This is a genomic window from Novosphingobium sp. EMRT-2 (assembly GCF_005145025.1).
Lineage (GTDB): Bacteria > Pseudomonadota > Alphaproteobacteria > Sphingomonadales > Sphingomonadaceae > Novosphingobium.
In genome coordinates this window covers 402,372-517,714 of sequence record NZ_CP039697.1, presented here as the reverse complement: position 1 = coordinate 517,714, position 115,343 = coordinate 402,372, and the positions used below count along the sequence as shown (strand labels likewise).

Annotated in this window: 84 protein-coding genes and 1 pseudogene (2 of these 85 cut by a window edge); 49 read left to right on the top strand and 36 right to left on the bottom strand. The window is 66.5% G+C overall.

The window, feature by feature from the left end; all coding sequences use genetic code 11:
* The 3 genes from FA702_RS20305 to FA702_RS20295 form a co-directional block, all read left to right on the top strand.
* On the top strand, positions 1 to 190 hold the 3' portion of the coding sequence (locus tag FA702_RS20305; RefSeq protein WP_136957889.1) for a chemotaxis protein CheB. 839 nt of this gene lie to the left of the window's left edge; only the last 190 of its 1,029 coding nucleotides appear in the window; its start codon lies beyond the left edge, outside the window; the stop codon is at positions 188 to 190.
* Between the two features lie 37 nt (positions 191 to 227).
* Positions 228 to 1,763, top strand: a complete 1,536-nt coding sequence (locus FA702_RS20300) for a globin-coupled sensor protein (RefSeq protein ID WP_136957888.1) — start codon at positions 228 to 230, stop codon at positions 1,761 to 1,763.
* Positions 1,764 to 1,851: 88 nt separating this feature from the next.
* Positions 1,852 to 3,654 (top strand): bifunctional diguanylate cyclase/phosphodiesterase, encoded by a 1,803-nt coding sequence (locus tag FA702_RS20295; RefSeq protein WP_136957887.1) that lies wholly within the window; start codon positions 1,852 to 1,854, stop codon positions 3,652 to 3,654.
* A gap of 33 nt (positions 3,655 to 3,687) precedes the next feature.
* Here FA702_RS20295 and FA702_RS20290 read toward each other — a convergent pair whose 3' ends face one another.
* Positions 3,688 to 4,668 (bottom strand): alpha/beta hydrolase, encoded by a 981-nt coding sequence (locus tag FA702_RS20290; protein WP_136957886.1) that lies wholly within the window; start codon positions 4,666 to 4,668, stop codon positions 3,688 to 3,690.
* A gap of 249 nt (positions 4,669 to 4,917) precedes the next feature.
* Here FA702_RS20290 and FA702_RS20285 point away from each other — a divergent pair, with 249 nt between their 5' ends.
* The 4 genes from FA702_RS20285 to FA702_RS20270 are packed head-to-tail and all read left to right on the top strand — an operon-like array spanning position 4,918 to position 9,666.
* On the top strand, positions 4,918 to 6,042 hold the full coding sequence (locus FA702_RS20285; protein WP_136957885.1) for a fumarylacetoacetate hydrolase family protein: 1,125 nt from the start codon (positions 4,918 to 4,920) through the stop codon (positions 6,040 to 6,042).
* Between the two features lie 53 nt (positions 6,043 to 6,095).
* Entirely contained in the window at positions 6,096 to 6,878 is a 783-nt protein-coding gene (locus FA702_RS20280; protein ID WP_136957884.1) for an SDR family NAD(P)-dependent oxidoreductase, read from the top strand.
* Positions 6,875 to 7,765: an SMP-30/gluconolactonase/LRE family protein gene (locus FA702_RS20275; RefSeq protein WP_370385530.1), complete on the top strand. Its 891-nt coding sequence runs from the start codon at positions 6,875 to 6,877 to the stop codon at positions 7,763 to 7,765. The genes FA702_RS20280 and FA702_RS20275 overlap by 4 nt, the downstream gene beginning before the upstream one ends.
* Complete coding sequence (locus FA702_RS20270) at positions 7,762 to 9,666, top strand: sialate O-acetylesterase (protein WP_255504860.1); 1,905 nt, start codon at positions 7,762 to 7,764, stop codon at positions 9,664 to 9,666. The genes FA702_RS20275 and FA702_RS20270 overlap by 4 nt, the downstream gene beginning before the upstream one ends.
* A 144-nt stretch (positions 9,667 to 9,810) precedes the next feature.
* Here FA702_RS20270 and FA702_RS20265 read toward each other — a convergent pair whose 3' ends face one another.
* Complete coding sequence (locus tag FA702_RS20265) at positions 9,811 to 10,473, bottom strand: DUF4304 domain-containing protein (protein WP_136957882.1); 663 nt, start codon at positions 10,471 to 10,473, stop codon at positions 9,811 to 9,813.
* Positions 10,474 to 10,642: 169 nt separating this feature from the next.
* The gene (locus FA702_RS20260; RefSeq protein WP_136957881.1) at positions 10,643 to 11,701 is read right to left on the bottom strand and encodes a LacI family DNA-binding transcriptional regulator; all 1,059 of its coding nucleotides are present in this window, start codon (positions 11,699 to 11,701) and stop codon (positions 10,643 to 10,645) included.
* Positions 11,702 to 11,943: 242 nt separating this feature from the next.
* On the opposite strand from FA702_RS20260, the gene FA702_RS20255 reads away from it, so the two are divergent.
* Positions 11,944 to 13,359, top strand: a complete 1,416-nt coding sequence (locus FA702_RS20255; RefSeq protein WP_136957880.1) for a sugar porter family MFS transporter — start codon at positions 11,944 to 11,946, stop codon at positions 13,357 to 13,359.
* Between the two features lie 118 nt (positions 13,360 to 13,477).
* On the opposite strand, the gene FA702_RS20250 is transcribed toward FA702_RS20255, so the two are convergent.
* Complete coding sequence (locus tag FA702_RS20250) at positions 13,478 to 14,488, bottom strand: cupin-like domain-containing protein (protein WP_136957879.1); 1,011 nt, start codon at positions 14,486 to 14,488, stop codon at positions 13,478 to 13,480.
* 5 nt (positions 14,489 to 14,493) lie between these two features.
* Positions 14,494 to 15,186: a SapC family protein gene (locus FA702_RS20245; RefSeq protein ID WP_136957878.1), complete on the bottom strand. Its 693-nt coding sequence runs from the start codon at positions 15,184 to 15,186 to the stop codon at positions 14,494 to 14,496.
* 366 nt (positions 15,187 to 15,552) lie between these two features.
* On the opposite strand from FA702_RS20245, the gene FA702_RS20240 reads away from it, so the two are divergent.
* The 4 genes from FA702_RS20240 (at position 15,553) to FA702_RS20220 (ending at position 24,379) form a co-directional block, all read left to right on the top strand.
* Positions 15,553 to 18,474, top strand: a complete 2,922-nt coding sequence (locus tag FA702_RS20240) for a TonB-dependent receptor (protein WP_136957877.1) — start codon at positions 15,553 to 15,555, stop codon at positions 18,472 to 18,474.
* A 79-nt stretch (positions 18,475 to 18,553) separates the two neighbouring features.
* The gene (locus FA702_RS20235; protein WP_136957876.1) at positions 18,554 to 20,116 is read left to right on the top strand and encodes a tryptophan halogenase family protein; all 1,563 of its coding nucleotides are present in this window, start codon (positions 18,554 to 18,556) and stop codon (positions 20,114 to 20,116) included.
* A 91-nt stretch (positions 20,117 to 20,207) separates the two neighbouring features.
* Complete coding sequence (locus FA702_RS20230; RefSeq protein WP_136958110.1) at positions 20,208 to 22,871, top strand: glycoside hydrolase family 3 C-terminal domain-containing protein; 2,664 nt, start codon at positions 20,208 to 20,210, stop codon at positions 22,869 to 22,871.
* The gene (locus FA702_RS20220) at positions 22,868 to 24,379 is read left to right on the top strand and encodes a glycosyl hydrolase family 8 (protein WP_168196164.1); all 1,512 of its coding nucleotides are present in this window, start codon (positions 22,868 to 22,870) and stop codon (positions 24,377 to 24,379) included. The genes FA702_RS20230 and FA702_RS20220 overlap by 4 nt, the downstream gene beginning before the upstream one ends.
* Before the next feature lie 3 nt (positions 24,380 to 24,382).
* Here the strand turns inward: FA702_RS20220 and FA702_RS20215 are convergent, their stop codons facing one another.
* From FA702_RS20215 to FA702_RS20170, 10 genes are all read right to left on the bottom strand, one after another.
* Positions 24,383 to 25,123 (bottom strand): FadR/GntR family transcriptional regulator, encoded by a 741-nt coding sequence (locus FA702_RS20215; protein WP_124808874.1) that lies wholly within the window; start codon positions 25,121 to 25,123, stop codon positions 24,383 to 24,385.
* Positions 25,124 to 25,223: 100 nt separating this feature from the next.
* A complete protein-coding gene (locus FA702_RS20210) occupies positions 25,224 to 26,675 on the bottom strand; it encodes a family 43 glycosylhydrolase (RefSeq protein WP_370385529.1) in 1,452 nt (483 codons plus the stop codon).
* 5 nt (positions 26,676 to 26,680) lie between these two features.
* Positions 26,681 to 27,382 (bottom strand): acetylxylan esterase, encoded by a 702-nt coding sequence (locus FA702_RS20205; RefSeq protein ID WP_136957873.1) that lies wholly within the window; start codon positions 27,380 to 27,382, stop codon positions 26,681 to 26,683.
* A gap of 38 nt (positions 27,383 to 27,420) precedes the next feature.
* A complete protein-coding gene (xylA, locus tag FA702_RS20200) occupies positions 27,421 to 28,728 on the bottom strand; it encodes a xylose isomerase (RefSeq protein ID WP_136957872.1) in 1,308 nt (435 codons plus the stop codon).
* A 7-nt stretch (positions 28,729 to 28,735) separates the two neighbouring features.
* Positions 28,736 to 30,184 (bottom strand): xylulokinase, encoded by a 1,449-nt coding sequence (gene xylB, locus FA702_RS20195; RefSeq protein ID WP_136957871.1) that lies wholly within the window; start codon positions 30,182 to 30,184, stop codon positions 28,736 to 28,738.
* A gap of 6 nt (positions 30,185 to 30,190) precedes the next feature.
* Positions 30,191 to 31,303 (bottom strand): glycoside hydrolase family 43 protein, encoded by a 1,113-nt coding sequence (locus tag FA702_RS20190; RefSeq protein WP_136957870.1) that lies wholly within the window; start codon positions 31,301 to 31,303, stop codon positions 30,191 to 30,193.
* A 165-nt stretch (positions 31,304 to 31,468) separates the two neighbouring features.
* Positions 31,469 to 32,395 carry a Gfo/Idh/MocA family protein gene (locus FA702_RS20185; RefSeq protein WP_136957869.1) on the bottom strand — a complete coding sequence of 309 codons (927 nt, stop codon included), beginning with the start codon at positions 32,393 to 32,395 and terminating at the stop codon, positions 31,469 to 31,471.
* Between the two features lie 4 nt (positions 32,396 to 32,399).
* Positions 32,400 to 33,401, bottom strand: coding sequence for an AraD1 family protein (gene araD1 / locus FA702_RS20180; RefSeq protein ID WP_136957868.1), 1,002 nt, complete (start codon positions 33,399 to 33,401; stop codon positions 32,400 to 32,402).
* A 23-nt stretch (positions 33,402 to 33,424) separates the two neighbouring features.
* Positions 33,425 to 34,951 carry an aldehyde dehydrogenase (NADP(+)) gene (locus FA702_RS20175; protein WP_136957867.1) on the bottom strand — a complete coding sequence of 509 codons (1,527 nt, stop codon included), beginning with the start codon at positions 34,949 to 34,951 and terminating at the stop codon, positions 33,425 to 33,427.
* Positions 34,952 to 35,042: 91 nt separating this feature from the next.
* Positions 35,043 to 36,356, bottom strand: coding sequence for a sugar MFS transporter (locus FA702_RS20170; protein ID WP_370385528.1), 1,314 nt, complete (start codon positions 36,354 to 36,356; stop codon positions 35,043 to 35,045).
* Positions 36,357 to 36,499: 143 nt separating this feature from the next.
* Between FA702_RS20170 and FA702_RS20165 the strand changes: the two genes are divergently transcribed.
* From FA702_RS20165 to FA702_RS20135, 7 genes are all read left to right on the top strand, one after another.
* Positions 36,500 to 37,669 carry an aldose epimerase family protein gene (locus tag FA702_RS20165; RefSeq protein ID WP_136957865.1) on the top strand — a complete coding sequence of 390 codons (1,170 nt, stop codon included), beginning with the start codon at positions 36,500 to 36,502 and terminating at the stop codon, positions 37,667 to 37,669.
* A 33-nt stretch (positions 37,670 to 37,702) separates the two neighbouring features.
* Positions 37,703 to 39,511 carry an IlvD/Edd family dehydratase gene (locus FA702_RS20160; RefSeq protein ID WP_136957864.1) on the top strand — a complete coding sequence of 603 codons (1,809 nt, stop codon included), beginning with the start codon at positions 37,703 to 37,705 and terminating at the stop codon, positions 39,509 to 39,511.
* Positions 39,512 to 39,608: 97 nt separating this feature from the next.
* Positions 39,609 to 41,174, top strand: coding sequence for an alpha-L-arabinofuranosidase C-terminal domain-containing protein (locus FA702_RS20155; RefSeq protein ID WP_168196162.1), 1,566 nt, complete (start codon positions 39,609 to 39,611; stop codon positions 41,172 to 41,174).
* Positions 41,175 to 41,199: 25 nt separating this feature from the next.
* Positions 41,200 to 43,575 (top strand): glycoside hydrolase N-terminal domain-containing protein, encoded by a 2,376-nt coding sequence (locus FA702_RS20150; RefSeq protein WP_136957863.1) that lies wholly within the window; start codon positions 41,200 to 41,202, stop codon positions 43,573 to 43,575.
* A gap of 112 nt (positions 43,576 to 43,687) precedes the next feature.
* Positions 43,688 to 44,671 (top strand): alpha/beta hydrolase family protein, encoded by a 984-nt coding sequence (locus FA702_RS20145; protein ID WP_255504859.1) that lies wholly within the window; start codon positions 43,688 to 43,690, stop codon positions 44,669 to 44,671.
* Positions 44,668 to 46,584 (top strand): NPCBM/NEW2 domain-containing protein, encoded by a 1,917-nt coding sequence (locus FA702_RS20140; RefSeq protein ID WP_370385527.1) that lies wholly within the window; start codon positions 44,668 to 44,670, stop codon positions 46,582 to 46,584. The genes FA702_RS20145 and FA702_RS20140 overlap by 4 nt, the downstream gene beginning before the upstream one ends.
* A 25-nt stretch (positions 46,585 to 46,609) precedes the next feature.
* On the top strand, positions 46,610 to 48,553 hold the full coding sequence (locus FA702_RS20135) for a glycoside hydrolase family 127 protein (protein WP_136957861.1): 1,944 nt from the start codon (positions 46,610 to 46,612) through the stop codon (positions 48,551 to 48,553).
* 21 nt (positions 48,554 to 48,574) lie between these two features.
* Here FA702_RS20135 and FA702_RS20130 read toward each other — a convergent pair whose 3' ends face one another.
* The 4 genes from FA702_RS20130 to FA702_RS20115 all read right to left on the bottom strand — a co-directional run bounded on the left by FA702_RS20130 (position 48,575) and on the right by FA702_RS20115 (position 53,313).
* Complete coding sequence (locus FA702_RS20130; protein ID WP_136957860.1) at positions 48,575 to 49,927, bottom strand: cation:proton antiporter; 1,353 nt, start codon at positions 49,925 to 49,927, stop codon at positions 48,575 to 48,577.
* A 166-nt stretch (positions 49,928 to 50,093) separates the two neighbouring features.
* Entirely contained in the window at positions 50,094 to 51,326 is a 1,233-nt protein-coding gene (locus tag FA702_RS20125; RefSeq protein ID WP_124808888.1) for an MFS transporter, read from the bottom strand.
* A gap of 74 nt (positions 51,327 to 51,400) precedes the next feature.
* Positions 51,401 to 52,540, bottom strand: a complete 1,140-nt coding sequence (locus FA702_RS20120) for an ester cyclase (RefSeq protein WP_199558035.1) — start codon at positions 52,538 to 52,540, stop codon at positions 51,401 to 51,403.
* Positions 52,537 to 53,313, bottom strand: a complete 777-nt coding sequence (locus FA702_RS20115) for an alpha/beta fold hydrolase (RefSeq protein WP_168196161.1) — start codon at positions 53,311 to 53,313, stop codon at positions 52,537 to 52,539. The genes FA702_RS20120 and FA702_RS20115 overlap by 4 nt, the downstream gene beginning before the upstream one ends.
* 127 nt (positions 53,314 to 53,440) lie before the next feature.
* Between FA702_RS20115 and FA702_RS20110 the strand changes: the two genes are divergently transcribed.
* On the top strand, positions 53,441 to 54,460 hold the full coding sequence (locus FA702_RS20110; protein WP_124808890.1) for a cupin domain-containing protein: 1,020 nt from the start codon (positions 53,441 to 53,443) through the stop codon (positions 54,458 to 54,460).
* Between the two features lie 136 nt (positions 54,461 to 54,596).
* On the opposite strand, the gene hisD (FA702_RS20105) is transcribed toward FA702_RS20110, so the two are convergent.
* Positions 54,597 to 55,895: a histidinol dehydrogenase gene (hisD, locus tag FA702_RS20105; RefSeq protein ID WP_124808891.1), complete on the bottom strand. Its 1,299-nt coding sequence runs from the start codon at positions 55,893 to 55,895 to the stop codon at positions 54,597 to 54,599.
* A gap of 162 nt (positions 55,896 to 56,057) precedes the next feature.
* Here hisD (FA702_RS20105) and FA702_RS20100 point away from each other — a divergent pair, with 162 nt between their 5' ends.
* From FA702_RS20100 to FA702_RS20095, 3 genes are read left to right on the top strand one after another with little or no spacing between them, the layout of a single operon-like run.
* Positions 56,058 to 57,104, top strand: a complete 1,047-nt coding sequence (locus tag FA702_RS20100; RefSeq protein WP_136957859.1) for a LacI family DNA-binding transcriptional regulator — start codon at positions 56,058 to 56,060, stop codon at positions 57,102 to 57,104.
* Positions 57,097 to 57,453, top strand: coding sequence for a hypothetical protein (locus FA702_RS22905; RefSeq protein WP_148092141.1), 357 nt, complete (start codon positions 57,097 to 57,099; stop codon positions 57,451 to 57,453). Before FA702_RS20100 ends, FA702_RS22905 begins: the two co-directional genes overlap by 8 nt.
* Entirely contained in the window at positions 57,365 to 59,668 is a 2,304-nt protein-coding gene (locus tag FA702_RS20095; RefSeq protein WP_136957858.1) for a TonB-dependent receptor, read from the top strand. The genes FA702_RS22905 and FA702_RS20095 overlap by 89 nt, the downstream gene beginning before the upstream one ends.
* A gap of 172 nt (positions 59,669 to 59,840) precedes the next feature.
* On the opposite strand, the gene FA702_RS20090 is transcribed toward FA702_RS20095, so the two are convergent.
* The 6 genes and pseudogenes from FA702_RS20090 to FA702_RS20065 all read right to left on the bottom strand — a co-directional run bounded on the left by FA702_RS20090 (position 59,841) and on the right by FA702_RS20065 (position 67,093).
* A complete protein-coding gene (locus FA702_RS20090; protein WP_168196160.1) occupies positions 59,841 to 61,169 on the bottom strand; it encodes an amidase in 1,329 nt (442 codons plus the stop codon).
* Complete coding sequence (locus tag FA702_RS20085) at positions 61,166 to 61,915, bottom strand: HpcH/HpaI aldolase/citrate lyase family protein (protein WP_255504858.1); 750 nt, start codon at positions 61,913 to 61,915, stop codon at positions 61,166 to 61,168. The genes FA702_RS20090 and FA702_RS20085 overlap by 4 nt, the downstream gene beginning before the upstream one ends.
* On the bottom strand, positions 61,912 to 62,676 hold the full coding sequence (locus FA702_RS20080) for an SDR family NAD(P)-dependent oxidoreductase (RefSeq protein ID WP_136958105.1): 765 nt from the start codon (positions 62,674 to 62,676) through the stop codon (positions 61,912 to 61,914). Before FA702_RS20080 ends, FA702_RS20085 begins: the two co-directional genes overlap by 4 nt.
* Positions 62,673 to 64,004 carry a histidinol dehydrogenase gene (gene hisD / locus FA702_RS20075; RefSeq protein WP_136957855.1) on the bottom strand — a complete coding sequence of 444 codons (1,332 nt, stop codon included), beginning with the start codon at positions 64,002 to 64,004 and terminating at the stop codon, positions 62,673 to 62,675. The genes FA702_RS20080 and hisD (FA702_RS20075) overlap by 4 nt, the downstream gene beginning before the upstream one ends.
* Before the next feature lie 280 nt (positions 64,005 to 64,284).
* Positions 64,285 to 64,569 (bottom strand): annotated as a pseudogene (locus tag FA702_RS23360) (phosphatase PAP2 family protein); the annotation flags it as partial.
* A 334-nt stretch (positions 64,570 to 64,903) separates the two neighbouring features.
* The gene (locus FA702_RS20065) at positions 64,904 to 67,093 is read right to left on the bottom strand and encodes a phosphocholine-specific phospholipase C (RefSeq protein ID WP_136957853.1); all 2,190 of its coding nucleotides are present in this window, start codon (positions 67,091 to 67,093) and stop codon (positions 64,904 to 64,906) included.
* Between the two features lie 86 nt (positions 67,094 to 67,179).
* Between FA702_RS20065 and FA702_RS20060 the strand changes: the two genes are divergently transcribed.
* The 5 genes from FA702_RS20060 to FA702_RS20040 all read left to right on the top strand — a co-directional run bounded on the left by FA702_RS20060 (position 67,180) and on the right by FA702_RS20040 (position 74,595).
* Positions 67,180 to 67,818 (top strand): HD domain-containing protein, encoded by a 639-nt coding sequence (locus tag FA702_RS20060; protein ID WP_255504857.1) that lies wholly within the window; start codon positions 67,180 to 67,182, stop codon positions 67,816 to 67,818.
* A gap of 236 nt (positions 67,819 to 68,054) precedes the next feature.
* Complete coding sequence (locus FA702_RS20055) at positions 68,055 to 70,862, top strand: TonB-dependent receptor (protein ID WP_136957852.1); 2,808 nt, start codon at positions 68,055 to 68,057, stop codon at positions 70,860 to 70,862.
* 213 nt (positions 70,863 to 71,075) lie between these two features.
* The gene (locus FA702_RS20050; RefSeq protein ID WP_136957851.1) at positions 71,076 to 72,197 is read left to right on the top strand and encodes a CapA family protein; all 1,122 of its coding nucleotides are present in this window, start codon (positions 71,076 to 71,078) and stop codon (positions 72,195 to 72,197) included.
* Entirely contained in the window at positions 72,194 to 73,213 is a 1,020-nt protein-coding gene (locus FA702_RS20045) for a hypothetical protein (RefSeq protein ID WP_136957850.1), read from the top strand. The genes FA702_RS20050 and FA702_RS20045 overlap by 4 nt, the downstream gene beginning before the upstream one ends.
* Positions 73,214 to 73,242: 29 nt before the next feature.
* Entirely contained in the window at positions 73,243 to 74,595 is a 1,353-nt protein-coding gene (locus tag FA702_RS20040; RefSeq protein ID WP_255504856.1) for an MmgE/PrpD family protein, read from the top strand.
* A gap of 59 nt (positions 74,596 to 74,654) precedes the next feature.
* On the opposite strand, the gene FA702_RS20035 is transcribed toward FA702_RS20040, so the two are convergent.
* From FA702_RS20035 to FA702_RS20015, 5 genes are all read right to left on the bottom strand, one after another.
* Positions 74,655 to 75,437, bottom strand: coding sequence for a hypothetical protein (locus FA702_RS20035; RefSeq protein ID WP_136957849.1), 783 nt, complete (start codon positions 75,435 to 75,437; stop codon positions 74,655 to 74,657).
* On the bottom strand, positions 75,437 to 76,951 hold the full coding sequence (locus FA702_RS20030) for a hypothetical protein (protein ID WP_136958102.1): 1,515 nt from the start codon (positions 76,949 to 76,951) through the stop codon (positions 75,437 to 75,439). Before FA702_RS20030 ends, FA702_RS20035 begins: the two co-directional genes overlap by 1 nt.
* 18 nt (positions 76,952 to 76,969) lie before the next feature.
* Positions 76,970 to 79,165, bottom strand: coding sequence for a TonB-dependent receptor (locus FA702_RS20025; protein ID WP_136957848.1), 2,196 nt, complete (start codon positions 79,163 to 79,165; stop codon positions 76,970 to 76,972).
* Positions 79,166 to 79,267: 102 nt separating this feature from the next.
* Positions 79,268 to 80,503 (bottom strand): MFS transporter, encoded by a 1,236-nt coding sequence (locus FA702_RS20020; protein WP_255504855.1) that lies wholly within the window; start codon positions 80,501 to 80,503, stop codon positions 79,268 to 79,270.
* Positions 80,500 to 81,822 carry an MFS transporter gene (locus FA702_RS20015; RefSeq protein ID WP_255504854.1) on the bottom strand — a complete coding sequence of 441 codons (1,323 nt, stop codon included), beginning with the start codon at positions 81,820 to 81,822 and terminating at the stop codon, positions 80,500 to 80,502. The genes FA702_RS20020 and FA702_RS20015 overlap by 4 nt, the downstream gene beginning before the upstream one ends.
* Positions 81,823 to 81,883: 61 nt before the next feature.
* On the opposite strand from FA702_RS20015, the gene FA702_RS20010 reads away from it, so the two are divergent.
* Positions 81,884 to 83,095, top strand: coding sequence for a cytochrome P450 (locus FA702_RS20010; RefSeq protein WP_255504920.1), 1,212 nt, complete (start codon positions 81,884 to 81,886; stop codon positions 83,093 to 83,095).
* A gap of 41 nt (positions 83,096 to 83,136) precedes the next feature.
* On the top strand, positions 83,137 to 84,138 hold the full coding sequence (locus FA702_RS20005; protein WP_136957847.1) for a LacI family DNA-binding transcriptional regulator: 1,002 nt from the start codon (positions 83,137 to 83,139) through the stop codon (positions 84,136 to 84,138).
* Between the two features lie 32 nt (positions 84,139 to 84,170).
* On the opposite strand, the gene FA702_RS20000 is transcribed toward FA702_RS20005, so the two are convergent.
* Positions 84,171 to 85,007 carry a GntR family transcriptional regulator gene (locus tag FA702_RS20000; protein WP_255504853.1) on the bottom strand — a complete coding sequence of 279 codons (837 nt, stop codon included), beginning with the start codon at positions 85,005 to 85,007 and terminating at the stop codon, positions 84,171 to 84,173.
* On the opposite strand from FA702_RS20000, the gene FA702_RS19995 reads away from it, so the two are divergent.
* The 11 genes from FA702_RS19995 to FA702_RS19945 are packed head-to-tail and all read left to right on the top strand — an operon-like array spanning position 84,949 to position 99,672.
* Entirely contained in the window at positions 84,949 to 86,673 is a 1,725-nt protein-coding gene (locus FA702_RS19995; protein WP_136957846.1) for a CocE/NonD family hydrolase, read from the top strand. The two genes, FA702_RS20000 and FA702_RS19995, sit on opposite strands and share 59 nt — an antisense overlap.
* Positions 86,674 to 86,727: 54 nt before the next feature.
* Positions 86,728 to 89,412 carry a TonB-dependent receptor domain-containing protein gene (locus FA702_RS19990; RefSeq protein WP_136957845.1) on the top strand — a complete coding sequence of 895 codons (2,685 nt, stop codon included), beginning with the start codon at positions 86,728 to 86,730 and terminating at the stop codon, positions 89,410 to 89,412.
* Positions 89,413 to 89,420: 8 nt separating this feature from the next.
* A complete protein-coding gene (locus FA702_RS19985; RefSeq protein WP_136957844.1) occupies positions 89,421 to 90,554 on the top strand; it encodes a CapA family protein in 1,134 nt (377 codons plus the stop codon).
* The gene (locus FA702_RS19980) at positions 90,551 to 91,000 is read left to right on the top strand and encodes a TRAP transporter small permease (protein WP_136957843.1); all 450 of its coding nucleotides are present in this window, start codon (positions 90,551 to 90,553) and stop codon (positions 90,998 to 91,000) included. Before FA702_RS19985 ends, FA702_RS19980 begins: the two co-directional genes overlap by 4 nt.
* Entirely contained in the window at positions 91,000 to 92,307 is a 1,308-nt protein-coding gene (locus FA702_RS19975; RefSeq protein ID WP_136957842.1) for a TRAP transporter large permease, read from the top strand. The genes FA702_RS19980 and FA702_RS19975 overlap by 1 nt, the downstream gene beginning before the upstream one ends.
* Before the next feature lie 2 nt (positions 92,308 to 92,309).
* Entirely contained in the window at positions 92,310 to 93,197 is an 888-nt protein-coding gene (locus FA702_RS19970) for a hypothetical protein (protein WP_255504852.1), read from the top strand.
* A complete protein-coding gene (locus FA702_RS19965) occupies positions 93,194 to 95,278 on the top strand; it encodes a CoA transferase (protein ID WP_136957840.1) in 2,085 nt (694 codons plus the stop codon). Before FA702_RS19970 ends, FA702_RS19965 begins: the two co-directional genes overlap by 4 nt.
* The gene (locus tag FA702_RS19960; RefSeq protein ID WP_136957839.1) at positions 95,275 to 96,561 is read left to right on the top strand and encodes a 2-hydroxyacyl-CoA dehydratase subunit D; all 1,287 of its coding nucleotides are present in this window, start codon (positions 95,275 to 95,277) and stop codon (positions 96,559 to 96,561) included. Before FA702_RS19965 ends, FA702_RS19960 begins: the two co-directional genes overlap by 4 nt.
* A complete protein-coding gene (dctP, locus tag FA702_RS19955; RefSeq protein WP_255504851.1) occupies positions 96,558 to 97,589 on the top strand; it encodes a TRAP transporter substrate-binding protein DctP in 1,032 nt (343 codons plus the stop codon). The genes FA702_RS19960 and dctP overlap by 4 nt, the downstream gene beginning before the upstream one ends.
* Complete coding sequence (locus tag FA702_RS19950) at positions 97,586 to 98,515, top strand: hypothetical protein (protein WP_255504850.1); 930 nt, start codon at positions 97,586 to 97,588, stop codon at positions 98,513 to 98,515. The genes dctP and FA702_RS19950 overlap by 4 nt, the downstream gene beginning before the upstream one ends.
* Positions 98,512 to 99,672, top strand: coding sequence for a CaiB/BaiF CoA-transferase family protein (locus FA702_RS19945; RefSeq protein ID WP_136957838.1), 1,161 nt, complete (start codon positions 98,512 to 98,514; stop codon positions 99,670 to 99,672). Before FA702_RS19950 ends, FA702_RS19945 begins: the two co-directional genes overlap by 4 nt.
* A gap of 172 nt (positions 99,673 to 99,844) precedes the next feature.
* Here the strand turns inward: FA702_RS19945 and FA702_RS19940 are convergent, their stop codons facing one another.
* Positions 99,845 to 100,687, bottom strand: coding sequence for an AraC family transcriptional regulator (locus FA702_RS19940; protein ID WP_255504919.1), 843 nt, complete (start codon positions 100,685 to 100,687; stop codon positions 99,845 to 99,847).
* Between the two features lie 287 nt (positions 100,688 to 100,974).
* On the opposite strand from FA702_RS19940, the gene FA702_RS19935 reads away from it, so the two are divergent.
* The 3 genes from FA702_RS19935 (at position 100,975) to FA702_RS19925 (ending at position 105,519) form a co-directional block, all read left to right on the top strand.
* Positions 100,975 to 103,533 (top strand): TonB-dependent receptor, encoded by a 2,559-nt coding sequence (locus tag FA702_RS19935; protein WP_136957836.1) that lies wholly within the window; start codon positions 100,975 to 100,977, stop codon positions 103,531 to 103,533.
* 121 nt (positions 103,534 to 103,654) lie between these two features.
* A complete protein-coding gene (locus FA702_RS19930) occupies positions 103,655 to 104,680 on the top strand; it encodes an aromatic ring-hydroxylating dioxygenase subunit alpha (protein ID WP_136957835.1) in 1,026 nt (341 codons plus the stop codon).
* A gap of 77 nt (positions 104,681 to 104,757) precedes the next feature.
* A complete protein-coding gene (locus tag FA702_RS19925) occupies positions 104,758 to 105,519 on the top strand; it encodes a UTRA domain-containing protein (protein WP_370385526.1) in 762 nt (253 codons plus the stop codon).
* Here the strand turns inward: FA702_RS19925 and phnX are convergent.
* Genes phnX through FA702_RS19910 form a run of 3 tightly spaced genes read right to left on the bottom strand, consistent with a single transcriptional unit; the run spans position 105,516 to position 108,656 of the window.
* Positions 105,516 to 106,304 carry a phosphonoacetaldehyde hydrolase gene (phnX, locus tag FA702_RS19920; RefSeq protein WP_370385525.1) on the bottom strand — a complete coding sequence of 263 codons (789 nt, stop codon included), beginning with the start codon at positions 106,302 to 106,304 and terminating at the stop codon, positions 105,516 to 105,518. The genes FA702_RS19925 and phnX overlap by 4 nt on opposite strands.
* On the bottom strand, positions 106,301 to 107,419 hold the full coding sequence (locus FA702_RS19915; protein ID WP_255504849.1) for a TIGR03364 family FAD-dependent oxidoreductase: 1,119 nt from the start codon (positions 107,417 to 107,419) through the stop codon (positions 106,301 to 106,303). Before FA702_RS19915 ends, phnX begins: the two co-directional genes overlap by 4 nt.
* Complete coding sequence (locus tag FA702_RS19910; RefSeq protein ID WP_136957833.1) at positions 107,412 to 108,656, bottom strand: DUF5690 family protein; 1,245 nt, start codon at positions 108,654 to 108,656, stop codon at positions 107,412 to 107,414. The genes FA702_RS19915 and FA702_RS19910 overlap by 8 nt, the downstream gene beginning before the upstream one ends.
* A 248-nt stretch (positions 108,657 to 108,904) precedes the next feature.
* Here FA702_RS19910 and FA702_RS19905 point away from each other — a divergent pair, with 248 nt between their 5' ends.
* The 5 genes from FA702_RS19905 to FA702_RS19885 all read left to right on the top strand — a co-directional run.
* A complete protein-coding gene (locus FA702_RS19905) occupies positions 108,905 to 109,309 on the top strand; it encodes a hypothetical protein (protein WP_136957832.1) in 405 nt (134 codons plus the stop codon).
* Between the two features lie 137 nt (positions 109,310 to 109,446).
* The gene (locus FA702_RS19900; RefSeq protein ID WP_136957831.1) at positions 109,447 to 111,594 is read left to right on the top strand and encodes a TonB-dependent siderophore receptor; all 2,148 of its coding nucleotides are present in this window, start codon (positions 109,447 to 109,449) and stop codon (positions 111,592 to 111,594) included.
* Positions 111,595 to 111,635: 41 nt separating this feature from the next.
* On the top strand, positions 111,636 to 112,292 hold the full coding sequence (locus FA702_RS19895; protein ID WP_255504918.1) for an energy transducer TonB: 657 nt from the start codon (positions 111,636 to 111,638) through the stop codon (positions 112,290 to 112,292).
* Positions 112,293 to 112,438: 146 nt separating this feature from the next.
* Positions 112,439 to 114,793: an enoyl-CoA hydratase-related protein gene (locus tag FA702_RS19890; RefSeq protein ID WP_136957829.1), complete on the top strand. Its 2,355-nt coding sequence runs from the start codon at positions 112,439 to 112,441 to the stop codon at positions 114,791 to 114,793.
* Positions 114,790 to 115,343 carry the start of a CaiB/BaiF CoA-transferase family protein gene (locus tag FA702_RS19885; RefSeq protein ID WP_255504848.1) on the top strand. It continues 622 nt past the right edge of the window, so the window shows 554 of its 1,176 coding nt (coding positions 1–554); its start codon is at positions 114,790 to 114,792; its stop codon lies off the right edge, out of view. Before FA702_RS19890 ends, FA702_RS19885 begins: the two co-directional genes overlap by 4 nt.

Below are 115,343 nucleotides of genomic sequence, written 5' to 3'. Positions count from 1 at the left end.
CCTGGGGCAGGACGGGGCCAAGGGCCTTTTGCTGATGCGCAACGCGGGCGCCGAAACGTTCGCGCAGGAACGTGGCAACGCCATCGTGCCCGAGGCCCCCACCGCCGCGATCAACCTGAACGCGGCCATGCACGAACTGCCAGCCGACCAGATCGGCGCCGAAGCCATCAAGGCCTGCACAGAAAAATAGACCTGCAAACGTCTCAACCGATCGCGAAGGACCACTCATGAGCAATATCAACGTAAACGAATTCGTGAACGAGCGCGTCGATTTCTTCGGTATCGACGATGCCGATTATGGCAACTTCCCCAGGATTGCCGAAGCACTGGCCCGTCATGCCCCCGCTGCGCTCGATCGCTTCTACGACAAGGTCGGAGCGACTCCCAAGACGGCGGCCTTCTTTTCGTCGCGACAGGCGATGGATCACGCCAAGGGCAAGCAGATCGCGCATTGGGCGGCGCTGTTCTCGGGCCGGGTGGATGGCAGCTACATCGCCAAGGCGGAACAGATCGGCACGGTCCACGCCCGCATCGGGCTGGAGCCGACCTGGTACATCGGCGGCTACGCCCGCGTCCTTTCGGCCATCATCACCACCATCTGCGACAAGGGCTCGGGCCTGTTCGGCAACAAGGCCGCCGGTCGGCAGGTAGCCACGCTGGTCAAGCTGGCTTTGCTCGACATGGAAATCGCGCTGTCCGCCTATTTCAAGGCCGAGGAGAAATCCCGCCTTGCCGTGATCGAACAGCTGGGACACGCGCTGGCGGAAGTCGCCAACGGGCGTTTTTCCACCAAGCTCGAAGGACTGCCCGAAAACTATCGCCAGATTGAAGCCGATTTCGAAACGATGCGTCTCGAAATCGGCGGCGCGCTGGCGTCGGTTGCCGAGGCGGCATCGACGATCAACACCGGCGCTGCCGAAATCCGCCAGGCTTCGGACGACCTTGCCAACCGCACGGAACGGCAGGCAGCGTCGCTCGAGGAAACAGCCGCCGCGATGCAGGAACTGACCACCGGCGTGCGCGAAGCGGCCGATGGCGCCGTTCACATGACCGGCTCTGTGGCGGAAGCCGATCACGAGGCCGTGCAGGGACGCAACGTGGTCAAGGAGGCCGTGGGCGCGATGGACGGAATCCATCGCACGGCCACCGAGATCAGCAAGATCATCGACGTGATCGATGGAATCGCCTTCCAGACCAATCTGCTTGCGCTCAACGCGGGGGTCGAAGCGGCCCGGGCGGGCGATGCCGGCAAGGGCTTTGCGGTGGTGGCCAACGAAGTGCGGGCGCTGGCCCAGCGCTCGGCCGACGCCGCCAGCAATATCAAGCACCTGATCAACGGCAGCGTCGAACAGGTCGAACGCGGGGTCAAGCTGGTGGGGCAGTCGGGCGAGGCGTTCGGTTCGATCGCGGCGCGCGTTGGCGAGATCAAATCGCTGGCGACGGGCATCGCCGATCTCGCGCAAGCCCAGGCGCTGAACCTGCAGCAGGTTAACGATGCGGTTCGTGAAATGGACCAGATGACGCAGCACAACGCGGCAATGGTCGAACAATCGAACGCCGCGTCGCGCAGTCTGGCCGGAGAAGCCGAACAACTGGCCACGCTGGTTTCGCGCTTCAATGTAACCGGCGCCGCGGTCGTGCCCATTGCCAAAGCCAAGGACCGGCGCAAAGCGCCAGCGGCCACTTCCCGTCCTGCCCCCGCCGCCCGCAAATCCGCGGGAATGGCGGCCACGGCAACGGCCGAGGACTGGTCGGAATTCTGAAGCGGCAGCCGGCTCATGACGCCGTGCATCTGCCCGGGACTGCGCGGTTTCGCTGGCCGGAACCGCCACAGCCGAAAGACGCCTAGCCATGCGCGAATATTCCAGCAGCCACTTCGACTTCCCGGGCAGTGACGGACTGCCCGGCGAGGCCGCGCCGGAAAAGGTCTCCGACGGCGCGGCCTCGCCCCTCCATGATCCGCACAACCCAACGCAGATCGGCGTGCGCAGCCGCTTCTACAAGCACGCGTTGGACGAAGCGGCGGTGGTTGCGGTGACGGACCGCAAGGGGACGATCGTTTCGGTAAACCGGAAGTTCTGCGACCTGTCCGGCTATGCGCGCGAGGAACTGATCGGCCAGAACCACCGCCTCTTGAAATCCGGCCGCCATGATCGCGCATTCTTCCGCGAGTTGTACCAGACGATCAGCCAAGGTGGCGTCTGGCATGGCGAAATCTGCAACCGGGCCAAGAACGGCGGCCTTTACTGGGTGGATACCACGATCGTGCCCTATCGGGGCGCCGATGGCGAAATCGAACGGTTCATCGCGATCCGCTTCGACATCACCCGCCAGAAGATGGCCGAAGACCGGCTGTGGCATCTTGCCAACTTCGATCCGCTAACCGGGTTGCCAAACCGTCTTTGGTTCATGAATGCAATCAAGGGATGCATCCACCAGGGCCTTGAACGCATAGCGCCGTTCGCGATTGCCATGCTCGATCTCGATAACTTCAAGGACATCAACGACAGCCTGGGCCATGCCGCCGGCGATAGCGTGCTGCGCGCCGTGGGCGACCGTTGTCGCGCGGCGATCAGGAACGGCGATTGCATCGCACGCATCGGCGGAGACGAATTCGCGATCATCATGCACGACTGCGGCGATCCGAAAATGGCGATGGAACGAGCCGACACCCTATTGCGAGCCATCGCCCCGCCGGTTCACGTGAAGGATAGCGACCGGACAATCTCCGCCAGTATCGGAATCGCCATTTTCCCTCGTGACGGCTGGGATCACAACGAACTGCTGAAATGTGCGGATATCGCGCTCTACGCCGTGAAATCGAACGGACGAGCGCGTTGCGCCCTGTTCGACAGCGAGATGCGCCAGGCCGTGCTGCAGCGCGCGCGCATACGCGCCGATTTCGAGACCGCGCTGCACACCGGTCAGTTGCGCGTGTTCTATCAGCCGATTATCGAGAACGGAGCCGGTTCGCCGATCGCGATGGAAGCCCTGCTGCGCTGGCAGCATCCGCGGCAAGGCCTGCTTTCGGCTGCGGCGTTCGCGGACGCGTTGATCGACGAGAGCCTCGCCGCCAGGGCCGACATGTTCGTGCTGCGCACGGTGATCGGGCAGATTCGGGCATGGCGCGATGCGGGGGTGCCATTTCGCTCCATTTCGATCAACGCCACGATCGCGGATTTCAGATCACCCGACTATGTCGACCTGATCATCGAAGCTGTCGAAAGCGGCATGATCGACCGACGGGATATCTGCGTGGAAATCAACGAGGATACGCTCCTTGGAAGCCAGCAGAACGAGGCAATCCTGCAAATCAGCCGCTTGCACGACGCGGGCGTGGGAACCGCTTTCGATGATTTCGGCACCGGGTTCGCATCGTTGCGGCATCTGCGCGATATTCCCGTGGACACCGTCAAGATCGACAAAAGCTTCATCGATTCCGTGGAAACCAAGCCATCCGACTGTGCGATTGTGACCAGCGTGATCGAGCTGGCCCATCGGCTCGGCAAGAAGGTGACGGCCGAAGGCGTGGAGACACCGGCGCAAGCCGATATCCTGCGACGGCTGCGCTGCGACAGCATCCAGGGCTATCTGGTCGCTCCGGCGATGGACAACGCCATGATTGAACGGTTCATCGGTCACGTCGAAGCGTAATCCGGCAAAAGCGAAGCGGGATGAACGGGAAGTTCAGCGCACGGCCTTGACCCAGCCGTGCATGTCCATCCAGCGCACGAACGCATCGAACCAGCCGGTGCTGGTCGTTGTCTTGGGGTACATGCCGAATCCGTGCCCGCCCTGTTCGTAGAGGTGGAATTCGACCGGGCGTCGGGCGGCGCGCCAGCTTTCCACCAGGCCGAAGCCATTGTTGGCGAAGAATGGATCGTCCGCGGCAATGGCAACGAACATCGGCGGTGCATCGGCCGGCACGGTGACGGGGGCAAGCGGGCCATAGACAAGGCCGATGAATGACGGTTTGGCGTCCTGCCCGGTCAGTTCGGTCGCCAGCGTCAGCATCGCGCCGGCGGAAAAGCCGACCATGCCGATGCGGTTGGGGTCGACATGCCATTCGCCGGCGCGCTGGCGGATCAGCGCGAAAGCGGCGCGCGAATCGGCAAGTTGCGGCGCAAGCGCCGCCATCCGTTCTTGCGGGGTCGGCTGGGATTGTGCCGGAGACTGCGAAGCGCGGGCCACCCCCGCGAACATGGCGCGCATGGACTTGTCGAACTCGGCCATCGTCGCCGGGGTCTGGTTGAGCCGGTACTTCAGCACGAAAGCGGCGATGCCTCTGGCGGCAAGCGCCTTTGCCACGTCGGAGCCTTCGTTCTCCATGGAGAGCGTGAGAAAGCCGCCGCCCGGCGCCACGATCACCGCCGCCCCGCTGGCCTTGGCGGGATCGGGCAGATACGGGGTGAGCGTCGCGATCGTCACGTTGCGGGCGAAGCGGCTGCCGTACTGCGCATGCCACGTCTCCGGGTTGCGCGCGCCAGGCAAGGGGCCGGTGCCGAGTTCGATCGCGCCAGGCTGCGCCGGTATGGGGATCGGCGTCATGGCGTCGTTCTGCGCCCGGAGCGGTGTTGCCATGGCCAGTGCCGCCGCCAGGCTCGCGACGGCAAGCCGCGCGGCAAAGCGCCGGGTTGCGCGAGATTTGGCCTTGCATCCATGCTTCATGACATCTCTCCTGAAGGTGCGCGCCCTGTTTTCGAGGATCGGCGGTCGCACAGTTGTCTCTAGTGTTAGCGATACCATTTTGCTTGGGCAAGGGGGGGCTTCCGGATGATGACGCGCTTGGTCGATCCGAAGCGGCCACCGTTATGCCGGGCGGTGTGCTGAAATCGAATGCGCATCCCTGCGCACTTGATATTGGTGGTGTGGCCTCGTAAGGTAGCGCTATCAATTAGAGAAACAAGGGATGCATTGATGGGTATGAGCCTTACGGCTTGCCTTCCGCACGACTTTACGGACGGGGCCTTCATCGGTCGTGCGCAAGCGCCCGATGGGCCGCATGTGATCGTCCTTGAAAGCGGCAGAATCCGCGACATCACCGAGATTGCGAGCACGGTTTCCGGTGCGCTGGCGCGGGGCGTGCCCGATGGGGGCAAGGACCTGGGCGCCATCGAGGACGGCTTGCCCGAAGGCTGGGAGCTGCTTTCGCCGATCGACATCCAATGCGTGAAGGCCTGTGGTGTGACCTTCGCCGTTAGCGCTATCGAACGTGTGATCGAAGAACGCGCGCGGGGTGACGCGGGCGCGGCGGCCGAAATCCGCATCGGCCTGGAAGCCACGATCGGCGCGGGCATCCGCGCGGTGGTTCCGGGCAGCGACGAGGCCATGGCGCTGAAGCAGGCGCTGATCGCGCAAGGCATGTGGTCGCAGTATCTCGAAGTGGCGATCGGGCCGGACGCGGAAGTGTTCTCCAAGTCGCCCGTGCTTTCGACCGTCGGCCACGGCGCGCCGATCGGGGTGCGTTCGGATTCGAGCTGGAACAACCCCGAGCCGGAGGTGGTGCTGGTGGTCGATCCGGCCGGCAACGCCGTCGGCGCCACGCTGGGCAACGACGTGAACCTGCGCGATTTCGAAGGGCGCTCGGCGCTGCTCTTGTCGAAGGCCAAGGACAACACCGCGTCCTGCGCCATCGGCCCGTTCATCCGCCTGTTCGATGCTGGCTTCGGCATCGACGACGTGCGCCGCGCCGATGTGGAACTGGTGGTGGAAGGGCAGGACAACTTCCGCATGGAAGGCACCAACCGCATGACCGAGATCAGCCGCGATCCGCTCGAACTGGTCCGCCAGACGCTCAGCGAACACAGCTATCCCGATGGGTTCGTGCTGTTCTGCGGTACTCTGTTCGCCCCGACGCAGGACCGCGACGAACCCGGCGGGGGGTTCACCCACAAGGTGGGCGATCGCGTGACGATCCGTTCCGAACGGCTCGGCACGCTGACCAACACCGTCACCACATCGCGCGATGCGCCCAAGTGGGCGATGGGCATCGGCGCCTTCATGCGCAACCTGGCCGCGCGCGGCCTGGTGGACCGGGCGTGAACGCGGTGCCATCGGCCGCATCCGGGGCTGCTCCGCAAATCAAGGGAAAGCAGGTGCTTGCACAGACAGAAAGCCGCGCGCTGACGGCACAATACCCCAGCATCCGCGACAAGCGGGTGATCGTGACCGGTGGCGCGAGCGGGATCGGCGAAGGCATCGTCGAGGCCTTCGTGCTGCAGGGCGCGCAGGTCGGCTTCGTCGACATCCTGCCCGAAGCCGGCGAGAGCCTCGTGCAGCGGCTTGGCCATGCCGAGCACGTGCCGGTGTTCCGCGCGCAGGACGTATCGGACAGCGACGGGCTGGCCGGCGCGATGACCGCGCTGGCCGGCGTGCTGGGCGGCTGCGACGTGCTCATTAACAACGCCGCGAGCGATGACCGCCACATGCTCGACGATGTGACGCCTGCCTACTGGGACGAGCGGCTGGCGGTGAACCTGAAGCACAAGTTCTTCGCCTCGCAGGCGGTGTGGCCGGGGATGAAGGCCGGCGGCGGCGGCGTGATCCTCAACCTCGGTTCGATCTCATGGCATCTGGGGCTCGATGAACTGGCGCTCTACCAGATTGCCAAGGCCGGCGTGGAAGGCCTGACCCGCAGCCTTGCGCGCGAGCTGGGGCCGTATAACATCCGCGTCAACACGATCATTCCGGGCAACGTGCAGACCGAGCGCCAGATGCGCTGGTACACGCCCGAAGGGGAGGCGGAAATCGTCGCGGCACAATGCCTCAAGGGTCGGCTGCAGCCGGTGGACATCGCCGCGATGGCGCTGTTCCTCGCCTCGGATGACGCGCGCTTCTGCACGGGGCACGAATACTGGGTCGACGGGGGATGGCGTTGAACGCGGCCCGCAAGGCGGAGCCGGTGCTCGCGCTCGGCTGTACGCTGGGCGAAGGCCCGGTGTGGGACTCGGCGCGCCAGTGCCTGTGGTTCACCGACATCAAGCAGCGCCGCATCCACCGCTTCGATCCAGCGAACGGGCACCACGCGAGTTACCCGGTGCACGAGCAGGTGGGCTGGGTGCTGCCGACCGGCGGCGGCCAGCTGCTCGCCGGGATGAAGGACGGGCTGCACCTGTTCGACCCGGCTACCGGCGTTTCCCGGCACATGGCGCATGTGCCGGGCGAGCCGGCTGGCAACCGGCTCAACGATGCCTGCGCCGATAGCCGCGGGCGCGTGTGGTTCGGATCGATGGACGATGACGAGACCGCCGCGAGCGGGCGGTTCTACCGCGCGCAAGGGGGCCGGATCGTGCCGCAAGGCCCTGACCGGGTGTGCATCACCAATGGTCCGGCGATCGCGCCGGACGATTCCCGCCTCTATTTCACCGATACGCTGGCGCGCACGATCATGGTGGCAGAGGTCGATGCCGAGGGCGCCGTCGGCCCCGCGCGCGCCTTTGCCGACGTGGCGCGCGATTTTCCGGAAGCGTATCCCGACGGGCCGGTGTGTGATGCGCAGGGCTGCGTCTGGACCGGGCTGTGGAACGGCTGGGGCGTCGCGCGCTATTCGCCAGAAGGCGAACTGCTGGAAAAGGTCGAGGTGCCGGTCGCCAACGTGACCAAGCTGGCGTTCGGCGGGCCGGAGATGACGCGCGCGTTCGTCACCACCGCGCGCAAGGGGCTGGACGCGGCGGCGCTAGCGGCACAGCCGCTGGCGGGCGATCTTTTCGCCTTCGACGTCGACGTGCCGGGCCTGGCGCCGGCGCTGGCGGACTTTCCCGCGTGATACGGCTGGCGCTGACGGGGCTGGCGCTTGGCGTGGCCGCTCCCGCATTGGCGGCGCCCGCGCTCGAACTGGGCGCGGTGTGGAGCGACCATGCCGTGATCCAGCGCGACCGGCCGGTGCTGGTGGAAGGGCGGGCCGCGCCCAACGCCGTGGTGTCCGGCACGCTGGGCACCGAGCAGGCCGAAGCCAAGGCGAACGCCACGGGTGATTTCACCTTGCGCTTTGCCGCGCGGACGGCCTCGGCCGACCCGCTTGAACTGGCGGTGACGGCGGACGGGCAAAGCCTGCGCGTCACCGATCTGGCGGTGGGCGATGTCTGGCTCTGCTCCGGCCAGTCGAACATGGAGTTCCCGCTGGCGCGCGCGCTGAACGGCGGCATGGAAGTGGCGCGGTCGGCGGACCCCGGCCTGCGCCTGCTGCAGGTGCCCAAGGCGATGGCGTACCTGCCCGCGCGCGCGTTCGGGAAGCCGACCCGCTGGGCCGCCGCCGGGCCGGACACGACCGCGGACTTCTCGGCGGTGTGCTATTTCATGGCGCGCGAATTGCGCCGGGCGCGGGGCGTGCCGATCGGCGCGATTCACGCCAGCTGGGGCGGATCGAAAGTGACGCCGTGGCTGGACCCGCAGGCCGGTGCCGCGATCGGCGGGGCCAGCGACATGGCGCTGCTGGGCCTGTTCGCGAAAGACCGGCTGGCTGCCGTGACGCAATTCGCACCGCGCTGGCAGGCATGGTATGCGGGCGAGGCTGGCGGCAGCGCGCCGTGGGCTAGGCCCGACGACCTGCCGTGGCAACCGGTGCCGGCGATCAGCGGATGGCTGGCGTGGACCGGCACGCCGCTGGCCACCAAGGCGACCGGCACCGTTTGGCTGCGGCGGCAGATCACGCTGACGGCGGATCAGGCGCGGGCCGGGGCGACGCTGATGCTGGGCGTGCTCGATGACATGGACATGACCTTCGTCAACGGCCACGCGGTGGGCAACACCTTCGGCTGGGACGAGGAGCGCGCATACAAACTGCCGCCGGCGTTCCTGCGCGCGGGGGTGAACGAGGTCATGGTCGCCGTGACCAACACTTATGCCGACGGCGGGCTGGCGAGCCCGGCCGACCGGCTGGCGCTGGTGACGGGTGACGGCCAGCGCCTGCCGCTGGCGACCGGCTGGCGCTATGCGATCGCGCCCGTGCGCAGCTATCCGCCGCGCCCGCCATGGGATGCGAACGCGGGCATCGGACTGATGCACAACCGCATGATCGCGCCGCTGGGCCATTTCGCGATGGACGGCGCGGCCTGGTACCAGGGCGAAAGCGATGTCGACACGCCCGATTACGCGCGGCGGATGAAGGCGCTGATCACGGGCTGGCGCGCGCGCTTCGGGCCGGCGCTCAGGATCGGCATCGTGCAACTGGCGAATTACGGCGCGACTGCGGACAAGCCGGTATCATCCGACTGGGCCAGGACGCGCGACGTGCAGCGGCGCATCGTGGCGGAGGACGGCAACGCCGCGCTCGCCAGCGCGATCGACATTGGCGAACCGACGGACATCCACCCGGCGAACAAGCTGCTGGTGGGGCAGCGGCTGGCGCTGGGCGTGCTGGGCAAGCCCGTGCCGATGCCGTTGGCGGCGCGGCGCGACGGCGGTGCCGTGCGGGTGACGTTCGGCGGCCTTGAAGGCGGGCTGCACGCGCTGAGTTCGGCGCAGGCGATCGGCTTTGAATTGTGCGATGCAGGCGGCGTCTGCCGTTTTGCTCCGGCGCGGGTCGATGGCGACGCGGTGGTGATCGCCGGGGACGGCGGGCCGGTGGCCAAAGTGCGCTATGGCTGGGCCGATAGCCCGGTCGTCAACCTGTTCGACGCGCGCGGGCTGCCGGTGCCGGGGTTCGAAATGGACGTGGCGGGCGAGTGACGATCGCCTGCGGCACGTGGACACATTCCGCTTTGGGGGATGACCGCTATCGGAGATCGCCGGCAAGGGGCCGAGCGGCAGGAATGGCGGGGGAAGCGGATGTTGCGCATGTTGTCAAATTGTGCGCTTGAGTGACCTTTTCGGCTAGATAGCTCGCCTGATTGCGGAATCAACATCGCCGAACTGCTCCTTGAAGCAGTTGGACTGAACGGCTTCCTCCAACTTCATTCGCGCTAGGTCGAGCCTTCCCGCCGCAAGAGCGACATACCCAGCCAAATAAGAGCGCGAGGGTGAGGGATTCCGTCCGAAGCCCCAAAGAACGTTCATGTCCTCGTCTTGATTGAGCAAGATGGCCAGCACCTCGGATTTGTCAGCCAGGCGATCAAACCATGCTTCCACATCCGGTAATTGCTCAGCAACGTCCTGTATACACCAAAGCAAGTTCCTGCCCTGCTCATCTACATTCCAAATGTCGGCGTGCTCCTTGCCTAGGGATGTCACGCTTCGCATGAGCCGCCGTCTGAAATGACATTCAGCCTCGTTAGGTATCGGTTGGCCGTCCTTGACCTTAACCGGCCATTTGGACGGCACGTAATTTAGATAACTGCCGAGATTGACACAAAACGAGAACGAAGTGATGCCCAAGACGCTGGCGTTGTAGGAATTGAAAGACTGAAAGTTCAGTACGTCGATCTTGTCGCCGCGATATCGCCAAGCAGTCCGTGGGGTGAACCGGCTAAAGCCAATGTCCTTCAGGAGCGGCCATATCCGCGCCCTGATTTCCTTATTTACAGCCTTACTGTCCATACATTGAAGGCCGTTGTTTCGGTCATTACTCGCGATGCTAGCCCGCGAGATTCGACGCCACAAGAAGAACTCTGAGCGTCCGCAATCGCGTCGTGTCCGGAAAGACCGCTCCCATGGCAAAATATCGGATAGCTGCCGCTCCGGCCACGCCGGAATCTGTCCACGCCGGCTAGACTTTGCCGGGCGGCGCGGCATCGGATTCGCGCCGGACCAGTTCGTAATCGAGCGTGGCGAGGCGCGGCTGGGTCTTTTCCTCTGCGCGGTCGGCGCGGATCTCCTGCGCGAGAAGCTCCAGCGCCGTCTCCGCCATCTTGCGGATCGGCTGGCGGATCGTGGTCAGCTCCGGCCAGATCGTGGAGGCGAACGCGGTATCGTCGAAGCCGCACACGGTCAGGTCGCGCGGCACTTCCAGATCGTTGCGGTGCGCTGCCGCCACGCAGCCGGCCGCCATATCGTCGTTCGAGGCGAAGATCGCGGTCGGGCGCTGGGGCAGGGCGAGCATGTCCATCGCCGCGTCCAGCCCGGAGCGGTACGTGAACTGCCCCTGTTTGACGAGCGCCTCGTCCACGCCCACACCGGCTTCGGCCATGGCATCACGGAAGCCGGCAAGGCGCAGCGCGCTGGCCGATTGGCGGGGGTTGCCGATGATGAAGCCCACGCGCTTGTGGCCAAGGTCGAGAATATGGCGCGTCATGTCATGGGCGGCCTGGTAATCGTCGATCATCACCACGCCGTGATGCGCTTCGGCCTGGCCCGGGCCGACCAGCACCGCGCGGGTTCCGGCGCGGCGCAGGCGGGCGAGCAGCGCGGTGTCGTCGCACAGCGGCGGTGGCAGCAGGAAACCATCGACCGCGCTTTCCACCAGCCGGGCGATCATCTTCGCCTGATCACGATCCGGGTCGCAGCGTTCGACCATCAGGTGGGCATCGAGCCGGGTTGCCGCGTCCATGCAGCCGATCAGCAGTTCGCTGAGATAGGACGCGGACGGGTTGGCATAGAGCAGCGCGATGCGCAGCTGCGATGCGCCGGCAAGGCTGCGCGCGGCCCGGTTGGGCGCGTAGTTGAGCTGCTTGATGGCCGCTTCGACCGCAAGACGCGTTTCCTCGCGCACGCCCGCGCCGCCGTTGACCACGCGGCTGACGGTCATCGGCGAGCACTGGGCCAGGCGCGCGACGTCGTTCACGGTGGGGCGCCCGGACTGCCGACGGCGCGATCGGGTATCGTTCATTTCTTGCTGCTCCCGCTGCGGATTTCCTGACCGTGCGGCTCGCCCTTGGCAAGCGGGATTGTCATTTAAGCAGACTTAAACGCATTTCGCGCTTGCGCCGCGCGATCGGCGCTCTATTTAGGTAGCGCTATCATCAAGCGGCAAGACGACGTCGGAAGAACTGGTGACAGCTCAAGCAAGATCGTCGATTCAAGGCGAAATGCGTGGCAATCAGCGCGCATTGAACGATTCGGGAGAGGGAAATGGCGGCAGTGCAGCAAGACCGGGTGAACATGGCGCTTGTGGGCGCCATCGTGTCGGTCGCCACGATCGGTGGCCTGCTGTTCGGATACGACAGCGGTGCGGTCAACGGCACGCAGGCGGGCCTGAAGGCGGCGTTCGCGCTCGATGACAATGGTCTTGGCTTCACCGTGGGATCGCTGCTGGTCGGTTGCGCCGCCGGCGCCTTCACCGCCGGGCGCATGGCCGACCGCTTCGGGCGCAAGCGCATCATGGTGCTGGCCGCGATCCTGTTTCTCACCGGCGCGCTGGTGCAGGGCCTTACCGGCAATCACACCCTGTTCGTGATCGCCCGCTTCTTCGGTGGCATGGCGGTGGGGGCGGCCAGCGTGCTATCGCCCGCCTACATTTCCGAAGTCGCGCCGGCAGCGATCCGCGGGCGGCTGACTAGCGTGCAGCAGGTCATGATCATCACCGGCCTGACGCTGGCCTTCGTCGTCAACTACGTGCTGGCCCGGGAAGCGGGGGATTCGCTGGGGCAACTGGGCGGCGTTCCGGCCTGGCGCTGGATGTATATCGCGCAGGCGATCCCGGCGGTGGTGTTCCTGATGGCGCTGCAGTTCATTCCGGAAAGCCCCCGCTACCTGGTCAGCAGCGGCCACGCCGACGAAGCCCATGCCGTGCTTTCGCGCCTGTTCGGTGAGACCGAGGCCCGCCGCAAGGTCGACGAGATCCGCGCGTCCTTCGCCACCGATCACCGCCCCCGCCTGGCCGACGTGCTGGCGCCGGGAACGGTGCTGCGCCCGGTCGTCTGGGCGGGGCTGATCATTGCCGTGTTCCAGCAGTTCGTCGGGATCAACGTGATTTTCTACTACGGCGAAACGCTGTGGAAGCTGGCGGGCGTTTCCGAACAAGCGGCGCTCGAACGCAACATCATATCGGGCCTCGTTTCGATCGCGGCCTGCTTCGTCACCATGGCGCTGGTCGACAAGGTGGGGCGGAAGCCGCTGCTGCTGATCGGATCGGCGGGGATGACGCTATCGCTCGGCGCGATGAGCTGGGCCTTTTCGCGCGGCACGCTCGACGCCACCGGGGCGCTGCAGATGGACCAGCACCTGGGCCTGATCGCGGTGATCGCGGCCAACATCTACGTCGTGTTCTTCAACGTCAGCTGGGGGCCGGTGATGTGGGTGATGCTGGGCGAGATGTTCCCCAACCAGTTGCGCGGATCGGCGCTGGCGGTGTGCGGGCTCGCCCAATGGGGCGCGAACTACGCCGTGGTGCAGAGCTTCCCGGCCATGGCGAGCGGCCTGGGCCTTGCCGAAACCTATGTGCTCTACACGCTGAGCGCGGCGGTGAGCTTCTGGCTGGTCAAGGCCTTCCTGCCCGAAACCAAGGGCAAGGAGCTGGAGCAGATGGAAGGCTGGGGCGGACATTAAGCCAAAACGTTCCCTCGCTGCGGCCCCAATCCCTCCCCTCCCGGGGCCGCCGCAGTACCTGAGAAGGCCCGGAAAGCACACGCTTTCCGGGCCTCATTTTTATAGGCGGGACGGGGAGTCAGCCGCCGCGCAGGGCGCGCAGTACCATCGCGCGAATAGGGCCATAGCCTGCCCCCTTTATCTCGCGCAGCACGCCGCGCCGGTCTTCCGGCAAATGGGCGAGGGGGTGGCCATCCGGCCGGAACACGTAATGATCGAAGAACGCGCGGAACGCCGCGCGCTCCGCCTCCGGCCGCTCGGCGATGGCGATCATCGAGAGCAGCATGGCCAGCAGCGGGGCATCGGGGCCGATCGCGGTCGCATCCCACCAGTAATTCAGCATCACGTTGACCGGCGCGGTCGCTTCCACCTGATGCCACCACAGCTTGGGCAGGAACAGCGCGTCCCCGGCGGCGAGGTCCACCGTGATCGCGCGGTCCCGCGCCGCGGCGAAACGGGGATAGCGCTCCGGGTCCGCACTCGCGGTGGCAAGGCTGGCAGGCTGGCCGGCCATCGTGTGATCGATCGGCCCGACATAGAGATCGCCGATCGCATCGGGCGGATAGAGCGTGAAGCGCCGCGCGCCCGCCAGCACGCAGGCGAGGTTTTCATAGGCATCGTAGTGGGTGGCGGCAGTCGACGGGTTGCCGATCCACAGCCGCGCCTCGACTTGCGGCGGCACGATCGGCACCGCGTTGGCTTCGGCAAAGCCGGGAAGATAGGCGGGCGCGACCAGCGAGCCGAGATAGGCGGTGGGCGCGGACGGATCGTCGGCATGGCGCAGCATGTGCGCGAAGGCCTGCGCCAGCGGCAGTTCCACGCGGGTGAAATTGAAGCCGGAAAGATCGTCGCTGTAGTAATAGCGGCCGCCGATCGCCGGATCGCCGAGAAAGACCTGTGGCCGCCGCCCCGTATCGAACGACAAGACATGGTCGAGCGCTGCGCGGGCGGATGCGCGCGCCGCCTGCGCCGCCGGCAGATCGGCGCACAGGCTCCGGATGACAACGGGCGTGCCCGCAAGGATCACGCCGGCGTGAAAGCTCTCCGCACTCGCCAGTTCGGGCGCGCCGGGTGCAAGCTCCGCCAGCATCAGGCTCAGTTCCAGCCGCCCGCGAGCCGGTCGTTGCGGCGGCGGGCGAGGATGCCAACCTGCAGCAGCGAGCCGTGGATGGCGAGCGCGGCCTGGAGCCAACCTTGCCGGAATAGTCTGATGATTGTCGCATTCTCGAGCGCCGACAGCGCCTCGCCGCTCACGGAATAAAGGCCGTTCAGCGCGATCGTCTGCCCGTCGTCGAAAGAAAGCGAAATGTCGACCGGTTCGATCAGTCGTTCTTCCACCAGCATGGCGATGAATTGCTCGGTTTGCGGGGCGGTGCCCATGAGGTGGCCGATCGCGCGCTGGACCAGGCGCATCTCGTCGCTCGGCCCGCCCATCGCATCGAACAGGGGCACCGTGCCGCCGGGCGCGAAGCGCGGATGGGCAACGTCGATGGCGATGTTGTCGTCGGCGGCGAAGAAGCCCTGGCGTTGCAGGTCCAGCGGACGAAAGGCCGCGTTTCCGGTCTCCGCGCCTTCCACCAGCACTTCGCCGGGCTGGAATCCGAACAGCGCCACCAGTGCGAATCGGCCCGTCTCTGGCGATTTGGCGAGCACCACCGGACAGCAGGCGGCGGCGCGTGTCACCTCGGTAACGACGATCTGCACCATGTGCGGATGCGCGCCTGCAAGCGGGTGCATGGCAAGATCGCGATGGGCATCGCTGTTCAGAATCTCGATTTGCTCCGCCAATCGTCCTCTCCTGCATTCTCGCGTGTTTTGCGATGGTTATTACGTGATATTGCGGGCCGCGATGTGCGCGCTAACATCGAAACTCTAACCGGAATCGTGGGCTTTGTGCAACACTGCGGGGCACCAGTCTGATTGCGCAGACAATTTCATGCTGATAGCGCTACCTTTATCGGTTACTCAAAATGGGCAAGGTGACGAGCAGAGCACCGGCGTGGCGGAGAGATGGCTGGCAACCGCAGTTGCAGGGCATTGTCCTCAGCGACCCAGGCGCTCCCGTTTCGGCCCGTTCAGGAGGCAGTGAACGGTGCGAGCGATGTCGTCTCCTTCCCGGGCGGGGGGGCCGTCAGACAGAGCAGTGGAGAGGGTATGAGGACTTCAATCAATTCGCGGTTCCTGCTGGGCGGGGCATCGGGCGCCATCGCGCTCGCGATCGCCATGCCGGCGGTGGCGCAGCAAGCGCCGGCCGAGAGCGCAGGCCCGGCCGATGCCGAGGTCAGCAACGAGCCGGGCTCCGAAATCATCGTCACCGGCATCCGCGGTTCGCTCCAGCGCAACATGGAGATCAAGCGGAACGCGTCGGGCGTGGTGGACGCGATTTCGGCTGAGGACATCGGCAAATTCCCCGATGCCAACGTGGCCGACGCTTTGCAGCGCCTGCCCGGCATCTCGATCCAGCGGTCGGGCGCGCGTGGCGAAGCCAATGGCGTGACCGTGCGCGGCTTCGGCGGCGACTTCAACGATACCCAGTTCGACGGCCGCCACCTGTCGACCGCATCGGGCAACCGCGCGGTGGACTTCACCACGATCGGTTCGGACTTCGTCCAGAATATTTCGGTTTACAAGACGCCCGACGTCGAACTCGGCAACAGCGCGATCGGCGCGACGATCAACGTCGCGCTGCCCAAGCCCTTTGACAGCAACGGCACCAAGCTGGCGCTGAAGGCATCGGGTTCGGTGCAGGACCGCAGCGGCCGGGTCGTTCCCTCGGGCGCGGCGCTGGCCAGCACGACCTTTGCCGACGATACCATGGGCATCCTGGCCTATGTCGCCTACAAGCGTGCCGACACGACGTCCAACCAGGTCTTCATCCCCGGCTGGATCGGCAACTACTTCTACCAGTGCCAGTCGCAGCCCGCGTGCCAGACCAGCGACTTCACGCCCGCCAAGAAAAACGTGCTGGGCTGGTTCCCGCAGCAGGTCGGCGCCAACCAGGTCAATACCAAGGACGAGCGCATCGACGGCCGCCTTGCCTACCAGTGGCGCCCCAGCGACAAGGTGCTGGTGACTCTGGACGGCAATTTCACCCGCCAGACGCTGCACACCGCGACATACGGCTACGGCGCGTGGTTCAACGGCGATGACCTGCGCAACGTGAAGCAGGACAGCAACGGCACCGTGGTGGACTTCAACCAGTTCGGCACGCCGATGGACTTCAACGCCAATCTCGCGCGGGACATCAACCAGACCTACATGGTGGGCGGCAACCTCAAGTGGGAAGCTACCGACCAACTGAGCTTCGATGTCGATGCCTCGCTGTCGCGCTCGGTCCTGAACCCCGGCAAGAACGGTTATGCCAATGCCATGGACATCGGCTATGGCGGCACCAATGCCACGGCGAATGGCCCGTTCCTTTCGACCGGTTGTACCTATCCGGCCGGCGCGACGCCGACCACGCCGCCAACCTCGTGCACCAACTATTCGACGGTGCTGGGCGCCAACACCGGCGTCACCATCGGCGGTCCCAGCTCGGGCTACCTGCCCAGCATCCACGACGTCGGTCCGAACGGCAACGTCGGGAAGTTCACCGACCAGTCGCTGATCGGCAGCCACGTAATCGCGGGCTTCCCCAATTATTACACGGACCTGGTCAAGCAGGTCAAGATTTCGGGCAAGTACGAAAGCGACGCGATCAAGATCCACTTCGGCGCGAGCTACCAGGAAAACAAGTTCCACAAGGAAAACCAGAGCCCGTTCGTCAACGGCACGTTCTTCCGTTACGGCGGCTATGGCGCGCCGTCGGGCCGCACCGGCGCGGTGGCGCCGCTGCCCAGCAGCGTGTACCAGGGCACGATCAGCACCGCCAACTTCATCCCCGGCTACAAGGGCAACCTGGCGCCCGCGATCATCGCCTACGATCCTCTGGCGGTCTATCGTGCGCTCGAAGCGACCGGCGGTGGCACCACCGCGCCCGCGTTCGATCCGGCCAGCGTGCTGAATGTGCGCGAACGGACCTTCGCCGGCTATCTGCGCATCAACTTCGACAGCATGGTCGGCAACATGCCGATCCACATCAGCGCCGGCGTGCGTGACGAATACACCAAGCTGACCTCGGGCGCGATTGGGCGCAACCCGGTGACGCTGGTGACGGTGCCGACCGACCCGACGCTGATCTCGGTGGGCTCGTACACTCCCGACCAGCTCATCACCCGCGAGACCAGCTACAATTACGTCCTGCCGAGCCTGGACGTGAAGCTGGAAGTGACGCCGAAGCTGCAGCTGCGCTTCGACGCTTCGCGCACCCTGACCCGGCCGGTGCTGAACGACCTTAGCCCCACGATCACGCTGGGCACGCTGCGCAAGGGCAGCCTGGCGGCATCGGGCGGCAATGCCAACCTCAAGCCCTACCTGGCCGATAACCTCGATCTGGGCGCCGAATACTATTACGGCTCCAACTCGTACTTTGCGGTCAACGGCTTCATGAAGTTCATCTCGAACTTCATCGTCGGCGGCGTGCGCACCCAGACGATCAACGGGGTGACCGATCCGTTCACCGGCCAGGCCGCGCAGTTCCAGGTGAACGGCAAGGTCAACGGGCCGGAAGGCGTGGTGCGCGGCGTGGAAATCGCCTGGCAGCACGTGTTCGGCGAAACCGGCTTCGGCTTCAACGCCAACGCCACGCTCGTCAGCACCAACCGCACGTTCGACACGAGCGACATCTCGGGTTCGGCCTTCGCGATCACCGGGCTGGCCAATTCGGCCAACCTGATCGCGTTCTACGACAAGAACGGGCTGGAGGTCCGCCTCGCCGGTAACTGGCGCGACAAGTACCTGCTCAGCCTGGGCCAGACTCAGGGTGGCACCTTCGGCGCGGAACCGGTGAATGTGAACCGCCAGTTCCAGATCGACGCCAGCGCCAGCTACCAGCTGACCAAGCAGGTTTCGGTCTTCTTCGAAGGCACCAACCTCAACAACTCGACCTACAGCACCTATGGCCGGTTCTCGAACATGCCGCTCGATACCTGGTCCTACGGTCGCCGCTTTGTCTTCGGCGCCCGTTTCAACTACTGATGTGACGTGGCGGCGGCACCGGTTCCCATGCCGGTGCCGCCACTCCCAATAGTCGTTCGAGTAACGGGGCAGGACGCGGATGGTGCGTGCAGTGCGCGATGTCGTGATTGTCGGCGGCGGGACCGCCGGATGGCTGACCGCGGCGATCATTGCCGCCAGGCACCGCCCGCGCATGGGGCACGACTTTTCCGTTACCCTGGTCGAATCCCCCAACGTTCCGATCATCGGCGTGGGCGAGGGGACCTGGCCGACCTTGCGCTCCACGCTGAAAAGCGTCGGCATTTCCGAAACCGACTTCTTCCGTGAATGCGATGCCGCCTTCAAGCAGGGCGCGTTGTTCGCCAAATGGACCACCGGCGCGGATGACGATGCCTATTACCACCCGCTGGTGCTGCCCCAACGCTTCGGGCAACTGAACCTCGCGCCGCACTGGCTGGCGGGGACGCTGGCCGAAGACGATGACGCGGACGAGACGTTCTGCGATGCGGTATGCCCGCAGGGCCGCATCTGCGACGAGAACCTCGCACCCAAGACCATGGCCGATGCCGAGTTCGAGGGGCAGGCCAACTATGCCTACCATCTCGACGCGGGAAAGTTCGCGCCGTTCATGCAGCGGCATTGCACCGAAAAGCTGGGCGTGCGCCACGTGCTCGCCGACATGCGCCAAGTGCTCCAGGACGAAAGCGGCGACATCCGAGCGATCGTGACCGAGCAGGCGGGCGAAATCGCGGGCGACTTGTTCGTCGATTGCACGGGGATGCGCAGCCTGCTGCTGGGCGAGACGATGGGCGTGGGCTTCAAGGACTGCAACGACGTGCTGTTCTGCGATACCGCGCTGGCCGTGCAGGTGCCCTATCCCGATCCGGACGCGCCGATTGCCACGCACACCATCTCCACCGCGCAATCGGCGGGCTGGATCTGGGACATCGGCCTGCCGACGCGGCGCGGCGTCGGCCATGTCTATTCGAGCCGCCACATTAGCCGGGAACAGGCCGAGGCCGAGCTGCGCGCCTATATCGGCCCGGCCGCCGATGGCTTGGCCGTGCGCAAGATCGATATCCGTTCGGGCCACCGCGAATTGTTCTGGAAGGGCAATTGCGTGGCGGTGGGGCTGGCGGCGGGCTTTCTCGAACCGCTGGAAGCCTCGGCGATCGTGCTGATCGAGCTTTCGGCGAAGATGATCGCCGAACAGATGCCGCCGGCGCGCGAGGTCATGGACATCGTCGCCCGGCGCTACAACGAGAAGACGCTGTACCGCTGGGGCCGGATCATCGATTTCCTCAAGCTGCACTACGTGCTGAGCCAGCGCCGCGACACCGCCTTCTGGCGCGACAACATGGACCCGGCGACGATCCCCGAACGCCTGCGCGAACTGCTGGCGCTGTGGCGCTGGCAGCCGCCCTATATGCACGAGGAGTTCGACCGGGTGGACGAGGTATTCCCTTCGGCCTCCTACCAGTACGTGCTCTATGGCATGGGCTTCCGCTCCGAGGTCTCCGCGCGCGCGCTGGAACCCGAGGTGCGCGACGCCCGGCGGGCGAGGGGGCAGAACGCCGATGTCACCGCGCGCATGCTGACGGCGCTGCCGCGCCATCGCGACCTGATCAACCGCATCGTGGAATATGGCCTTCAGCCTGTCTGACCACGCCTGCCCGTCTGACCCCGCTTGAACGCCGGCCCGGGTGCACCCGGACCAGAAGACCAGAGAGGACATCTTCGTGATCGAGAGTTCGATGCCCGCGCGCCGTCATGCGCGCTCGCTGCTCGCCGCCGCAAGTATGGTAGCGCTAACGTTCTCGCCGGCCCAGGCGCGCGAGGCCGCTTCGGCGGCGCCCGAGGCGTGGACGGAAGCGGACCGCGCCGCCTCGGCGCTGGTCGCGAAGATGACGGTCGACGAAAAGGTCGAGCAGCTGCTCAATGTCGCCCCGGCGATCCCGCGGCTGGGCATTCCCGCCTACAACTGGTGGACCGAGAGCCTGCACGGGGCAGGTGGCGCGGTGCCGACCACCAACTTCCCGCAATCCATCGGCCTTGCCGCCACGTTCGATCCGCCGCTGGTGCATGACGTGGCGCGCGTGATCAGCACCGAGTTGCAGGGGTTGCATACGCTGGCGCGGCAGACCGGGCATCTCGGCAAGATCGGCACCGGGCTCGATACCTGGGCGCCCAACATCAACATCTTCCGCGATCCGCGCTGGGGGCGCGGGCAGGAAACCTACGGCGAGGACCCGTTCCTCACCGCCCGGCTGGGCGTCGCCTATGTGCAGGGCATCCAGGGGCCGAACCCGGACCTGCCCGACGTGATCGCCACGCCCAAGCACTTCGCGGTGCATTCCGGGCCGGAGCCGACGCGCCACACCGACAACATCATGGTTTCGCGCCATGATCTGGAAGATACCTACCTGCCCGCCTTCCGTGCCGCGATCGTCGAGGCCAAGGCCGGGTCGATCATGTGCGCCTACAACCGCGTGGATGGACAGCCGGCCTGTGCCAGCGACTTGCTGCTGAAGGACCGGCTGCGCGGTGCGTGGGGCTTCAAGGGTTATGTCGTTTCGGATTGCGACGCGGTGGTCGATATCTACGACCGCCACAAGTATGCGCCCGATGCCGCCTCGGGCGTCGCGGCGGGGCTGCTGGCGGGCGTGGACAACGAATGCCACACCGGCACGATCGGCGAGGCCCCCGGGCTGGCGGACCGCTACAAGGCGGCGCTCAAGGCCGGATACCTGACCGATAGCGACATTGACCGGGTGCTGGTGCGCCTGTTCTCGGCCCGCTACCGCAACGGCGACCTGCGCGGGATCGCCGCGCGCAAGCCCAATGCCACGCCGGTGAGCGCGGTGGGCACGCGGGAGGGATGGGAGCTTTCGCTCAAGGCGGCGGAAAAGAGCCTCGTCCTGCTCAAGAACAACGGCGCCCTGCCGCTCAAGCCCGGCGTGCGCGTCGCGGTGATCGGCCCGCTGGGCGATGCCACGCGCGTACTGCGCGGCAACTATTCCTCGCCCAATTCGGCGCCGCCGATCTCGGTCGTCGATGGCCTGCGCCGGGCCATGCCCGAAGCGAAGGTCACGCTGGTGCCGTTCGCGCCCTCGATCACCGACGGCGATCTCGTCACCGACGGCAATTTCCTGACGCCCGATGGCCAGCCGGGCCTGCGCGCGGTCTATTACAACGCGATCGATCCCGCGAAGCCGCGCGGCGAACGGACTTTCTCCGCCAGGCCGGTGGTTACGCGGATCGAGGCCAATCTCCAGAGCAGCGCGATGCAGCTGAAAGAGGTTTCCGACGCGCACAAGGTGGTGTGGGACGGCTTCTTCGTCGCGCCGGAAAGCGGTCTCTACAAGCTGGGCGTGACCGGGGTGAAAGGTGCGCTGGAGATCGACGGCAAGCCGCTGGTCCGGTCCGACCGCTATTCGCTGTGGGGCGAAGCGCCCAAGTACGTCGAGGTCCAGCTGAAGAAGGGCGAGCGCTATCCGCTGCACTTCGATCTGGAAGGCGGCGGCGCGGCGGGGCCGGGCCTGTTCTGGAAGCGCATCACCCACGATCCCTGGGGCGATCTGGCGCGGGGCGCGGCCGAAACGGACGTGCTGGTGGCGGTGGTCGGCCTGACCTCCGATCTCGAGGGCGAGGAAATGCCGCTCAAGATCGAAGGCTTCGACGGCGGCGACAAGACCGGGCTGGAACTGCCGATGGACCAGCGCGAGCTGCTGATCCGCGCGCGCACGCTGGGCAAGCCGCTGATCGTCGTGACGATGAACGGCAGCCCGATCGACTTGTCGTGGGCCAGGGACAATGCCGATGCACTGGTGGAGGCGTGGTATCCGGGGCAGGCGGGCGGCCTTGCCGTGGCCAACGCGCTCTCGGGCAAGGTCAACCCCTCGGGCCGCCTGCCGCTGACCTTCTACAAGGACACGGCAGACCTGCCGGCCTTCACCAACTATGCGATGGCGGGGCGGACCTACCGCTACTTCACCGGCAAGCCGGTCTATGGCTTCGGCTATGGCCTGAGCTACACCACGTTCGGCTATGGACCCGCGCGGGTGGAGCCGGTGGACGGCAGCACCGCGAACGGCATCCGCGTCACCGCGCAGGTCACCAACACCGGCACGCGCGAGGGCGAGGAAGTGGTGCAGGCCTACCTGCGCTTCCCCGATCAGCCGGGCGCGCCGCGCGTGGCCTTGCGCGGGCTGCAGCGGGTGGCGCTGAAGCCGGGCGAAAGCAAGGCGGTGACGCTGGAACTTTCCCCGCGCGATCTTTCGGCAGTGCGGCCCGATGGCGTGCGGCAGGTCTTCGCCGGAGCCTATCGCCTGAACCTGGGCGGCGGTCAGCCGGACAGCGGGCTGCCGGGCACAGAGACCACGTTCAAGGTTGATCGCGTGGTGGATCTGCCGAAGTGAGGGCGCTGGTGCTCCTTGCCCTGCCGGTCGCGGCATCGGCCTTGTCGGCGGCTGCCCCCGCCGCCGCGCAGCCCGCGAAGAAGGCGCAGGTTACCGAGGCGTCCACCGCCCCGCCGGGTGTGGCCTTCACCCGGCATCAGGAAGCGCCGCTGTGGAAAGTCACGCGGCATCCCGGCGACGGCAAGGGCGCCTATGCTACGGGCGCCTACCGCAACCTGTTCAGCGAACTGCTCGGGGTGCCGCGCGAGGCGGTGAAAGCTCGGATCGACGCGACCTGGCGCGCCTACTTCCAGGGCGACGGGCAGGAGCAGCGTCTCTACTTCGAGACCGGCGCCAACGCGAACGGCACGCTGGCCTACGTCACCGACTGGGCGAACAACGATGCCCGGTCCGAAGGCATGAGCTATGGCATGATGATCGCCGTCCAGCTGGACCACAAGCGCGAGTTCGACGCGCTGTGGAACTGGGCCAAGACTTATATGCAGGTGACCGATCCGGCCAATCCCTCCTATGGCTACTTCGCGTGGTCGATGGGCACCGATGGCAGCCCGCGCAGCACCGGGGCCGCGCCCGATGGCGAGGAATTCTTCGCCATGGCGCTCTATTTCGCGGCGAACCGCTGGGGCAACGGCACCGGCATCTACGACTACAAGGCGGAAGCCGACCGCATCCTGACGGCGATGCGCCACCGTGCAGTCATGACCGGGACGCCGCCGTTCCGCATCCATCCGGGCGACGCACCGTTCGTGCAGCCCGACCATCCCTGGCCCAGCATCAACAACCGGGCCGAGGCGGCGGCGCTGGCGGCGCAGGGCAAGTCGCCTCCGCCGCCATGGCGCGATCCCGCGCCCAAGCCCCATGCGGTGGGGCCGATGACGGAAGAGAGCCATGCGATGGTCCGCTTCGTGGCGGACGTGGGCTATCCGGGGTCGGACGCGTCCTACCACCTGCCCGCGTTCTACGAACTGTGGGCACGCTGGGGGCCGGAGGCCGATCGCGCGTTCTGGGCGAAGGCCGCCGATGTCAGCCGCGATTACTTCGTGCGCGTGACCAATGCGCGCACCGGCCTGGCCCCCGATCACAGCTATTTTGACGGGAGCACCATGACGACGGGCACGGGCGAGCCCTATCCGTTCGGTTACGACAGCTGGCGCACCGCCAGCAACTGGTCGGTCGATGCCAACTGGTGGGGCAAGGACCCGCGCCAGAAAGCGCTGAGCACCGCGATCCAGACCTTCCTGGCGGGCGAGGGGATCGATCGCTTCGCCGATCGCTACACGCTGGACGGCAAGCCCCTGTCGCAGCGCCATTCGCCGGGAATGGTGGCGGCCACGGCCGTGGCCGGGCTGGCGGGCACGCCCGAGCCGCTGGCGCGCGCCTTCGTCAAGGAGTTGTGGGACACGCCGATGCCCGAAGGCGAGCAGCGCTATTTCGACGGCATGCTCTATCTGATGAGCATGATGCACCTGGCCGGCGAGTACCGGATCATCACGCCGCCGGTGCGGTAGCTATCAGGCGCGCGCGGGCGCGTCGATATCAGCCAGGGCCAGTTCGATCAGCGTCTGCATCGCCGCGCGCGCGGCCGGGCCATCGCCATCGGCCACGGCATCGAACAGCACGCGGTGATCGGGCAGGGGATCGCGCGGCAGCTTGCGCTTGCGCTGCTTGTAGATCGTGGTCCACCGCACCGCCGCCGAAATCGTGCTGGCCAGCGAAATCAGCGCCATGTTGCCGGTGGCCTTCAGCAGCGTGGAGTGAAAGGCCTGGTCCGCCGCCTGCCCCAGCGGGGAGGCGAGCGTGTGCTTCGCCATTTCCTCCAGCGCGTGGCCCATCTGCGCCAGTTGCGCGCCGGTGCGGCGCGTGGCGGCGATCTCGGCGGCGGCTGGCTCGATGATCAGGCGCAGTTCGAACAGGTCGTCGATCGCCGCCCGGCTGGGCTCGCCCTCGAAGGTCCAGGCCAGCACGTCAGGATCGAGGATGTGCCAGCGCGAGGGGTCGGTGATCTTGGTGCCCGCCTTGGGGCGGCTTTCGACCAGACCCTTGGCGGCAAGGATGCGGATCGCCTCGCGATAGGCGGTGCGCGAGATGTGGTTGCGCTCGGCAAAATCGACCTCGCTGGTCAGCACGTGGCCCGGCGGGTACTTGCCGGTGACGATGGCGATGCCAAGGTCGCGCGCGATGCTGCCATGCAGCCGCAGCGATTTGTCAGACCTGTCGATCCCGTCCCCGACCGGTTCCTTGCTTCGCGACACGTTCCACTCCTTGCCCTTCCCCCCTATTCGGGCGCAATTCCGCCAAAGTCCAGCGGTTCGATGATGCCGGGCGCCGGTGCGATCTGTCAGTCCTTTCGGATCAGGGCCGGCGGAACGTCCACTTGCCCGCATCGGACGCTGGATCGAAGCGGACAAGGCGCGGCGTGCTGGCGCCCACGGCCGACAGCGCAAGGGGCCTGAACGGATCGGGCGTGGACTTCGGGATGATCCGGAAGGCGCCGTCGGCAAGCTGGTCGATCCGCCAGAGCTGTTCGGGCGCGCCGGTGAAGGCGGGCACGGCCACGACATCGCCCGACTGCGTCGCCGCCAGCGCGCGGCTGGTGCCGGCGATCACGATCCGCACATAGGGCGCGCCGAACCAGCCGCCGGCGCCGGCCACCGGCTCGATCGTCCAGTGCTGGTGCGGCCGCACCATGTAATCGCCCATGTCGACCGGGATCGGCCCGGTCGGCCAGGTCGCGCGGTTCTGCTCGAGCGTCTGGTCGGGCACCGGCACCAGCGGTTCCTTGGGCGGCCCGAACCCGGTCCATTTGAACGGCAGCCGCACCTCGTCCACCGCCAGTTGCAGCGCGCCGCCGCGTTCGGACTGGATCTCGTAGGTTCCGGGGCGCAGGTTTTCCTGTCCTACGGGCCAGCCGTTCTTCCAGGTGAGCGGCAGGATCGCCAGCACGCTGCGGCCCGAGCGGTCCATGTCAGCCTCGTAGTGGAACGAGAATTTCTCCACTCCGTCGCCCAGATCGACCAGGCCGAAATGACCCGCGCCCATGCCGCGCCCGTTCGATCCCCAGACCAGCTTGCCGCCGCCCTTCAGCAAGGGCACGCCGAAGTTGTCCAGATACGGTCCCAGCGGGCTGCGCGCGCGGCCGACGCGGATGTTGTAGGTGGAATTGGGGCCGTCGCAGCAGGTGCCGTGGGTGCCCAGCAGGTAGTACCAGCCATCGCGGTGCAGCAGCGCAGTGGCTTCCATGTCGATCGCCACATCGACGGGCTGGTTCCCGGGCAGGCGCTCGGCGGTTTTGGGATCGAGCTCGATCATACGAATCGTGCCGAAATAGGTGCCGTAGCTCAGCCACAGGTGCCCTTCGGCCAGCAGGAACGCCGGATCGATCGCGTCGTGCAGTTCCACCCCGTCGCTGGAGGCGACCGTGCCGATCTCGTGGAAGCCGAAATCCTTGGACGCCGGATCGAGCGACTTCGTCCACATGATCTTGATGTCGCTCTTGTGTCCGCCGTTCATGCCGCCGCCGCCCACGGCCCAGGCGACGACATAGCGGTCGCCCAGCTTGATCACGTCGGGCGCGACGCCGCCGCCGGGGCGCACCGGGCCGCTTGTCCAGGTCCATCCGTCGCTGGAGACGAGCCCGCCGCCGAACGTGCCGAACGTGTAGAACTTGCCATCCGATTCCACGATGGTGGAAGGATCGTGGATATAGGGTTCGCCTTCCAGCTGGGCGACGGGGTTGCTCTGCGCGAGAGCCGCCGCCGGCAAGAGGGCGAGCGCGGCGGCAAGCATATGGCGCTTCATCGGCATTCCCCTCACTGCGCGCGTACCGCGAGATCGCGGATCGGCTGGCCCTTGCCGTCGACGAAGCGGACGCAGAAATCGCTGAGGCCGGGGCCGTTGATGACCGCGCCGATCAGCACGTTACGGCCCTTCTTCAAGCCGGCTGCGGGCGATACGACATCGTCCATCACCATGCGGCGATCGCCGAACAGCGCCGCCGTCTCCGCGCCGTTGAGCCACCAGACCGAGGCGGAATTGGACCCGGCGGCCAGATTCGCATCGGGGATGTCGCGCGGGGCGTCGATCACCGTCACCGCCCAGAAGATCACACCGTAGGTCGGCTTGCCATAGGCCTGGGCGAAGCCGAACAGCTTGACGTCCCACGGCGTGGCATCGAGCGCGTGCCAGGTGAGCGAAGCGCCCTTGTGCGCGATGGTCTGGCCATCGCGCGGCAGTGCCTGGCCAGAGCCGGTACCAAGCCCCGCCGGCCGGTCCGCGGCGAAGGCGGCGCGGACATAGGTGCTGGTGAACAGCTGGTTGGTGCGGTTGGGCTTGGCGATCGGTTCCAGCAGCAGCCAGCGCCGGATGAAGCCATCGGCATCAGGCGCGGCGCTTCCCGCCGTCGCAGGGGTGAAATGGGGCGCCAGCGGCGGCGCCGCGCGCGCCGCCACCGGCACGGCGCTGGCGGCGAGCAGCGCAAGCGCCGCCCCAAGAACACGGGCCTTGTGCATCATCACCTCTCCCCAGCCACGTACCGCTCTGACGCTCGCCGTCAGAACCGGTTGAGCATGTTCTCCAGCCATTCCTGCCGGCCCGAAACCGGCTTGGGGGCCAGATCGCGCGCCACGGCGAGATCGGCGATTTCGGCAAGGCTCGCGCCCTTGATCGCCTGGCCCAGTTCGCCATTCCACCCGGCGTAGCGTTCGGCTCGGAAGGCATTGATGCGGCCATCGGTGATGATCGCCTCGGCACGCAGCAGCGCCCTGGCGATCACGTCCACGCCGCCGATGTGGCCGTGGAACAGGTCCGCCGCATCGACGGACTGGCGGCGCACCTTGGCATCGAAATTGAAGCCGCCATCGGTGAAGCCGCCGGCGCGCTCGATCTCGATGCAGGCCAGCGTCAATTCCTCGACCGAGTTGGGAAACTGGTCGGTATCCCACCCGTTCTGCGGATCGCCGCGATTGGCGTCGATCGAGCCGAAAATGCCCAGCGCGCGCGCCATGGCGATTTCGTGTTCGAAGGTATGGCCCGAAAGCGTGGCGTGATTGGCCTCGATGTTGACCTTGACCTCGTTTTCCAGGCCGAAGCGCTTGAGGAAGCCGTACACCGTCTGCGTATCGAAATCGTACTGGTGCTTGGTCGGCTCGTGCGGCTTGGGCTCGATCAGGATCGTGCCGGCAAAGCCGATCTTGTGCTTGTGTTCGACCACGAGGGCGAGGAACCGGCCGAAGTTCTCCTGCTCCACCGCCAGATCGGTGTTGAGGATCGTGTCGTAGCCTTCGCGCCCGCCCCACAGCACGTAATTGGCGCCGCCCAGCCGGTGGGTCGCTTCCAGCGCGTCGCGCACCTGGCTGGCGCCCCAGGCATAGACTTCGGGGCGGGGGCTGGTGGCGGCACCCGCGAGATAGCGCGGGTGGCCGAAGAGGTTGGCCGTGCCCCACAGCAGTTTGCGCCCGTGCGCGGCCTGCAGTTCTTCCAGATGATCGACCGCGCGGGCGAAGCTGGCCCGGAATTCGCCGATGCTTTCGGCCGGGGCCATCACGTCGACATCGTGGAAGCAGTAGAACGGCAGGTCGAGTTTTTCGACGAAGGCCAGCGCCGCCTCGCGCTTGGCGCGCGCGGCGGCTTCATCCTGCGGCACGTTGAGCCACGGGCGGTCGAACGTGCCCGCGCCGAACACGTCGCTGCCCGGCCAGCAGAAGGTGTGCCACATGCACACGGCAAAGCGCAGGTAATCCTCCATGCGCTTGCCGAAGACCACGCGGTCCTTGTCGTACCAGCGATAGGCGAGGTCGTTGGCGCTCTCGGGGCCTTCGTACCGGACGGTGTCGAATGCATCGAAATAGGCAGCGGACATTGCAGGCTTACTCCTTGATGGCGCTGAGCGCCTGATAGGCGGCGCGGAAGCGTTCCCGCTTCGGCGCGAGACGGGCCGCGAGATCGGGATCGGGTTCGATCACCGCGCGAACGGGGGGACGGGTGCAGACATCGGCGGCGCTGGCGCCGGTGGCGGCCATCTGCGCCAGGCGCGCGCCACCCAGTGCGGGGCCGACTTCGCCGCCGTGCAGATAGACGAGGCGGACGCCAAGCACGCTAGAAAGGATGCGGCCCCAGTGCGCCGAGCGCGAGCCGCCGCCGATCACGCACAGCTCCTCGATCCGCGTGCCCGCGCCGCGCAGCGCGTCGATCCCGTCGGCATGGGCGAAGGCCACGCCTTCGAGCACGGCGGCGGCCAGGCGCGGCGTGGTGCTTTCGTTGCCGAGGCCAAGGAACGCGGCGCGGATGTGCGGATCGTTGTGCGGCGTGCGCTCGCCGGAAAGATAGGGCAGGAACAGCTCGCCGCCGCTGGCCGCGCCGGCCTGTTCGGCCAGCGCGAAGAATTCGGCCGGCCCGGGCACGTTGCAGGCGCGCGCCGCCCAATCGATGCACGAGGCGGCGGAAAGGTGCACGCTCATCTGGTGCCACACGCCGGGCAGGGCATGGCAGAACGCGTGGACGGCCTGCGCCGGATTGGGCCGGAACGCCGCGTTGGCGACGAAGATGACGCCTGACGTGCCGAGCGAGAGCATGCCCTGGCCATCGTCCAGCACGCCGACGCCGAGCGCGCCCGCCGCGTTGTCACCCGCGCCCGCGACCACCGGCACGCGGCCCATGCCCCAGTCGCGCGCGACGTCCTCGCGCAGCACGCCGGTCACGTCCGGGCCTTCGTGGAGGCGCGGCATGTGGCGTTCGTCGAGGCCGGTGGCGGCCAGCATCGCCCCCGACCAGGCGCGCCCGGCCACGTCGAGCCACAGCGTTCCCGCCGAATCCGACATGTCGCTGGCCTTCTCGCCGGTAAGGGCAAGGCGCACGTAGTCCTTGGGCAGCAGCACGGTGCGCGTGGCGGCGAAGACATCGGGTTCGTGCTTGCGGACCCAGGCCAGCTTGGGCGCGGTGAAGCCTGGCATGGCGATGTTGCCGGTGATCGCACGCGTGCGCGGCTCGTCCGCTTCCAGCGCCGCGCATTCGGCGAAGCTGCGTCCGTCGTTCCACAGGATCGCCGGGCGCAGCGGCCGGTCGTCGGAACCGAGCAGGGTGGCGCCGTGCATCTGCCCGGCAAGGCCCACCGCCTGCACGCCGCCGCGCAGGGCGGGATCGATGCCGAGCACGGCCTTGTGCGCCGCCTCCACCCAGTCGGCCGGGGCCTGTTCGGACCACAGCGGCTGGGGGCGCGCCACGGAAAGATCGGCGCTGCTTTGCGCCAGCACCTCGCCGCTCGCGGCGGTGATCACTGCCTTCACGCAGCTCGTGCCGACATCGATGCCAAGGAACATGGGGGGTTACTTCGCCTTCATCGGATCGATCGTCTGGATCGTGCCGTCGGGGTTGAAGGTCAGCTCCGTCACCTTGACGTTGCGCAGGTGGTTTTTGTTGGAAAGCTGGGTGTCGGCGTAGAACAGCCACCATTTCTCGTCGTGCTGGATGATCGAATGGTGCGTGGTCCAGCCCTGCACCGGCTTCAGGATATGGCCGGCATAGCGGAACGGGCCATAGGGGCTGGTGCCGATGGCGTAGTTGAGGAAGTGCGTGTCTCCCGTGGAATAGGTGTAGTAATACTTGCCGTCCTTGCGGAAGACCCACGAGGCTTCGAAGAAGCGGCGTTCGTGATCGCCGCCGGTCACGGGCTTGCCGTCCTCGCCCAGGATCACCGCGTCGCGCGGGGCCTCGGCAAAGGTCTTCATGTCGGGGTTCATCCGGACGACCTTGCCCGAAAGCGCCGGCTTGTCGTCCTGCTTGAGGTCTGTGTCCGATCCGTTGGGATCGTACCGGCCGTTGGCCCAGCGCTGGAGCTGGCCGCCCCAGATGCCGCCGAAATACATGTAAGCGGTGCCGTCATCGTCCACGAACACCGCCGGGTCCATCGAGAACGAGCCGGGGATCGGCTCCTTCTCGGCCACGAACGGACCCATCGGGTTTTTCGAGGTGGCCACGCCGATGCGGAACGCGCCCAGGCCGTTCCGGTCCTTCGATTTGTCGCGCGCGGGGAAGTAGAGGTAGTAGGTGCCGTCCTTGTAGGCGGCATCGGGCGCCCACATCTGCTGCGAGGCCCAGGGCACGTCCTTCACGTCGAGCGCGACCGGGCCGACCGTGACCTTGCCGCCGACCTTGTCCATCGAAAGCACGCGGTAGTCGCGCATGGCGTACTGGTTGCCCAGGTCGTCGTCGGGCGTCGGCGTGGCGATGTCGTGCGAGGGATAGACGTAGATCTTGCCGCCGAACACGTGGGCGGAAGGATCGGCGGTGTAGATCTCGCTGACCAGCGGCTGATCGCAGAACGCGCTGGCGGGCGCGCCGCCGTTGCCGGGCTGCTCCACGTTGCCCGCTTTGGTGCAGGCCGCGATGGCCAGGACGCTGGCGAGGCACAGCGCGGCGGTGGTGATTCTTGCCTTCATCGTCGGACATCCTCTTGCAGGCCGCTTTTCCGGGCCTTTCGCATGATCGCTCGAGTAATGATAGCGCTACCTAAATAGTACGGCAATTTGAAATGTGCATCTTCGATCAGTCTGCTGCGCCGGGAAGGCAGGTGCGGTAGCGAGGAGACGATCCCGCCGTCGCGCTCAATCCTCGAACGGATCGACCGCAACGCGCGTGCCGCGCAGGAAGGCGTCCGCCACCAGGCGCAGCGGATCGATATCCACGTCGCTGCGGCCGGTGCGGATCAATGTGCCGAATCGCGCATAGAGGCCGGGGTATTCGTGGTCCTCGTCGCGCTGGGTGCCGGAAGGCAGGGTCAGCACCGCCCCGCCGCTGGAGAGTCGGAGCGTGCCGGCATCGGTTTCCACCGCGATGTCCCAGCTTTGCGGGCCGGTCTGCCGCCAATCGAGGTCCATGTGGACGACCGCGCCGCCGGTATCGCGAAAATGCAGGTCGGCGGCGATCGGCGCGGCGCGGTTGGCGGGAATTTCCAGCGTGGCGGCCTCAAGGAAGATCGGGCGCGGCAGGATGCGGGTGACGATGGACAGCGCGTTGATGCCGGGATCGAACACGCCCAGGCCGCCCGGCTCCCAGATCCACGCCTGCCCGGGGTGCCAGACGCGCACGTCCTCGCGCCAGGTGATCTCCACTCGCTCGATCCGCCGTTCGGCGAGCCAGGCGCGTGCCGGGGCGACGCCGGCGGCAAAGCGCGAATGCCATGCCGCGAACAGCGTGGCGCCGACCTTGTCCGCTTGGCTGTGCAGCGCGGCGACTTCCGCCAGCGTCGCTCCGGGTGGTTTTTCCAGGAACACATGGATGCCGCGCGCCAGCGCCGTGCTCGCCAGATCGTGACGGACCTGCGGCGGCGTGCAGAGCGCCACGGCATCCACCGCAGGGCCGCCGGCCAGCAGCGCGTCGAGGCTGGCGAAATGCGGCACGCCCTCGACGCCCGGATCGTGCGGGCTGACCGTGGCGGCAAGGCCGAACGCGCGGTTGCCGGCGATGGCGGGCAAGTGCTGGTCGCGGGCGATCTTGCCCACGCCGACCACGGCGATGCGGATCGGGTCCATCGCGCTAGAGCACCCGCACCTTCAGCGGGACCGAAGCGTCGCCCCCCGTCCGCGCCAGCGGATTGCGGCAGGGCAGGGTGAACGGCGCGGCCTCGATCTCGAAGACGTCGCCTACCTGCGTGCGCACCGCATCGCTGAACGAAAGCGTGGCGGTGCCGAAGAAATGGACATGGACGTCGCCCGCACGGCGGAACAGGTCGTACTTGAAGTGATGGTGTTCGAGATTGGCGAGGCTGTGGCTCATGTTGTCCTCGCCGGTCAGGAACGGCTTCTCCCACAGCATCGCGCCATCGCGCAGGATGCGGCTGGTGCCGCGAATGTCCGTCGGCGCGTCGTCGATGAGCAATTCGGGGCCAAGCGCGGCGCGGCGCAGCTTGGAATGGGCGAGCCAGAGGTAATTATGCCGTTCGGTCACGTGGTCGGAAAACTCGTTGGCCAGCGCGAAACCGAGGCGGAACGGCGTGCCGTCGGGGCCGATCAGGTAGATCCCGGCCAGTTCCGGCTCCTCGCCGCCGTCCTGCGCGAAGGCCGGCATGTCCAGCGGCTCGCCCGGGCCGACAAGCTGGCTGCCATCCCCCTTGTAGAACCATTCGGGCTGCTGGCCCACGCCGCCATCGGCGGGCTTGCCGCCTTCCAGCCCTTCCAGGAACATGCGCATGGAATCGGTCTGGTGCGCGGCGGCGGCGGCTTCGCGGTGCATCTTGTCGCGCCCTTCGGCCGAGCCGAGGTGGGTGAGGCCGGTGCCGGTGAGCGCGAGATGCGCCGGGTCTTCATGGTCGATCGGCGCGAGGAAGTGGCCTGCGTGGAACTCGGCAGCAAGGTCGATCGTCGCGCCGGCCGGGCACTTCCGCGCCTCCACGGCCAGCGTAGTGCCGGCCGCGATCGCGCGGCGGGCCAGGTCGGTGGTGCGCGCCACGCCTTCAAGGACATGGGCCGCATCGCCATCGGCAAGGACGACGCGGCGCGTGCCGTCACCGGCGCGGTGCTGCAGAAGGCGGAGTGCCATGGATGAAATCTCCCGTGCGGGGTTCAGAGCGTCAGCGTGCCGTCGATCAGGCGGGGCGCGCCATCGCCGCGCGCCTCGTCGCGCAGTTCGGGCGGCAGAACCGCCGGGCTTAGGTTCTGGTAGCTGACCGGACGCAGGAACCGGTCGATCGCCAGGCTACCCACCGACGTGGTGCGCGGGTCGGACGTGGCGGGGAAGGGGCCGCCGTGAACCATGGCGTGACAGACCTCGACGCCGGTGGGCCAGCCGTTGGCGAGGATGCGCCCTACTTTCGCTTCCAGCACCGGCAGCAGGCGCGCGGCCAGCGCCTCGTCGTCGGCGTCCATGTGCAGCGTGGCGGTCAGCTGGCCTTCCAGCCCTTTGAGCACGGAGACGAGTTCCACCTCGTCGCGGCAGACGACCACGATCGAGGATGCGCCGAACACCTCGTGCCCCATCGCCTTTTCGGCGAGGAACGCCTGGGCCGTGGTGCGGAACAGCGCGGCGTGGCCCTGCATCGCTTCGCCGGCCAGGCCCTCTGCCAGCTTTTCGACTCCGGGGGTGGCCTCGAGCGCGGCGACGCCGGACTGGTAAGCCTTGCAGATGCCTCTGGTCAGCATGGTCTGCGCGGCGGCGGCGCGGGTCGCCTCGGTGGCGGCGGCCAGGAAGGCGTCGAGCCCTTCGCCCTCGATCGCGAGGACAAGGCCGGGGTTGGTGCAGAACTGGCCGGCGCCCATCGTCAGCGAACCGATGAAGGCCGCGCCGAGCGCGCTTCCCCGGGCTTTCAGCGCTTCGGGCAGCAGCAGGACCGGGTTGATGCTCGACATTTCGGCATAGACCGGGATCGGCACGTCGCGGCTCTGGGCGAGCCGCACGAGCGCGAGGCCGCCCCCGCGCGATCCGGTGAAACCCACCGCGGCGATGCGCGGGTCCTGCACCAGCGCGGCGCCCAGGTCGTTCGAGGGGCCAACCAGATGGCCGAACACGCCGGCGGGCAGGCCGGAGGCCGCCACCGCGCGGGTGATAGCGGCGGCCACGAGCGCGCCGGTGCGCGGATGGGCGGGGTGGCCCTTGACCACGACCGGGCATCCGGCGGCGAGCGCCGAGGCGGTATCGCCCCCGGCGGTCGAGAAGGCCAACGGGAAGTTCGATGCGCCGAATACCGCGACCGGGCCGACCGGGATCATGCGCAGCCGCAGGTCCGGGCGGGGCAGCGGCTGGCGATCGGGCAGGGCGGGGTCGATGCGCAACTGCTGCCACGCGCCCTTGCGCACGACATCGGCGAACAGGCGCAGCTGGCCCACGGTGCGGCCCCGTTCGCCTTCGAGACGGGCGCGGGGCAGGCCGGATTCGACCATGGCGGCTTCGATCAGCTCGTCGCCAATAGCCAGGATTTCGGCCGCGATGGCTTCCAGAAACGCGGCGCGCTCCTCGCGCCCGGTGGCGCGGTAGGAATCGAAGGCCGCGGCGGCGGCGGCGCAGGCGGCATCGACTTCGCCCGGGCCATCGATGGGGAAGGCAGGGCCGGTCGGCTCACCCGTGGCGGCGGCCACGGAGCGGAATTCGGTCATGGGAATCTCCTGATTTACTCTGACATATTGCCAGAGGTGCCGGAACGCAACCGGTGGCGCGTTCCGCAAAGAGTTGCGGCAAGTTAAGTGTTCAGGCGGTTTCGCCGGCCGGGCGCGATCCCCACAAGGCGTAGAACAGCACGTACAATTCGCAGGCCGCCGTCAGCAGGAAAGATGCCTGCAGGCCATAGGCATCGGCCAGCCAGCCTTGCACCACCACCAGCGCGCCGCCCGCGATCGCCATGATCAGCAGGCCGGAGCCTTCCTCGGTCAGCGGGCCGAGCCCGCGGATGCCGAGCGTGAAGATCGTGGGGAACATGATCGAATGGAACAGGCCGACAAGGATCAGCGACCACATCGCCGCTGGCCCGGTGGTGAAGACGGTGACGAGCATGACGACGAAGGCGCCGACCGAGAACGCGGCAAGCACCCGCGCGGCATCGATCTTCTGCATGATCGCCGAGCCGAGGAAGCGGCCGACCATCATGCCGCCCCACAGGAACGTCAGATAGCGGCCCGCCTGTTCGTGCGTGAGGTTGGCGATCGTGGGTTGGCTGACGAAGTTCACGAACAGGTTGGCGACGCCGATTTCGGCGATCAGGTAGATGAAGATCGCGGGCACGCCGAACACCAGGTTGCGGTGCTTCCACAGCGAGAGCTTGCGGCGCTCCTCGGGCGCGAGGCGCAGCGTGGCGTTGCCCATGGCGGGCAACGGAAAGCGCGCGATCACCACGGCCAGAACCACCAGGACGATGGCGACAAGACCGTAGGGCAGGATCACCGACTGGGCATCGGCCAGCCGCTCCGCCGGGGTCAGCACCACGTCGGCGCTGGCCGTGCCGCCCTTCGACCGGCCCAGGATCAGGTAGGCCCCGAACATCGGCGCCAGCATCGTTCCCGCCGAATTCATCGCCTGCACCAGGTTGAGGCGCGACGAGGCGGTTTCGGGCTTGCCGACCACGGCCACGTAGGGGTTGGCCGCGACCTGCAGCAGGGTGATGCCGCTGGCGATCACGAACAGCATGGCCAGCGTCACCCCGTAGGACGGGATCGAGGCGGCCAGCATCATGCCGAGCGCGCCCGCCGCCATGACCAGCAGGCCGATCACCAGCGCCTTCTGGTAGCCCGCCTTCTCGATCAGCTTGGCAGAGGGGATCGAGGCCACGAAATAGGCGATGAACCACACCGATTCGATCAATGTTGTCTGTGTATAATTGAGATCGAACACGCTGCGCAGATGCGGCAGCAGCGTGTTGTTGATCACCGTGATGAAGCCCCACATGAAGAACAGGCTGGCGAGCAGCGTCAGCGCCGGACCATATCGCGTATGGGAATTGGCCTCGGGCAACGGATTTCCTGCTGGATTTCCCTGCGCATTCGACTGTGATGAGGCCACTGGTGGCATGGTCTCGGCTTCCTCTCGTCTGCTTCGTGCGAGTGACGGCCTTGCTTACCGTCTTGCGCAATCTCTATTTGTCAGACTATATCTGCGGAAAGGTCGCGTCAATGGGCGGCGACGGTCACGACCGGTTCCGAAAGGATGAGAGGATGAGGATTGTGGGCAAGCCGAAGGTGGGCCTCGCGCTGGCGATGGTGCTGGCGGCACCGGTGATGCTGGTGGCGCAGGTGGCTGGCGCTGCCGAAGCGAAGCAGGAAAGCGCCGGCAGGCTGGCCGACGGCTCGGAGGCTTTCGCGATCACGCTCAAGGCGGCCAACGGTGTCTCGGCGCGGGTCCTGACCTATGGCGCCACGCTGCAATCGCTGATGGCGCCGGGACGCGATGGCGCGGTGGCCGATGTCCTGCTGGGGTACGACGATGTCCAGTCCTACGAGGCGAAGCCCAACTTCTTCGGCGTGACCGTGGGGCGCTACGCCAACCGCATTGCCGCCGGCCGGTTCACGCTCGACGGCAAGAGCTACCAGCTTCCGCAGAACAACAACGGCAACAGCCTGCATGGCGGCGCGAAAGGGTTCGACAAGCGCAACTGGCGGATCGTTTCGGTCACGTCCGGCGCGGTGGCGAGCGTCGTGCTGTCCTATGTCAGCGCCGATGGCGAGGAAGGCTATCCCGGCAAGCTCGACACGAAAGTCACCTACAGCCTCGACGAGCGCGGCAACCTGACCATCGCGTTCGAGGCCTCGACCGACAAGCCGACGATCGTCAACATGACCAACCACGCCATCTTCAACCTGGCCGGGGAAGGGTCGCCGATGGGGGCCATGGGGCACCGCCTGACCATTCCGGCATCGACCTATACTCCGGTGGGCGCGACGCTGATCCCCACTGGCGAACGGCGCAAGGTGGACGGCACCGTGTTCGATTTCCGCGCGCCGCGCCGCGTGGCCGACGGGCTGCGCGACGGCACCGACCAGCAGATCGTCTATGGACGCGGCTACGACCACAACTTCGCGCTCGACAAGGGCGCGACGGCTGCGCCCCAGCTTGCCGCGCGGCTGGAAGACCCGGCATCGGGCCGCGTCCTCGAAGTCCTGAGCACCGAGCCCGGCGTGCAGTTCTACACCGGCAACTTCCTCGATGGGACGCTCGTCGGCAAGAAGGGGCACGTCTATCGCATGGGCGATGGCATCGCGCTGGAACCGCAGAAGTTCCCCGATGCGCCCAACCAGCCGTCGTTCCTGTCCGCGCGCGTCGATCCGGGCAAACCCTATCGCCACGTGATGATCTACCGCGTCAGCAAGGCGCCGCCGGCGCGCTAACCCTTTCCGCCTCTCCAGCACCCGAAGGCCGCAATGACCGATTCTTCCAGCAAGCGCCCCGCCCCGAAGCTGCGTTCGCGCGCATGGTTCGACAACCCCGACAACATCGACATGACCTCGCTCTATCTCGAGCGCTATCTCAACTTCGGGTTGAGCCTTGAGGAACTGCGATCGGGCAAGCCGATTATCGGCATCGCGCAGACCGGAAGCGACCTTTCGCCCTGCAACCGCCACCACATCGTGCTGGCCGAGCGCGTGCGCGAGGGCATCCGCGAGGCGGGAGGGATCGCGCTGGAAATCCCGGTCCACCCGATCCAGGAAACGGGCAAGCGGCCGACCGCCGGGCTGGACCGCAACCTGACCTACATCGGGCTGGTCGAGGCGCTCTATGGCTATCCGATCGATGGCGTGGTGCTGACCACCGGCTGCGACAAGACCACGCCCGCGTTGCTGATGGCAGCGGCGACGGTGAACATTCCGGCGATCGCGCTGTCCGTCGGGCCGATGCTCAACGGCTGGTTCAAGGGCGAGCGCACCGGATCGGGCACGATCGTGTGGAAGGGCCGCGAACTGATGGCCAAGGGCGAACTGGACGAGGAAGGCTTCATCAAGCTCGTCGCCAGTTCCGCGCCATCGACCGGCTATTGCAACACCATGGGCACGGCCACGACCATGAACAGCCTGGCCGAAGCGCTGGGCATGATGCTGCCGGGCTCCGCCGCGATCCCCGCGCCCTATCGCGACCGGCAGGAATGCGCCTGGCGCACGGGCAAGCGGGTGGTCGAGATGGTCCACGAGGACCTGAAGCCTTCGGACATCATGACGCTCGATGCCTTCCACAACGCCATCGTCGTCAATTCCGCCATCGGCGGATCGACCAACGCCCCGATCCACCTTGCCGCGATTGCCCGCCACGTGGGCGTGGACCTTCCGCTGACCGACTGGCAGCGGCTGGGTCACAAGGTGCCGCTGCTGGTGAATCTGCAACCCGCCGGCGAATACCTGGGCGAGGACTACTATCGCGCCGGCGGCGTCCCGGCCGTGGTCGGCCAGCTGATCGCGCAAGGGCTGATCGCCGAGAACGCGATGACCGCGAACGGCCAGACCATGGGCGAAAACTGCCGCGACGCGAAGATCGAGGACGAGCGGGTGATCCTGCCGTTCGACAAGCCGCTGAAGACGGACGCGGGCTTCGTGGTGCTTTCGGGCAACCTGTTCGATTCCGCGATCATGAAGACCAGCGTGATCAGCGAGGAATTCCGCGCGCGCTATCTGTCCAACCCGGACGATCCCGACGCGTTCGAAGGTCCGGCTGTGGTGTTCGACGGACCGGAGGACTACCACGCGCGGATCGATGACCCCGCCACCGGGATCACCGCCGAAACGCTGCTGTTCATGCGCGGCGCGGGGCCGATCGGCTATCCGGGCGCGGCCGAGGTCGTCAACATGCGCGCGCCGGCCTATCTCATCACCGAGGGCGTCACCGCCCTGCCGTGCATCGGCGACGGGCGCCAGTCGGGCACCAGCGGCAGCCCCTCGATCCTCAACGCCAGCCCGGAGGCGGCGGCGATGGGCGGCCTGGCCCTGCTCAAGACCGGGGACCGCGTGCGCATCGACTTGCGCCGGGGCACGGCCGACATGCTGGTGCCGGACGCGGAACTGGCCGCGCGCCGTGCCGCGCTCGAAGCGGCGGGCGGCTATGCCTATCCGCCTTCGCAGACGCCGTGGCAGGAAATCCAGCGCGAACGCGTCGGCCAGCTTTCGACCGGCGCGATCCTGGAAGGTGCCGAGAAGTACCAGCGCATCGCGCAGACGCGGGGTCTGCCGCGCGACAACCATTGATACGCGGCCGGGGCGGACGCGCGCGCCGGCCGGACATCCGCGGGGCGCGCTCTGCCTGGGCAGCAATCGCTACCGTTCTGCACAAAGGGGACTATCGATGCGTGGCAAATACCTCCGGACGCTCATGACCATGGGGTGTGCCCTGGCGATGACAGTGCCCGCCGTGGCGCAGACGACCGGCGGGGCGACCGTCACGGTCCAGGCGGACCGTCCCGGTCCGGTGATGAACCGCCAGGTCTTCGGCCAGTTCGCTGAACATCTCGGCCATGGCATCTATGGCGGCATCTGGGTGGGCGAAGGCTCGCCGATCCCTAACGATCACGGCTATCGCCGCGATGTGCTGGAAGCGCTGAAGGCGATCAAGGTGCCGATGGTCCGCTGGCCAGGCGGCTGCTTCGCCGACGAATACCACTGGCGTGACGGCATCGGCGCGCGCGCCAAGCGTCCGGTGAAGATCAACACCAACTGGGGCGGGGTGAACGAAGACAACAGCTTCGGCACCCACGAATACATGGGCTTCATCGAACGGCTGGGAGCGGAGGCCTATGTATCGGCCAACGTCGGCAGTGGAACGCCCGCCGAAACCAGCGAATGGGTTGAATACATGACGGCGCCCGAAGGATCGACGCTGGCGGGCGAGCGCGGGGCCAATGGTCATCCCGCGCCGTACCAGGTGCGTTACCTGGGCATCGGCAACGAGCTGTGGGGCTGCGGCGGCAACATGCGCGCCGAATATGCCGCCGATCTCACCAACCGCTTCGCCCAGTTCGCCAAGGCCGGCGGCAAGGACAAGATGCTCAAGATCGCCAGCGGCCCCAGCGACGAGGACTATCCGTGGACCGAGACGCTGATGAAGCTTTCGGGCAAGTACATCGATGGCCTCTCGCTGCATTACTACACCCGCCCGCGCGACAAGGATTGGAACGACAAGGGCGCGGCGCTGGGCTTCCCCGAGCGCGAATGGGCGACGACGATGCGCAACACGCTGCGCATCGATGAATACATCACCAGGCATTCGGCGATCATGGACAAGTACGATCCCGAGAAGAAGAAGTGGCTGGTCGTCGACGAATGGGGGACGTGGTACGATCCGGCGCCCGGCTCCAACCCCGGCTTCCTGGTGCAGCAGAACAGCCTGCGCGATGCGGTGGTGGCGGGCCTCAACCTCAACATCTTCGCGCACCATGCCGATCGCGTGAAGATGGCGGCGATCGCGCAGATGGTGAACGTGCTGCAGGCGATGCTGCTGACCGACGGCGCGAAGATGGTGAAGACTCCCACCTATTGGGTTTTCGACCTCTACAAGCCGTGGCAGGACGCGACGACGCTGCCGATCGATCTGCAATCGCCGCTGTACCGCAACGGCGACGTCACGGTGCCGGCGATCAGCGCCTCGGCCGTGCGCGATACGGCGGGTCAGGTGCACGTGGCGCTGGTCAACCTCGATCCACACCGCGCGATCCCGGTGTCGATCGGCCTAGCCGGCGTGCGGGCGGGCGCGGTGACGGGGCGGATCGTCACCGGCACGGCGATGGACGCGCACAACAGCTTCGACGCCCCCGATGTGGTGCGGCCGGTGGCGTTCACCGGCGCGCGGATCGCGGGCGGGGCGGTCACTGCGACCTTGCCGGCGATGTCGGTGGTGGTGCTGGACCTGCGGTAGGGCGGACCATGAGGCGGGGACCGCGATGACGGACGAAGCGCGCGGCATCACCCGCCGGGGCCTGATCGAAGGCGCGGTCGGGCTGGGCGCTGGATTTACGGTTTCCGGGCTTGCAGTTCCCGACCTGGCGCTGGCGGAGCCGCCGATCCCGGCCGCGCGGCTGTGGTATCGCCAACCGGCGGAGCAATGGACAGAGGCGCTGCCTGTGGGCAACGGCCGGCTGGGGGCGATGGTGTTCGGCGGTGGCGCGCACGAGCGGATCGCGCTCAACGAGGCGACGTTCTGGAGCGGTGGCCCCTACGATCCGGTCAATCCGGGGGCAAAGGGGGCGCTGGCGGAAGTGCGTCGGCTGATCTTCGCCGGGCAATTCGCGGAAGCGCAGGCGCTGGCCAACGCGCGGCTGATGGCCAAGCCGCTGGGCCAGATGTCCTACCAGCCGATCGGCGATCTGCTGCTGGACCTGCCCGGCCTTGGCCCGCTGGTCGATTACCGGCGCGAGCTTGATCTTGACGCGGCGCTCGCCACCACGCGGTTCGCCACACAATACTTGCGCTACCGCCGCGCGGTCGTGGCCTCGCCGGTGGACCAGGTGATCGCGATCGAATTGACCTGCGACCGGCCGGGGCGGATCGACCTCGATGTGGCGCTGACCACGCCGCAGCGCGGCACCGTGATCGCGAGCGGCGACACGATCCGGCTTGCCGGGCAAGGCCCGGCGGAGAACGGCGTGGCCGGCGCGCTGCGCTTCGCCACGGCCGTCCGCGTGATGGCGCAGGGCGGCGTGACCGAAGCGCGGGGCGAACGGCTAGCGGTTCGCGGTGCCGATACGGTGACCATCCTCGTCGCGATGGCCACCAGCTACCGCCGTTTCGACGATGTCGGCGGTGATCCCGCAACCACCACGGCCGCGCAGATCGAGCGCGCTGCGTCCAAGGGCTTTGCCCGCATCGCCGAAGATACGGCGGCGGAGCACCGGCGGCTGTTCCGCCGCGTCCGTCTGGACCTGGGCCGCACCCCCGCGATGGACCGCCCCACCGACGAGCGCATCCGCGCCGGCGCAACCACGGACGACCCGGCGCTGGCGGCGCTCTATTTCGATTACGGGCGCTACCTGCTGATCTGCTCGTCGCGCCCCGGCGGCCCGCCGGCCAACCTGCAGGGGCTGTGGAACGATGCGCCGCAGCCGCCGTGGGGCTCGAAGTACACGATCAACATCAACACCGAGATGAACTACTGGCCGGCGGAAGTGACCGCGCTGCCGGAGTGCGTCGCGCCGCTCGTGCAACTGGTCCGCGAGCTGGCGATCACGGGCGAACACACGGCGCGCGCGATGTACGGCGCGCGCGGCTGGGTGGCGCATCACAATACCGATGGCTGGCGGGCTACGGCCCCCATCGACGGCGCGCAATACGGCCTGTGGCCGATGGGCGGGGCGTGGTTGTGCCTCCATCTGTGGGACCGCTACGACTACGGGCGCGACATCGCCTATCTGCGCACGGTCTATCCGCTGATGCGCGGGGCGGCGCTGTTCTTCCTCGATACGCTGCAGACCGATCCGGCCAGCGGATATCTCGTGACCAACCCGTCGCTGTCGCCCGAGAACGAGCACCCCCAAGGAGCGTCGCTGTGCGCGGGGCCGGCGATGGACCAGCAGATCCTGCGCGACCTGTTCGACCGGACGGCACAGGCCGCCGCCATCCTGCATACCGACGCCGGTTTCGCGGCGCAGCTCCGCGCTGCCCGCGCGCGGCTGGCGCCCGACCGCATCGGCACGCAAGGGCAGCTTCAGGAATGGCAGGCCGATTGGGACGCCGCCGCCCCCGATGCGCATCACCGGCACGTCTCCCATCTCTATGGCCTGTTTCCCAGCGGTCAGATCGATCCCGATACGACCCCGGCGCTGGCGCGCGCGGCGCGGCGGTCGCTGGAGCTGCGCGGCGATGAATCGACCGGCTGGGCGACAGCGTGGCGGGCCAACCTGTGGGCCAGGCTGCGCGATGGCGACCATGCGCATCGCATCCTCGTTTTCCTGCTGGGGGCCGATCGCACCTATCCCAACCTGTTCGATGCGCATCCGCCCTTTCAGATCGACGGCAATTTCGGCGGCACCCGCGCCGTGGCCGAGATGCTGATACAGAGCCGCGACGGGGAACTGCTGCTGTTGCCCGCGCTGCCGCGTGCCTGGCCGTCCGGATCGGTGTGCGGCCTGCGCGCGCGCGGGGCGATTGGCGTCGATATCGCGTGGCGGGGCGGACGGCTGGAACGGGCGGTGCTGACCGCCGATGTCCCCGGTTCGCTGGTCGTCCGGTGTGGCGATGCGCGCCGCAGCGTGCGGCTGGCGCCGGGGAAGAGCGTGATACTGAACGGCCCGGGCCTGCAACTGGCACCGGGCGCGTCGTGAAGGAAAGGAACTGAACGTGGGCAAATCCTTGTTATTCAATCGGAAAGGTCTTCTCGCCGGGCTTGTCCTCATAGGCGCCAGCTTCGCGGCGTCCCCGGCGTTTTCCCAGGCGGTGACCGAGAGTCCGCCGGTCGTCGCCGGCGCGCCGCGGCTGACGGTGCAGACCATCACGGTCCATGGCGCGGCGCTGGAAGGCAATCTGGAAGGCGAGGCGGCGGACCGGACGGTGCTCGTCGTGCTGCCGCCAAACTACGCCACCCAGCCCAGGCGGCGCTATCCGGTGCTCTATGCGCTGCACGGCTATTCGATCGGTGCCCAACAATGGGTTCAGGAGATCCATGTGCCGCAGACGATCGCCAACGCCTATGCCAAGGGCCTGCCGGACATGATCGTGGTGATCCCCGATGCCAAGACCGCGTACAACGGGTCGATGTATTCGGGCTCGATGACCACGGGCGATTTCGAGACGTTCGTTTCACGCGATCTGGTCCGCTACGTCGATGCGCATTACCGCACCATACCCGATCGCCTGAGCCGTGGGCTCGCCGGGCATTCGATGGGCGGCTATGGCACGGCGCGGATCGGGATGAAGCACGCCGACACGTTCGGCGCGCTCTACATGATGTCGCCGTGCTGCCTTTCGGCCCGCGCCGCCGATCCGCTCACCCCTGAGGCGGCGGCCGCGCTGGCCAGCGTGACGTCGCCGGCGGATTCGGCGAAGCTTCCGTTCCCGCTGCGCGCCCAGTTCGCGGTGGCGGCGGCCTGGTCTCCCAATCCGAAGAAGCCGCCGCTCTACCTTGACCTGCCCGTCGAGAACGGCGTGACAAGGCCCGACGTCATCGCCCGGTGGGCGGCCAACGCGCCGCTCTCCTTTGCCGATCAATACATCGGCAACCTCCGCCAGTATCGCGCGATCGCGATCGACGTGGGCGATCAGGACAGCTTGAAGGTGGATGCGCAGAAGCTCCACGACCTGCTCGATGGCTACGGGGTGGCGAACAGCTTCACCATCTATCCCGGCACCCATGTCAGCCGTGTCGCCTTCCGCTTTCAGGACGAGGTGCTGCCCTTCTTCGGCCGGGAGTTGAAGCGGTGAAGTGCCTGTTCGTGCCGGCCATCGCCGCGCTGGCGCTGGCTTCCATTCCGGCGGTCGCCCAGGCGGACCCGCTGGACCCCACCGGGCGATGGACCGCCAACGTGCGTGGCGACGCCTCCGTGCCGCCGATGGGGTGGAATTCGTGGAACGCCTTCACCTCGGACATTTCGGAAGAGAAGATCATGGGTTCGGCGGAGGCGATCCTCCGTTCGGGGCTTGCCGCCAAAGGCTATCGCTACATCAACGTCGATGACGGCTGGTGGCTCAAGCGGCGCCAGCCGGACGGCCGCATGATGCCCCGCACCGCGCAGTTTCCCTCGGCCATCGTGCAGGGGGCCGATCCCGGTTTCCGTCCCTTCACCGATCGCCTGCACGCGATGGGCTTCAAGGCCGGCATCTACAGCGATATCGGGCGCAATTCGTGCGGGCAGGTCTATACCTCGACCATGCCCAACCAGCCCGAAGGCAGCGTGGCGGAGCGCGAGGTGGGGCTCTATGGCCACATCGATCAGGACATCCGGCTCTATTTCCAGGACTGGGGCTTCGATTTCATCAAGGTGGACGGCTGCGGCATTCGCGGGCTGCCGGCGGATCATCCCGAAGTCCGCTCCGGGCGCTATCGCGCGCTGCCGCCGCTGGTGGATTCCGATAGCCTGGCGCGGACCGACGTGGCCGCGGTGCGGCGCCTCTATGGCGAAGTGGCCGATGCGATCCAGCGCTACCGGCCCGACGGCCACTATATCTTCTCGATCTGCCTGTGGGGCTCCGCCGACGTGCGCGCCTGGGGCAAGGATGTCGGCGGCATGTCGCGCACCAGCGAGGACATTGCGCCGAGCTGGGCCAGAATGTTGCACAATCTCGATACCGTCGCGCGCCGGCCGCTCTATGCGCACCCCGGCTCCTGGAACGATCCCGACATGCTGTTCGTCGGCACCGGCGATTTCGACGAGCATCACCTGACCGAGGCGCGATCGCACTTCGCGCTGTGGGCGATGGTCAATGCGCCGCTGTTCATCGGCTATGACCTGCGCCACGCCTCGCCCGCGCTGCTGGAGCTGCTGGGCAACGAACGCATCATCGCGATCGATCAGGACCCGGCCGGCAACCAGGCGACGCTCGCGTTCGACAGCGACGAGGTGCAGATCTTCGTCAAGACGCTGGCGACCGGCGACAAGGCGGTGGCGGTGTTCAACCGGGGCAGCGGCCCGGTGGACATGAAACTGACCGCCGCGCATTTGGCGTTCGCCGATACGGGAGAAATAGGGCTGACCGATCTGTGGTCGGGCGCGATGTCCAGTTTCACGGGCGAGGTCGGGCTTCACCTCGAGTCGCGCGAAACGCTGATCTTCACCGCGCGGGGAACGCGCCTGCTGGCGGACGGAGTCTATCTTTCCGAGCAGCCCGGCAGCGTGAACCCGGCGGTGGACGGCGTGCAGGTGCCCCAGCCGGACCCGCTGGTTCACCGCGCGCCGCTGCAATGGCAGGGCACGCGCGGCAAGGGCGATTTCCCGCGCTATGGCGGCTGGGGCGGCGCACGGGTGGATCGCACGCCTTACGACCAGCCGCAGCGCATCGCCGGGCAATGGCTGGCGAACGGGATCGGCGTGCTGGCCAATTCACGTCTGGAAGTGCGTAGCGGGGGATACCGGCAATTCCGCGCGCGGGTGGGGATCGATGATTCCGCCGCGCCCGATACGCCGCCGGTCACTTTCCAGGTGTACGGCGATGGCCGGTTGCTTGCCCAGTCACGGCCGCTCCGGCGGGGCGATCAGGCGCAGCTGCTGACGGCAGACCTAGCGGGCGCCCGGATTGTCGAACTGGTGACCCGCAGTTCCGGCGTGGTCGCCGCAGACATTCCGGTCAACTGGGGAGAAGCCGCCCTGCTTCGTCCGAATGGATCGCGGCGCAACTGAATTTGGACCCGTGCGAGGGAAAACCATGGACCACGCTTCCTGCTGCGGCCATTCGCGCCGCGCCTTCCTCTGTTCCGCCGCGACGGCGGCAGTGGCTGCCGGTTTTGCGCCGGCCACCGTGGAAGGGGCGACGCCCTCACCGGCCGGAGGCGTGCCCGCGCCGGCGCTGCGGCCGTTCGATCTGGCCGATGTCGATCTGGGCGAAGGCCCATTCCTGCACGCCCAGCGCATGACCGAAGCCTATCTGCTGCGCCTGCAGCCCGACCGGCTGTTGCACAACTTCCGGATCAACGCGGGGCTTGTGCCCAAGGCGCCGGTCTATGGCGGCTGGGAATCCGCGAGCATCTGGGCGGACATCAACTGCCACGGGCATACGCTTGGCCACTATCTGTCGGCCTGCGCGCTGGCGTGGCGATCGACCCGGGATCGCCGGTTCCGGCAACGGGTGGACTATATCGCCGGCGAACTGGCGGAATGCCAGCGGGCGTCGGGCACCGGCCTGGTCTGCGCGTTTCCCAAGGGTGTCGCGCTGGTTGCGGCGCATCTGCGCGGGGAGCCGATCACGGGCGTGCCCTGGTACACGCTGCACAAGATCTTCGCGGGGCTGCGCGACGGGGCGCTGCTGGCCGAAAGCGCCACGGCGCGCGAGGTTCTGACGCGCCTTGCCGATTGGGCGGTGATCGCCACCGCCCCGCTGTCGGACACGCAATTCGAGGCCATGCTCGATACCGAGCACGGCGGCATGAACGAGGTTCTCGCCGATCTCTATTTCATGACCGGCAAGCCCGAATACCGCGATCTGGCCCGCCGCTTTTCGCACAAGGCGATCCTGGAGCCGCTGTCGCAGGAGCGCGATCATCTCGACGGGCTGCATGCCAACACGCAGATACCCAAGATCATCGGATTTGAGCGCGTTTACGAAGCCACGGGCGACGCCGCCTACCAGAACGCCGCCGCGTTCTTCTGGAAGACGGTGGCGCAGACCCGCTCGTTCGCGACCGGCGGCCACGGCGACAACGAGCACTTCTTCCCGATGGCCGATTTCGCCAGCCACGTGTTCTCGGCGAAGGGCGGCGAGACGTGCTGCCAGCACAACATGCTCCGCCTGACCCGCGCGCTGTTCCTGCGCGATCCACAGGCCGATTATGCCGATTACTACGAGCGCGTGCTGTACAACGGCATTCTTGCGTCGCAGGACCCGGACAGCGGCATGGTCACCTATTTCCAGGGCGCACGGCCGGGCTACATGAAGCTGTACCACACGCCCGAGGATTCGTTCTGGTGCTGCACCGGCACGGGCATGGAAAACCACGTCAAGTATCGCGATTCGATCTATTTCCGGGATGACGACAGTATCGTCGTGAACCTGTTCATCCCCTCGACCGTGCGCTGGGCCGAACGCGATGCGGTGTTGACCCAGACCACCGCTTTCCCCGAGCGCCCGTCGACCTTGCTGAAATGGGCGTTGAAGCGCCCGACCGAAGCGACGCTCAAGCTACGTCACCCGCGCTGGAGCAAGGAGGCGACCGTGCTCGTGAACGGGCGCGAGGTCGCGCGGTCGCAAAGCCCCGGTCGTTTCATTGACGTGCGCCGCGCCTGGGAGAACGGCGATCAGGTGGAGCTGGTGCTGGCCATGCATCTCGCGATCGACCGCGCGCCCGCCGCGCCGGACATCGTGGCGTTCACGTACGGTCCGCTCGTGCTGGCCGGCGCGCTCGGCCATGAAGGTCTGCAGGAGGGGGCCGATGTGATCGTCAACGAACGCCTCTATGGCGCCTATAACGATGGCCCGTTCACGCCGCCGCAACTGGCTGGCGATCCGGAGGATATTCTGGACCGGATTCGCCCCGGCCCGGAGCCGCTGCACTTCACCGTGCCGTCATCGACGGGTGCCCCGGTCCGCCTCGTGCCCTATTTCAGGATCGCCCATGAGCGCTATGCGACCTACTGGCCGACGACAGCCTCATGACCTGATGCTGGCGCCGGCCGGTCACTCGGCCGGCACGGCGATGTCCTGCCGCGCCATGCGGCGCGAGCCGTAGACCAGTTCGAACAACGGGCCGGCCATCATCGTCGTCACGATCGCCATGAACACCAGCATCGCGAACAGCGTCGGCCCGATCAGGCCCTTCTGCAGGCCGATGTTGATGATGATCAGTTCCATCAGCCCGCGCGAATTCATCAGCGCGCCGATGCCGAGCGCGGTGGGATTGTCCTCTCCGCACAGCCGCGCGGCGAGGTAGCAGGCCCCGAACTTCGCAAGGATCGACGCGGCCAGGATGCCGAGCGCCAGCAGGAACAGCGGCCACGAGCCGATCATGTCCATGCGCGTGTTCAGCCCCGAATAGGTGAAGAACATCGGCAGCAGCATCACCACCGTGAGCGGCTCGACCCTGCGCTTCAGCTCTTCGGCGAAAAGCCCGCGCGGCATGAACACGCCCAGGATGAACCCGCCGAAGATGGCGTGGATGCCGATCGCGTCCATCAGAAAGGCCGAAAGGCACAGCAGCATCAGCGCACTTGCCAGCACGGCCATGCTCATTTCTCCGCGCTGTTCGACCGCATGGCCCAGCGGGGCCAGCAGGCGCCGGCCGAACGCGAACAGCAGGCCCGCGTAGAGAAGCGCTCCCCCGATGGCGATGACCGCGATTCCCGCGCCACCGCCGAACGTGGCAAGCACCACCGCCAGCACGCACCATGACGCGGCATCGTCGAACGCGCCGGCGGTGAGCGAGAGCGTGCCCAGCGGGCTTTCGGACAGGCCGCGCTCGTTGATGATCCGCGCCAGCATCGGGAAGGCCGTCAGCGCGATGCAGGCGCCCGTGAACAGCGTGGCGCTGGTGCGGCCGATGTTCGCCGCAAACAGGCCCGGCACGTCGAGCAGGAACGGCGTGATGACCACCGCGATCGCGAACGGCGCGGCGATGCCCGAGACCGAGACGGCGGCCGCGCTGCGCGCCTTCGCGCGGAAGTGCGCGGGGCTGAACGTCAGCCCCACCAGGAACATGTAGAGCGCCACACCAAGCTGCGACCCTGCATACAGCACATTGCGCGTTTCCGCAGGGAAGATGGCCGCCTGCAGGCCGGGCGCGAGCAACCCCAGCAGCGAAGGACCGAGAAGCACGCCCGCGATCATCTCGCCGACCACCTGCGGCTGGCCGAGGAACTTCTGCCCGATCCGGCCCACGACCTGACAGGCCAGGATGATCAGGGTCAGCTGGAGGAAGAAGTGCACGCTGAAGTCGCCGGGCACATAGCTGGCCGCCGCGCCCGGTGCTGGCGGACCGTGTGGCGCCAGGATTCCGCCCAGTATCGGCAGGACTTCGTCCAGAATGTGGGCCATGGCTCCTTGCAGTCTCCCGGGGCGCAGCGCCTTCACGCTTGTCGTCGATCGATGCCGGGGAGATGAGCTACGCGTCCTCCGGCATCAATGCATTGACAGCCATGGTAGCGTTATCGTGCATGTCTGGCAATCGCCGCTAGGCGGGAGGGGAAGAGTCGGTTGCCGCCTACCTCCGCTGCAGCGTTTCCCGCTGCATGAGCCAGATTACGGCTGCCGTTGTGAACGACGCTGCACCCAGCAGCATCGCCGTTGCCAGGCTGAAGGACTGCGCGATCTGCGCGGTGATGATCGGCGCGAAGAAGCTGATCACCCGGCCCCAGTTGAAGATCGAGGCGGCCGTCGATTGCAGGTGCGGCGGATAGAGTTCGGCCATCCACGGTCCCCAGATCACGCTGGAGCACAGTGCAGCGCCATAGATGAGCCCGGCCAGTTTCAGCACCGTCGGGTCCGCCGGCCCCAGCAGATAGACCGCGATCGCGCCCGAAGCGATGAGGAAGCCGATGGCGTTGAAGCGGCGCCCGAAGCGATCGGCGGCCCAGCCCCAGAAGAAGCCGCCCACGATATTGCCGCTGAACTGCCAGGCAACCAGCGCGCCGGCGGTCTGGGCGCTGAACCCGCGTTCGCCGGTCAGGTAGGTTGTGAGCCAGCCGCTGAACGCCGCGTATCCGAAGAAATTGAGGCCGGCCATGGTCGCCAGCATCAGCGTCTGCCGGCGCAGACCCGGCGCGAACAGTTCGCTGACCGGCAGGCGCGATACCCCGCCGCGCGCCCCGCGATCCATGCGCGATCCTGTGGGGATGGCGGCAAGGACAAGCAAGGCCAGGGCGAGGGGAGGAATGCCCCCGATCAGCAGCAGGTGTTTCCAGTTGCCCGGCGCGACCAGCCCCATCGCCACGCCGAGCATGACGATTGACAGGCTGAAGGCAGCGTTGAGCGTGCCGGCAAGGCGGCCGCGCAAGGTGGGCTGGAACAGGTTGATGTAGATGCCCACCACCACCGGGAACGAACCGCCGGCAAAGAAGCCGAGCAGGAAACGCTGAAGCAGAAGCTGCGGGTAGCTCGCAACGATCATGCCGGCGAGCAGCAGCACACCGTAGCCGAACACGAGGCCCGACAGGACGCGGCGGCGCCCGATGCGATCCGCGATCTGCCCCAGCACGATGGCCCCGGTTAGCGCGCCCGCGCCCTGCGCCGAATAGGCCGAGCCCGCCTCGATCAGCGAAAGCCCCAGCGATTCCCGGATGTAGGGCCGCAGCACGTCCACCGTGTTCCAGGCCCAGCCATAGAGGAACTCGCAGGCAAGCAGCAGCACGAAGACCAGCACCTGACGCCCAAGGCCGGGTTCGGCCGAGGCTGGATCGGAGTGCGGCAGCGGAACGGAAGCGGCGGGAATGGACATGGGATCGGTCCGCTGAACGGGAGGGCGGGAGGGCTTGCCGCGCGGTGGGGGCCGCACGGCAAGCACGGATGCGATCAGGCGGCGCGCTGCAGTTCGGCGAGCTTGATCTGGACCAGCATCGAGAGTTCATCATAGACAACCCATTCGTCGACGATCTTGCCGTCGCGAATGTGGAAGTGGGTGACGCCCATCACGGAAAGGTGGTGGCCGGTCGGCGCGCCGAGCGAGCCGTAGCCCATGTGGTGACCGTCCATGGTCCAGCGCAGGGCATACTTGGTGCCGCCCTCTTCGCTGTCGACCGAGCAGATATGCTGCGGCACGAAGGCGCAATCCGGGATCAGGGCGACCAGGCGCATCGTCTGCTGCAGCACCGCCGCAACGCCGCCCAGTTCGCGCATCAAGGGGCCATGCCACTGGCAATTGGGCGCGTAGATGTCGCGGATCAGGCCGAACATGCGCTTGTTGTAGATGTGGTGCAGCCAGCGGAGCAGCTGTTCCTCGCCTTCGTTGTGGGCGATCGAAAGGTCGGCTTCGCTTTCGGGCGGATACTGGCCCAGCAGGCGCCGGTTCTCGGCAAGGTCCAGCACCGTCTCGCCGTTTTCGAACTTCTTCCGCGCCAGCCCTTCGGCGAACACTTGCGGGTCGACGCCGACCTGGATCAGCGGGCCCATGTTGTCGCGGACGATCCATTCCTTGTAGATCTTGTTTTCCAGGATCATGCATTCGGCAACGGTGCGGGTGCAGAACGTCCGACCGGTGGGCTTGCCCCACGAACCGAACTCGGAGTGGCGGCCCAGCCCGTGGGTCATGTGGCTGGTGTAGAAGCCGTCCACGTCGTTGCCGCGCCAGATCACCTGCTGCGCCATGCCACGGCGGTCCGGAAACTCGACAAGCCGCTGGATCGTGTCGCGGATGTGCGTCTCGCGGTCATACATCGTGCCCAGCGTGGTGTAGGCAACGCAGTTGTGGGTGTAGTGGCTGTAGATCAGCCCCACGTCGCGCTCGTCCCAGATGCGGTGGGTACAGCGGATGATGTAGTCGACGATGTCGGTATAGGATTCGTCGAACCCGCGCATCGACTGCACCCGCGGCCGGTTTTCGGGCACCAGCTGCGTGAAATCGCGGCGCTCCACCTGAAGGACGCTGCCGCCGGAGGGCGCGGCCGCTTTCGCGGATTCGACCGGCTTTACGGGCTTGGGATTGCTTTCGGTCACGATACCTCCGACGCGTTGGAATAGGTTGAGATGTTTGCGCACTGACGTTCTGCGCGCGATTGGTGAAGATCGACCTGCCCGAGCCAGGTGGAAAACGCGGCGGAACAGGCGGCGGGTTGCTCAAGAAGCAGGAAGTGCCCCGCATTGGCAACCTCGGTCCATGTCGCCCAGGGCAGGGCGTTGGCCATTTCGGCCTGCAGCTCTTCGGGCGCGACGACGTCCTGCGCGCCCGAAAGTACGAGTGTCGGCATGTCCATGCGGGCAAGGCGCGGGCGGTTGTCGGGGCGTGAAAGCGCGATCTCGGTCTGCCGTTCGGCCGTGCCCGGCGGGCACGCGTTCGCCATGGCGATGATCAGCGCGCGAAGGCACTTTTCATCGCTGCGCGACGGGTGGACATACCGTGACCAGAGCTGTTCGCTGACGAGCGTTGCGGGATCGACACCGGCCACCGCGGCGCGACGGGCGGCATGATCGGCCTCTGGCACAGGCCGCGCGTTGCCGGCGATCAGGGCCATGGCCGCGATCCGGTGCGGCGCACGGGCGGCGAGTTCCAGCGCAACGATGGCGCCGAGAGAAAAACCCACGGCGATGAACCGGTCCGGCGCCGTCGCCAGCAGCCTTTCGGCCGCGTCTTGCACCGACGTATCTTGCGTCAGATCGGCATGAAGCGTGCGTTCGGCGGATAGCGCGCCCGAGATCGCGGCGAAAACGCGCGCATCGCACAATGTTCCGGGCAGGAACAGGACGGGTACGGTGCTCTCGGCCGGCAGCATCGAAGGCGGTCTCTTTTCTCGTTTCAGTGCAGGCCTAATCCGAAAAGCGAAAACTCGGCCTTGCGCTTTCCCCGGTCTTGACCTACCAGATTTGCATTCGAATGCAACATCAAGTTTGGAGCTTATCGTGACCGAGTGGACCCGAGAGGCCATGGCGCAGCGCCTGGTGCGTTATGCCGATCTCGTGCCTTGCCGCACCGCCTTCATCGATACCCGCACGCCGGGGTCGACAGAGAAGGAGAACTTCACAATCATCGGTCCGGGCGTGTCCGAAAGCACCGACCAGTTCGTGCACATAACTGAAAAGCACGGTTTCAACATCGGGGCGGCGCGCCAGCCCTTCGGCTGCGTCAATTCGCAGCACAGCCATGATACCGCCGAGGTCTTCATGGTCCATTCCGGGCACTGGCGGCTGCTGTTCGGGCCGAACCGCGAGGATGGCACGCTGGACATCGGACCGGGCGACGTCGTGTCGGTGCCGATCCACATGTTCCGCGGCTTCGAAAAGATCGACGATGGCCTGGGCATGCTGTTCACCGTGCTGGGCGAAGACGATCCGGGCAAGGTCACCTGGGCGCCGGCGGTGTTCGAGGCGGCCGAAGGATTCGGACTGAAGCTCGTCAAGGGCGGGCAACTGATCGATACCAGCGAGGGTGAGCACACCCTGCGCCAGATGGAGCTTGAGGCCCCTCTCGACGAGAGCCAACTGCGCGAACTCGCCACCCCGCCGATCGAGAAGCTGATGCAGTGCATCGTCCGCTGGGGCGATGCCGTGGCGAACCCGGATTCGCCTCTCGCGCGCGAAGGCGTCGAGGAGGCCGGTCTGATCGCGGTGGGCGCCAGCGGAGACGGTTTCGCGGCTGGCCCGATTGCGGGCTGGTGGCCGCACGGGTTCCAGTTGCGCCTGCTGACGTTGCAGACCGGTGCCTATGTTCCGATGCACGCCCGCGCCGAAGCGGAAGTGCTGATCGTGCAGGAAGGGACGCTGGAGGTAAGCTGGGGCAGCGAAGCGCTTCTGCTGGGGGCGGGCGATACGCTCACCATCCCGACCGGCCTCGCCCATGCGTTCCGGAACACCGCTTCGGTGCCGGCCAAGGCGTTTGTGGTACGCGGAACCGACAGTCCGGCGGCGCCGATCTTCGGCTGAGCCCCTCGACTGCATGTGAAAAGGCCCGCGAACCTGGTGGTTCGCGGGCCTTTTTGCGTGTCCCGAAGGGCTGTCTGTCCGATTATATCCCGGCCGTCACCGCGAGGCGTCTCGCGGTGACGGCCTGCGGACGAAATCAGGCGTTGGCCTTCTGGCGTTCGAGGCGGATCGCGGCGGCCTTCTGGTGGCCTTCCAGCCCTTCGCTGCCGCTCTGCCGCATCGCCGGCGGGGCGACCGCGCGCACCGCGCTATCGTCAAGCCACTGGTGGGTGGCGATCTTCACGTAGCTGCCGACCCACAGGCCGCCGGTATAGCGGCCGGCGCCCATGGTGGGCAGCGTGTGGTTGGTGCCCACGTTCTTGTCGGAATAGACCACGCTGGCGTTTTCACCGATGAACAGCGACCCGTAGTTGCGCAGCTTGTGGGAGAAGGCGTGCGGATCGCGGGTGTGGACCTGCAGGTGTTCGGCAGCCACGTAGTCGGAATAGGCGATCATCGCTGCCTCGTCCGCGCAGATCACCACTTCGCCGTAATCGCGCCAGCTTTCGCTGGCGACGGCGGCGGTAGCGAGCGTCTTGAGCTGGCGTTCCACAGCGGCCACGGTTTCTTCGGCCAGCTTGCTGTCGGTGGTGATCAGGCCCACGCGCGTGCGGATGTCATGCTCCGCCTGGCCGAGCAGATCGGTGGCGATCAGTTCGGGATCGCCGGTCTCGTCGGCCACCACGAAGATTTCGGAAGGTCCGGCCAGCTGGTCGATGCCCACCGGCCCGAACACCTGGCGCTTGGCCTCGTTCACGAACGCGTTGCCGGGGCCCATGATCTTGTTGACCTGCGGCACGCTTTCGGTTCCGAACGCCATGGCCGCGATGGCCTGTGCGCCGCCGATGCGGAAAATGCGGTCGGCGCCGGAGAGGTGGCACCCGGCGATCATGGCGCGGTGCGCGTTGGGGGGAAGACAGGCCACCACTTCGCTGCAGCCGGCCACCTTGCCGGGGACGATCGTCATGATCGGGGCCGACAACAGCGGGAAACGGCCACCCGGAACATAAGCCCCGACGCGCTCGATGGGAATCACCCGATGCCCGAGGTGCAGGCCCGGCATAGGCTCGACTTCCAGCGGCAGGATGGTCCCCAGCTGGGCTTCGGCGAAGCGGCGGACGTTCTCGATCGCGAACTCGGTGTCCGCGCGGGTCTGCGGATCGAGTTCCGCCACCGCGGCGGCGCGATCGGCGGCGCTGACTTCGAACTGGTCGAGATCGGCCTTGTCGAACTCGCGGGAATACTGGTGCACGGCGGCGTCGCCGCGGGTGCGCACATCGCGCAGCACGCCGGCGACCAGATCCGAAACCGAACTGCTGTCGGCAATCTGGTCTCGCGCCGGGGCCTTGGCATAGCGCGTGCGATTCTCGAAGCCGCGCGGGGCTGGGACACTCATGGATACGCTCCTGTGGTGGAATCTGCGCGCCCGTATATTGCATTCGAATGCAATTGTCATGCCCCTTGTGCGCGACAGTGTCGCCGCCCTAATCCGACGCCGAACTTGCCTGTTGCGACCGACGGCCTAGAAGTGCCGCAAGTGCAAGCGCGACGGGATCTCATGGCGAAAACCAAGTCTGACACGGATGCTCAATCGTTTCTGGCGAAGGCCGGGCGGCGGCCGACCTCTTACGATGTCGCGCGCCTTGCCGGGGTTTCGCAGTCGGCGGTTTCGCGGTGTTTCGCGCCCAACGCCTCGATCGGGCAGGCGAAGCGCGAAAAAATCCTGAAGGTGGCGGCGGAGATCGGCTACAAGCCGAATGCCCTCGCGCAGGCGCTGATTTCCAAGCGTACCCACCTTGTGGCGGTGCTGATCTCGAGCAATACCAACCTTACCTATCCGGAAGTGCTGGCGGGTTTGTGCGCCAGCCTGACCGATCGCGACATGCGCGTTCTTCTGTTTAGCCTGCGCAGCGAAAGCGATGTCGACCAGATCATCCACCAGATCTGGCGCCATTCGGTGGACGGCGTGATCGCGGCGGTGCGTCTGTCGGACGACCAGTTGGCGGAATTTGCCCGTCACCGCATTCCGGTGGTGCTTTACAACCGCATGGCCAGCGGTGGCGGAGCCGGTTCGATCCGGTGCGATTCCGCCCAGGGCGAACGCGATCTGGTGACGCGCCTGCTGGACAGCGGGCATCGCCGTTTCGGAGTCATTGCCGGCCCCGAAGACAGCTATGTCGGCGAAGAACGGCGCCAGGCCACTCTGGCTACCCTGGCGGCGGCCGGCATGACCGATGTTCCGGTGGTGCGCGGAGACTACAGCTACGCTTCCGGACGAGCGGGGCTGATCTCACTCCTGCAGGAAAGACCCCAGCTGGACGCGATCGTCTGTGGCAGTGACATGATGGCCATCGGCGCCATGGACGGCGCGCGCCAGGATTGCGCCCGGCGCATACCGCAGGACCTTTCGATCGTGGGTTTCGACGGGTCCGGCCCCGCCATGTGGGAAAGCTACCGGCTGACGACGATCCGCCAGCCGGTCAACCGGATGACCGAAGCATCGGTCGCGATGCTGATGGAGCGACTCGACGATCCTTCCGTTCCGGCGGAACAGCGTCTGTTCTCGGGCGAGTTGATCATCGGAGAATCGGCGCGTTTTGCCTGATGGCAACCAGATCGATGCATTCGGTATCAGATATGTTGTTAAAATGTCGCACGAGGGCGGCATTTCTGCGCGTCTTAACGAGGTTGTGCTGCCGCAATATGTGCGGCTGATGGAAATTAAAATACAGAGATATAAGGATTATTTTGAACAGGTCGATGCGCAATCACAAAATGTGACTTCGAATGCAAAAAGATATCGACGGGTTGGCGCGGGCTCGATAAGTTCCTGTCAAATTCCAATGAGGGAAAGGGGAGTAATCGATGCATCGCAAATTCTGCCTCGGGGCGTCCGCCATCGCGATGGCGATGACCGCTTCACCGGTTCTGGCGCAGGGCGCGCCGCAGTCTGACGCCGGCGCCGGTGCATCGGCCGATGTGGGTGGGGACATCATCGTGACCGCGCAGCGCCGCAGCGAACGCCTGCGCGACGTGCCGATCGCCGTCACCGCCCTGTCTGGCGAGGCGCTTGAGCGGCTGCACGCCAACAACATCTCGCGCGTCGAATTCGCCACGCCCGGCTTTACCTGGGGTTCGCAGGGTTCGGACTCGTTCCCGGCCATTCGCGGCGTCCGCACCAGCCTCGTTTCCGCCCAGACCGACCCCGTGATCGGCTTCTATGTCGACGGCATCTATCAGAGCCGCACGCAGCAGCAGAGCATTCCGCTGTTCGACGTGGCCCGCGTGGAAGTGCTGCGCGGTCCGCAGGGCACGCTGTACGGCCGTAACACCTTCGGCGGCAACGTCAGCGTCGTCACGTCCGATCCGATGAAGGATCTTGGCGCGGGTATCAATATCGACAAGGGCAATTTCAACTCGGCCCGGATCGACGGATACGTCAACATCCCCGTGTCCGATACGCTGCAGCTGCGCGTGTCCGGCGTGTTCCAGCGCCACGATGGCTATGTCCGTTCGACCACCTCGGACGTCGTGCTGAACGACCTGAACGAGAACGCGCAGCGCGTGGTGCTGAAGTGGAAGCCCGACAGCCGCCTGGAAGTGACGCTGCGGGCTGGCACCTGGCGCCGTGACGATGCGGGCGCGGGTTCCTATGGCTACAAGGTGGCGGGCACGCTGATCAACCCGGCCACGGGCTATCAGTCGATCAACGGCAGCGCCCTGGCGGTAAACCCCTCGGTGCCCAACGGTTCGCCCAACGTTGCCGGGCGCGATGTGGGCCTGCCGGTCACCGGCGGCGCGTGGACCAACGATTGGGACTATCAGCCTTTCGAACACATCAAGGAAGACTACGTTTCGGGCCAGATCGCCTATGATCTCGGGTTCGCGACGGTCAAGTCGATCACCGGCTACACCCACTTCCGCGCGCATCGCAGCGCCGACAACGACCAGTCGAGCAAGGTGTTCGAAGCCTATGGCTACGGCTCGGGCATCCAGGAACCCAACACCCGGTCCAACGCGTTTTCGCAGGAGATTCAACTCGCCTCGAACTCGCGCTCTCCGCTCGAATGGTTGATCGGCGGCTATTACCTGCATGACTCGATCTTCGAGACCTATCAGCAGAAGATCACCGCGCCGGGCGCGACCACCAATGGCTTCAAGGCGGATTCGGACATAACCACCAACGCCTATGCCGCGTTCGGTCAGGCCAGCTACGCCATCGTGCCGGACAAGCTGAAGCTGATCGGCGGTCTGCGCTACAGCCACGAAAAGAAGGCGTTCATCTTCTCCGACTACGCGGACGCGGCGCCGGGCACCTACAACTTCGTCACGCCCTATGTGACGACGAAGGGTTCGCCGGGCTTCAACAGCTGGACCTGGCGCGCGGGCATCCAGTTCACGCCTTCGCGTTCGACGATGATCTATGCCACCGCGTCCACCGGCTTCGCGTCCGGCGGCGTGAACGACACCGGCGGCAACCCGCTGATCCCGGCTTCCTATGCGCCTCAGAAGGTTTCGGCCTATGAAGGCGGCGTCAAGTCGCTGATCCTTGGCGGCAAGGGCCAGATCGAGGCTTCGGTGTTCTACAACCGCTTCTCGAACCTGCAGATCAACGTCTATACGCCGCTGGTGTCCTACTTCGGTTCGGCCGGCAAGGCACGCAGCTATGGCGGTGAAGTCGCGCTGCGCCTCAATCCGGTGGCTGGCCTGCACATCGACACGACCGCGGCGTTCATGAACGCCAAGTACACGAGCTATATCAGCGGCAACAACTTCTTTGGCCTGTCGAATGGCACGGACCCGGTCTCGCTGAACCTTGCCGGCAAGTCCATTCCGCAGTCGCCGAAGTTCAAGTCGACCGTTGCGGTGTCCTACGATCTCGATCTCGGCGATGCCGGCACGCTGTCGCCGATGGGCACCTGGCTGCATTCGAGCAGCTACTACGTCACCGACCGCAACACCCCGCTGGATTTCCAGAAGTCCTACGACAAGTTCGATGCCTCGCTGCGCTGGAGCGACAAGAACGACCGTACCTTCGTGGAAATCTATGGCGACAACCTCACCAACCGCGCGGTCCTGCTGAGCGGCGTGATCGGTCGCCGCCAGCGCATGCAAGTCTCCTATGGCGCGCCGCGTACCTACGGCGTCCGCGTCGGCACGAAGTTCTGATCTTCACGCGGGGCGGGACAGGTTCCCGCCCCGTCATTGTCTGTTCTCCCTCTGGCCGGGCCCTGATCGGGTCCGGTCATTTTTTGTGCGCGCGGCAAGCGCCGTTCGCCGGCCACGGGGCGAACCGAAGCCGGCAAAATTCGGAAGTGCGAGAGAGGCGGAAGCGCCGGGTTTAGACGGCCGTTGCCTCGATCAGCCGGGCAAGGGCGAACAGCGCGCCCTCGTTGACCGGCGGAGCGAGGAATTCGATGCCCACGGGCATGCCGTTCGCGGCGAACCCGGCGCAGACCGTCAGCGCCGGCCAGCCGCTGCGGGCCGCCAGCTCGGGAGCCCAGCCGCCCTTGGGGTTTTCCAGATCGTCCGGAATGGCCTGCGAGGTCGGATAGACGAGGGCATCGATAGCTAGCGCCGCGCAGGCCGCGCCGAGATGCCCTGCCAGGGCCTGGTGCCGTGCCAGGATGCTGGCGGTTTCGCGGTCCTTCGCCGCGATCCGCGCGGCGAGCGCCTTGGCATGATCGGGCAAAAACGCCTCTCCGGCAACGATCACATCGAGCGAGGCAGGGGCGGAGCCGGGCAGGAAGTTCGATGCGAGATAGGCATCGAAGGCCGTCGCGAACTCGGCATCCACGATATGCTCGCCATGCCCGGGGTTGAGGTCGGCGGGCAGCGCGGGCAGGTCAACCAGCGTGACGCCCGCTTCGGCCAGCCGGTCGAGCGCGGTGGCGCATACAGCATCCACGGCGGCGTTGGCGCCGAACACCTCGCGCACCACCCCGATCCGGCGTGGCAGCGCGGACACGGACACACCGTGGCCCATCGCCGCGAGCAGCAATTCGGCGTCCGCCACCGTTCGGGCGATCGGGCCGACCGTGTCGGTGGACGGGGCGAGGGGGGCGATGCCCTGCATCGGCAGCGCGCCGTGGGCGGGCCGGAATCCGACCAGCCCGTTGAAGGCTGCGGGGATTCGGATCGAACCGCCGGTGTCCGTGCCGATCCCGCCCAGCGCATAGCCCTGAGCCACGGCAACGGCCGTGCCGCCGCTCGATCCCCCGGCGCTGGCGTGTGGAGCCCGGGGATGGAGGACGTCGCCGCCCAGCGAACTGCGCGAGCGGATTTCGAACGAGAATTCGGACAGGTTGGTCTTGCCGACGATTACCGCACCCGCATCGCGCAGGCGTTCGACGATTATGGCCGATCGCCGGGGCATCGCGCCTGCAAGCGCGCGGCAGCCCGACGTGGTGGGCATGCCGGCAAGGTCGATGTTGTCCTTGAGCACCAGCGGAATGCCGTGGAGCGGCCCGGTGGCCGTGCCTTGCGACCGGGCGAGGTCAGCGGCCTCCGCGTCTTGCGCGGCGCAGGGGTTGAGCGCCCGCATCGCGTGAAAACGATCGCCGTCCCGATTCAGCCGTTCCAGCGCCTGGTCCAGCAAGGCACGGGCGGTGGTTTCCCCTCGCGCCAGCATGGCCGCGGCGGCCGCTATGCTGGCGGGTGGTTCGGTCATGCGCGCGCCCGGTCTAGCAGGGCGGCGGCTCCCCTGAGCAGGAAGGCGTGGTCCGATTCCAGCAGGAACAGGCTTGCTCCGTGCTGTCGCCATAGCGGCACGTCCTCGGCCCGCGCCACGAACATGCCCACGGGGCGGCCATGGCGACGCCCGGCGACGCAGATTTTTTCGACCGCGGCAATCACCTGCGGGTCGTCCTGGCTGGACGCGCCATAGGCCACGGTCAGGTCGGCGCGCCCCACGAACAGCGCGTCGATGCCCGACACGGCGGCGATCTCGTCGATCGCGTCCACCGCTTCCGGATCTTCGATCTGGGCAATCACGGCGGTATTGGCCGCACTTGTGGCCAAGTGATCTGCCATAGTCCGCGTGGTATAGCCCGCCGCGCGCGACGAACCGGCATAGCCCCGGCCGCCCGCGCCATAGTGCGCGTACCGCGCGAGCGCTTCCGCCTCCGCCCGCGAGCGGACGTGCGGCGCGACCACGCCGGTGGCCCCGCAGTCCAGCGCACTGAGGATCTGCTCGGGTGCGGTGACGGGCACCCTTACCAGCACCGGCTTGTCCGCAGCGCGTGCCAGCGCGACGCAGAGGTCTATATCGCCGCGGTCGAACGGCGCGTGCTCGGCATCGAGGCACAGGCAGTCCAGCGCGGTCAGCGCCAGGACTTCCACCACGATGGGCGACGGCGTCTTGACGAACGTGCCGACCAGGAAATCGCCGGCGCCCAGGCGTGCCTTGAATGTCATTCCGCCGTCCATCCCCCGTCCACTACCAGGCTGGTGCCCGTCACCATCCCGCTGGCATCGCCCGCCAGAAACAGCACCGCGCCCATCAGGTCTTCCACGGTGCCCAGCCGGCCGAGCTTGATTTTCTGCAGCACGCTGGCCCGGAATGCCTCGTCTTCGAAGAACGGTTTGGTCATCGGCGTTTCGATGAAGGTCGGCGCGATCGTGTTGCTGCGTATGCCGTGCGGCGCAAGATCGAGCGCGAAAGCCTTGTTCATGCCCTCCAGCGCCCACTTGCTGGCGCAGTAGAGGCTGCGGTTCGGCCCGCCGACATGGCCCATCTGGCTGCCGATGTGGATCAGGCTGCCCTTCACGCCATCAGCGATCATCCGTATTACGCAGGCCTGCGCCACGAAGAACGCCGCTTTCACGTTCAGGTCCAGCACCGCGTCGTAATCGGCCTCGTCCACTTGCCACATCGGCATCGGCCGGTTGGTTCCGGCGTTGTTGACGAGCACGTGGAACGCGGGCCGGCTTTCGAAGAAGGCGGCCACCGCGGCCAAGTCCGCCACGTCGAGCACGGCGGCCTCGGCCACGCCGCCCGCGTGCCCGATGGCGTCGGCCGCTTGCTCGATCTCGCCTCGCGTCCGCGCGGCGAGCGTGACCGCCGCGCCCGCTTCGGCCAGGGCCGCGGCCATCGCCAGCCCGATCCCCCTGCCGGCGCCGGTCACCAGCGCGCGGCGCCCGTCGAGGCGGAAAGACGGCGTAACCGGCAGCATCAGGCGCGCGTCAGCTCGCTCGGCTCCGCCTGCCCCGCATAGGGCACGTTGCGCCCGCCGTAGCGCCGCACGCGCAGGTTGGCCTGCTCGCCGTGGCCGGCGAACCCTTCCAGCGCGCACAGCCGGCTGCAGTATTCGCCCACCAGCGCGCTCGCCTCGTCGGTCAGCACCTTCTGGTAGGTGCAGGTCTTGAGGAATTTGCCCACCCACAACCCACCGGTATAGCGCGCCGCCTTCTTCGTCGGCAGCGTATGGTTGGTGCCGATCACCTTGTCGCCGAAGCTGACGTTGGTGCGCGCGCCCAGGAACAGGGCGCCGTAGTTGGTCATGTTCTGCAGGAAATAATCCGGATCGGCGGTCATCACCTGCACGTGCTCGCTGGCGATCTCGTCGGCGATCCCGACCATCTCCTCATAGCTTTCGGCCACGATGACCTCGCCATAGGTCTCCCATGCCTTGCGGGCATGATCGGCGGTGGGCAGGATCTGCAACAGGCGCTCGATCTCGGCCATCGTTTCGCGCGCGAACTTCTCGCTGTTGGTCAGCAGCACGCCGGGGCTGTCGGGGCCGTGTTCCACCTGCCCGAGAATGTCGGTGGCGGCCATTTCCGGGTCGCAACCGATCTCGTCGGCGATGATCAGGGTTTCGGTGGGGCCGGCGAACAAGTCGATGCCCACGCGGCCGAACAGCTGGCGCTTGGCTTCGGCCACGAAGGCATTGCCGGGGCCGACCAGAATGTCGATCGGGTCGATCGTCTGCGTGCCGATGGCCATGGCGCCGATCGCCTGGATGCCGCCCAGCGCATAGATCGCGTCCGCCCCGGCCAAGGCTTGCGCGGCCACGATGGCGCGGGCGGGCTTGCCCTGGAACGGTGGGGCGCAGGTGACGACGCGCTTCACGCCGGCCACCTTGGCGGTGATCACCGACATGTGCGCCGACGCCAGCAGCGGATACTTGCCGCCCGGAACGTAGCAGCCGGCGGCGTTGATCGGCACGTTCTTGTGGCCCAGCACCACGCCGGGCATCGTTTCGACTTCCACGTCCTTCATGGAATCGCGCTGGATCTGCGCAAAGTTGCGCACCTGCGTCTGCGCGAACTCGATGTCCTTGCGCTCCTGCGCGGTCAGGCTATCGACCGCGGCATCGATTTCGGCCTGGCTCAGGCGATAGTCTTCGCGGTCCCACCCGTCGAAACGTATGCTCATCTCGCGCACGGCCACGTCGCCCCGCGCCTCGATGTCGGCCAGCGCCGCTTCCACCGTATCGCGTACCTTCCGGTCGCCCTCGGCCTTCGCTTCCGCCGTCGCCCCACGCTTGAGATAGATTGCCACTCAACTCTCCGTTTTCGGATTTGCATTCGAATGCAAACGGTGTGGCAAGCTTGGGTCGGCGAGTCAAGGGCAAGGCGGATGCGAAGCCGCCGGGTGGGGTGTGCTCCGGCTCGAAAATGCCGCCGTCGGCCGATTCGCGGCCGGTACCTAGCCCGACCAGTTCGGCTTCCCCTGCGCAGGTGGCCGGGTCTGGGACGGGGGCATGGGGGTGCAGCTTTGCCAGTTCACGCGCGGCGGCCGCGAGATCGCGGCGATAGGCGGACGAGGTCTGCAGCATCGCGAACATCGCGCTGCCGGCAAGCCAGCCCGCTTGCACCGCGCTGTGCGAATGGACACCGCAGATCACGCGGCTTTCGCCATAAGCGCGGGCACGGGCGAGGAGCGGCGTGGCGCGATCGGGCAGCAACTGGACCAGCACCAGTGCTTCCAGCCAGCCGTTCGCGGCATGGCCCGAAGGATAATCGCCGTTGCGCGCGAGATGATCGGTGCGCGGCTCGCAAATGGGCGCATCCGTGCCGAGATAGGGCCGCGCCTTGCGATAGTGCTCCTTCACCGGTCCCACCATCTCGCCCGTGCCGATCCGGTCGAGCAGCGCGGCCAGCGCCGGCGCGCGGCGAGCATCTATCCGCATCCCCATGGCGCAGGCATAGCGATCGAGCGGCGCATTGGTCACGTCGTCGGTCGCCATCCGCCAGCGCGGGCTTCCCTCGAGCGCGCGGGTGGCCCGAAACAGGGCAAGATCGGCGTTGTCCTGCGGGCTGCCCGGCGCGGGGGGAAGGGGCAGCACGGCCACCCCGTCCGGCGCGCGCGCCGGCGCCACGTAAGGCGCCTGCGCTGCGCCCGAGGTTGCCGCGAGCGCGAGCGCCACGCCCGCCGCCAGCCAACCGCGCCGCACGCGGTCAGGCCTCGATGCGCATCGGGCCGATGCCGGGATCGGTCCGCCCGGCGCGCCCGTTTTCCACCTTGCCGGCAAAGCGGCGCAGGAAGGCCGGTTCGCTGTCGGTGCGGATGGTGAGGTCGTACCAGTTGTCGCTCGGGCCAAGCCGCCACAGGTCGCTCACCCGCTTGCCCGGCGCCACGGACACCGAGCGGATCGGCGCGGTCTGCGCGCGGTAGGCGGGATCGAGCGCGATCGCGAACGTCACTGGCGCGGCTCCACGATTGACCAGCACGAGTTCCACTGCATCCATTTCCGGTCGGTCGATACACAGCGCCTCAACGTGCGCGCCAAGTGGCCCAGCGAAGCGCCGCCACAGCCCGTTGGGGCCGCGCAGGGTGAGGTCATAGGCGTCGGCGGTTGCGTCGGCAGCGGGGAGGGGGGCATCGTGCCACTGTTCGCTGGCGAAGCGGTCGCCCGCGCCGATGGTGTAGTGCCATGGCTCCTGCCGGTCGGTGTTGTCGTGGACGGTGAAAGCCGCGCCCTTGGTCCCTGTGTTCGCCAGCGACAGACGGAAGCGGCGTGCGGGCGTGACTTCGCCCGTCACCGCGAGGCGATAGGGCAGGGGGCGATGCGGGCGCTGGCCGGGCATCTGCGCGGCGGGCTCCTGCCGCGCGGGAATGGCGTTGGCGGTGCCCGCCGCCGAGCGGGCCACGCGGTCGCGGAAATCGGCGGTATCGGGCAGCGCGCGCGCCGGGCGCGAGGGATCGGCGCGCGTGAAATCGAACGCGGAAGTCAGATCGCCGCATACCGCGCGGCGCCACGCGCTGATGTTGGGTTCGCGCACGCCGAAGCGCCGCTCCAGAAAGCGCAGGACCGAGGTGTGGTCGAACAGTTCTGAGCAGACGAAACCGCCCCGGCTCCATGGCGAGACCAGCATCGTCGGCGTGCGGATGCCCAGCCCGATGGGGTGGCGCGCGCCATGTTCGGCGGCCCAGGCGCTTTCGGCCGCCCAGTCTTTCATCTCGCCATCGAGCGGCACGGTGCTGTGCCCGCGATAATCGCCCACCGGCGGCACCGGCGGCGGCATGTGGTCGAAGAAGCCGCCTGCCTCGTCGTAGTTGAGGATGAACACGGTCCTGGCGAAGACTTCGGGGTGATCGATCAGCGCCTCGATCAGCTTCGCGGTGACGTGTTCGCCCTTGGACGGTTCCGCCTTGGGATGTTCGGAAAGGTCCGCCGCGGTGACGATCCACGAAACCGCCGGAAGCTGGCCGGCCGCCACGTCGGCCCGGAACGCGGCAACAAGCTGTTCGCCGTCCGAGCGGGTGCGGTCGGGGCCTTGCCGATGCTCGCTCACCCATGCCCGCCCCCGACGGTACAGCTCCGAATCGCGCGCGCAGGGGCGGAACGGCGGGAACACCGAGAGCAGGTTGTCGCCGAAGTTGTCGTATTCCTGATAGACCTTCCACGCGATCCCGGCCTGCTGGAGCCGTTCGGCATAGGTCGTCCAGCGATAGGCGTCGGCATGCAACGGCTGGTCGGTCGCCATGTCGGCGCTGGGCGTCTCGTCCTCGCCGTAGTTGCTCATCTGCGGATCGCCGCCCACCGTGCCGCCGCCGTTGCATCCGGTGAACAGGTGCAGGCGGTTGGGATAGGTCTGCGTCATGGTGGAGCAGTGATAGGCGTCGCAGACGGTGAAGGCGTCCGCCAGCGCGTAGTAGAACGGCAGGTCGCCGGCCGTGTAATGCAGCATCCGGTTGTGCAGTTCGCCGGTGTGGCCCCAGCGATCGTAACGGCCGCGGTTGAAGATGTGCATGTTCTCGCGGTGCGACTGGTCCGCGCCATCGACCGTGAACGAGCGAGTCGTGTGCGAATCGCCGTGATAGGGCAGGACATGCCCATCGGGATGCTGGTCCGAAGGCTGCGCCCACACCGCGCGTCCACCCGGCAGGCGCAGCGGGCGCGGATCGCCCAGCCCACGCACGCCGTTCAACATGCCGAGATAGTGATCGAACGAGCGGTTTTCCTGCATGTGGATGACCACGTGCTCGACATCCATGATCGACCCCGTACGGCCCGCCGGCGCGATTGCCAGCGCCCTGTCGATCAGGCCGGACCATATCCCGCCCGCCGAAAGCGCGCCCGCCACGCTGCCGGCCTGTGCCGCCGCCTTCAGGAAATCGCGCCGGTTGCCGCTGATCCCGCTCATGCCCGTGCCTTTCTCCGTTGCCGCCGGCTGGCGTGAGAATGTCGCCAGCCAGTCATATTTTTGGTATAGTCCAAAACTGCTACAGATTGACGACGCCCGGAGCGGTGCGGGGCTGCATAGAGCAATATGCAGGCCTTGCATTGCCGCCGGCAGGAATGACGGGATACCGAATGAAGACGACCAGGATTGACAGGATTTTCCGGATTATCAACGAATTCGGTGACCATCACTACGGCGAGGCGATCTCCCAGATCGAACACGTTCTGCAATGCGGACACCTGGCGCGGACGCGGGACTGCTCGCCCGCGATGGTGGCGGCATCGCTCCTGCACGATATCGGGCAATTTATTGACGATGCGGGAAATGCTGCGGAGCACAAGGGTATCGACGCCCGACACGAGGTGACGGGCGCCGCATTTCTTTCCCCGTTCTTCGCGCCTGACGTGACCGAGCCGGTCCGTCTGCATGTCGATGCCAAGCGTTATCTCTGCGCGGTCGAGCCGGGCTATGCGGAAGGCCTCAGCGGCGCTTCGCTTCTCAGCCTGCAGCTGCAGGGTGGCGCGATGAACCCCGATGAAGTGGACTCTTTCCGAAGCAACCGCTGGTTCGAGGACGCGCTCCAGCTTCGGCGCTTCGACGATCTCGGCAAGCGCAAGGACTGGCAGGTTCCTGATCTGGAGACCTACCGTTCGCTGCTCGAGGGCCTGCTGCTGCCCGAAGGCTGAAGGCGGTGCGACGACGGGGTCCTTCCGCAGGTTCATCCCGAATTTTGATGCAAGCGCGAAAGCTGTAACGCCGATGTAATGGCTAACTGGTTTATACCAGTTGACTGAATGATCGATTCGCAAACGCGCCATCCGCTGGAAGCTCCCCGCTTCCGGCAGCGGGAGTGTCTTGCCTGTCGGATCCTCCCGCCGGTGCGGGGCTCGGTCGGGTTTTTGCGTTCCTGGGGAGAAACGACATGGCAGGTTACAAGCGCGCGCGGCACGGCCGCGCGCTGTTCAAGGCGTCCGTGGCGATCGCGTCGATCGTGGCAGGCACCACCGCGCACGCCGAGGACGCGGCCGATGCGCCCGATTCCATCACGGTCACCGGCCAGCGCCTGAGCACGGTGGCCGCGATCGAGGAGAAGAAGAAGGCCGACAACGTCATCGACATCATCTCGGCGGACAACCTGGGCAAGCTGCCCGATGCCAACGTGGCCGATGCGCTGGCGCGCATTCCCGGCCTGTCGGTGATCGTCAACCAGGATACGGGCGAGGGCGAATACGTGGCCATTCGCGGTCTTTCGGGCACGTACAACGCGGTCTACATCAACGGCGTGCGCGTGGCGCAGACCGATCCGGGCAGCCGCGACGTTTCGCTCACCGTGCTGCCGCCGAACGGCCTTGCCTCGATCCGCGTCACCAAGACGCTCACGCCCGACCAGGACGGTGACGGCATCGGCGGTTCGATCGATTTCCGCACGCCCACCGCGTTCGATTTCCAGAACGACCTGACGCTGCGCGCCTATGGCGCGGCCGGCTTCAACCAGCAGGCGAAGGACGCCGGTGAGGCGGCGGGCACCTATCAGGGCCAGCTCGATTTCGGCAAGCGCTTCGCCGACGGCCGCTTCGGCATGTTCATCTCCGCCAACTACGGGATGAACCATGGCAACGGGCAGGAAACCGAAAACGACGGCGAATGGGAACCCTATCGCTGGCGCAAGGACAGCCAGGAAGCGATCGACCAGAGCAACATGCACCTGCCGGGCATCGATCTCGATTACCGCCGGTTGCAGCAGAAGCGCTATGGCGGGAACGTCTCGTTCGACTATCACGGCGATCATACCCAGCTTTACCTGCGCGGCCAGTATTCGCACCAGGAACAGCGCGGCACCAACGACGTGACCGACTACCGCAGCCGCAAGACCGCGCGGCTGACGCAGGTGAACATCGACGACACCACGCTGATCCAGCCCGACAAGGCGGTAATCGGCACCGGCGCCAAGGGCCGCATCTACAGCTACACCACCAGCCAGATCGTCGATGCCGACGGTGACGGCGTGATCACCGACGCCGACCGCAATTCCAGCCAATACTGGTCGCTCAACGGCCGTTCGGGCGTGTGGAATCCGCAGGCGTTCCAGTTCGCGCGCAATTTCTCGACGATCGACCAGAACCAAACGCTCTATACGATCGACCTGGGCGGTCACACTGATGCCGGGCGGCTGCAGCTGGACTACGACGCCAGCTATTCGGGCGGCTCGCGCGCCACGCCGGAAAGCTATTCGATCAGCTACAACTGCGACAAGTGCACTTATCCGCTCAACGCGCAGGGGTTGGACTGGGTTTCGGCCGACCCGCGCTTCCCGCACGTCGACCTGACCGGCCCCGCCGCCAACGTCGAACATGACTCGTCGCTACTGCCGTTCGACGGGCTCAACGTCTCGCGGGACCGCCAGAAGGACAGCCGCATCGCCTTCCGGTTCGATGCGCGCTATAATTTCGAAGGAAGCGTGCTCGATTACGTGAAGGTCGGGGCCAAGTTCCTCCAGTCGAAGCGCCAGTACGATTACTATCCCGGCTACGGCGGCGATCTTTCGGGCACGCCGCTCGATGGCCTCAACCTCAAGCAGTCGGGGCTGGTCCAGAAGGAAGTGATGAGCGTGCTGGGCGGCCAGTACTATTACGGCGACGTGTTCAACCGCGACAAGGTGGTCGCCGCGATCGATGCCGCGATGAAGGCCAACGGCTTCACCGACAGCGGATTGCCCGATCTGACGCAGCGCAAGCGCGGCACCGAGCGCGTCTATGCCGCCTATGCGCTGGCCCATTTCCGGTTTGATGCGTTGCAGGTGATCGCCGGCACGCGCTTCGAACGCCGCGAAACGCACAACGTCGGCTGGTCGGACGACAGCGCCGGCAGCGGCTTTATCTCGACCGACCGGGGCTACAACGTGCTGCTGCCCAGCGTGACCGCGATCTGGCGTCCCGATGACAAGAACGTCGTCCGCGCCGCGATCTGGACGGGCTATTCGCCGCCCGAATACGGGTTCATCGCCGCCAGCCAGACGGTTTCGCGCAACTCCAAGGGCGAAGTGGTCGGCATCTCGCGCGGTAACCCGGACCTCAAGGCGGCGCGGGCGCTCAACCTCGATCTCTCGCTGGAAACCTATCCCGATGCCACCAGCATCGTCTCGGCGGGCGTGTATTACAAGCGTATCTCGAACTTCATCTTTACCGGCGGGAACGAGGTCAACGCCAACACTTCGGTCGGCACCGTGGTCATCGACCAGCCGCAGAACGGGCAGAGGGCGACGATCTACGGCGTCGAGCTGAACATCATCAAGGGGCTCCAGGGCATCACGCCACCGTTCGACGGCTTCGGCATCGAGGGCAACATCACCGTGCAGAAGTCCAGCGCGGAAACGGGCCTCGCCTATCGCGCCGGCAAACCGATCCGCTTCGTCAACACGCCGCACCTGATCTACAACGCGGCACTGACCTACCAGAAGTACGGGGTCGAGGCGAAGCTCTCGTACAACTATCGCGGCAAGTACATCGAATCGCTGCGCGACAACGCGGTCGACAAGTGGGTTCAGCCCAACCGCAGCCTCGATTTCCATTCGCGCTACAACTTCAACAAGCACTTCGCGCTCGACTTCGACGTGGGCAACATCCTGGGCGGCTGGAAATACTACACCACCAAGGGCGACAACCCGAGCTACCAGAAGGACTACATGGAGCCGGGCCGCACGTTCCTGTTCCGCGCCAGCTACGTGTACTGACCCGTCCTTCCGGGCTTGGCGCGGGGCATCCCTCCGCACCGCGCCATCGCCGCCGCCCGGCTCCCTCACTGGCCGGGCGGCGCTTTCCTGTGGCGATTGTCGCTCCTGCTGGAATCGCCGTATGTAAGCGCTTGCGTTCGTTTTGCTGGCGCGGTAGCCCGATGAAAAGAGGCCATCGCCAATCCCGTTCCGCATGGCCTGCGGGAGAAGATCGTGATCCACACCGTTCTCGCCACGGGCGACCTTGCGATGGATCGCGATGACTATGATGCCTGTTTTGCGGGCACGGCCGATCTTCTGCAAAGCGCGGACATCGTGTTTGGCCAGCTTGAAACCAGCTTCGCCGAACGGGGCGTAAGGCTTCCGCAGGCGAGACATGCGGTACTGGCCCGTCCCGAAGGCGCCGCAGCGCTTGGCCGGGCCGGGTTCGACGTGATCTCCATGGCCGGCAATCACGTGATGGACTGGGGCGCCGAGGCCTTCTTCGAAACGCACGGGCACCTGCAGGCGGCCGGCATCAGTGTGGTTGGCGCGGGGGCCACTATCGTCGAGGCGCGCCGCCCGGTGGTACGGCAACTACCTGACGGAACGCGCGTGGCGTTCCTCGCCTATTCCAGCATTCTGCCGCACAGTTACTGGGCGGACGAGCGCCGGCCGGGCTGTGCGCCGATGCGCGCGTTCACGGTGTACGAGCAGATCGAACACGATCAGCCAGGCACGCCGCCGCGCACCCACACCTATCCCCATCGTGCTGATCTTGCCGCGATGGAGGCGGATATCCGCGCGGCGAAGCGCGAAGCGGATGTCGTGCTTGTCTCGCACCATTGGGGCATTCATTTCGTGCGTGCGGTGATCGCGGACTATCAGCGCGACGTTGCCCGTGCGGCGATCGCCGCGGGGGCTGATGCCATTTTCGGCGGCCATGCCCATATCCTGAAGGGCTGCGAGGTGATCGACGGCAAACCGGTATTCTATTCGCTATGCAACTTCGCGACCGACCTGCGCATGGATCCGGCGCATGCGGCATCGAAGAGCTTCAATGAAATCCGCGTTCTGGCGGAGGAATGGGAGCCCGATTTCGACAGCCTTTACAATTTCCCCAAAGCCGCCCGCCTGTCGATGATCGCGCGGCTGGATATCGCCAATGGCCGGGTGCGGCAGGCCGGCTTCCTGCCCTTGGCGATCGGGCGCGACGCCGTACCGCGCGTGCCTGCGCCGGGGACCGCGGATTTCGCGGCGGTGGTCGATTACATGGCTGCGGTGACGGACGAGGCGGGGCTCAACGCGCGCTATCGCGTGGAAGGCGACATGGTCATCGTGGAAGCGGCGCAATGAGTGCGCGCCACCGTCCGTTGTCGCTGGCCGCCTTTCCGATGGAAGCCACGGTTTTCTTCTATCTGCTGGCCTATCTGCCGAACGTCATCGTCACGCGCTTGGTCACCTCTGTAACGCATCCCGGCCTGGGACGGCCGTTGACCGGGCTGGAAACGCTGCCGGCCTCGCTGATCATCAGCATGGTCCTGACGTGGGCGTTCATCTGGATTTCGGGATGGCACCGCGATGCCCACGCCGTGCGGGTGGCCGGCATGCGCGTGCCCGTGCCGACGCGCTATACGCTGCTTTCGGGGCTGGGGACCGCGCTCGTGCTGTTCACGGTGCCGCTGTCTTTCACGATCCGGGACGTGAGCATCCCGTTCATCCAGCTGATCATGCGCGGCGATGTCCTGGTCATCGCGCCGCTGGTGGACATGGTGTTCGGGCGTCGCGTGCGCTGGTGGAGCTGGGCGGCGCTGGCCATGGTGCTGCTGGCCTTGCTCATCACCTTGACCGATCGGGGCGGCCTCAAGCTGCCGCCCATCGCGATCGTGACGGTCGTGCTCTACACCATCGGCTATTTCCTTCGGCTGGCGGTGATGACCAAGATTTCCAAGACCGGGGATGCCGCCTCTGTCCGACGGTACTTCGTCGAGGAAAAGATGATCGCGCTGCCCTTGTCGGTGGCGGCGCTGGCGGCGGTTTCAGCATCCGGCGTCGGCGGTCAATCGGGCGAACTCGCCTGGGGCTTTGTCAGCGTTTGGACGGACCCCGTGCTGTGGCCGCTGTTCTGGATCGGCTGCACGCTGACGTTGATTTCGGTGCTGGCGATCCTGATCCTGCTGGACCCGCGCGAAAATGCCTATTGCGTGCCGCTGGAACGCGCGGCGAGCCTTGTCGCCGGGGTGGGCGGGTCGGTTCTGCTCGCCTTGTTCTGGGGATTGAAGATGCCGCGCCCGGCCGAGCTTTTGGGCGCCGGCATTCTGATCGCCGCGATCGTGCTGCTGTCGCTCGCTCCCCGGCTGGCGCGGCGATGATGGCGTCATCCGGAACCGGAATCAGCGACATGCTGACGCGGCACATCGCCGCGATGCGGTGGGACAGCTTGCCCGACGATGCGCGCGCCGCCGCCGCCCGCGCATGTCTGGACGCAACGGGGGTGATCTACGTCGCCAGTGGCCTCGCCCACGAAGCACAGCCGTTCGTGACGCTGGCCGCGCGCGGTGGAGAAGGGCCGTGCAGCATTCTTGGCACCGGCATCCGCGCCCAGCCGGCCGGCGCCGCCTCGGCGAATGACGCCCTTGCCCATGCGGTCGATTACGAGGACGCATTTGATCGCGCACCGGCCCATCCCAACGCCTCGCTCGTCCCGGTGCTGCTGGCGCTGGCGCAGTCCGAAGGCCCGGTGGATGGCCGGCGCTTCCTGACGGCGCTGGCGGTCGGCGGCGACATCGCCTGTCGTATGGCGCTTTCGCTCAGGCAGCCCATGGAGGAGGGAGGGTGGTATCCGCCCCCCATCGTCGCGGCCTACGGTGCCGCCGCCGGGGCGGCCAACCTGTTGGGGCTGAATGCCGCGCAAGTGAAGGACGCGCTGTCCATGGTCCTGTGTCAGGCAACCATGCCGGGCGAGATCAAACACAGCCGGAGGACGGTGCTGCGGGCGGTGCGCGAGGCCTTTCCCGCTCAGGCCGCGCTTACGGCGGTGCTACTGGCGAGAGAGGGGGTTACGGGGTTCGAAGCCCCGCTGGAGGGCAGGGCCGGGTTTTACGCGCTTTACGCCGGTGGCGCCTTTTCCGCCGACGATCTTGCCGATCGGCTGGGCACGCATTTCTGGGGTACGGAACTGACATTCAAGCCCTGGCCGAGTTGCCGGGGAACGCATCCGTTTATCGAAATGGCGCTCGATCTGCGCGGCCGGCACGGTTTTGTCCCGGCCGCAGTCGCCGGCATCGATGTGGAGGTCGATGAGGTGCAGCACATGCTGGTCGATCCGCTGGAGCGCAAGCAGGCGCCGGCCGTCGCGATCGACGCGAAGTTTTCCATACCATCTACGACGGCGTTGGCGCTGACAAGGGGTGGCGTCGGCCTCGACGATTTCGACGCCGACACGCTAGCCGACCAGCAGGTGCTGGCCCTATCGGCGCTGGTGCGGCCGCGTATTGCGAAGGCGCCGGCCTGGCAGCGGGGCACCGGCGGGGCGATGGGCATCCGGCTCCACGACGGGACGTTTCTGGAGGCGATGGTGCCCGATGCGCTGGGCTGCCCGGCGCGCCCGCTGTCGCATGCGGCGCAGCACGCTAAGTTTGTCGATTGCCTTGCCCATGCCGCGTTGCCGCGTGGCCGGGATCAGGCGGAGCGTCTGGCAGCCGCGATACTCACGCTGGATCGTTGCGAAGACGTGGGCAGCCTGTTCGTGTGATCGCGCGTAGACCGCTTGCAAGCAGCGGTCCTGCCGGGCTGCCGCGCTATCGGCCGTGTTCAGAACAGCACGCGGATCTCCGCGCGGCGTTGCGATTGTCCGGGTAGCCCGTCCGCTTCCGGCTCGTCGGTGGGATGGGCGCCCGTTTGCGCGCGGGTTTCCACGATCATGCCCGGCAGAAGCCGCCGCAGCGTTTCCGCGATGCTGGCGGCACGCGCGGCGGCAAGGCCGGCCGGCTCCGCGATGGTGCGGCCGGATACGGACGTCGGGTCGGTTGCGGCAAATCCGGTGACGACGAGCTTCCTGGGGTGCGCCGCGCGAATCCAGGTGACCGCGTTATCGATCAGCCAGTCGTCGTACTGATAGACGAGGAAGTCGTTGCCGAACTCAAAATAGACCGGGAACGTGCGCTCGGCGTAGGGACCGGGCGGCACTTTCCGGGGCACGGACAGCGGATCGATGTTGCGGCGGGGCAGCTTGTAGCGCCGGCCCGCGTATCCTTCCGCCGGCAGCATGTGGCGCGGGCAGGGCGTATCCAGCCGCGAAGTCCGCACCGGGTCCAGCACCGTTGCACCGCACGGTGTGGGCGGATCGGCGGAAACGCGGCCTTCCACCAACACTTCGCGGTTCCAATCGGGTTTGTAGGGGCTTTGGCTCACGTCATAGCGGATCCCGCTTTCGCGGTCGTCCGCCAGCCAGCAACCCGATTTGCGGCCGGAATCGGTATCGCGATAGACGGGGCAGGCGATGAAGCGGACGAGGTCGCCCACCTGTTGCGCCTGGGTGGCGGCTGGCGCTGCCAGGGCGATGATCCATCCGGCTGCAATCGCGATCCGTTTCATCACAGCACGCTCATCAGATTGACGAGATCCTGCTTTTCCTGCTCGGTATAGCCGATGGAGTAGCGACGCTCGTAATAGTCCACGATCCCTCGCAAGTCCTTTGCCAAGCCGTTGGAGAAGTACGGCGCGCGGGCGGACAGCCCCCGCATGGATTGCAGCGTGATCTTGCCGACATCGGCGCAGCGGCCACTGGTCAGCGCGAAGCCGGGATCATAGGTGTAGATGACCCGGCCATAATGCGGGTGCGGCGCTTTCAGGCAGGTGACCTTGAACAGCGGCAGATCGGCCCAGGGATCGGCGAAGGGCAGCGTCGTCGTGCCGAGGTCGACCTGCCCTGGGGCCACATCGTTCCCCATCTGGCTCATGTTGTGACAGAACACGCACGAATTGCGCACCGGATTGCCAAAGCCGATGCGGGAATTGATGCCGGCCGTGTCGGTGATGAGAAACATCTTTTCGCGAAACACGCGCGCGCCACGGGCAACGGACTGGCGGAAGGCCAGTTGCGCTGGCGTCAGGGTCCGCGCATCTTCTGCGCTGATCTTTTCCCAGCCCGTGAATTCGCTCCACACCGGCTCCCCGATGCTGCCGAGCGCGCCCGGCTGCGAATCCCGCAAGCGCGCCGGGCCTGCCCCGGCACCGGTCGTATCGACGGCGCCGCCAGCCTTGCTTGCTTGTTGCGCGGTGAAAATGCGCAGTTCGAAATCCTCGATCTGCCTGCGCTGCTCGGGCGTCAGCCGGCGCAGCATCTGCAGGTGGCTGGCTGCGGCGTCTTCCATCTGGATGCGCAGGTTGCCGGCGCGGTTGTCCGCCATGAGATTGCCGGATTCGGGCTTGCCCGTATCCGGATCGAGCGGCAGCGCGTACCCCTGCTTGGGGTCATAGGGGAAGCCGACCGCCAGCAGGTATTTCATGTTGGCGACCGGGCGCGGCCGGCGATAGACCGAGATCCTGCCCGCCGCCGGACCATAGTGCGGACCGCTGTTGCAGCCGTTCGGATCGCGCACCACGTCGATCGAGAAGTCCGGCGTCACCGGCTGGCCATTGAACTGCCGCACCGGCCACGGGCGTTCGATGCGGATCAGCCCCCGTTCCAGCAGGAGCGAATGCGATGCCCGTTCCGCCTGCGGCAACGTGGGGCAGTTCGAACCGTCGTAGGCTGCGAACAAGGGGTCCTTGCCGCCGGTACGCTCCCATTGCCGCCGGGCGCTTTCAGCAGACAGGCTCATGGCATCGGCGGGCTGGTGGCAGGTCACGCAGGCGCGACCGTTAGGCCCCAGTGGCTCGAAGAACGGGTGGCCCTTCGTCGGCATCGGACCGCCGACAAGCAGCGCGCGCAACGTGCCGTTGGCGTTGTCGTAGTCCAGCTCGGCCGGAAACACCCGGCCTTCGCCCGCTGCCCACCAGCGGTCCGGCGCATCGCCGCCCCGCGCACCTGCCGATAGGGCAAGCGTCAGGACGGCGATTGCGGGCAGGACGTGGTGGAACCGGATGGACTTGAACACGGTGCGCATCACGTCCGTCCGTTGCCGTCAGTTGCCGATCTCGACCTTGATGCGCAGGCCGTAGGTGCGCGGGGCGCCATAGATGATGCCGCCGTCCGCGCTTGAGCTGTTCTGGATCTGCGTGGCGATGTAGGTCTTGTTGGTCAGGTTGTTGACGAAGGCCTCCAGCTTGTACTTCTTGCCCAGGTCGAACGTCAGGCGCGCGTCGAAGATGTCGCGTCCCGGCACCAGCGTGTTCACGCTGGGGAAGGGCGTGGCATTCTGCCGCGACAGGTGCGACCACTGGATGCGCGGCGTCACGTCCACGCCTGCCAGCGCGAGCGTGTATTGCGCGCCGGCATTGACCGTCCATTTCGGAGAGAAGGGCAGCACCCGTCCCTTGGGCACGAAGCGCAGGTTGGTGGGGCAGCCGGGATCGGTGCCCGCCGCGTTGGTATCGGAGATGCAGGCCGAGTTGTTGAACTTGGCATCGAGATAGCCGACGCCGGCGTTGGCGGCGAAGCCGCCGAACTGCGCGGTCAGTTCGAGTTCGCCGCCCTTGGAGCGCCCGGCCAGCGCGTTCTGCGTGGTGGGCAGGCCGCCGACAAGGCTCGACAGCTGGATGTCCTTGTAGTCCGAATAGAAAACGTCGCCGTTCACGCGCAGGTGGCGGTCGAGGACTTCCGTCTTGAAGCCCAGCTCGTAGACGAAATTGCGCTCGGGCTTGAAGTTGGGCGTGTTGGGCGTGAGGTTGACGCCGCCCGCCTTGTAGCCCTTCGACGCGGTCAGGTAGATCAGCCCGTTGCCGTTGAAGTGGTAGTTGACGCCAACCTTGCCGGTCAGCTGGCTTGATGCCTGTTGGCTGACGAAGGGCAGGGTAAAGCCGGCGCCGGGAACGGCAAAGCGGGTGTAAACCTGCTTGTCCCAGCTGTAGCGTGCGCCCGCGAGCAGTTCGATCTGCGGCGTCACGTAATAGTTGATCTGCCCGAAGATCGATTGCGAGGTGTTCTTGGCGGTGGTGATGATGCTGCTGTTCGATTGCAGCAGCTGCGTGGTGTTGCGGTTATCGCGCAGCAGCGTCACTGGAACGGTCTCGTCCATCACGAAGGCGCCCAGCACCCACTGGAACGGACCCTTGCCGGTCGAAAGCAGGTTAACTTCGCCGATCAGCGTCTTGAAGCGCGTATCGCCGTTGCTGACCCGGCCCGGGAAGCGCGCGGTGTTGGCGCCGGTTGTCGGCAGGTTGGCCGGAACCGGCAGCGCGGTTGCGGTGCGGTCGCCGTCGGTCTGGTCGTGCGTGAAGCCGTCCTGCCACGAAACGAGCCCGCGCGCCTGCACGGTGTCGGCCACGTCGTAGCGCGCCTCGGCCGAAATCCGGTAGCCGGCCTGATTCTGGAACGAGGGGGCGTCTTCCTCGATCACGAACGGGTTGGAGGAGACCGCGTCGTTCCGGTTCTTCACGGCGTTGTTGTCGGTCCGCACGTCGAAATATTCGCCGCGCACGTTGACGTTCAGCTTCCCATCCATGCCGCGCAGGCGCAGGTTGGCGCGGATCGCGTCCATGTTGAGGTTGCCGGGCTGGCTCAGCGCGTTGGCGGCGATGTTCCGCGTGTAGCTGTCACGCTGTTCGTGGACGTAGGCGACGCGCAGGGCAACGTCCTCTCCGCCGACATTGGCGGCCACCACGGCGCGATAGCGATCATAGTTGCCCGCGGTGAAATCGCCCACCGCGAAATTGCTGCCGAACTCGGGCTCGGGCGTGCGCACGTAAACCGCGCCACCGGTTGAATTCTGACCGGTCAGCGTGCCCTGCGGGCCGCGCAGTACCTCGATCGAGCCGATGTCGAAGAAGCTCTGGCCGATGAACTGTTCGTGCGGGATCAACTGGCCGTCGATGTAATAGGCGACGCCCGGGTTGGATGTGGGGGCGGACTGCGCGATGCCGACGCCGCGGATATTGATGAACGTCGATCGGTTGAAGGTGTTGATCGCGACCGATGGCGCCACCTGCTGCATGTCGTTGAGGTTCGACACGCCCTTCCTCTGCAGGTCCTCGCCCGACAGGACCGTTGCCGAGATGGGCACATCCTGCAGGCTTTGCGTGCGGCGTTCGGCGGTCACGACGATGGTCTGCAGCGCACCGTCGTCCTGCGGGCTGTCGGCCGTCTGGGCCAGCGCGGGGAGCGAAACGCTGCAAAGAAGGATGGACAACGCAGGGCGCGCCGCACGTGCGATGGTGGTCATGGTTTCCTCACCCTCATGAGAATTGTTTGTGGCGTTGGCCGATAACGCATATGTAAGCCCTTGCATAGATGCTTTGTCACGCCGTTGACCCGATAGCGTCCGTCAGCGCGCGCGATCGCGCTGTTCGTGTGCCGACAGGAGGCGTGAAAGCGCGCAGCAGAACGCGAAGCCGGTTGTCAGCAGCAGCGCCAACGCCAGCCGCAACGGGGTGATCGGGGCGAACAGGCCGAGAATTGCCATGGCACAGCCGCTGGCAAGCATCTGCGTCGCCCCGGCGAGGCTGGCCGCGGTTGCCGCGAGCCCTTCCTCCGCAAAGATCGCGGCATGGATCGCCGCCGGTCCGATCATGCCGGAGGCCACGCCCAGCAACATCATCGGCGCGACGAGCGGCACCGGACCGATGATCCCGCGATAGGCCAGCCATGTGGCAAGCAATGTTCCACCCAGCGCGATCGCTGTGCCTGCCAGCAGCGCATCGCCGCGGCGCTCGGTCAGGCCGACCAGGCGCGTTCCGGCAATGCCGGCGCCCGCGATGGCCAGCAGCGCCGTGCCCGTTTGCGCCGGTGTCAGTCCAAACTGGCGGATCAGCAGGAAAGGAGCGCTTCCCAGAAACATGTAGAGGCTGCTGCTGGCGCAGGCGAGACTTCCCGTCGCCAGCAGAAATCCCGGGTTCGACAGGAGTCGGGCATACCCCTTCAGAAGCCTCGCGAAACTGGTCGACGGATGGGCGGTGGAGGATCGGCTTGCGGGCGAACTGGCCCCGTCCCGCGTTTCCGGAAGCAGAAGCCACGATGACGCGAACGAGGCGCCGCCCACCAGCGCCAGCATTCCCAGGATCATGCGCCATCCGCTGTGAGTCACAATGAGTCCCCCGATAACGGGCGAGATTGCCGGGGATAGCAGGACGATCGTCATCAGCGTGGCCTGCCTGCTTGCGGCTTCCGCGCGGTCGAACAGATCGCCCACCATGACGCGCGATGCCACGACTCCGGCCGCTCCACCCATCGCCTGCAGCAGCCGCGCGCCAAGCAGCAGCGGGAAGGTCGCGGCAAGCGCGCCGGCGGCCGCGCCCAGCATGTAGCAGGCCAGGCCCAGCAGGAGAACGGGGCGGCGGCCCCAGCGATCGGCAACCGGCCCCGCGATCAACTGGCCGCAGGCAAGGCCGCCGAGATAGACGCTCACAACTTGCTGCGCGCGTGCGGGATTCAGGCCCAGTTCGCCGGCCAGCACTGGCAGGGCCGGCACCAGCATGTGGATCGCCATCGATCCGAGCGCGGCCACGCTCGCCAGGATGGCGATCGTAGGCAGGCCGTGGCGGCGCCCGGCCTGACCGTTCACGCAGCGGCCTGTGCGCGCGCGGCGACCGTCCGGGCCACGAGCGTCAGGCTGGCGCACAATGCCGCGATGCCGACCAGCAGGAGCGTCGGCGGCGTAAACGAGCCGGTTGTTTCCTTCAGGTATCCCATCATGGGGGGCACGGTGGCTCCGGCAAGGCTGCCGGCCATGTTGATGACGACGATGCCCATTGGCAGGCTTGCGGGCTTCAGCATCCGCGTCGGTATCGCCCAAAATGCCGCGACCGTGCAGCCGGTGCATGCGCCCCCGATAATCAGCGCGATCAGTCCGGGCAGGCTGGCGCCGGCCCAATCGGCAGCAAGCAGGCCGAATCCGCCGAAAAGTGCGGGCACGGCGACGTGGAGATAGCGTTCCCCCGTCTTGTCCGAATGGCGCGCATTGAGGACCAGGCCGATGCCGCTGGCCGCCCACGGCAGCGCGACGACCAGCCCCGTGGCGCCGGCGCTCAGGCCTGAAAGGCCTTTCACGATTTGCGGCAGCCAGAACATGATCCCGTAGTTGGAGGCCAGGATGCAGAACCAGATGGCGCAGCACAGCCAGCCGACCGGATCGCGCAACACTGCCCAGCGATCGCCGGTGGCCTGCGCGTCCGGCATGGCGCCAGGCTTCGACGCGCCTTTGATGTTGCCGCGGATCCACGCGCGTTCCTCGGGCGTAAGCCAGCGGGCATCGTCCGGCGAATCCGGGAAATGCAGCCACGCGAATGCCGCAAGCCCGAGGGCCGGGAGCGCTTCGACCAGGAACATCAGGCGCCAGCTTTCCATCCCCAGCGGATGATCCAGATCGAGAAGCAACCCGGAAACCGGCGCGCCGATGACCTGGGCCACCGAGATGGACGTGATGGGGATGGCGAGGATCGATGCACGGTACCGCTCGGGTGCCCACTGGCTCAGATAGAGCATCGTGCCCGACGAAAGGCCGCCTTCGGCGAAACCGATCAGCACGCGCAGGCCATAGAGTTGCCGTTCGGTGGAGATCATCGCCATCGCGCAGGACGCCAGCCCCCACGCGGCGGTTATCGCCGTGAGCCAGCGGCGCATCCCGATGGCCTCGTACAGCAGCACGCTGGGATATTTCGCCAGCATGTAGCCCACGAACAGAACGCCGGCGCCGAAGCCGTACTGGGTGCCCGACAGGCCGAGGGCGCGGTTCATATCGAGGGCGGCAAACCCCACGTTCGTGCGGTCTATCGCGCCCATCAGCACATAGAACGCCGCCGGGACGACCAGATGCAGCAGCACCTTGCGGCCCACCGATCGTTCAACGGCCGGCACGCCCTGCGCTTCGTGGTGCTGTTTCACGCATTCTCCCCATTTTATCGGCGGCATCGGTGTCCGTAAGGGAAGATGATAGCGCTTGCATATGCATTCGTCGATACTTATGCATCGCGCCATGAAAACCACCGTTCCCCAGGATTTCGATCCTGAAAAGCCCGAGGACTTCGACAGCGCGCATCGCGAATATGCGCGTTTGCGACGGGAATGTCCGGTGGCGCACACCGATGGCCTGGGTGGTTTCTGGGCGTTGACGCGTTATGACGATGTCAAGCGCGCGGCCTCGGATTCCTCGACGTTCATCACGTCGGTGCAGAATGTGGTGCCCAAAGTGGCGTACACGGGCCGCCGCCCTCCGCTGCACCTCGACCCGCCCGAGCACACGCCTTATCGCAAGGCTCTTAACCCACTGCTTTCACTGGAAAAATCGGAAGCCTACGCGGACAAGGCGCGCGCGCTGGCGCGGCGGCTGCTGACTCCTATGGTCGCGAAGGGTGGCGGCGACATCTGCGTCGAGTTTTCCAGCTATCTGCCGGTTCATATCTTCGGCGAATGGATGCGCATGCCCGATGCCTGGCTGGATACCCTGCATGACGCGGGCCGGGCCTTCATTCTGGCGGTTCATTCCAACACCCCGGAGCGGATGAAGGAAACCAGCTTGCGCCTGTATGAAATGGCGCGCGGGCTGATCGCCATCCGGCGCGAGGAGCCGCAGGATCCCGAAATCGACCCGACGAGCGCGCTGCTGGCCGCCCGGCACGAGGGTGAGCCTTTCCCCGAGGAGCTGCTGGTCGGCACGGTGCGTCAGGTTCTGGTGGTGGGGATGGTCGCGCCGATGGTGATGATCGGCAACATCTGCGTCCATCTTTCGCGGGACGCGGCGCTGCAGCAGCAGTTGCGGGCGGACCCTTCACTGATTCCGGCGGCGATCGAGGAATTCCTGCGCCTTTACACGCCCTATCGCGGCTTTGCGCGCACGGCCGTGTGCGATGTGGAAATGGGCGGGCGGACGATTCCGGCAAACGAGGCCATCGCGCTCGTCTATGCTTCCGCCAACCGGGACGAGGAGGTGTTCCCCCAAGGCGATACGTTCATCCTCGACAGACCCAACATTGCCCAGCATCTCGCCTTCGGGCGGGGGCCGCACAATTGCCCCGGCGTGCACCTGGGCCGGATGCAGCTGCGCGTGGCGCTGGAGGAGATCCTCGGCGCGACGAACGGCTTTTCGCTCGATGGCCCGGTAACCGTGAGCCGCTGGCCGGAAATCGGTGCGCTTTCCGTTCCCCTGCGCTTCGCGTAACGCGATTGCGCACGGGGGCCGGGGCGGGCTAGGCAAGGCGCATGAACGACGTTCCCGGCCGCTCACCCACGCTAGACGATGTCGCCGCGCATGCCGGGGTTTCGACGGCAACCGTCAGCCGCTTCGTCAACAATCCGTCGGTGGTTGCCCCCGCGACCGCCGATCGCATCCGCACGGCGATCGCCGCCACCGGCTATATTCCCAACCTGCTCGCCGGCGGGCTTGCGTCCAGCAAGTCGAAGATGGTCGCGGTACTGATCCCTTACCTGACGGACTCGATTTTCAACGACACGATCCAGTCGATGGTGGAAGAACTGTCGGGAGCGAGCACCACCGTCATGCTCGGGCTTACCGGCGTTTCGGCCCGGCGCACCGAGGATCTCATTCGCGCGGCGTTGAGCCGCAGGGTGGATGCGATCATCTTTACCGGCCCGGTCACGCCCGAAGTCGAAGCGATGGTCCGCCGGTCTCCCGCGTTGTTCATCGAAGTGTGGGATCTGCCCAAAGAACCCATCGGTCTGGCGGTCGGCTTCTCGCACGAAGCGGCGGGGCGCGACGTGGCGCGCTTCCTGATGTCGCGCGGTTACCGCCGCCCGCATCTGGTGACGGCCAGCGGCACGCGCGCGCAGATGCGGCGCGATGGCTTTTTGGCCGAATGGCCGGCCGCCGAGGGCATCGCGCTGACGGAATCGAGCGTGGAGGTTCCTTCGCGGTTTGGTCATGCCCGCCGTATCTTCGCCGAAATCCGGCGCTTGCGGGACATGCCCGATGTGGTGGTTTGCGGTTCGGACTATCTGGCGCAGGGAATCATCGTCGAAGCCATGGCGGCCGGGTTGCGCGTGCCCGAGGATATTGCCGTGGTGGGTTTCGGCAACAGTTCGATCGCGGGGGAAATGCGGCCCACGATCACGTCGGTCGAAGTCGATGGCGCGCGGATCGCGCGCGAAGCCATCGCTGCGATCCGCAAGCATGGCAACGGCGAGCCATTGCGGGAACGCTGGATCGACGTGGGATTTCGCCTGATCGCCCGCGAAAGCGCCTGAACGCGGAGGGGGGCAGGGCCACGGCGCCCGGCCTAACGGTAAAATTCGCTTTCGATCTTGGAAAGCGTGACGAAGCCGTCCTCGATATGCCTGCGCATGGCCTGTTCGCTGGCATCCGCATCCCCGGCAAGCAGCAGTTTCACCATGTTCTGGTGGTCCGCGTTCGCGGTGCGCAGACGTTCGTCGTCGTAAAAACTTTCGAACAGCAGGCGATGGATCGGCACGTTCAAGCGCTGGAGAAGGTCCGCAATCACCGCGTTGCCAGACCCTTCGACGATCAGCCGGTGCCATTCCACGTTCAGCCGTCCGAAGCGTTCGGGCGCCCGATCGTCCACGCAACGGTCGAGGGCATCCTGAACCGCGCACAGCCGCTCTTTCTGTTCCGGCGTTGCATGCCGCGCGAAATCGCCGGCGCAAATGCCTTCCAGCGCGACGCGCGCGCGATAGATCTGCCGCACTTCTTCCAGACTGGCATTCTTGACCGACGCGCCGCGAAATTCCTCGATCTGGACCAGGCCTTCGCCTTCCAGCCGCTGCAGCGCCTCGCGCACTTTCGATCGGCTGGCGCCGGTCTGCCGGATGATGTCGACTTCCACCAGCCGCTGACCGGGGACGAAGCGGCCAGCCCGGATGCGATCGCGGACCCAGTCGGCGATTTCAGGCCCGGTGGGGGCTCGGAGAGACGGATTTTCAGCCATATCTGTCGTTTTCCAAGTCCGGACAATATTGTCAACAATATTGTGATCGATTTTTCCGTTGCCTGCGGCGTCGGGATCGCCGATCAAATTGTCAACAATTTGGAGAGGCGCCATGCAGGCGATTCGGTGGGTGGCGGTGGCGGCAGCAGCCGCGATGGCGGTGCCCGGCAACGCTGCCGACTATCCTGACGTACAGCGCAGCTCGCTTTATGTGCCCGTTCGCGATGGCACACGCCTTGCCGTGAACATCTATCGTCCGGCGGGCGGCGGCGGGGTGGAAAGTGCCCCGCTCCCGGTGATTTTCGTATTCACGCCATACCGTGCCCGCTTCGTGGGACAGGACGGCAAGCTCAACGAGGTCGCGTTGAATGATCGGATGGCGCTCCGGTCGCTCATCGCGGCGGGCTATGTCGTCGCCGTGGCCGACATCCGTGGCAAGGGCGCGTCTTTCGGCAGCCGCCACGGTTTCCAGGACCGGACGGAAGCGCGGGATGGGTATGACCTGGTGGAATGGCTGGCGCGCCAGCCGTTCTCCACGGGCAAGGTCGGCATGATCGGCTGCTCGTATCTGGGCGGGGCGACGTTCCATACCGCCACCACGGCGCCGCCATCGCTCAAGGCGGTTTTCATCGGCGCCTCGGATCTCGACAAGTACGCGTTCGTCAAGCGAGGCGGCATAACCGCGCAGTTCAACACGCGGCCGGACGAGCCGCTGAGCGAGGATCTGGCGAGCGTGCCGGTCGATGCCGACGCCGACGGCGTGCAATTAAAGGCCGCCGTCGCCCAGCATGCGGCCAACACGCCGATGGCGGCCCTGTGGTATGGCATGCCCTATCGTGACAGCGTTTCGCCGCTGACCGGCAATGCCTTCTGGAACGAAGCCAGCGTTTACAACTACATGGGCGCAATTCACCGGGCCGGCATCGCCACCTACTTCTGGAGCAACTGGCAGGACGAGCCAACCGCGCAATCGATTCTGAGCGCGGCCAATCTCCCCGGCGCGAAGTTCCTCGCGGGGCCGGGAAGTCATTGCGTGCCGCCGCCGGGGTTCGATTTCACCGGCGAAGTGCGCCGCTACTTCGACCATTACCTCAAGGGCGTCGACAATGGCATCGAGCGCGAGCCGCGCGCGACCTACTGGGTGGAGGGCCTGGAGGGGAAGGGCGGGTATGTCCGTTCCCGGTCCTTGCCGGGCGAGGGCGTCAAGCCCGTCTCATGGTTCCTGGCCGGGGGCAGAAGCGGCTCTGCCCGGTCGGTCAACGATGGCGTGCTGGCTTCCGCGCCGGCCGATCGCGGCACCGATCGCTTCACGGTGCGCTATGACCTGCCCGACCCGGACTACTTCGCGTTCTGGGCCAGGCCCATGGATGACAAGGGACTGAGCTACACCAGCGCACCTTTGGCGCGTGCGATGAAGCTGGTCGGCTATCCGGTGGTGCGCCTGAAGGTTTCGGCCGACAAGCCGGATGCCAACGTTTTCGTCTATGTGGATGAAGTGGCCGCTGACGGCAAGGTCGAGGTCGTTTCGTTCGGCCGGCTGGCGCTGTCGCATCGCAAGCTGGCCACAGCCCCTTACAACACGCTGGGCCTGCCGTGGCATTCCGGCCTGCGGCGCGACGTGGCGCCGCTGCCGGTGGGGCAGCAGGCCGATCTGGCGATCGACCTTACACCGGTTTCACGGATCGTGCCGGCCGGCGCGCGGTTGCGCGTGACGATCGCCGGCGCGGATCCGCGCCAGCGCAATCTCAAGCAAATCATGCAGACGCCAGCGCCCGTCATCGCCGTCGAACGCGGCGGGCGCGGGACGTCGTGGATCGACCTGCCAGTCGCCGATTGAGCATCATTGGAAGGAAAGGCCGCGCAGCCGGCCGCGGGGAAGGAGTAAGTCAACATGAAGGGCAATAACATCACGCGTTTGCGGACAGCGTTCTGTATCGGCAGTTGTGGCCTGGCGATCGCGGCGGTGCCCGCGATGGCGCAGGACGCCGCGCAGGACGAACCGAGCAGCGCCGAAATCATCGTCACTGGCAGCCGCGTGCGCGGCGAGGCGCCGGTGGGTTCCACCGTCACCACACTGGGGCGGAAGGAAATCGAGGCGTCCAGCGCGGTGACGGTCGATCGCATGGTCAAGGAGATACCGCAGGTATTCGATCTGGGTGTTTCGGAGAATTCGCGCGGCCAGTCCGGCGGCAGTGGCAACATCACTTACGGCAACTCGGTCAACCTGCGCGGCATCGGCCCCTATGCGACGCTGGTGATGATCGATGGCCACCGGGTGACGAACAACAGCCGATCGATCGATCCTTCCGTCCTGCCTTCGCTGGGCGTGGAACGGGTCGAGGTCGTGGCGGACGGCGCATCGGCGATCTACGGTTCCGATGCGGTTGCCGGCGTGGTGAACCTCATTCCGCGCCGGTCGCTGGATGGAGGCGAGGTGTTCGCGCGTGCGGGCATCGGCGGTCGCGGCGATTTTCACGAATATTCGCTGGGTGCGGCGCTGGGCAAGGTGTTCGAGCGCGGCCAGATCATGGTGGCTTACGAACATGTCGAACGCTCCAACCTGAGCGGTGACAACCGTTCGTTCTTCACGAACAACCAGACTCCGTTCGGTGGCGCGGATTACCGCATCGCGCGCTGTGCGCCGGGCAATATCAACGCGAACGGCACAACTTACGCGATACCGGCGGCGGGCGTGACGCAGGCGACCGCGGGTGCGCTTGTCGCGGGGACGCTCAACAAGTGCGACGAACTGACCAACCAGGACTTGGCGCCGCGGCAGAAGTATGATTCCGTGAACAGCACCGGGCGGTACGACCTTACCGACTGGTTGAGCGTCTTTTACGACGGGTTCTATTCCAAGCGCGATTTCTACCGGAAGTCCGGGTTTACCAACGCCCGCATAACGGTTCCGCAGACCAACGCGTTCTTCGTGCGCCCGGCCGGCTTCACCGGCACCAGCTACACGCTGGACTACAACTTCCGCAACGACCTGCCGACCAACGATTCGTTCGGCTATGCCGAAAGCTGGCAGATCACGCCCGGCATCAAGGCGAAGCTGCCGCACAACTGGGAGGTCGAGGCACTGTTCGGCTATGGCAAGACGCACGATTTCTCCGGCTCCTACTTTGGGCTGAACAATGGCGCGCTGACGGCCGCGCTGGCCAGCAGCGATCCGGCCACCGCGTTCGATCCTTATGGCCTGGGGCGCACGAGCGCGGCCGTCCGCGCTGTCCTTGCAAACCAGATATTCCTCGCACCGACCAACGGGCGGTTGAAGACGTACGAAGGGCGCATCAACGGGCCGCTGTTCGCGCTGCCCGGTGGCGAAGTGAAGCTGGCGGGCGGTTACGAACGGCAGGACTTCACCGTGGGGCTGGGATCGGCGCGCGGCGCTCCGACCACGCCGATCGTGTTCCGCAATTTCGGACGCAAGGTCGATTCGGTCTATGGCGAACTGTTCGTGCCGGTCTTCGGTGCGGCCAACGCGATGCCCGGGTTTGAACGGCTCGAACTCAACGCCGCGGTGCGTTACGACAAGTACAGCGATGTCGGCGGCACCACCAATCCCAAGTTCGGGATCAATTGGGAGCCGGTGCGGGGTCTGAAACTGCGCGGCAGCTATGGCACGTCGTTCCGTGCGCCGACGATCCCCGAAATCTACGGCAACTCCAACAACCTGTTCGGCCAGAGCTATCAGAACCCGGCCGGCGGAGCGCCGTTGCAGGGCTATGCGCTGTCCGGCCCCAACCTTAACCTGAAGCCCGAAACGGCAACCACCTGGTCCATCGGCGCCGATTTCGATCCAACCCCGACGCTGCACTTCGGCATCACGTACTGGGATGTGAACTATCGCAACCAGGTGCTCGCCAACCTGTCGAACCTGACCATTCTCGGTAACGAGGCGCAGTACGCCGGCACCAATATCATCCTTCGCGATGCGGCCGCCGCCGCCCGGGTTCAGCAGTTGCTGGCGCAGGGCGTGGCGCTGGCCAGCGGATCGTTTCCCGGCGGCAACCCCGCGAACGTGACCCTGTTCGTCGACGGGCGCAGCCAGAACCTTGGCGTTTCGATTACCCGGGGCATCGATTTTACCGGCACCTGGACCAAGGACGTTTCCGACAGGGATACGCTGACGTTCAACGTGTCGGGAACCTATCTCACCAAATATCGCGTCGCCGTCACGCCCACGGCGCCGCTGGTCGATCGCCTGAACGTGATTTTCAATCCGCTCAAGTTCAAGGCGCGCGCGAGCATCCTGTGGGATCACGGCCCGGTCAGCGCGCGTGTGTTGATCACGCACGTCGGGGGGTACAAGAACAACCTCGCGGTGCCCGTGCAGTCGGTGGGGAGCTTCACGCCGGTCGATCTTTCGATCAGCTGGCGCATCGGCGATCAGAAGGCGACGGGGTTCTTTGACAAGGGCATGACGCTGGGCTTTGAAATGCGCAACGCGTTCGATCAGAAGCCGCCCTATGTGAACCTGGCGCCCAGCGGCAACGGCAGCGGCGGGTATGACGCCACGGCCGCCGATCCGATCGGCCGGCTGTTCGCGATCAGCGTCCGCAAGGCGTTCTGACAATCGCGATGAGGGGGGAAGGCGGCGTGAACTGGGAGGCGATCTCCATCGTGCTGGCGGGCGATCTCGTTCTTGATGAACCGGACGCACCCTACTGGCTCGACGGAATCGCGCCTGCGGTTCGCGCCGCCGATCTCGCCATCGGCCATCTGGAAGTGCCACACACCGCGCGCGGAGCCGAGATGAAAGGGGATGTCCCGGCGCCCGGCGCGCCGCCCGAAAATATCGCGGCGATCGCCGGGGCGGGGTTCTCCATGGTCAGCCTTGCCGGCAATCATATCGCCGACTGCGGTGCCGAAGGCATAGCCGATACCATTGCCGGGCTTGATGCGCCCGGCATCGCCCATGCCGGGGCGGGGCTGACGCTGGCCGAAGCGCGCGAGCCGGCCGTGGTGGACCGTAGCGGTCGGCGCATTGCGTTGCTCAGCTACAATTGCGTTGGTCCCGAAAGCGCCTGGGCCGGCGCGGACCGGGCTGGCTGCGCGTGGTTGCCGATCGCAACGGCGGACGGAAGCCCGGTCGCGCCCGCGGCGAACCTCGTCGCGCTGACCGACGCGGCGGTGGCCATCCTGCGCGAGGACATTGCCCGCGCGCGCACCGTGGCCGATCTGGTGCTGGTGGCGCTGCACAAGGGTATCGTCCATACGCCCGCGCGGCTGGCCCCCTACGAACGCGCCGTGTCGCATGCGGCGATCGACGCCGGGGCGGATGTCGTGATCGGCCATCATGCGCATATCGTGCGTGGCATCGAATTCTATCGCGGGAAGCCGATCTTTCACGGCCTTGGCAACGGGTGTGTCGTCACCCGCGCGCTCAGCCCGGCGCAGGATCATCCGGCCCGCCGCGAATGGGCGCAGCGGCGCAAGGCGCTGTTCGGTTTCGAACCCGATCCGGCCTATACGCTGGCGCCGTTTCACCCGCAGGCGGTGAACGCGTTCCTGGGACGGATAGAGTGGGGCGCGGATGGCACCATCGTGCCGGCGATCATCCCGGTCGATGTCGAAGCGCCGGGGCGGCCGGTTCTGGCGCCGCCGGATCGGGCGGCGGATATACGCGCCTATGTGGCTGGCATCACGCGCGATGCCGGGATGCCCGACATCCGGATCGATGCCGATGGGCGCGTGCGCGAGGTAGCCGCATGAACGTTCTTGCGCGCATCATGATCTGGACCGGCGGCACCGCGCTGATCGCGGCGGCCGGGCTCAATCTGTTGTCCGTGATCGGCCGCCACACCGGCCTGCCGCTGAAAGGCGCGATCGAGCTTGTGCAGGTGGGCGTGCTGGTAGCCGGGACGCTGGCGCTCGTTTCCGCAACGCTGGCGCGCAATCACGCACGCGTTCACCTTGTGCTGGACCGGTTGAAACCCGGCGGAGCGCATCTCGTCGAACGCCTTTCGCTATTGCTGACGATGGCGTTCTATGCCGTCCTTCTTTGCGGGTCCGCGTGGCTCGCCAGCGATCTGTGGGGCAGCCAGGAAGTGAGCGAACTGCTCGGCGTGCCGTGGCGCTGGCTGAGGATGTTCCTCAATGCGGGTCTTGTCGTCGTGCTTGTCCTGCTTGCGCGTCAACTGGTGGAGCGCAAGCGCTGATGTTCGCCACGCCTGAAACCGGCCTGATCGGCCTTGTCCTGCTGTTCGCGTTGCTGATTTCGGGTGTGCCGATCGGCGTGTCGCTGGGGCTTGTCGGCGCCGGCGGGTTGATCGTGGCGCTGGGCTTCGAACCCGCGCTGATCAAGGCCGGCGTGATCGTGGTGGAAACGTTGACGCGCTACGAACTGGGCACGCTGCCGCTGTTCATGCTGATGGCGCATCTGTTCTTTTCGGCCAATGCCAGCCGCGACCTGTTCGATGCCGCGGCCAAGCTGGTCGGGCACAGACGTGGCGGGCTTGCCTATGCCTCGATCGGCGGGTGCGCGGGGTTTGGTGCGATCAACGGATCGAGCCTTGCCACCGCCGCCACGATCGGGTTGGTGGCCCTGCCGGAAATGCGCCAGCGCGGCTATTCGGACGCGCTCGCCACGGGAACGGTCGCGGCCGGGGGCACGCTGGGCCAGATGCTTCCGCCGTCCGGTGCGCTGATTGTCTATGGCATCATCGCGGAACAGTCCGTGGGGAAGCTGTTCACGGCAACGCTGATTCCCGGCATCTCGCAGATGCTGTTCTATTGCCTTGTCGTCTGGTTGCTGGTCCGCTGGCGGCCTTCGATCGCGCCGGCGAGCGAGCGGGCGACCTGGCGCGAACGCGGGCAGGCCATGCTGCGCATCGCGGACATGCTCGGGTTGTTGTGCCTTGTGCTGGGCGGGATCGTGCTGGGGTGGTTCAGCCCGTCCGAAGCCTCGTCGATCGGCACGGTTGGTGCTCTGGCAATCACGGCCTGGCGTCGTCGCCTGACGCGGGAAGTGCTGTTCCGCGCCTTTTCCGAAACGCTGCGGACCAGCGGTCTGATCTTTCTGGTCATCATCGGCGCGCTTGTGTTCTCGACGTTCATCAGCGTGACGGGCCTTACCGACGCCGTCGGCCATTGGGTGACCGGCCTTGCCCTGGGAACGATTCCGACGCTGATCGTCGTGGCGGGGCTGCTGCTTCTGCTGGGCTCCGTGCTCGATGGCCTGGCGCTGATGCTGTTGACCACGCCGATCCTTTTGCCCGTGGTGGAAAGCGTGGGCATGTCGCCGATCTGGTTTGGCATCTTCATCACCCGCGCGATGGAAATCGGCTTCGTTCATCCTCCACTGGGCATGAATCTCTACGTGATCCAGGGCGTCGCCAAGGACGTCAGCATCAACCGCATCTTCAAGGGGGTGATGCCGTTTCTAGCCAGCGACCTGGTCCATCTTCTTCTTCTGATCCTGTTTCCCGCGATGGCCCTGTGGCTGCCGGGCCTTTTCGGACAATGACCATGATTGCATCACTCGGCCCGGATTTGCCGCAAGACCTGCTTGCCGCCACAGGCGTGCATGCCGGTTTGCTTCCCTGGGACATCGACCGCGAAACGCCCGCCGCAGACCGCTGGCTGGAAAGCAAGTTTCCGCGCTGGACCTATTCCGTCCTGCAAGACTGGCTGGATGGCCGGTTCGACCACCTGGATGCCGTGGTGTTTTCGCGTGCCGACGATGGGGCACAGCGCCTTTACTACTACATCAGCGAGCTGCGCCGGCTGGGCAAGGTCGGCGGCCCCGAACCGTTGATCTTCGATGTCGCCAAGATCGGACGTGCCAGCAGCGCACAGCACATGGTTGCCAGCGTGCGGAAGCTGGCCGATCGTCTTGGCGTCGGTGAGATCGCGCTTGAGCGGGGCATCGCGGAAACCAACGTTCGCCGGGCGAATGCGACTGCTGCGGCGGGTGCGCAGCCCGGGCGGGTCTGCCTGATCGCGGGCACGCCGCCCCCGGATCGCCGGCTGCATGGCATGGTCGAACGCGCCGGCTGGATCGCGGCCGGTGAAACGCTGGGCGATGCGTGGGCGGACCCGGGGCCGCCGGTCGAGGAAGGCACTGGCGATCCGTTCGCCGCGCTTGCTCGTCAGCTTCACGCGAGGCGCGCGGATGTGCGGGCGTTTTTCGATCGCGCGCAGGCGCTGGAAGCGCAGGCGGACGAATGCGGCGCATTGGCGGCGGTGCTGTGGTTCGCCGAAGAGGACGATGCCCGCGTCTGGCATCTGCCCGCGCAGCGCGACGTGCTGGCAAGGATCGATATTCCCGCGCTGATCCTGACGCGGCGTGATTGGCGCGCGAACGATGGCGTGGATGCCGAGATCGCTGCTTTCCTGCAGGGAGGCGCAGCATGAAGCCGCTCGCTGGCCATCGCGTCGCCGTGCTCGGCGGCATGGGGGAGCGTCCTCTGGCGCGATTCCTGACCTCGCTGGGGGCCGAGCTGGGCGGGGCGGTCGAAGGCGCGTCGTTCGTGATCGATGACATCGGGCTGGAAGGACTGGCCGGCGTTGTCGTGCCGGACGCGGCCATTCACGTATCGGTCACGCCGTTCGGGTCCGGCGGCCCGCGCTCCGGCTGGAAGGGTGGGGAACTGGTTGCCTCGGCAATGGGCGGCGCCTTGCGCGTTACCGGAGAGCCGGGACTGCCGCCGGTGAAAGAGGCGGGCGACGCCTGCACGTTCCACGCCGACATGGTTGCGGCGTCGGGCGCGATGGCCGCGCATTATGCGCGCGGCACGCACGGCAAGGGCCAGCATGTCGATGTCTCGATCCAGCAGGTCGCGTTCAGTCGCAATTTCAACGGCGTGCTGTGCTGGCAATTCGACCGGCGCAAGCTGGTCCGCGTCGGCGGGGCGCTGGCCTATGGCCAGGCCACCGTCCGGGCGATCTGGCGGCTGGCGGACGGCTGGTGCTTCCATTCGCTGATGACGGGGCGGCTGGGCGCGCCCGCCAACCAGGCGCTGTCCGACTGGATCGACGATGCCGGCATGCCAAACCCGCTGCGCGGCACGGACTGGCTGGCGTACAACCGCTCGACGCTGCCAGCGGAAACGCGGGCGATCTGGGAAGCCGCGATCGACGCGTTCTTCCGTTCGCGCACGAAGCGGGAAATCGCCATCGAGGGGCTGCGGCGCGGCATCAACGCGTGCGTGGCGAACGAGCCGTCGGATGTGCTGGCCGATCCCCATCTCGCTGCGCGCTCCTTCTTCGACACGCCGTCGGGATTGCCCGACCGCTTTGCGACGTTCCGTCCGGGGACCACGCCAGCGGCGCCCGCCGTCCATGCCGGCGCTCGCTCCGGTCCGCTTGCGGGCGTGCGCGTGCTGGATTTCGCCTGGGCGCTGGTGGGTTCGATCACGACCAAGACGCTGGGCGATCTCGGCGCCGAGGTGGTGAAGATCGAAAGCCGCACGCGGCCCGATCTGGCGCGGCTGGACGTGCAGGTTTCGGCATCGCAGGCCGGCAACTGGGACGACAAGCCCTGGTTCGCGCATCTCAATTCATCCAAGCGCAGTGTTTCCTTGAACATGAAGAAGCCGGAGGCGCGCGAGCTGATCGATCCGCTGATCGATTGGGCCGACGTCGTCGTCGAAAACTTCTCGCCCGGTACGATGAAGAAGCTGGGCCTCGACTACGATGCGCTGGCGGCGCGCAACCCCGGTATCGTCATGGTATCGGGCAGCGTATTCGGCCAGACCGGCCCGCTGGCGCAGGAATGGGGCGTGGACGGCACCGGCGGTGCGCTTTCCGGGCGCACCTTCCTGACAGGCTATCCCGATCGCGATCCGGTGATCCCGGGGGCAGTCCCCTATGGCGACGTGATCGTGCCTTTCGTGATGGCGGGTTCGGTCGCGGCGGCGCTCCAGCATCGGCGGGAAACCGGCCTCGGCTGCCATATCGATGCCTCCATGTACGAAATCTGCGTGCAGCAGATGCGGGACTATCTCGCGGCAGCCAAGCGTGGCGAACGCCCCCAACGGGCGGGCAACGCCGATCCGCGGGTCCCGTTCCAGGATGTGTTCCCGGCGCTGGGCGACGACCGGTGGGTGGCGATCACCGTTTTTGGGGAACAGGACCGGGCGCGGCTGGCGGCGATCGCCGGCACCGACATTGCGGCATGGACGTCCGCGCGGGAAGATCAGGCGATCGCGGCGGAATTGCAGGCGGCCGGCATCGCGTGCGGCGTGGTGCAGGATTGCCAGGACATGATCGATGCCGATCCGCAGCTGGCGGGGCGGGGTGCGCTGATGACGCTGGACCATCCGCTGCTGGGGCCATTTGGCCATATCGCCACGCCGATCCTGTTCTCCCGGGATCGGCCCGCGCCCTTCCGCGCACCGCGCATGGGCGAACACGTACACGCCATCGCCCGTGACCTTTGCGGCCTGTCCGAAGCCCGCATCGCCGAACTCGAAGCGGCAGGAGTATTCCAATGAGTCAAGCCACCGGACAGCGCAGCCGCAAGGACCTAGCCTGCACCGCCGCCGCCAACGCCTACCAGAAGCAGTTCGGCATCGATCTGAAGCGCCGGGTGGTGGATGAAGGCGAACCTTTCGCAATCGTCCAGGCCGATACGCCGCACGAGATCTTTCACGTGATGGACATCCCGATCATCACCAACCAGTGGTGGTCGGCCTATATTTCGGCGAAGCAGCTTTCGAACCAGTACTTCGAAGTGATGGCGCGCCACGGCTTTCCGGAGAACAGCTGCAAGTATTGTTCGTTGGGCCTTGCTTGCACACTGGCCAACGATCCCAAGTCCGCGCCGTGGGGCGGGTTGCCCAAGCCGACCGTGCTGGTCGCGCGGATGACCTGCGATTGCATCCAGCACGTCTTCGGCCAGTGGGCCGAGGCGCTGGGCAGCGAGTTCTTCCCGATGGAGGCACCCGCGTGGGAGCACAAGGACCCGCGCTGGTTCGCGCATTCCCGCAACGACTGGCAGGAAATCTACGATGCCGACCGCATCGCGCTGATGGTTTCCGAGATGCGCGACCTTATCGCGCTGCTGGAAAATCGCACGGGCCGCAAGTTCGACGAAGCCAGGCTCCATCACCTGATGGAGCGGATCAACGAACAGGAAGGGTATATCTGGGAGGCCGCGCAGGCGATCGGCCGCGCGCGTCCGTGCCCGGTATCCATCGCCGAACAGATGCCTAACACCATGATCCCGCAATGGCACCGGGGATCGGACTGGGCGGTGGACCATGCTCGTCGCTTCCGCGATGAAGTGATGGAGCGCATCGCCAGCGGGGCGGGCACCGCCGCGCACGAAAAGATCCGGTTGATGTGGATCGGGGCCGGGGTGTGGCACGATCCGGGCTTCTACCAGGCGCTGGAAGAGCGGCTCGGCGCCGTGTTCGTCTGGTCCATGTACATGCCGTTCGCCGGGCCGCAGTATATCCGCGAGTTGCATGGACGCCCGATGGACGCGCTGGCCAGCCGTATCTGCTCGATGAACGAGGTGTTGCACCTTCCGCCGTGGATGAACGGCTGGATGACCAGCGAGGCGGAGCGCTGCGGGATCGATGCCTGCGTCGTGCTGTTGCCGCCGGACAACCGGCTCTCGCAATCGGGCACGAAGATCACCGCGCAATCGCTGGAGGCGGCGGGCGTCCCCGTCCTTTCGATCGACGCGGACATGGTCGATGCCAAGAACTGGAATCACGACCGCATGGTATCGCTGGTTGCCGATTTCCTGGTCGCGCGGGGGCTTGCGTGAAACGCCTGGTGCTGGCCCTGGCAATGCTGATCAGCGCCTGCGCGCGCCCGGCTTCGCCGGGTGTGACCGAGCTGACCTATGCCACGCCGTACAGCCCGAACCATCCGTTCAGCAAGGCGGATCAGGCGTGGATGGGGTTCGTGGAGCAGCGCTCGCACGGCCGTATCCGGATTCGTCCCAGCTGGTCGGGCGCGCTGCTTTCATCGGATATGTCGATGGAGGAACTCCGTCACGGCGTGGCGGACGTGGGGTTGATAACGCCGATCTACGCGCGCGGCGGCACCCATCTGCTGCGCATCCAGACCGGCTTCTACAGCGGCGCGGATAGCGTGGAATCGCAGGTTGCGCTCTATCGCTGCATCGCCGCTGCGGAGCCAGAAATCGGCCGCGAGCTTCAGGGCCTCAAGGTTCTGGCGGTTCAGGGCGGATCGCTGGCTGGCATCGTTACGACAAACCGGCAGGTGCGCAGCCTTGCCGATCTGCGCGGCCTGCGTTTGCGGGCGCCGACGGAATTGCTGACGGTGCTGGAATCGCTTGGAGCCGATCCCGTCAACATGCCCATGGCGGATGTCTATTCGTCGATGGCCAAGGGCGTGATCGATGGCGTGATCGCGCCCGGCGATACCTTCAAGGCTTTGCATTTTGCGGAAGTGGCCCGGTATTACAACACGCTGGCTGTCCCCCGCGGTGCCTATCCGGCCAGGGCAATGGGGGTTGCGCGCTGGAACAGCCTGACGGATGAGGAACGCGCCATCCTGACCGAAGCCCAACCCGTATGGGAAGCGGCGCTGGCGCGGGAAATCCGTGTCGCGCTGGACAAGGGCATGGAGGAGGCGCGCGCGCGGCATGTCGTGATCAGCGGCGTTTCTCCGTCCGAACAGGCGCGTTTCGATGCGCTTTATCTGCGCGATTCCGAAGCCAATGCCCGGGCGCTCGCGCGTTTTGGCCTTGACGGAATGAGAGCGTTTCGCACCGCGCGCGCCGCCGTGCGGGGCCGAGACCGGATCGAATGTGGGGGCAAATCATGAAACGGTTGATCGTCCTGGCGGGGCTGGTCGCGACGATGGCGTCCGCGCAAGCGGCGGACGCTCCGCACGGGCCGGGGGTTATCGGCGCGCCTGCGGGTACCGGCACCTGGCCCGCGGTCGCGGAAGGCCGCACCGATGCGCCGGGTTACACGATCTACCGCCCCGCCCGTCTCCCGCGCCAGCCTTTGCCGCTGGTGCTGTGGGGGAACGGCGGGTGCAAGAACAACGGGCTTTCCGCCAGCCATTTCCTGCGCGAGATCGCCAGCCATGGCTATTTCGTGATCGCCAACGGCGCGCCGGGTGTGGAAAGCCCCGCACTGGAGCGGCTGCCCGATGGCCCACCGGTCGCGTTCCCGCCGCCGCGTCCGACGCCGGACGAAACGACCGCAGGGCAGCTGGTCGCGGCGATCGACTGGGCCGTGCGCGCGGACCGGGCGGGACCGTTCAAGGGGCGGATCGATACGACCCGCATCGCGGTGATGGGGCATAGTTGCGGCGGATTGCAGGCGATTGTCGCAGGCGCGGATCCGCGCGTGAAGACCGTCATGGTGATGAACAGCGGTGTCTATAACCGCGGGAACACCGGCATCAGCGGCGTTCCCGTGACCAAGGATGATCTGCGCAAGCTGCATACGCCCGTTGCCTATATCCTGGGCGGGCCGACCGATATCGCCTATCCCAACGGCAGCGACGACGTGAACCGCATCGATCACGTCCCCGTGTTCTACGGCAACCTGCCGACCGGGCATGGCGGCACGTACCAGCTGGTCAACGGGGGCGAATATGCGCGCGTCGGGGTGGCCTGGCTTGATTGGCAGTTGAAGGGCAGCAAGCGCGCCGGCGCGATGTTCGCGGGCGATCCCTGCGGTCTTTGCACGGGAACGGGCTGGACCGTCGTTCGCAAGCAATTTCCGGAGAAACCATGACCAAGCCGCTTGCGGGCATCCGCATCGCCGATTTCAGCCACGTCATGGCCGGGCCTTACGCATCCCACTTGCTGCGGCAGATGGGGGCAGAGGTGATAAAGATCGAGCCCAAACGCGGCGACGGGTTCCGTTCCTACGGCTCGGATCGCCGTTTCGACGGCATGGCGCCCGCCTTCATCGCTGCCAACGCGGGCAAGAAATCGATCGCGCTCGATCTCAAGGACGAAGCCGATCTGGCCATTGCCCGCGCCATCGTTTCGCGCAGCGATGTGCTGCTGGAGAACTTCCGCCCGGGCGTCATTGCGCGGCTTGGGCTTGGTTATGATGCGGTGCGCGAACTGCGGCCCGATATCGTCTATTGCTCGGTATCCGGCTATGGCCAGGATAGCCCCCAGCGCGATTGGCCGGCGATCGACAATATCGTCCAGGCGACCAGCGGAATGATGATGCTGAGCGGAGAGGAAGGCGATCCGCCCGTTCGCGTGGGGTTCCCGATCGTGGATACGCTGACCGGTCAGACGGCCGCGCTGGCGATCCTCTCCGGCCTGATGCAGCGCGAACGCGGCGGCGGCGGCAGCTATATCGATGTGTCGATGTTCGACGCCAGCCTTGCGTTCATGACGTCTGCGCTGACGCCCTATCTTGTCACCGGCCAGCCAATGTCGCGCATGGGCAACACCGGCTACAGCGGATTGCCCACGGCGTCGCTGTTTGTCGCGCGCGATGGCCGTCAGATTTCCCTGGGCGTGGTGCAGCCGAACCAGTTCGAAGCCCTGGCCCGCTTCGTGGGCAAGGAAGAATGGCTGCGCGATGCGCGTTTTGCGACGGACGACGCGCGGCGTGCGAACTTCGATGCCATGAAGGCGGAAGTGGCCGGCGTGATCGCGACGCGGGATGCGGTGGAATGGGAAGCCGGCATGAACGCGGCCGGCATACCGTGCGGCGTGGTGCGCCGGGTGGACGAGGCTTCGGCGCTGGCCGGGCCGGGCGCCTTGGCGTCACTCGCCGTGCCGGGGTTGCCGCTGGACGGCGATGTGCGCCTGCCGGGCGTCGGGTTCCGCATGGTGCCGGGCGAACCCTCGGTCGATGCCCCGCCACCCAGGCTTGACGAGAACCGCGACGAGATACTCGCCTGGCTGGCAAGCACCGCGCGATAAGAGGAGGGATACCTTGCGCGACCCGACCGGATTTCCCGATCGTGGAGGAGGGACGCGCCTTTCATCGATGCCGTCGCGGTCACCCGGTGGCGGGCCACCGGCACGGTCAACGACGGTTCCAGCTTGCCGCGCGCGCAGGGGGTGGCGTTCGATATCCAGGAGCGGACGAACCCTAAACCCTGGATTTGCGATAATCCCGAGGGGTGAGGCCAAGGTGCAGGCGGAAGTGGCGGGTCAGCGTTGAGGAATCGGCGAACCCCACGGCGTGGGCGATCTCGGATATCGAAACCTTGGCGAGCCGTCTGTCGGCGAGCATCTGTTCGGCGCGGTGCAGCCTGAGCGCGAGAAGCTGCTGGCCGAATGACGTGTTTTGGGTGGCGAACAGCTGGTGAAGATAGCGCAGGGAAATGCGGCTGGCGGCGGCCACATCGCGGGCGGTGAGCGAATTTTCCGTGAAGCGCTCGCTCATGACCTGACGGATGGAGCGCAGGAGCGCGGTCTTGTGCCGGCCGGTTACCATGTCCGATCGTGGGCCGAGTGCCAGCGAAAGGAGATTGGCCAGTTGGTCGGCAACCATGCCGTCCTCGACGGCGTTGTAGCGGATCTCGCGCGCGCCGACCGCGAGCAGGCCGTGCGACAGGGCGGTCGTCCAGTGATTTTCACACGTGCTGCTGGCGATCAGCGGTTTGCCGGGATCGGGGATGATGCGCTTCGCCCAAGGCACCGGCATTTGCATCACGATGCACGAACACCGTTCGGAGGTGGTGAAATCGTAGCTCTCCCGCTCATCGATCAGGCACCAATCGCCTGCCGAAAGTTCTATCCTTTCACCAAAACGGTGCAGGACCATGCCGCCTTCCTGGACAAGGTTGAGGTGGAAGCGGTTTTCGCTGCCGTCCGCACGGTGCGAAATGGCCTGGAAATCGGCGTCGATCAGCGCGATCCGCGCGGGGCCGAGCGAGCGGATGGAAATGCTGGCGTTGAAATCAAGTTTGCGCCGCACGTCGATGCGCATGTTCGAAAGATGCGCGGCGACCTGCCCTGTCCAGAAGTTGCAGCGCTGTCCGATGGGCGCATCGGCCGTTTTGACGTGCAGTAATTCCTCCACCGGGTATTCTCGCTTTTCCCGATTTCTCCCGGGAAAGGGGATAACACGAAGGTCCCATCGGTCGAAAGCGGGCACGAGTGCACGTTTCACCCGGTATTTTGTGCACAGCAGGCCCTGTTTGTTGCTGACCGTCTCGACCTAATCTCCCCTCATAAGCCGGCGCCCCCGAAGCGCGTCTGGCAGGGGAGGAACAGATGCGATTCAGGTCAGCAGTCAGTATCGTCGCCATGGCCGTGCCGGGCCTTGTCCATGCCCAGGAAGCCGGCGGGCGATCCGCTGGCGGAAACGATGCCGGCGGCATTCAGGAGATCGTGGTGACCGCGCAAAAGCGCGCGGAAAGCGTGCAGGACGTGCCGATCGCGATTTCCGCGTTCGGCGGAGAGGCGTTGCGCGAACGGGCCGTGGGCGATGTGGCGCAGCTTTCCAATGCGGCGCCCAACGTCACGCTGGATGCCGGAACGCCGTTCTCCGGTTCCTCGTCCGTGCTGTCGGCGTTCATCCGGGGCATCGGCGCCAACGATTTCGCGATGAATATCGATCCGGGTGTCGGCATCTATCTAGACGGTGTCTATCTCGCGCGGACGGTCGGCGCGAACCTCGATCTTCCGGACGTCGAACGGATCGAAGTGCTCAAGGGGCCGCAAGGCACGCTGTTCGGCCGAAACACCATTGGCGGCGCGATCAGCGTGGTTACGCGCACGCCGGGCGACAAGCCCGCGTTTCAGGGCGATGTCACCACCGGGCGCTACAACCGGATCGACGTGCGCGGTTACGCCGATCTGCCGTTGAGCGACAGGCTGAAGAGTTCGGTGACGTTCTCCGTCAAGAACCGCGATGGATACCAGAAGCGCATCCCCTACCCTTCGGCGACGCCATACGTCACCGACCGGGCGGGATCGCTTCCGCAGAGCGGATACAGAACGTCCGACCGAGAGGGTGGCCAGCACGAATGGACGATCCGTGCCAAGCTGCTGTGGGAAGCCAGCGACCGCTTCAAGGTGACACTGGGCGGCGACTACATGAAGATCGACCAGTCCTCGATGGCCAATTCGGTGCTGGCCGTGACATCGGGCGTGCCCGGCCCGTTCGCCGGCCTTGCCGCGAACAACATCCCCGGCACCGCGCTGGACGTGGCGACCGGCACCTCGGGCTTCCTGTTTGCCGGCCTTTACAATTTCTGCATCGGCGCCACTTCCGCCGAGATTGCCGCGCGCAACGCCGGCGCCTTGTGCGGGGTGCGGGGAACGCCGCTCAACCCGGGCGCGAACCTGCCGGCGCTCGCCAGCGTGAACGTCGACGGCAATCCGAACAACAACCGGTTGCCGTATGACAACCGCTGGGTCTCGACCGACAAGGATACCAGCTACGCCACGGGCAACAGCTTCTCCAACATGAAGGTCTATGGCTTCACCGGCGTGATGGACTACGACCTGTCCGACACGATCGCTCTCAAGTCCATCACCGGCTACCGCAACATCAAGTGGGCGTCGGGCCTCGATCTCGACAATTCCCCGATGGCGATCCTGGAGCCTTCGTTCTCGCTGACGCAGAACCAGTTCAGCCAGGAAGTGCAGGTGATCGGCAGCGCGCTCGACAAGAGGCTGAACTTCGTGCTGGGCGGCTACTACTTCCGCGAGGAAGGCAAGATGCGGGACTTCGTCACGTTTTCAGAAGGCCTGCTCCAGATCATCGGGCCGAACGATCTCAAGACGAAGAATTATGCGGTGTTCGGCCAGGTCGACTGGCGGCTCAACGATCTTGTCGGCATCACGCTCGGCGGGCGCTACACCCACGAAGACAAGGACTTCATCGGGCGCCAGTCGGATGCCAACGGGTTCAACTACAAGCTGTTCAATTGCCCTGTCTATGGCGATCCCTGCCAGAGCGCGCTGGGCTTCCCGGTGCAGGGCGAGCCGCTGCGCTATTACGTGGGCGGCACCCAGAAGAAGAAGTTCAACAACTTCGCGCCCAAGATCGGCATCCAGCTGCATCCCACCGATGACGTGATGGTCTATGGATCGTGGTCGCGCGGGTACAAGACCGGCGGCTGGACCACGCGCCTTTCCAACCCGCTGCCCTATGCGCCCGATTTCAACGAGGAAAAGGCGGAGAGCTTTGAAATCGGCGTGAAGTCCACGTTGCTGGACCGCCGGCTGCAACTGAACCTCGCGGCCTTCACCACGAAGTACGATGGCATCCAGCTCAATTTCCAGCAGGGCGTCAGTCCGACCGTCCAGAACGCCGGCACCGCGCGGATCAAGGGCTTTGAAGCGGAAGCGACGATCGCGCCGGCACACGGCCTGACGATCAACGCGTCGGTCGGTTACACCGATGCCTATTACACCAGCCTTCTGCCGCAGGCGATCGTCACGCCGAACCCGTTCCAGGCGGGAACCGTGGTGAACGGCGATCTCCCCAAGACGCCCAAGTGGAAGTTCAACGTGACGCCGCGTTACAAGCTGGACCTTGGCAACGGCGGTGCCGTCGTGCTGCTGGCCGACTACACCCGCACCTCGTCGCTGTGGAACGATACCGAGCGCACTTATCTGCTGCGCCGGCCGGGGCTCGATATCGTCAACGCCAGCGTGACCTATCAATCGCCCTCGGGGGTGTGGGACCTCGCCGTCGGCGGCACCAACATCACCAACACGCGCTACATCGTGACCGGGCAGGCGCAGATTTCCGGCGGGCAGATCTACGGCACCTGGAGCCGCCCGGCGGAATGGTACGCGAAAGTGGGCGTGAAGTTCTGAGGTCTTGCGGTTCGGCCGCGCGGGGTCGGTGCGAGACTTTGCGCGGCCGGGTCCGGGAACCGGCCTGCAAGGTTCCCGGACCGCACTGTGTTATGGCCGCTCGATAGGATGGGAATGGAAGATGCTGATCCGCAATTGCTGGTATGTCGCCGGATGGAGCCACCAGTTCGAGGCGGGTAAGCCCACGCAGCGCATGCTGCTGGGCGAACCCGTCGTCATCTGGCGCACGCAAGAGGGCGCGGTGGTGGCGATGGAGGATCGCTGCGTCCACCGCCTCGCCCCGCTTTCGTTGGGCCGCGTCGAAGGGAACGCGATCCGCTGCCTGTATCACGGCTTGCTGTTCGACGCGGACGGGCGCTGTCGTGAAATTCCGGGGCAGGATGCCATTCCGGCCTCGGCCTGCGTCCGGACCTACCCGGCGGTCGAGCGGAACAACTGGATATGGGTGTGGATGGGCGATCCCGACCGCGCCGATCCATCGCGGATCGCCCCGTCCAAAGCGCTGGATGATCCCGCGTGGGTGCTCAAGACCGGTGAACTGCACTATCGGGCGCACTATTCGCTGATCAACGACAACCTGCTCGATCTCACCCACCTGGCCTATGTCCATGCCGCCAGCTTCGGCGCGGACGAGGCATGGTCGCGCAACCGCCCCAGGGTCGAACCGATCGCGGAAGGGGTGCGTTCGTCGCGCTGGATCGTCGGCACTCCGCCAACGCCGCCCCTGGGAAAGGCGGCGGAACACGAACGGGTGGATATCTGGACATCCTACGATTTCGTGCTGCCCGGCGTGTTCCTGCTGTACAGCGCGCTGTTCCCCACCGGCAGCGCGGAAGCGTTCGGGTACGAAGCACCCCCGGCGCAAGCGCCTTCGCTGTTCGCCAATTTCACCAGCCAGGCGGTGACTCCCACCAGCGAAAGCACGACGAGCTATTACTTTTCCTGGGGGCCGGCGGCCGAGCATGGCGACGAAGCCATGGCGCAGGCGATGATCGACGTGGCAATCATGGCGTTCAACGAGGACAAGACGATGATCGAGGCGCAGCAGCGCATCATCGATACCGACCCCGGCCGCCGCGTCATGCCAACGTCGGCCGACAAGGCGATCACGCTGTTCACAAGGCTGATGCAATCGCAGGACGGGTGAGACGGGACGGCGCCATTTCTGACCATGCCGCATTCCGCGTTGACCGGGCGATGCCGGTGCTGCCATGGCTGTAGCCAATGCGCCCCAAGACGGACCTCATGGACATCACCCGCGCGCCGGATGCTTCGGATGGGCCGCAGTATATCGCGCTGCGCGACCAGATTGCGCTGAACATCGAGATGGGGCGGCTGAAGCCGGGCACCCGTCTGCCGTCCGAGCGCCAGTTCCAGACGGGCACCGGCACCGCGCGCGGCACGATCCGCGAGGCGCTGTTCCTGCTGGAAGCCGAGGGTCTGATCTACCGGCGCGACCGCAGCGGCTGGTACGTCTCTCCTCCCGCCGTCACCTATGACCCGACACGCTGGGCGGGGTTCATGACCTATGTTCGCGAACAGGGGCGGAAACCTGGCACCGAGACGCTGCACAAGCACAGCGTGCCCGCGTCCTCCGGGTTGGCCGACATCTTCCGCGTGGCGCCGGGCGCGCCGCTGCACGTGATCGACCGCCGCCGCACGATCGACGGGCGCCCGGTGCTGGTCGAGCGCATCACCGTGGACCCGGCGTTGGCGCCGGACCTGCTGGCGCATTCGCTGGACGGGTCGCTGACGCATATCCTCACTACGGTCTATGGCGTCACCGTCACCCGCAACCGCGTGGACATGCGCCCGTGCGCGCTGGTGCGCGACGCGGCGGACGGGCTGGGCGTAAAATCGGGAACGCCCGGCCTGCTCGTCGTCCGCACCAGCTTCGACGCGCAGGGCCGCGTGGTGGAATACGACCAGGAATACTGGCGGCACGATGCGATCCGGGTCCATGTGGACCTGACCGTGCGTCCTTAGCCGAAGCGCAGTTGCGCCAGCGCCGCCGGCAGGTCGGCCACGGTATCGATCACCACGTGCGCTCCCGCCGCTTCCAGCGCGGCGCGTGCCCGGGCGATCCGCTCCGCGCGGTCCGCGGGATCGAGCGCGGCCAGTTCCGCCGCCGAAAGGCCGACACCGTTGCCGCTGGCGGCCACGCCCACGGTCCAGGTTCCGGCGGCCAGCCCTTCGGCAATGCCCACTTCGGCATCGTCCACCTTGACGCAGGCGCTGGCCGGCCAGACCCCGAGTTCGACGAGATTGCGCCACAGCATCAGCGGAGAAGGGCGGCCTTCTGCCGTCTCGCCCGCGCAGACCAGCATGTCGGGGGCGTAGCCCTGTTCGGCGGCGCGGGGCAGGATGTCGGCCATCATCTCGCGCGTGTAGCCGGTGCAGGAGCCGATCTTCACACCCGCCGCGCGCAAGGCGCCCGCGACATCGGCCGCGCCGGGGATGAGGTCGGCGCATTCGGCCGCCGCCGTGCGCATCATCGGGCCGACGGCAGCGAACAGTTCCTCGACCGCGGCCTCGCCGGGGGCCTGGCCGTGGCGATCGATCCAGGCCTGGCGCACGCGCGGCGCGGCGAGGATCGAGGCGATGTGATCGCTCTTGGCCTTGCCCATGTCGGCGCGGGCTTCCGCCTCGCTCACCGGCACGCCGGCTTCCTCGAACACCTTGCACAGCGCCACCACCGGCGCGCGGCAGCCGAAATCGATCATCGTGCCCGCCCAGTCGAACACCACCGCTTTAAGGCCCGGAACCATCATGCTTTCCCCTGACTGTCGAAAAGATCGCCGACCACGTCCTCGGCCAGCGCGAAGGCGGTGGAGGCGCCGGTGCCGCTGGTGACCACGGTCAGCCGCACGCCCTCGGCCGGCGCGCGCACGATCGAATGGCCGGCGGCGGAGGCATAGGTCCCCGTCCAGCGTTCGAGAACGGCGGGCGGCGCGCCCAGCACCGCCGCGTACTGGCGCAGCATCGCCGCATCGATCGCGTCCACGGAAAAGGGGTCGGGCGTGGGCGCGTAGTCATGGCTGTCCCCCACGACGAGGCTGCCATCGGCGCTCTGCACCGCGATCAGGTGGATGCCCCAGCCCAGCGCTTTCGCTTCCTCGCTCTCCAGCCGGGCGCGCAAGGCCTGCGCTTCGGGCAGCGCGGCATAGCCGAGATAGCGCACCATGCTGAGATCGCTCATCACCGGCGAGGGCAGGCGCCATTCGGGCGCGGCAAGGCGCAGCATCTGCAGCTTGCAGCGGCGAATGCCTTCCTCGGCATAGATCGCAGGAAAGAGCGTCGCCCAGTCGTCACCCGGGCACACGAACACCGCTTCGGCGTCCAGCACGGTCCCGTCGGCGCAGGTCACCCGGCCACTTTCGATATGGGCGACCGCGACGCCATAGCGGAACGCTACGCCGTGCGCCGCCGCCAGCCAGGCCGCGAGCCGGGGGATCGCCTCGCGCGATTCCACGCGCAAGTCGATCGTGCTGTGCAGGGCGCCGGCGGGGGCGCTTGCCTGCGGGCACAGTTCGCCGACTTCCACTGCCGTCAGTCGCCGGCAGCCTTCGGCCATTTCGGTTTCCATGAACGCATCGAGCACGCGGCCCGCCTCGGCCCGCTGCGCCACCACGAGCAGGCCCTCCTGCTCCACGCGGATGCCCGCCGGCCCGGCCACCTCGCGCCAGATCGCGGCGCTGCGCCGGGCAAGGTCCCACACCCGGCCGCGTTCCTGCCCGGTCACCGTGACGAACCCGAAATTGCGGATCGACGCGCCATTGGCCCGCGCATCGCGGTCGACCACCAGCACGCGCCGTCCGCGCCGCGCGGCCGCCAGCGCGTGCGCGAGGCCGACGATCCCCGCACCCACCACGATCACATCATGCATAGCTCGCCTCATGCCTCCTGCGTGCCCGTTGCACGAAGGTCATGGCCGAACAGCATGTCAGAACCGCGACCGCCAGCGACGCGGCATAGGCGCAATCGGTGGTGAAGCGCAGCCAGTCCATGTGCGGGGCGGCCAGGTTGCGCCACACCAGCAGCGCCACGCTGCCGACGTAGCCCGAGGCGTCCGCCACGTAGATCAGGAAGCCGGCATTGCCGGCACGGCCCAGCGCCGCGATCATCCGGTCGAACAGCATGGCGTTGAACGGCGTATAGGCAAGATAGACGCCGGCCCCGGTCACGATCATCCAGGCCAGCGGTCCGATCAGCCCCACCCGGAACGCCAGCGTGCCCAGCCCCAGCGCCGCCGCACCCAGCAGGATCAGGCCGTGCATGGCGATCAGCGCCCGCAGGTTGTCGCGCACCAGCATCAGCGCGCCCAGCCCGACGAGCGCGATCACCGCCACCGGCAGTTCGCTTTGCGAGAAGATCGCCGCCGATCCCGAATAGCCGAGCGCATTCCACAGTTCCGCGGCGAAATTGTCGCGGAAATCGCGGAACGCGGTAAGCAGGATATAGCCGCTGACCAGCAGCGCCATTGTCACGCCGTGATCGCGCATGAACGCCGCGCGGTCGGCCTTGCTCATCGGCACGCGGGCGGTGCGCTCGGCCTCGTCCTCGGGCGAAGGGGGCGGCAGCCGTTCCAGCATCCACAACGCTATGACCAGTACGGGCACGAACAGCACGCCCGTCGCCGCCGGCATCCAGCGCTCGGTGACGCCGTGCTGCATCAGCAGCGTCGCCACCGACTTGACCATGCCGGAGGACAGGATGAAGCTGGCGCAGAGCATCGCCCCCAGCAGTTCGGACACGCGGCGCCCTTCGACGTAGCTGAACACCAGCCCCCAGATCATGCCCAATGGCAGTCCGTTGAGGAACAGGCAGGGCAGGCCCCACACCGGGGGCAGCAGCGCGAATCCCACCAGCGCCAGCCAGGACGCGCCGATCAGCGCGGCAATCGCGCGGGCGCGGCCGGTGCGGCCGAATTCGGCGATGACCTTGATGCCGATCAGCTTGGACACGGCATAGCCCAGGACCTGCGCGATCAGCAGAGCCGACTTGTAGTCCAGCCCCAGCGGATGCGACCCGACATCGCCGAACGTCGCCGCCGCGATCGGCTTGCGGAAGGCATACATCGCGAAATAGGCGCTGAACGCGGCCAGCCCGCCCAGCAGCAGCATGGGCCAGTCCGTGGAACCGTGGCCGGATGCACTCTGGCCGGACGTTTCATGGGAGGGGGATGGATTCGCGGGGATCATGCATCTGGTATGGACCAGATGTGAGGCAGTAAGGTGACACCTCGCCGTCAGCGATGGCCGCGCGTTTTCGTGCCGATATTGGAGGTCCACGGGTGTCGGGGAGCGCTTGGGGATGGGTTTTTGATATGCATTAATGACAGGGTGGCGTCGCAAGGTTATGCGCGCCGTCGATGACCTTCGTGCGTTCCTTCCTGATGCGGCACCGCGCCTTCGCCATTGCGCTGGTCGCGGCAGCGCTGTGCCTGAAGGCACTGGTGCCGGCGGGGTACATGCTTGGGCAAAGCGCAACCGTGCTGACCATTCTGGTGTGCGAAGACGGAACGGGCAGCCATGCCGCGAAGGATGTGGTCGTTCCGCTGAAGCGTGGCGGGCCCGTTCCGTCCTCGCAGCAGCACAAGGGCGAATGCCCGTTTTCCTCGCTATCCATGGCGTCGATGGCCGCGCCGGGGCCGGTGCTTCTGGCACTGGCGCTGGCCTTCATCCTGGCGCTGGGCTTCGCGCCGGTCCGACAGCCTGCACGCAGGCGCGCGGATCGCATTCGGCCACCCTTGCGCGGTCCGCCCGCGCGCGCCTGATTTCCTCCGCGTTCGTCCCATAGGCTGCCGGCGTCTGCCGCCGTCAGCGAAAATTTTGCGCGCCGCTCTTCGGAGCGTGTGACCGCGCGCTTTGCGGGATGCCGGCCTCTATCGGGCCGCCCCCTGAAAGGAATATCATGTCGTTCTACGTTCGCCCGCTGCGGGCCTTTCTTGGCGCCACGTCGGCGCTCCTGCCCCTTGCCGTCCACGCGCAGGAGGCCAGCCAGCTTCCCCAGGTCGATGTCGAGGCGGGCACCCCGGCCGACGCCGTCGCCTCAGCACCAGTTACCGGCCGGACCTTGTCCGAGGCGGACATTCGCCGTCTCCAGCTTTCCACCAGCGACACGGCCGCGCTGCTGCGCTGGATTCCCGGCGTCAGCGCCAACAGCGGTGGCGGCTTTTCGTCGATGCCGGTCATCCGCGGGCTGAACGAACAGCGCCTGCGGATCACGGTGGATGGCAGTCCGATCGATTTCGCCTGCCCCAACGACATGAATTCTCCGCTGTCCTACACCGATCCCCAGTCGATCCACGCGATCAGGGTCGTGCCCGGCGTCGCGCCGGTCAGCATGGGTGGGGACAACATCGGCGGGATCATCGCCGTGGAAAGCGCCGCGCCGCGCTTCGCCACCGGCGGCGGAACGCTGCTGACCGGCACGATGTCGGCATTTTACCGCTCGAACGGCGATGGCTTCGGCGGCGCGGCGCAACTGACCGTTGCGGGCGAGCGGCTGAGCGCCACCTATACCGGCTCCTACACCCAGTCGGACCGTTACAAGGGCGGAGGCGATCTGGGCCTTGTCCGCTCTACCGAATTCGCCAAGACGGATCAGGCGCTCGCGCTGGCCTATCGGAGCGACATCGGCCTGTTCCGTCTCAAGGGCGGCTACCACTTCTCGCCTTACGAGGGCTTCGCCAACCAGGCGATGGACATGGTCTCCAACACGTCATGGTTCCTCAACTTCGGATACGAGGGCGAGTTCGACTGGGGCTCGGCGAAGTTCACCGCGGACTACCGGGATACCGACCACGAGATGAACTTCCTCAAGGACAAGATGCCGGCCAACATGCCGATGAACACCGAAGTGCATACCTTCAGCACCGCGCTGAGGCTGGAATTCCCTGTCTCCCGCCATGAAACGCTGCGTCTTGGCGGCGAGTATCATCACCAGTGGCTCAACGATTACTGGCCGCCGGTTGCCGGCAGCATGATGATGGGGCCGAACACCTATCTCAACGTCAATGCCGCGCATCGCAACCGGCTGGGGGCATTCGCCGAGTGGGAGCGGCACTGGAGCGATCGTCTTTCCAGCGTCGTGGGCGTTCGTCTCGATCACGTCACCATGAACACGGGCAATGTTCAGCCCTATTCCACCAGCATGATGAATATGGACGATGCGATGGCGGCCATGGCGTTCAATGCGGTGTCCCATGCGCGCAAGAACGACAACTGGAGCGCTTCCGCGCTGCTGAGCTACGCACCCGCCAGTGGCGTGGCGATCGAACTGGGCTATGCCCACAAGGCGCGCTCGCCCAACATCTACGAGCGCTACACCTGGGGCCGGGGCGCGATGTCCAGCCGGATGATCGGCTGGTACGGCGACGGCAATGGTTATTTCGGCAATCTCGACCTCCGGCCGGAACGCGCGGATACGGTAAGCGCGGCGATCGAGTTCCAGGGAGCGGCGCAGGGCTGGTCGCTGCGGATTGCGCCGTACTACACCCACGTCAACGACTACATCGACGCGGTGTTCGTCAAAAAGCTGACGGGCAGCATGATGATGGCTTCGCCATGGGTACAGTTGCAGTTCGCCAACCAGCGGGCGGAGTTCTTCGGCGTGGACGTGTCCGGCCATGCCACGCTGCGCAAGGGCGCGGGCCGCGACGTCACCACGCTGACCGCCTCGCTGGCCTACGTGCATGGCCAGAATCTAAGCGATGGCGGGTCGCTCTACCACCAGATGCCGCTCGACATCAAAGTGGGGCTGGAACACCGGCAGGGCGCTTTGGAAGCCGGCGTCGATCTTGAATGGGTCGCCGCCAAGAACCGCGTCGATGCCACGCGCAACGAACCCCGCACGGCCGCCTATGCGTTGGTCAACCTGCGCGTGGCCTACACGCTCGGACCGGTGCGGCTGAGCGTCGAGGGCGAGAACCTGTTCGACAAGGCTTACAGTCTGCCGCTGGGCGGGGTTTCGCTCGGGGATTACAAGGCCACCGGTACGTTGCGCCCGGTTCCGGGGCGCGGGCGCTCGGTCAATGTTGGCGTTGGCGTAAGCTTCTGACCATGCGTGGCGGGGGAGACAGGCCTTGGCCATTGTCACCGGTGGGCTTCGGCCCACTGGCCCCACGCGTGGTGGCGCTGGTCGCCACCACGCTGCTTCACGCGCTGGCGGTGGCGGCGCTGGTGGTCGCGTACGGAGCCCGCGAAACAGGCAAGACGGCGCAACCCGTGCGGCTGACGCTGATGACCCTTTCCGCACCGCCGCCCTCCCGCCCGGTGCGGCCGTTGCACAAGCCGGCAGACGCACCCCGACGGTCGCCGGAGCGGCAGATCGTTGCCATTCCTGGCGCACGCGCGCCGGTCGTGCCGGTTTCCGCTCCGTCGGCGTCGCCCGAAGGCGTTGCTTTGGCGCCTTTGCTTGTGCCGCACGCCGTGAATGCGGTTGTGGCCCAGCCCGAACCGCCTCCGCCGCCCATCGCCGAGCCGGCCGATATGCTGGCCGCTTACCGCACTCTGCTTTCGCGCCACATCCGGGCCGGCAGGCCACGCGGTTCCGCGTTGCGGGGCACGGTCCTGATCGCCTTCCGGATCGATCGCGGCGGCACCCTGGTGGCGAGCGACATTGCCGGGTCCAGCGGCGATCCCAATCTCGACTGGATCGGCTTGCGGATGGTGCGGCAGGCGAGTCCGATGCCCGCACCGCCCGCCGGCCTGGCAGCAGCGCAATTGGCATTCGTGGTGCCTGTCGTGTTCCATTAGGCTGGTGCCGCGCGCGCCGCATATCCTCGCAGATGGCTGGCGTCGAAAATCACGACCTGCTCCGTCGATCTAATTGACTCGAATTAAATGAGCATTTAGGCGCTCGATTAAACAAGCATTTAAAATGCACCGAGGAGAGACGCTCCATGGCCATCGATCCGCAAACCCCCATATTGGTCGGCGTCGGCCAGATCGTTCGCCATTGGGACGGTCAGGACATCGACGACGCGCCGAGTCCACTGGGGCTGCAACTCGCGGCAGCCGAGCGGGCGTTTGCCGACAGCGGTGCGGCCGAAGCGCTGCGCCAGGCGATCGATGGCGTGATCGTGGTGCGCGCCAATCATGACTCGATCGAGGGCATGCGCCATCCGTTCGGCCGCTGCGCCAATCCGCCCGCCACGCTGGCGGCGGAACTGGGGATCGGGCACGCGCGCTGCATCTATTCGGTCGTGGGTGGCGATCAGCCACAGGCGTTGGTGAACGAAGCGGCGGAAGCGATCTTCGCGGGCGATGCCAAAGCGATCCTGCTCGCTGGGTCAGAGGCGATAGCCACGATGAAGCAGGCGCTGAAGGCGCGGCTGACACTCGACTGGTCCTACAATGTCGATGGTCCGTGGGAGGACCGCGGTCTGGGGCCTTCGCTCCTGACCGACTACGAGCGCGTGAACGGGCTGGGCATGCCGACGCAGACCTATCCGGCGTTCGAGCAGGCGTTGCGCGCCCGGCTGGGACTGGATCGGCCCGGCTATGTCGCGCTCATGTCCGCGCTGTGGGAAGGCTTTTCGGCCGTCGCGGCGAAGAACCCCTATGCCCAATTCCCGCAGCGCCGTTCGCGCGATTTCCTCGCAACGCCCGGCGATGCCAATTATCCGATCGCCGAGCCCTATCTCAAATGGCACGTCGCGCAGGACGCGGTGAATCAGGGGGCGGCGGTCGTCCTGACCTCGGTCGGGGCTGCGCGGCAGGCCGGAATCGATCCGGCCAAGTGGGTCTATCTGCACGGCTATGCCACGGTGAAGGACCGGCCGGTCATGGAGCGGCCCGATCTGTCGCGGTCGCGTGCCATCGAGGCGGCGCTCGAAGGCGCGCTTGCTATGGCGGGGAAGACGGTGCCCGGCATCGAACAGTTCGATCTTTACAGTTGCTTCCCCTGCGCGGTGCTGCTCGCGGCCGAGGCGCTGGGGGTGGACTGGCGGCACACCTGTTGCACCGTCACCGGTGGGCTGCCGTTCTTCGGCGGGGCGGGGAACAATTATGCGATGCACGCCATTGCGACGATGGCCGAGCGGCTGCGCGCGTCGCCAGGGCAATTCGGCCTGGTTCTCGCCAATGGCGGCTTCCTCTCCAAGGAAGCGGCCGGCGTCTATTCAACCGAGCCGGTCGAAGGCTGGCAACCGCGCCGCGTCGATGGCGGACAGCGCGCCATCGACGACGCGCCTGCGCCGACGTTGCTTGCCGAAACGACCGATGCGGTCATCGACAGCTATACGGTGACCTGGAAGAAGGGTCAGCCTTCGCGCGGCTATGTCATCGCCTCGAACGAGAAGGGGCGCGTGCTGGCGCGGGTCCGCACGGGGCATCGCGGCACGCTGGCGAGCCTTGCCGAACAGGATGCGATCGGCTGGTCCGTGCGCATCGTGCACGAGAGGGGCGTGAACTTCGTCGAACCCGCAAGCCGGCTTGGCGAGCCGGCACCGGCGGCGGGCCGGGCGGTGGGCCTGCCGACGCGGCGTTTCGAGCATGTGCTGGTCGAGCGCCGCAGGCATGTCCTGGAAGTCACGCTCGACCGGCCAGAGGCCATGAACGCGCTTTTCAGCGCGGCGCATTTCGAGCTGCACCAGATCTGGGATGATTTCGAGCGCGACCCTGACCTGTGGGTCGCGATCGTCACGGGGGCGGACGACCGGGCCTTTTGCAGCGGCAACGACCTGAAAGTCACGGCCAAGGGCGGGGATATGGCGATCCCGCCGTCGGGCTTCGCGGGGCTGTGTTCGCGCTTCGACCGGACCAAGCCGGTCATCGCCGCGGTCAACGGGGTGGCGATGGGCGGAGGCCTTGAAATCGTCCTGGCGTGCGACCTTGCCGTTGCAACGGCCAGTGCGCGCTTCGCGCTGCCGGAAGTGAAGGTCGGCCTCTATGCGGCGGCGGGCGGCGTTCAGCGGCTGACGCGCCAGATCGGGCGCAAGGCGGCGATGGAACTCATTCTGACGGGGCGGCATTTCGGCGCGGCCGAGGCGCGCGAACTTGGCGTGATCAATGAGGTCGTTGATGGCGATGCGATGGACGCCGCGCGGGCGCTCGCCGAACGGCTGCTCGAAAATTCGCCGTCAGCAATCCGCGCCACGAAGGAGGCGCTGAATGCGCTCGAAAATCTGGAATCGCTGGAAGAGGCACTGGCGGCCAACAACCGCATCTTCGGGCGCCTGATGCGCACGCGCGATTTCCGCGAGGGCGTCAGTGCCTTTGCCGCGAAGCGCAAGCCGGAATGGAGTGGATCATGATGAGGGCAATGGACGGCAAGCCCATGCTGGAAGGGATAAAGGTGGTCGATCTGACGAGCGTCGTCTTCGGCCCCTATTGCACGCATATCCTCGCCGACCTTGGCGCCGAGGTGATCAAGGTCGAGGCGCCGGGTACGGGCGACGCATTCCGCTGGTCGGGCAAGGCCGCGGCAACCCCCGGCATGAGCCCCAGCTTCATGGCGATCAATCGCGGCAAGCAGTCGATAGCGCTCGACCTCAAGGCGCCCGACGATCTGGCCTGCATGAAGGCGTTGCTCGAAGAGGCCGACGTGTTCGTGCTCAACGTGCGCGGCAAGGCGGTCGAGCGGCTGGGGCTCGATTATAACGCGGTGCGGGCGATCAATCCCGGCATCATCTATGCGCATTGCGTGGGGTTCGGGCAGAACGGCCCCTATGCCGACCTGCAGGCCTATGACGACGTGATCCAGGCCGCGACCGGAACGTCAACCTTGTTGCCGCGCGTCGATGGCGATCCGCGGGCGCGCTATCTGCCGTCGCTGATCGCCGACAAGGTCGCGGGCCTCCACGC

What these genes read in the sequence shown, in the direction of transcription:
- FA702_RS20165 (WP_136957865.1), top strand. Translation starts at nt 36,500, where the DNA reads ATGAGGATTGTGGGCAAGCCGAAGGTGGGCCTCGCGCTGGCGATGGTG.
- FA702_RS19945 (WP_136957838.1), top strand. Translation starts at nt 98,512, where the DNA reads ATGACCAAGCCGCTTGCGGGCATCCGCATCGCCGATTTCAGCCACGTC.
- FA702_RS19935 (WP_136957836.1), top strand. Translation starts at nt 100,975, where the DNA reads ATGCGATTCAGGTCAGCAGTCAGTATCGTCGCCATGGCCGTGCCGGGC.
- FA702_RS20170 (WP_370385528.1), bottom strand. Translation starts at nt 36,356, where the DNA reads ATGCCACCAGTGGCCTCATCACAGTCGAATGCGCAGGGAAATCCAGCA.
- FA702_RS20025 (WP_136957848.1), bottom strand. Translation starts at nt 79,165, where the DNA reads ATGACCACCATCGCACGTGCGGCGCGCCCTGCGTTGTCCATCCTTCTT.
- FA702_RS20005 (WP_136957847.1), top strand. Translation starts at nt 83,137, where the DNA reads ATGAACGACGTTCCCGGCCGCTCACCCACGCTAGACGATGTCGCCGCG.
- FA702_RS19960 (WP_136957839.1), top strand. Translation starts at nt 95,275, where the DNA reads ATGAGTCAAGCCACCGGACAGCGCAGCCGCAAGGACCTAGCCTGCACC.
- FA702_RS19910 (WP_136957833.1), bottom strand. Translation starts at nt 108,656, where the DNA reads ATGCTGCTGCTGGGCGGGCTGGCCGCGTTCAGCGCCTATTTCGCGATG.
- FA702_RS19975 (WP_136957842.1), top strand. Translation starts at nt 91,000, where the DNA reads ATGTTCGCCACGCCTGAAACCGGCCTGATCGGCCTTGTCCTGCTGTTC.
- FA702_RS19905 (WP_136957832.1), top strand. Translation starts at nt 108,905, where the DNA reads ATGACCTTCGTGCGTTCCTTCCTGATGCGGCACCGCGCCTTCGCCATT.
- FA702_RS20095 (WP_136957858.1), top strand. Translation starts at nt 57,365, where the DNA reads ATGCATCGCAAATTCTGCCTCGGGGCGTCCGCCATCGCGATGGCGATG.
- FA702_RS20090 (WP_168196160.1), bottom strand. Translation starts at nt 61,169, where the DNA reads ATGACCGAACCACCCGCCAGCATAGCGGCCGCCGCGGCCATGCTGGCG.
- FA702_RS20175 (WP_136957867.1), bottom strand. Translation starts at nt 34,951, where the DNA reads ATGACCGAATTCCGCTCCGTGGCCGCCGCCACGGGTGAGCCGACCGGC.
- FA702_RS20100 (WP_136957859.1), top strand. Translation starts at nt 56,058, where the DNA reads ATGGCGAAAACCAAGTCTGACACGGATGCTCAATCGTTTCTGGCGAAG.
- FA702_RS20190 (WP_136957870.1), bottom strand. Translation starts at nt 31,303, where the DNA reads ATGAAGGCAAGAATCACCACCGCCGCGCTGTGCCTCGCCAGCGTCCTG.
- xylA (WP_136957872.1), bottom strand. Translation starts at nt 28,728, where the DNA reads ATGTCCGCTGCCTATTTCGATGCATTCGACACCGTCCGGTACGAAGGC.
- FA702_RS20235 (WP_136957876.1), top strand. Translation starts at nt 18,554, where the DNA reads ATGGTGCGTGCAGTGCGCGATGTCGTGATTGTCGGCGGCGGGACCGCC.
- FA702_RS19930 (WP_136957835.1), top strand. Translation starts at nt 103,655, where the DNA reads ATGCTGATCCGCAATTGCTGGTATGTCGCCGGATGGAGCCACCAGTTC.
- FA702_RS20155 (WP_168196162.1), top strand. Translation starts at nt 39,609, where the DNA reads ATGCGTGGCAAATACCTCCGGACGCTCATGACCATGGGGTGTGCCCTG.
- FA702_RS20250 (WP_136957879.1), bottom strand. Translation starts at nt 14,488, where the DNA reads ATGCTGGCGGAGCTTGCACCCGGCGCGCCCGAACTGGCGAGTGCGGAG.
- FA702_RS20065 (WP_136957853.1), bottom strand. Translation starts at nt 67,093, where the DNA reads ATGAGCGGGATCAGCGGCAACCGGCGCGATTTCCTGAAGGCGGCGGCA.
- xylB (WP_136957871.1), bottom strand. Translation starts at nt 30,184, where the DNA reads ATGTTCCTTGGCATCGATGTCGGCACGAGCTGCGTGAAGGCAGTGATC.
- FA702_RS20135 (WP_136957861.1), top strand. Translation starts at nt 46,610, where the DNA reads ATGGACCACGCTTCCTGCTGCGGCCATTCGCGCCGCGCCTTCCTCTGT.
- FA702_RS20185 (WP_136957869.1), bottom strand. Translation starts at nt 32,395, where the DNA reads ATGGACCCGATCCGCATCGCCGTGGTCGGCGTGGGCAAGATCGCCCGC.
- phnX (WP_370385525.1), bottom strand. Translation starts at nt 106,304, where the DNA reads ATGATGGTTCCGGGCCTTAAAGCGGTGGTGTTCGACTGGGCGGGCACG.
- FA702_RS19995 (WP_136957846.1), top strand. Translation starts at nt 84,949, where the DNA reads ATGCAGGCGATTCGGTGGGTGGCGGTGGCGGCAGCAGCCGCGATGGCG.
- FA702_RS19950 (WP_255504850.1), top strand. Translation starts at nt 97,586, where the DNA reads ATGAAACGGTTGATCGTCCTGGCGGGGCTGGTCGCGACGATGGCGTCC.
- FA702_RS20205 (WP_136957873.1), bottom strand. Translation starts at nt 27,382, where the DNA reads ATGATGCACAAGGCCCGTGTTCTTGGGGCGGCGCTTGCGCTGCTCGCC.
- FA702_RS20010 (WP_255504920.1), top strand. Translation starts at nt 81,884, where the DNA reads ATGCATTCGTCGATACTTATGCATCGCGCCATGAAAACCACCGTTCCC.
- FA702_RS20290 (WP_136957886.1), bottom strand. Translation starts at nt 4,668, where the DNA reads ATGAAGCATGGATGCAAGGCCAAATCTCGCGCAACCCGGCGCTTTGCC.
- FA702_RS19900 (WP_136957831.1), top strand. Translation starts at nt 109,447, where the DNA reads ATGTCGTTCTACGTTCGCCCGCTGCGGGCCTTTCTTGGCGCCACGTCG.
- hisD (WP_124808891.1), bottom strand. Translation starts at nt 55,895, where the DNA reads ATGAGTGTCCCAGCCCCGCGCGGCTTCGAGAATCGCACGCGCTATGCC.
- FA702_RS20160 (WP_136957864.1), top strand. Translation starts at nt 37,703, where the DNA reads ATGACCGATTCTTCCAGCAAGCGCCCCGCCCCGAAGCTGCGTTCGCGC.
- FA702_RS20285 (WP_136957885.1), top strand. Translation starts at nt 4,918, where the DNA reads ATGGGTATGAGCCTTACGGCTTGCCTTCCGCACGACTTTACGGACGGG.
- FA702_RS19970 (WP_255504852.1), top strand. Translation starts at nt 92,310, where the DNA reads ATGATTGCATCACTCGGCCCGGATTTGCCGCAAGACCTGCTTGCCGCC.
- FA702_RS20230 (WP_136958110.1), top strand. Translation starts at nt 20,208, where the DNA reads ATGCCCGCGCGCCGTCATGCGCGCTCGCTGCTCGCCGCCGCAAGTATG.
- FA702_RS19980 (WP_136957843.1), top strand. Translation starts at nt 90,551, where the DNA reads ATGAACGTTCTTGCGCGCATCATGATCTGGACCGGCGGCACCGCGCTG.
- FA702_RS20260 (WP_136957881.1), bottom strand. Translation starts at nt 11,701, where the DNA reads ATGAACGATACCCGATCGCGCCGTCGGCAGTCCGGGCGCCCCACCGTG.
- FA702_RS20240 (WP_136957877.1), top strand. Translation starts at nt 15,553, where the DNA reads ATGAGGACTTCAATCAATTCGCGGTTCCTGCTGGGCGGGGCATCGGGC.
- FA702_RS20210 (WP_370385529.1), bottom strand. Translation starts at nt 26,675, where the DNA reads ATGCCGATGAAGCGCCATATGCTTGCCGCCGCGCTCGCCCTCTTGCCG.
- FA702_RS19915 (WP_255504849.1), bottom strand. Translation starts at nt 107,419, where the DNA reads ATGCATGATGTGATCGTGGTGGGTGCGGGGATCGTCGGCCTCGCGCAC.
- FA702_RS19925 (WP_370385526.1), top strand. Translation starts at nt 104,758, where the DNA reads ATGCGCCCCAAGACGGACCTCATGGACATCACCCGCGCGCCGGATGCT.
- FA702_RS20300 (WP_136957888.1), top strand. Translation starts at nt 228, where the DNA reads ATGAGCAATATCAACGTAAACGAATTCGTGAACGAGCGCGTCGATTTC.
- FA702_RS19940 (WP_255504919.1), bottom strand. Translation starts at nt 100,687, where the DNA reads ATGCGCATCGACGTGCGGCGCAAACTTGATTTCAACGCCAGCATTTCC.
- FA702_RS20295 (WP_136957887.1), top strand. Translation starts at nt 1,852, where the DNA reads ATGCGCGAATATTCCAGCAGCCACTTCGACTTCCCGGGCAGTGACGGA.
- FA702_RS20150 (WP_136957863.1), top strand. Translation starts at nt 41,200, where the DNA reads ATGACGGACGAAGCGCGCGGCATCACCCGCCGGGGCCTGATCGAAGGC.
- FA702_RS19985 (WP_136957844.1), top strand. Translation starts at nt 89,421, where the DNA reads ATGAGGGGGGAAGGCGGCGTGAACTGGGAGGCGATCTCCATCGTGCTG.
- FA702_RS19990 (WP_136957845.1), top strand. Translation starts at nt 86,728, where the DNA reads ATGAAGGGCAATAACATCACGCGTTTGCGGACAGCGTTCTGTATCGGC.
- FA702_RS20040 (WP_255504856.1), top strand. Translation starts at nt 73,243, where the DNA reads ATGCTGACGCGGCACATCGCCGCGATGCGGTGGGACAGCTTGCCCGAC.
- FA702_RS20125 (WP_124808888.1), bottom strand. Translation starts at nt 51,326, where the DNA reads ATGTCCATTCCCGCCGCTTCCGTTCCGCTGCCGCACTCCGATCCAGCC.
- FA702_RS20035 (WP_136957849.1), bottom strand. Translation starts at nt 75,437, where the DNA reads ATGAAACGGATCGCGATTGCAGCCGGATGGATCATCGCCCTGGCAGCG.
- araD1 (WP_136957868.1), bottom strand. Translation starts at nt 33,401, where the DNA reads ATGGCACTCCGCCTTCTGCAGCACCGCGCCGGTGACGGCACGCGCCGC.
- FA702_RS19890 (WP_136957829.1), top strand. Translation starts at nt 112,439, where the DNA reads ATGGCCATCGATCCGCAAACCCCCATATTGGTCGGCGTCGGCCAGATC.
- FA702_RS20130 (WP_136957860.1), bottom strand. Translation starts at nt 49,927, where the DNA reads ATGGCCCACATTCTGGACGAAGTCCTGCCGATACTGGGCGGAATCCTG.
- FA702_RS20030 (WP_136958102.1), bottom strand. Translation starts at nt 76,951, where the DNA reads ATGCGCACCGTGTTCAAGTCCATCCGGTTCCACCACGTCCTGCCCGCA.
- FA702_RS19965 (WP_136957840.1), top strand. Translation starts at nt 93,194, where the DNA reads ATGAAGCCGCTCGCTGGCCATCGCGTCGCCGTGCTCGGCGGCATGGGG.
- FA702_RS20055 (WP_136957852.1), top strand. Translation starts at nt 68,055, where the DNA reads ATGGCAGGTTACAAGCGCGCGCGGCACGGCCGCGCGCTGTTCAAGGCG.
- FA702_RS20045 (WP_136957850.1), top strand. Translation starts at nt 72,194, where the DNA reads ATGAGTGCGCGCCACCGTCCGTTGTCGCTGGCCGCCTTTCCGATGGAA.
- FA702_RS20115 (WP_168196161.1), bottom strand. Translation starts at nt 53,313, where the DNA reads ATGCTGCCGGCCGAGAGCACCGTACCCGTCCTGTTCCTGCCCGGAACA.
- FA702_RS20085 (WP_255504858.1), bottom strand. Translation starts at nt 61,915, where the DNA reads ATGACATTCAAGGCACGCCTGGGCGCCGGCGATTTCCTGGTCGGCACG.
- FA702_RS20265 (WP_136957882.1), bottom strand. Translation starts at nt 10,473, where the DNA reads ATGGACAGTAAGGCTGTAAATAAGGAAATCAGGGCGCGGATATGGCCG.
- FA702_RS20255 (WP_136957880.1), top strand. Translation starts at nt 11,944, where the DNA reads ATGGCGGCAGTGCAGCAAGACCGGGTGAACATGGCGCTTGTGGGCGCC.